Source organism: Rhizobium sp. BK112 (genome assembly GCF_014193215.1).
GTDB classification, from domain to species: Bacteria; Pseudomonadota; Alphaproteobacteria; order Rhizobiales; family Rhizobiaceae; genus Rhizobium; species Rhizobium anhuiense.
Map to the genome: position 1 here is coordinate 55,800 of NZ_JACHYZ010000016.1, position 84,180 is coordinate 139,979.

General features: G+C 59.2%; 84 protein-coding genes, 2 pseudogenes and 1 riboswitch (1 of these 87 cut by a window edge). Of the genes and pseudogenes, 37 read left to right on the plus strand and 49 right to left on the minus strand.

The features are described from left to right. The 9 genes from FHT75_RS30705 to FHT75_RS30745 form a co-directional block, all read left to right on the plus strand. A protein-coding gene (locus FHT75_RS30705) for a ribulose-bisphosphate carboxylase large subunit family protein (protein ID WP_183845723.1) crosses the window boundary here: on the plus strand, positions 1–196 show its end. 1,055 nt of this gene lie to the left of the window's left edge; only the last 196 of its 1,251 coding nucleotides appear in the window; its start codon lies off the left edge, out of view; it ends in the stop codon at positions 194–196. Continuing rightward, positions 193–1,560, plus strand: coding sequence for a four-carbon acid sugar kinase family protein (locus FHT75_RS30710; RefSeq protein WP_183845709.1), 1,368 nt, complete (start codon positions 193–195; stop codon positions 1,558–1,560). Before FHT75_RS30705 ends, FHT75_RS30710 begins: the two co-directional genes overlap by 4 nt. An 83-nt stretch (positions 1,561–1,643) precedes the next feature. After that, entirely contained in the window at positions 1,644–2,414 is a 771-nt protein-coding gene (locus FHT75_RS30715; protein WP_183845710.1) for an SDR family NAD(P)-dependent oxidoreductase, read from the plus strand. A 188-nt stretch (positions 2,415–2,602) separates the two neighbouring features. Next, a complete protein-coding gene (locus FHT75_RS30720) occupies positions 2,603–3,616 on the plus strand; it encodes a 2-keto-3-deoxygluconate permease (protein WP_210299140.1) in 1,014 nt (337 codons plus the stop codon). Between the two features lie 483 nt (positions 3,617–4,099). Further along, positions 4,100–5,665, plus strand: coding sequence for a sugar ABC transporter ATP-binding protein (locus FHT75_RS30725; RefSeq protein ID WP_183845711.1), 1,566 nt, complete (start codon positions 4,100–4,102; stop codon positions 5,663–5,665). Beyond that, a complete protein-coding gene (locus FHT75_RS30730) occupies positions 5,662–6,867 on the plus strand; it encodes a sugar ABC transporter permease (RefSeq protein WP_183845712.1) in 1,206 nt (401 codons plus the stop codon). The genes FHT75_RS30725 and FHT75_RS30730 overlap by 4 nt, the downstream gene beginning before the upstream one ends. Before the next feature lie 75 nt (positions 6,868–6,942). Continuing rightward, positions 6,943–7,980 (plus strand): substrate-binding domain-containing protein, encoded by a 1,038-nt coding sequence (locus FHT75_RS30735; protein WP_183845713.1) that lies wholly within the window; start codon positions 6,943–6,945, stop codon positions 7,978–7,980. Positions 7,981–8,062: 82 nt separating this feature from the next. Continuing rightward, positions 8,063–8,842, plus strand: a complete 780-nt coding sequence (locus FHT75_RS30740) for a cyclase family protein (RefSeq protein WP_183845714.1) — start codon at positions 8,063–8,065, stop codon at positions 8,840–8,842. A 131-nt stretch (positions 8,843–8,973) separates the two neighbouring features. Next, positions 8,974–9,690, plus strand: a complete 717-nt coding sequence (locus FHT75_RS30745) for a GntR family transcriptional regulator (RefSeq protein ID WP_183845715.1) — start codon at positions 8,974–8,976, stop codon at positions 9,688–9,690. Positions 9,691–9,866: 176 nt separating this feature from the next. On the opposite strand, the gene FHT75_RS30750 is transcribed toward FHT75_RS30745, so the two are convergent. After that, positions 9,867–10,766, minus strand: coding sequence for an AraC family transcriptional regulator (locus tag FHT75_RS30750; protein WP_131591283.1), 900 nt, complete (start codon positions 10,764–10,766; stop codon positions 9,867–9,869). 172 nt (positions 10,767–10,938) lie between these two features. On the opposite strand from FHT75_RS30750, the gene FHT75_RS30755 reads away from it, so the two are divergent. The 4 genes from FHT75_RS30755 to FHT75_RS30770 all read left to right on the plus strand — a co-directional run bounded on the left by FHT75_RS30755 (position 10,939) and on the right by FHT75_RS30770 (position 13,386). Then, a complete protein-coding gene (locus FHT75_RS30755) occupies positions 10,939–11,697 on the plus strand; it encodes an SDR family NAD(P)-dependent oxidoreductase (protein WP_183845716.1) in 759 nt (252 codons plus the stop codon). A 29-nt stretch (positions 11,698–11,726) separates the two neighbouring features. Next, positions 11,727–12,401 carry a glutathione S-transferase family protein gene (locus FHT75_RS30760; RefSeq protein WP_183845717.1) on the plus strand — a complete coding sequence of 225 codons (675 nt, stop codon included), beginning with the start codon at positions 11,727–11,729 and terminating at the stop codon, positions 12,399–12,401. 25 nt (positions 12,402–12,426) lie between these two features. After that, positions 12,427–13,023: an isochorismatase family cysteine hydrolase gene (locus tag FHT75_RS30765; RefSeq protein WP_018517415.1), complete on the plus strand. Its 597-nt coding sequence runs from the start codon at positions 12,427–12,429 to the stop codon at positions 13,021–13,023. Between the two features lie 75 nt (positions 13,024–13,098). After that, positions 13,099–13,386, plus strand: coding sequence for a putative quinol monooxygenase (locus tag FHT75_RS30770; protein WP_210299141.1), 288 nt, complete (start codon positions 13,099–13,101; stop codon positions 13,384–13,386). A 236-nt stretch (positions 13,387–13,622) separates the two neighbouring features. Here the strand turns inward: FHT75_RS30770 and FHT75_RS30775 are convergent, their stop codons facing one another. From FHT75_RS30775 to FHT75_RS30805, 7 genes are all read right to left on the minus strand, one after another. Continuing rightward, positions 13,623–13,916, minus strand: a complete 294-nt coding sequence (locus tag FHT75_RS30775; RefSeq protein WP_183845718.1) for a type II toxin-antitoxin system RelE/ParE family toxin — start codon at positions 13,914–13,916, stop codon at positions 13,623–13,625. A 2-nt stretch (positions 13,917–13,918) separates the two neighbouring features. Continuing rightward, entirely contained in the window at positions 13,919–14,197 is a 279-nt protein-coding gene (locus FHT75_RS30780; protein ID WP_131591469.1) for a type II toxin-antitoxin system ParD family antitoxin, read from the minus strand. 249 nt (positions 14,198–14,446) lie between these two features. Beyond that, a complete protein-coding gene (locus FHT75_RS30785) occupies positions 14,447–14,614 on the minus strand; it encodes a hypothetical protein (RefSeq protein ID WP_246713324.1) in 168 nt (55 codons plus the stop codon). 33 nt (positions 14,615–14,647) lie between these two features. After that, positions 14,648–14,914 carry a type II toxin-antitoxin system ParD family antitoxin gene (locus tag FHT75_RS30790; protein WP_183845665.1) on the minus strand — a complete coding sequence of 89 codons (267 nt, stop codon included), beginning with the start codon at positions 14,912–14,914 and terminating at the stop codon, positions 14,648–14,650. Between the two features lie 193 nt (positions 14,915–15,107). Beyond that, positions 15,108–15,872, minus strand: a complete 765-nt coding sequence (locus FHT75_RS30795; RefSeq protein ID WP_003550345.1) for a slipin family protein — start codon at positions 15,870–15,872, stop codon at positions 15,108–15,110. A 28-nt stretch (positions 15,873–15,900) separates the two neighbouring features. Next, the gene (locus tag FHT75_RS30800) at positions 15,901–17,250 is read right to left on the minus strand and encodes an NfeD family protein (protein ID WP_183845664.1); all 1,350 of its coding nucleotides are present in this window, start codon (positions 17,248–17,250) and stop codon (positions 15,901–15,903) included. A 410-nt stretch (positions 17,251–17,660) separates the two neighbouring features. After that, a complete protein-coding gene (locus tag FHT75_RS30805) occupies positions 17,661–18,575 on the minus strand; it encodes a LysR family transcriptional regulator (RefSeq protein ID WP_018245366.1) in 915 nt (304 codons plus the stop codon). A gap of 112 nt (positions 18,576–18,687) precedes the next feature. Between FHT75_RS30805 and FHT75_RS30810 the strand changes: the two genes are divergently transcribed. Continuing rightward, positions 18,688–19,080, plus strand: a complete 393-nt coding sequence (locus tag FHT75_RS30810) for a limonene-1,2-epoxide hydrolase family protein (protein WP_183845663.1) — start codon at positions 18,688–18,690, stop codon at positions 19,078–19,080. Between the two features lie 276 nt (positions 19,081–19,356). Here FHT75_RS30810 and FHT75_RS30815 read toward each other — a convergent pair whose 3' ends face one another. From FHT75_RS30815 to FHT75_RS30870, 12 genes and pseudogenes are all read right to left on the minus strand, one after another. Then, on the minus strand, positions 19,357–19,500 hold the full coding sequence (locus FHT75_RS30815) for a hypothetical protein (RefSeq protein WP_165504952.1): 144 nt from the start codon (positions 19,498–19,500) through the stop codon (positions 19,357–19,359). Positions 19,501–19,627: 127 nt separating this feature from the next. Beyond that, positions 19,628–19,843 (minus strand): annotated as a pseudogene (locus FHT75_RS30820) (AAA family ATPase); the annotation flags it as partial. A gap of 132 nt (positions 19,844–19,975) precedes the next feature. Further along, the gene (gene rpsU / locus FHT75_RS30825; protein WP_018517427.1) at positions 19,976–20,215 is read right to left on the minus strand and encodes a 30S ribosomal protein S21; all 240 of its coding nucleotides are present in this window, start codon (positions 20,213–20,215) and stop codon (positions 19,976–19,978) included. 332 nt (positions 20,216–20,547) lie between these two features. Then, on the minus strand, positions 20,548–21,573 hold the full coding sequence (locus tag FHT75_RS30830) for a GlxA family transcriptional regulator (protein ID WP_027686797.1): 1,026 nt from the start codon (positions 21,571–21,573) through the stop codon (positions 20,548–20,550). 71 nt (positions 21,574–21,644) lie between these two features. Further along, positions 21,645–21,908, minus strand: coding sequence for a hypothetical protein (locus FHT75_RS30835; protein WP_312865398.1), 264 nt, complete (start codon positions 21,906–21,908; stop codon positions 21,645–21,647). A gap of 1 nt (position 21,909) precedes the next feature. Beyond that, entirely contained in the window at positions 21,910–22,635 is a 726-nt protein-coding gene (locus FHT75_RS30840; protein WP_183845661.1) for a CbtA family protein, read from the minus strand. A gap of 13 nt (positions 22,636–22,648) precedes the next feature. Beyond that, entirely contained in the window at positions 22,649–22,837 is a 189-nt protein-coding gene (locus tag FHT75_RS30845) for a CbtB domain-containing protein (RefSeq protein ID WP_246713023.1), read from the minus strand. A 164-nt stretch (positions 22,838–23,001) separates the two neighbouring features. Then, complete coding sequence (locus FHT75_RS30850; protein ID WP_168332196.1) at positions 23,002–23,328, minus strand: nitrile hydratase accessory protein; 327 nt, start codon at positions 23,326–23,328, stop codon at positions 23,002–23,004. 9 nt (positions 23,329–23,337) lie between these two features. Then, positions 23,338–23,955 carry a nitrile hydratase subunit alpha gene (gene nthA / locus FHT75_RS30855; protein WP_018245356.1) on the minus strand — a complete coding sequence of 206 codons (618 nt, stop codon included), beginning with the start codon at positions 23,953–23,955 and terminating at the stop codon, positions 23,338–23,340. Positions 23,956–23,998: 43 nt separating this feature from the next. Then, the gene (nthB, locus tag FHT75_RS30860) at positions 23,999–24,742 is read right to left on the minus strand and encodes a nitrile hydratase subunit beta (protein ID WP_183845660.1); all 744 of its coding nucleotides are present in this window, start codon (positions 24,740–24,742) and stop codon (positions 23,999–24,001) included. Positions 24,743–24,778: 36 nt separating this feature from the next. Next, entirely contained in the window at positions 24,779–25,279 is a 501-nt protein-coding gene (locus FHT75_RS30865; RefSeq protein ID WP_018245354.1) for a DUF1097 domain-containing protein, read from the minus strand. A 38-nt stretch (positions 25,280–25,317) separates the two neighbouring features. Then, entirely contained in the window at positions 25,318–26,292 is a 975-nt protein-coding gene (locus FHT75_RS30870) for a CobW family GTP-binding protein (RefSeq protein WP_018517433.1), read from the minus strand. 619 nt (positions 26,293–26,911) lie between these two features. Beyond that, positions 26,912–27,044, plus strand: a riboswitch (TPP riboswitch). Positions 27,045–27,143: 99 nt separating this feature from the next. Between FHT75_RS30870 and thiC the strand changes: the two genes are divergently transcribed. From thiC to FHT75_RS30900, 6 genes are all read left to right on the plus strand, one after another. Continuing rightward, positions 27,144–28,967, plus strand: coding sequence for a phosphomethylpyrimidine synthase ThiC (thiC, locus tag FHT75_RS30875; RefSeq protein ID WP_183845659.1), 1,824 nt, complete (start codon positions 27,144–27,146; stop codon positions 28,965–28,967). After that, positions 28,967–29,944: a glycine oxidase ThiO gene (gene thiO, locus FHT75_RS30880; protein ID WP_183845658.1), complete on the plus strand. Its 978-nt coding sequence runs from the start codon at positions 28,967–28,969 to the stop codon at positions 29,942–29,944. The genes thiC and thiO overlap by 1 nt, the downstream gene beginning before the upstream one ends. 4 nt (positions 29,945–29,948) lie before the next feature. Then, on the plus strand, positions 29,949–30,146 hold the full coding sequence (thiS, locus tag FHT75_RS30885; RefSeq protein ID WP_018245349.1) for a sulfur carrier protein ThiS: 198 nt from the start codon (positions 29,949–29,951) through the stop codon (positions 30,144–30,146). Between the two features lie 3 nt (positions 30,147–30,149). After that, positions 30,150–30,923, plus strand: a complete 774-nt coding sequence (locus FHT75_RS30890) for a thiazole synthase (protein ID WP_097544216.1) — start codon at positions 30,150–30,152, stop codon at positions 30,921–30,923. Beyond that, positions 30,920–31,525, plus strand: a complete 606-nt coding sequence (locus tag FHT75_RS30895; protein WP_127430011.1) for a thiamine phosphate synthase — start codon at positions 30,920–30,922, stop codon at positions 31,523–31,525. Before FHT75_RS30890 ends, FHT75_RS30895 begins: the two co-directional genes overlap by 4 nt. A 298-nt stretch (positions 31,526–31,823) precedes the next feature. After that, a complete protein-coding gene (locus FHT75_RS30900; RefSeq protein ID WP_097544218.1) occupies positions 31,824–32,018 on the plus strand; it encodes a hypothetical protein in 195 nt (64 codons plus the stop codon). 343 nt (positions 32,019–32,361) lie between these two features. On the opposite strand, the gene FHT75_RS36065 is transcribed toward FHT75_RS30900, so the two are convergent. The 3 genes from FHT75_RS36065 to FHT75_RS30910 form a co-directional block, all read right to left on the minus strand. After that, positions 32,362–32,577, minus strand: coding sequence for a hypothetical protein (locus FHT75_RS36065; protein ID WP_097544219.1), 216 nt, complete (start codon positions 32,575–32,577; stop codon positions 32,362–32,364). Between the two features lie 1,289 nt (positions 32,578–33,866). Beyond that, positions 33,867–39,404 (minus strand): trifunctional serine/threonine-protein kinase/ATP-binding protein/sensor histidine kinase, encoded by a 5,538-nt coding sequence (locus FHT75_RS30905; RefSeq protein WP_183845657.1) that lies wholly within the window; start codon positions 39,402–39,404, stop codon positions 33,867–33,869. Between the two features lie 708 nt (positions 39,405–40,112). Further along, a complete protein-coding gene (locus FHT75_RS30910) occupies positions 40,113–40,751 on the minus strand; it encodes a response regulator transcription factor (protein ID WP_183845656.1) in 639 nt (212 codons plus the stop codon). Between the two features lie 548 nt (positions 40,752–41,299). Here FHT75_RS30910 and FHT75_RS30915 point away from each other — a divergent pair. After that, the gene (locus FHT75_RS30915) at positions 41,300–41,695 is read left to right on the plus strand and encodes a response regulator transcription factor (protein WP_183845655.1); all 396 of its coding nucleotides are present in this window, start codon (positions 41,300–41,302) and stop codon (positions 41,693–41,695) included. A gap of 181 nt (positions 41,696–41,876) precedes the next feature. Here FHT75_RS30915 and dinB read toward each other — a convergent pair whose 3' ends face one another. Both dinB and FHT75_RS36070 read right to left on the minus strand, forming a co-directional pair. After that, entirely contained in the window at positions 41,877–42,968 is a 1,092-nt protein-coding gene (gene dinB, locus FHT75_RS30920; protein WP_183845654.1) for a DNA polymerase IV, read from the minus strand. A 3-nt stretch (positions 42,969–42,971) separates the two neighbouring features. Then, the gene (locus tag FHT75_RS36070) at positions 42,972–43,235 is read right to left on the minus strand and encodes a hypothetical protein (RefSeq protein WP_246713021.1); all 264 of its coding nucleotides are present in this window, start codon (positions 43,233–43,235) and stop codon (positions 42,972–42,974) included. A gap of 167 nt (positions 43,236–43,402) precedes the next feature. Between FHT75_RS36070 and FHT75_RS30930 the strand changes: the two genes are divergently transcribed. The 3 genes from FHT75_RS30930 to FHT75_RS30940 are packed head-to-tail and all read left to right on the plus strand — an operon-like array spanning position 43,403 to position 48,856. Beyond that, on the plus strand, positions 43,403–44,161 hold the full coding sequence (locus FHT75_RS30930; RefSeq protein ID WP_183845652.1) for an ImuA family protein: 759 nt from the start codon (positions 43,403–43,405) through the stop codon (positions 44,159–44,161). Beyond that, positions 44,082–45,593 carry a Y-family DNA polymerase gene (locus tag FHT75_RS30935; RefSeq protein ID WP_183845651.1) on the plus strand — a complete coding sequence of 504 codons (1,512 nt, stop codon included), beginning with the start codon at positions 44,082–44,084 and terminating at the stop codon, positions 45,591–45,593. The genes FHT75_RS30930 and FHT75_RS30935 overlap by 80 nt, the downstream gene beginning before the upstream one ends. Next, positions 45,593–48,856, plus strand: a complete 3,264-nt coding sequence (locus FHT75_RS30940) for an error-prone DNA polymerase (protein WP_097544226.1) — start codon at positions 45,593–45,595, stop codon at positions 48,854–48,856. Before FHT75_RS30935 ends, FHT75_RS30940 begins: the two co-directional genes overlap by 1 nt. A gap of 10 nt (positions 48,857–48,866) precedes the next feature. Here the strand turns inward: FHT75_RS30940 and FHT75_RS30945 are convergent, their stop codons facing one another. After that, positions 48,867–49,505 carry a hypothetical protein gene (locus FHT75_RS30945; protein ID WP_097596374.1) on the minus strand — a complete coding sequence of 213 codons (639 nt, stop codon included), beginning with the start codon at positions 49,503–49,505 and terminating at the stop codon, positions 48,867–48,869. A 291-nt stretch (positions 49,506–49,796) separates the two neighbouring features. Here FHT75_RS30945 and FHT75_RS30950 point away from each other — a divergent pair, with 291 nt between their 5' ends. Beyond that, on the plus strand, positions 49,797–49,997 hold the full coding sequence (locus FHT75_RS30950; protein WP_097623389.1) for a hypothetical protein: 201 nt from the start codon (positions 49,797–49,799) through the stop codon (positions 49,995–49,997). A 264-nt stretch (positions 49,998–50,261) separates the two neighbouring features. Here the strand turns inward: FHT75_RS30950 and FHT75_RS30955 are convergent, their stop codons facing one another. The 3 genes from FHT75_RS30955 to FHT75_RS30965 are packed head-to-tail and all read right to left on the minus strand — an operon-like array spanning position 50,262 to position 52,263. Further along, complete coding sequence (locus FHT75_RS30955) at positions 50,262–50,525, minus strand: hypothetical protein (RefSeq protein ID WP_183845650.1); 264 nt, start codon at positions 50,523–50,525, stop codon at positions 50,262–50,264. A gap of 4 nt (positions 50,526–50,529) precedes the next feature. Continuing rightward, entirely contained in the window at positions 50,530–51,342 is an 813-nt protein-coding gene (locus tag FHT75_RS30960; protein WP_097544230.1) for a Ku protein, read from the minus strand. A gap of 12 nt (positions 51,343–51,354) precedes the next feature. Continuing rightward, the gene (locus tag FHT75_RS30965; RefSeq protein ID WP_097544231.1) at positions 51,355–52,263 is read right to left on the minus strand and encodes a Ku protein; all 909 of its coding nucleotides are present in this window, start codon (positions 52,261–52,263) and stop codon (positions 51,355–51,357) included. Between the two features lie 335 nt (positions 52,264–52,598). Here FHT75_RS30965 and FHT75_RS30970 point away from each other — a divergent pair, with 335 nt between their 5' ends. Both FHT75_RS30970 and FHT75_RS30975 read left to right on the plus strand, forming a co-directional pair. After that, the gene (locus FHT75_RS30970; protein ID WP_097596433.1) at positions 52,599–52,781 is read left to right on the plus strand and encodes a DUF3606 domain-containing protein; all 183 of its coding nucleotides are present in this window, start codon (positions 52,599–52,601) and stop codon (positions 52,779–52,781) included. A 148-nt stretch (positions 52,782–52,929) separates the two neighbouring features. Continuing rightward, positions 52,930–53,166, plus strand: a complete 237-nt coding sequence (locus FHT75_RS30975) for a hypothetical protein (protein ID WP_097544233.1) — start codon at positions 52,930–52,932, stop codon at positions 53,164–53,166. A 258-nt stretch (positions 53,167–53,424) separates the two neighbouring features. Here FHT75_RS30975 and FHT75_RS30980 read toward each other — a convergent pair whose 3' ends face one another. The 3 genes from FHT75_RS30980 to FHT75_RS30990 all read right to left on the minus strand — a co-directional run bounded on the left by FHT75_RS30980 (position 53,425) and on the right by FHT75_RS30990 (position 54,557). Continuing rightward, on the minus strand, positions 53,425–53,697 hold the full coding sequence (locus tag FHT75_RS30980; RefSeq protein WP_097544234.1) for a BON domain-containing protein: 273 nt from the start codon (positions 53,695–53,697) through the stop codon (positions 53,425–53,427). Between the two features lie 316 nt (positions 53,698–54,013). Next, positions 54,014–54,106 (minus strand): diguanylate cyclase domain-containing protein, encoded by a 93-nt coding sequence (locus tag FHT75_RS36080; protein ID WP_246713020.1) that lies wholly within the window; start codon positions 54,104–54,106, stop codon positions 54,014–54,016. A gap of 184 nt (positions 54,107–54,290) precedes the next feature. After that, the gene (locus FHT75_RS30990; protein WP_183845666.1) at positions 54,291–54,557 is read right to left on the minus strand and encodes a DUF982 domain-containing protein; all 267 of its coding nucleotides are present in this window, start codon (positions 54,555–54,557) and stop codon (positions 54,291–54,293) included. Positions 54,558–54,854: 297 nt separating this feature from the next. Between FHT75_RS30990 and FHT75_RS30995 the strand changes: the two genes are divergently transcribed. After that, entirely contained in the window at positions 54,855–56,054 is a 1,200-nt protein-coding gene (locus FHT75_RS30995) for an IS256 family transposase (RefSeq protein WP_183845649.1), read from the plus strand. A 1,165-nt stretch (positions 56,055–57,219) separates the two neighbouring features. Beyond that, on the plus strand, positions 57,220–57,414 hold the full coding sequence (locus FHT75_RS31000) for a hypothetical protein (protein ID WP_183845648.1): 195 nt from the start codon (positions 57,220–57,222) through the stop codon (positions 57,412–57,414). Positions 57,415–57,505: 91 nt separating this feature from the next. Here FHT75_RS31000 and FHT75_RS31005 read toward each other — a convergent pair whose 3' ends face one another. The 5 genes from FHT75_RS31005 to FHT75_RS31025 all read right to left on the minus strand — a co-directional run bounded on the left by FHT75_RS31005 (position 57,506) and on the right by FHT75_RS31025 (position 60,604). After that, entirely contained in the window at positions 57,506–57,778 is a 273-nt protein-coding gene (locus FHT75_RS31005; RefSeq protein WP_183845647.1) for a hypothetical protein, read from the minus strand. Between the two features lie 524 nt (positions 57,779–58,302). Continuing rightward, the gene (locus FHT75_RS36430) at positions 58,303–58,446 is read right to left on the minus strand and encodes a hypothetical protein (RefSeq protein ID WP_312865397.1); all 144 of its coding nucleotides are present in this window, start codon (positions 58,444–58,446) and stop codon (positions 58,303–58,305) included. Between the two features lie 181 nt (positions 58,447–58,627). After that, positions 58,628–59,632, minus strand: a complete 1,005-nt coding sequence (locus tag FHT75_RS31015; RefSeq protein ID WP_183845646.1) for a DUF3618 domain-containing protein — start codon at positions 59,630–59,632, stop codon at positions 58,628–58,630. Beyond that, complete coding sequence (locus tag FHT75_RS31020; RefSeq protein WP_183845645.1) at positions 59,632–60,048, minus strand: phage holin family protein; 417 nt, start codon at positions 60,046–60,048, stop codon at positions 59,632–59,634. The genes FHT75_RS31015 and FHT75_RS31020 overlap by 1 nt, the downstream gene beginning before the upstream one ends. Then, the gene (locus FHT75_RS31025; protein ID WP_183845644.1) at positions 60,041–60,604 is read right to left on the minus strand and encodes a nutrient deprivation-induced protein; all 564 of its coding nucleotides are present in this window, start codon (positions 60,602–60,604) and stop codon (positions 60,041–60,043) included. The genes FHT75_RS31020 and FHT75_RS31025 overlap by 8 nt, the downstream gene beginning before the upstream one ends. 595 nt (positions 60,605–61,199) lie before the next feature. On the opposite strand from FHT75_RS31025, the gene FHT75_RS31030 reads away from it, so the two are divergent. Beyond that, positions 61,200–61,697 carry a sigma-70 family RNA polymerase sigma factor gene (locus tag FHT75_RS31030; RefSeq protein ID WP_183845643.1) on the plus strand — a complete coding sequence of 166 codons (498 nt, stop codon included), beginning with the start codon at positions 61,200–61,202 and terminating at the stop codon, positions 61,695–61,697. A gap of 1 nt (position 61,698) precedes the next feature. On the opposite strand, the gene FHT75_RS31035 is transcribed toward FHT75_RS31030, so the two are convergent. Beyond that, positions 61,699–62,085, minus strand: coding sequence for a response regulator (locus tag FHT75_RS31035; protein WP_246713019.1), 387 nt, complete (start codon positions 62,083–62,085; stop codon positions 61,699–61,701). Positions 62,086–62,563: 478 nt separating this feature from the next. Between FHT75_RS31035 and FHT75_RS31040 the strand changes: the two genes are divergently transcribed. Continuing rightward, the gene (locus tag FHT75_RS31040; protein ID WP_183845641.1) at positions 62,564–62,770 is read left to right on the plus strand and encodes a hypothetical protein; all 207 of its coding nucleotides are present in this window, start codon (positions 62,564–62,566) and stop codon (positions 62,768–62,770) included. Positions 62,771–62,815: 45 nt separating this feature from the next. Here FHT75_RS31040 and FHT75_RS31045 read toward each other — a convergent pair whose 3' ends face one another. After that, positions 62,816–63,313 carry a DUF4142 domain-containing protein gene (locus tag FHT75_RS31045; RefSeq protein WP_183845640.1) on the minus strand — a complete coding sequence of 166 codons (498 nt, stop codon included), beginning with the start codon at positions 63,311–63,313 and terminating at the stop codon, positions 62,816–62,818. A gap of 153 nt (positions 63,314–63,466) precedes the next feature. Between FHT75_RS31045 and FHT75_RS31050 the strand changes: the two genes are divergently transcribed. Both FHT75_RS31050 and FHT75_RS31055 read left to right on the plus strand, forming a co-directional pair. Beyond that, a complete protein-coding gene (locus tag FHT75_RS31050; RefSeq protein WP_183845639.1) occupies positions 63,467–63,835 on the plus strand; it encodes a hypothetical protein in 369 nt (122 codons plus the stop codon). 279 nt (positions 63,836–64,114) lie between these two features. Beyond that, positions 64,115–64,375, plus strand: coding sequence for a DUF982 domain-containing protein (locus tag FHT75_RS31055; protein ID WP_183845638.1), 261 nt, complete (start codon positions 64,115–64,117; stop codon positions 64,373–64,375). Between the two features lie 67 nt (positions 64,376–64,442). Here FHT75_RS31055 and FHT75_RS31060 read toward each other — a convergent pair whose 3' ends face one another. Together FHT75_RS31060 and FHT75_RS31065 are read right to left on the minus strand one after the other, a co-directional pair. Next, entirely contained in the window at positions 64,443–64,826 is a 384-nt protein-coding gene (locus tag FHT75_RS31060) for a hypothetical protein (RefSeq protein WP_183845637.1), read from the minus strand. 5 nt (positions 64,827–64,831) lie between these two features. Next, the gene (locus FHT75_RS31065; RefSeq protein ID WP_183845636.1) at positions 64,832–65,809 is read right to left on the minus strand and encodes a sensor histidine kinase; all 978 of its coding nucleotides are present in this window, start codon (positions 65,807–65,809) and stop codon (positions 64,832–64,834) included. Positions 65,810–66,217: 408 nt separating this feature from the next. On the opposite strand from FHT75_RS31065, the gene FHT75_RS31070 reads away from it, so the two are divergent. Both FHT75_RS31070 and FHT75_RS31075 read left to right on the plus strand, forming a co-directional pair. After that, positions 66,218–66,730 (plus strand): ferritin-like domain-containing protein, encoded by a 513-nt coding sequence (locus FHT75_RS31070; protein WP_183845635.1) that lies wholly within the window; start codon positions 66,218–66,220, stop codon positions 66,728–66,730. 136 nt (positions 66,731–66,866) lie between these two features. Further along, positions 66,867–67,373, plus strand: a complete 507-nt coding sequence (locus FHT75_RS31075) for a ferritin-like domain-containing protein (RefSeq protein WP_183845634.1) — start codon at positions 66,867–66,869, stop codon at positions 67,371–67,373. A gap of 61 nt (positions 67,374–67,434) precedes the next feature. Here the strand turns inward: FHT75_RS31075 and FHT75_RS31080 are convergent, their stop codons facing one another. The 7 genes from FHT75_RS31080 to FHT75_RS31110 form a co-directional block, all read right to left on the minus strand. Next, the gene (locus FHT75_RS31080) at positions 67,435–68,301 is read right to left on the minus strand and encodes an SDR family oxidoreductase (protein WP_281413884.1); all 867 of its coding nucleotides are present in this window, start codon (positions 68,299–68,301) and stop codon (positions 67,435–67,437) included. A 157-nt stretch (positions 68,302–68,458) separates the two neighbouring features. Further along, positions 68,459–70,750 carry a glycosyltransferase family 4 protein gene (locus FHT75_RS31085; protein WP_183845632.1) on the minus strand — a complete coding sequence of 764 codons (2,292 nt, stop codon included), beginning with the start codon at positions 70,748–70,750 and terminating at the stop codon, positions 68,459–68,461. Then, positions 70,747–73,986, minus strand: coding sequence for a glycosyltransferase (locus FHT75_RS31090; RefSeq protein ID WP_183845631.1), 3,240 nt, complete (start codon positions 73,984–73,986; stop codon positions 70,747–70,749). The genes FHT75_RS31085 and FHT75_RS31090 overlap by 4 nt, the downstream gene beginning before the upstream one ends. After that, entirely contained in the window at positions 73,979–76,330 is a 2,352-nt protein-coding gene (gene glf / locus FHT75_RS31095; protein WP_183845630.1) for a UDP-galactopyranose mutase, read from the minus strand. Before glf ends, FHT75_RS31090 begins: the two co-directional genes overlap by 8 nt. Positions 76,331–76,387: 57 nt before the next feature. Beyond that, positions 76,388–77,563 carry a glycosyltransferase gene (locus FHT75_RS31100; RefSeq protein WP_183845629.1) on the minus strand — a complete coding sequence of 392 codons (1,176 nt, stop codon included), beginning with the start codon at positions 77,561–77,563 and terminating at the stop codon, positions 76,388–76,390. A gap of 218 nt (positions 77,564–77,781) precedes the next feature. Continuing rightward, on the minus strand, positions 77,782–79,317 hold the full coding sequence (locus FHT75_RS31105) for a PQQ-dependent sugar dehydrogenase (protein ID WP_183845628.1): 1,536 nt from the start codon (positions 79,315–79,317) through the stop codon (positions 77,782–77,784). Continuing rightward, positions 79,317–79,754, minus strand: coding sequence for a DUF2231 domain-containing protein (locus FHT75_RS31110; protein WP_183845627.1), 438 nt, complete (start codon positions 79,752–79,754; stop codon positions 79,317–79,319). The genes FHT75_RS31105 and FHT75_RS31110 overlap by 1 nt, the downstream gene beginning before the upstream one ends. 610 nt (positions 79,755–80,364) lie before the next feature. Here FHT75_RS31110 and FHT75_RS31115 point away from each other — a divergent pair. Both FHT75_RS31115 and FHT75_RS31120 read left to right on the plus strand, forming a co-directional pair. Then, positions 80,365–81,347 (plus strand): annotated as a pseudogene (locus FHT75_RS31115) (PAS domain-containing protein). A 418-nt stretch (positions 81,348–81,765) separates the two neighbouring features. Continuing rightward, entirely contained in the window at positions 81,766–83,601 is a 1,836-nt protein-coding gene (locus FHT75_RS31120; protein ID WP_183845626.1) for a methyl-accepting chemotaxis protein, read from the plus strand. A gap of 102 nt (positions 83,602–83,703) precedes the next feature. On the opposite strand, the gene FHT75_RS31125 is transcribed toward FHT75_RS31120, so the two are convergent. Then, the gene (locus FHT75_RS31125) at positions 83,704–83,886 is read right to left on the minus strand and encodes an NADH dehydrogenase ubiquinone Fe-S protein 4 (protein ID WP_312865396.1); all 183 of its coding nucleotides are present in this window, start codon (positions 83,884–83,886) and stop codon (positions 83,704–83,706) included. Positions 83,887–84,180: the final 294 nt, after the last annotated feature.

Here is an 84,180-nt window from a genome sequence, read left to right on the forward strand (position 1 = left end):
CGCGACATACGCGGGCTTGCAGTCAGACGACCTGATCGTCACAGCCGGCGGCGGGATCGTGGCTCATCCAAAAGGCCCTGCGGCGGGCGTCCAAGCTCTTCGGGATGCGTACCAGGCCGCCACCTCAGGAGTAAGTCTGGAGTCTGCCGCGAGGCGGAGTCATGAATTAAAATTTGCTCTGGAGCCGGGCGCATGATTAGCGCGCTCGCAGCGCTACCTTCGGGTCCGTTGGTTTCCTTCTACGGCGACGATTTCACGGGATCGTCTGCTGCGATGGAGACATTTGCCTGGCAAGGCATCAAGACGGTGCTTTTTCTCGATGTTCCCTCGGCAGAACGTTTGGCAGAATTTTCCGATTACAGATGCATCGGTATCGCCGGGATAGCGCGCTCCAAAAGTCCGGCCTGGATGGATGCTCATTTACCCGCAATCTTCGAACGTTTGGGAAAAACGGGCTCTCCCATCGTGCACTACAAGGTTTGTTCGACCTTCGATTCCTCGCCGCAGATTGGCTCTATAGGGAAAGCGGCCGAGCTGGGTGCGGAGCTGTTCCCGGGTCCAATCCCGATGTTGGTCGGTGATCTTGGGATGGGACGGGTTCAGGTTTTCGGCCATCTCTTCGCTCAAGCCAGTGGCGAGTATTATCGGTTGGATCGTCACCCAACGATGGCCAATCATCCATCGACACCGATGCAAGAATCCGACCTGGCCCAACATCTGGCTTCGCAGACCAGTTTGCCCATATCGAATATTGACTTCCTCCGACTGAAAGCGGGTGATCCGACAGAGATCTTCCCCCAGAACGACCTAGACAAGTCGCAAATATACTCAATTGATCTGCTCGATGAGGAGACGTTGCGCGCCGCAGGACAGGCCATCTGGACCGCGGGCCGGAAGCAGAAGTTCGTCATCGGCTCGCAAGGCGTGCAGGCGGCACTCGCGGCTTATTGGCGTTCAGAGGGTCTCTTGATGGATCCTCAGATCGAAACATCGGTCCACGCAGTGAACAGGATTGCTGTGGTGTCTGGATCGGTTTCGCCCATGACTGCCGCACAGATCGAGCACGCGACGTCTCATGGTTTTGAGGCCATTCGGCTCGATCTTGGTCGGGTGTCAGACCAGAGTGCGTGGAATGCCGAAATTGATCTTGCGGTGCGTAAATCCAAGTCCGCTCTGTCCGAAGGTCGCGATCCCCTGGTGTTTACAGCCAAGGGTCCCGACGACCCCGCTGTCCGGCAGTTCAAAGATAAATTCTACCACGACCGGGCGACGGCTGAGGCCGCCAACGATCTCATAGGTAGCAGCCTTGGACAGATACTCGATAGGCTGATCATCGAAGCGGGCTTAAGTCGTGTGGTTTTGTCGGGAGGAGACACGTCTAGCCATGCTGCGTTGAGGCTCAAAATCGACGCCTTGACCAGTGTTGCAAAGCTGGCTCCTGGCGGTCCGTTGTGCCGGGCTCATTCTGCAGACCCATCCAGAAATGGAATCGAAATCGCAATGAAGGGCGGGCAGGTGGGATCTGTCGGCTACTTCGCGGCGGCAAGAGACGGTCAATGAAAGCTTTGCCTCGCCCAGATCCGTGAGGACGGAGCGTGTGCCGGTGTAATGCCGGTAAATTTTGGAGTTATGGAGGAAACGACTTGCCAGACGAGAATGAAACAAGAGTTGCACTTGTGACCGGTTCCGCAATGGGCATCGGATTTGCGATTGCGCACCAACTCGCGTTGGATGGCTTTGCGGTTATCATTGCCGACATCAACAAGGAAGCCGCAGAAAAAGCTGCGGATGACCTGAGAGCTGCCAAGCTCAAAGCCGAGTCAGTCGTGATGGATGTCGGCAATCCAGCTTCGATCGCGGAGGCATTTAAAGCTGTTGAGGCCGAACATGGTCGCTGCGATGTCCTCGTCAATAATGCCGGCATCGCCAAGACATTTCCATTTATCGACTTTCCTTATGACAACTGGGCTGCAACGATCAACATCAACGTAACAGGGTCACTGCTGTGCAGTCAGCATGCCGCGCGGCTTATGCAGCGATCGGGTTGGGGCAGGATCATCAACATTGCGTCTGTGGCGGGCGAGCGAGCCGTGGGACATGGCCGGACCGCATACGGTGTGTCAAAGGCAGCAGTCATCGGCCTGACCAGGCAGATGGCTGCTGAACTTGCGACCTACGGCATCACCAGCAATGCCGTTGCGCCCGGTCCCGTGGACACACCGCTGACCGAGGTTCTCCACTCTGCGGAGTTCAGGGCTACATACACGGCAGCCATTCCGGCGAGGCGTTACGGGAAACCGAGCGAGATTGCGTCGACCGTCTCGTTTCTGGCGTCTGAGGGCGCAAGCTATGTGAATGGTGCGATTATTCCAGTAGACGGCGGCTTTCTCGCAGCCGGGGCGCTCCCGACTTAGACCGGGATCGCTGCGGCAAAGTGAGCCGTGCGGAGGAAAATGAGCGTCGGTGTGGCGTACGGCCGTTTTGGGACAAAGGCCCCTCAGCTGCTGGCACCTCACGCGACGTAGAATTGAGCAGAAATTCAACAGTCAACAAAACAACGTGCAATACCTGGGAGGTAGGGCGCGCAGAAGGGGTGTGCCTAATGGAAAAAATGCAATTCAAACAGGGGTCTTCGTCAATTCCTTTCTTCAAGACGATGCAAAAAGTCCCGGCTGGGATGATGCTGATCCCGCTCATACTGGGCGTTCTGATCAACTCATTTGCACCAGACGCGCTGAAGATTGGCGGTTTCACCCAAGCATTGTTCAAAGACGGTGCCCTAGCTCTGATCGGACTGCTGATCTTTGCAACCGGTGCGCAGATCACCGGGAGCCACAGTGGCAAGGCAGCCGCTGCCACCACCGGCGTGGTGCTATTGTGCAAGACCCTTATCCCGGCGGCGATCGCCGTTGTTCTGGGGCTCATATTCGGGCTTGAAGGCTTCTGGGGGGTCTCGATACTGGCCTTGCTTGCGATTATGGGCAACAGTAACGGAGCCCTGTGGCTGGCTTTCGCCGGCGAGTACGGCGACGAGCGAGACACAGGCGCCTATGTCGCCAGCGCCTTCGATGATGGTCCGTTTCTCGCCATGATCTTTCTGGGCGCATCCGGCCTCGGGCAGATCCCGTTCATGGCTCTCGTTGCCGCGATTGTCCCGTTTGCTCTGGGTCTGATGGTCGGCGCTGTCGATCGCGAGTGGACCCGTGTACTCGATAGCGTGCCGAGCATCACCATCCCCTTTATGTCCTTTGCCGTTGGAACCGGCATCAGCTTGGGCACAGTACTGACGGGTGGAGTTCAGGGCCTATTCCTTGGCGTTGGCGTCGTTGTTTTCACAGGCGGGCTCACTTACCTCGGCTATCGCTTTTTGTTGCGCCGTGGTTCGAAGAGCGGCATTGGCTTCGCTGCAGGTACAACTGCCGGCAACGCTGTTGCCGTGCCTATGGCCGTCGCCGTCGCAGATCCCCGCTTCCTGCCCTTCGTAGAATCGGCCACCGCGCAAACTGCGACAGCAGTCCTGGTTACCGCCATTCTGGCCCCAATCGTCGCTTCCTGGGTTCTCAAGCGCTCCGGCGGTCTCACTGTGCACGATCCTGTGGCCGTGAGTGTGGTGTAACGAGCCTCCTGTAGGAGAACGGGTACGTGATTTCTCTTCTAGACCCACTCATCGCCCCGGTGAAACGCACTGCCAGCCAGCGCGTTTCAAAGAGCGATCTTCAGGTCGAGGATCCTGGTCAAGAGCAGCAAGAAACGAGGCCTGAACCACGAGCTTTGAATGACATTTCATTGACATGTCAACAATATGTCACTATCGTTATGTTGGGAGATTGGCGCGGGCGAGCAAGGAGTGGCTCAGTCCGGTACAAAAATCTGAATTGATAAATGAGCTTGATGTACTGCCACATCTGGATGTGATGCAGCTAAGCAAATTAGACCAGAACGCGACCTCGCGGGAGGCTGCCTGGTGCCGTTAATGGCACTGTGACCTCGCTGCCAACAGGCGAACCGGACTTGCACGAAAAAGCCTGACAACGACGACGCCGATTTCGCGGCGTTGCCCGGACAAATGTACATCATTCGTTGGAGGAGGAGCCGCGACATGAGTGCTGAGGTAACTACAGCAAGTATTGATGATTTGGACGGCGGAAATCTTGCCGCCAGGGTCTGCGGCATCGATAAAAAGTTCGGCGTGGTGCACGCACTTAAAGGCGTTTCCATTTCGTTTAATCGTGGGGATGTTCACGCGATCGCGGGCGAAAACGGCGCTGGCAAATCAACGCTCATGAAGATCTTGTCGGGCGTGATCGGCGGCTACGACGGACATATCGAGATCGAAGGCGAACGCTGTCGCTTTGACAGCATCCGTGATGCTGAAAGGCACGGCGTGTTTCTGGTTCCACAGGAACTCAATGTCGTGCCGGAACTGCGGGTTGGTGAATACCTGTTCCTCAATCGGGAACCTCGCCGCTGGGGCATGGTGGATACGAAGACGCTGTGGGCAGACGCGGTCCGCTGGCTGGCAGTCTTCAAACTCGACCTGTCTCCGCTGCTACGCATGGGCGACCTGAGCACGCACCAGCAGCAACTCGTCAGCATCGCTCGGGCCATGACCCAAGGTGTGAAACTGCTCATCCTCGATGAGCCGACGTCGAACCTGACCGAGCGTGAGACCGAACTGATGTTCGAGCAGATTTCCGATCTGCATACGCACGGCGTGACCTCCATCTACATCTCTCACCGGCTCCACGAGTTCGAGCGCATCGCAAACGCGGTGACAGTGATGCGCGACGGCGCGGTCGTCGATCATTTCCGCCTCCAGGGGCAATCAGATACACCACGTCGCGTCGTTCAGGCCATGGTCGGGCGAGACCTGACGGAAATGTATCCCAAGCTCGCTGTCGTAGCTGGCAAGTCAAAATTATCTCTGCGGGAATGGACCATTCCAAATCGCGGGCCGGGGCGTGCCAATCTCGTTGAAAATCTGAATCTCGATGTCCGCGCAGGCGAGGTCCTCGGGATATTCGGCCTGCTCGGTTCCGGAGCCTTCGACCTGACGCGCTCGCTCTTCGGAGCCCATGAGGCGAAGGTGCGGGGTAGGATGGAGATCGGCGGCCGTGCCGTCAGCGTCGTAAGTCCCAGAGACGCCATTCGCAGCGGCATCGCATACATTCCCGCCGAGAGAAAACGCGACGGGCTGATTGAAGCTCACTCGATCACGAGCAATATGACCCTGGCCGCACTCAGTCGTCTCACGCACTTCGGGGTTCTTGATCGCTATGCCGAACTGAAGCGCGTGCAGCAGTATGTGACGAGCCTCAAGGTCAAGTGTGGGTCTGTAGAACAGCCGATTTCGCAGCTTTCGGGCGGAAATCAGCAGAAGGTCGTTGCGGCGAAATGGCTGCTCACCGCACCGGAGGTCTTTATACTCGAAGAGCCGACGCGAGGCGTGGACATCAATGCACGCGTCGATTTCTACGCGCTTGTCAACGACCTCGCTGCGGCGGGCAAGGCAATCATCATCGTATCCACCGATTTGCCGGAGGTGCTGGGCATGTCGGACCGTGTGTTGGCCATGCTCGAGGGGAGGATCGTGCGTGAATGGCCCCGGGGCGAGGCAACGGAGGAGGACGTGATGACAGCAGCTGCAGGTGGATCCAGGCAATGAACATGAGCGCGAGGACAACAGTGACGGCACAAACGACTACGAACAAGGGAGGGACATTCCGGAATCTGCCAGAAATGTTGTCTCATGGCGAGCTTCGGCTGCTGCCGCTGATCATCGTTCTGATGGTGGTCTGGATGGTGATGCAGTATCTCACTGGCGGGCTCTTTCTCAGTGCCCGCAATCTTACCAATTTGAGTGGCCAGGTCGCTATCACCGCACTGCTGACATCCGGCGCCGTCTTGATAATGATCCCGGGCTTCATCGATCTTTCTCTAGGCGCAACCGTTGCTGCCGCCGCCGTGATAGCCGCAATGGCTGGGGCCCAGTTCGAGCTTCCGCTTTGGCAGACCATCGTGGTCACCTTGGGCTTCGGCTTGGTGATCGGTCTTTGGCACGCTTTTTGGATCGCGTGGATGAAGGTGCCTTCCTTCATCGTGACCCTTGGCAGTCTGCTTGCCATACGCGGCTTATCGCTCGTCATCACCAATGCCGAGACGATATCGCCGAGCCCGGATATCCTTGTGATCTCGGACACGTCCTTGTCGGCAACGCTGAGTATTGTCGTCTTGATGGCCTTCTGGCTCGCCTTTGCACTGCTGCAGTTGCGGGAATGGAGGGCTCGGACGCAAGCTGGCATCAAGTCGTCATTTTTTTCCGTCGTCGGCATACCGGTGGTGTCGGTCGGGATCTTTGCATGCGGTGTCATGGTCGTGGCCGTTAGCTACAGGGGTTTGCCTCTGCCAGTGGTTTTCGTTCTGGCGGTTGTCGCCCTGACCGGCTGGCTGCTGCGTTACACTGCGTTCGGCCGACGGCTTTACGCCATTGGCGGTAATCGCCAAGCGGCCTTGCTTGCCGGGATCAATATTCGGGCACATGTCTCGATGGTATTCGCTTTCATGGGGCTGCTCTACGGTTTGGCCGGGCTTGTTCTGGTTGCGCGTCTCGACAGCGCGCCGCCAGGCGCAATGCAGGGGCTCGAACTTAACGTCATCGCCGCAGCCGTGATCGGCGGAACCAGCCTCATGGGTGGCAGGGGAACCGTGGCTGGTGCGGTCATCGGCGCAATCCTGATGGAAAGCTTGTCCAACGGTATGAGCCTCATGAACCTGCCGTCTGCCTACCAGTCCATCACCGTCGGTCTCGTACTTCTCTTTGCAGTTTACGCAGATATGCGCGGACGCGGCGGAAGATTTGGAGACTGATCGAAGCAATCTTCGACAACATGCTGGCTATCGAATTGTCGCCGATGAGTGCGACAGAAACTGGGAGAGAGAAACATGACAGACAAAGTGAAGAAGTCCGGCATCACACGCCGGCACACGCTCGGCATCGCCGGTGCAGGTTTGCTGGCAGCGCTGGTGAACTTCAAGGCCGTTCATGCTCAAGACAAGAAACTGAAGGTCGGCTTGATCATGCCGAATTACGATCAGCTTCGCTGGAAGAACGCCGACCAGGCATTCTTCGAGAAGCAGGCTGCCGAAATGGGTATCGAGGTCCTTGCCCAGGCCTCCAACGCGTCGGAATCGCTGCAGGCGAGCCAGGTTGAGAACATGCTCACGCAAGGCATCGATGTTCTCGTCCTTACCCCGGTCAATGCGAACGCGGCCAACGCGCTGATCCGCAAGGCCAAGCAGGCCAGCGTTCCGGTTATCAACTACAACTTCCTGATCAATAAGGGCGACGTTGTCTGCTTCCTTGGCCGTGATGCGGTGGAAATGGGCGAAAAAATTGCCCAGGCCGCTGTAAGCGCCCACCCGAAGGGCAACTATGTAATCGCCGCCGGCGAGGAATCGACCAGCGTTGCCAAAGAGACACGTCAGGGCTTCCTCAACGTGCTCAAACCCTTTCTGGACAAGGGGGACATCAAGCTGGTGTCTGACCAGTTCAACAAGAATTGGTCGACCGACAGCGCGCGTGCGCAGGTTGAGAACGCTCTGACGAAGAACAATAACGATGTCGTCGCCGTCCTTTGCGGCAACGACGGCACTGCCTACGGAGCCGTCCAGGCCCTGCAGGCACAAGGGCTCGGCGGCAAGGTCTTCGTCACAGGTGTCGATGCCGAGCCACGCGCACAGGAACTCATAAATCAGGGCCTGATGGCGCTGTCCAACTTCACGGCCTTCGACCAGATGGGCGTCGAGGCTGCCAAGGCCGCCTTTGCGGTGGGGCAGGGCAAACCGATCGAAGCCTCCGCCACGGTTAACAATGGCCTCAAGGATGTGCCCTGGATCAAGATCCTGAACTTCAATGTCACCAAGGACAATCTCGATCAGGCTAGCACGGACTTTCCTTGGTGGTTCGCCAAACAGGGTTGAACCCTTGCAGATCCTCAGGCGCCCCACGGCGCCTGAGGTAAACCTGGAAGAATAAAATGCTTGTCACGGAAGAAGACGCTACGTGGAGACGATCGTGAACAACCGGTTGAATCATGCCGGAAACCAGTCCGGTCTTGCCGCCCAGCTCGGAGCGATGCTTAGAAGCATGCGAGTCGTGGATTTGTCGCCGACGCTTGAGCGTGGAATTCCAAACTGGCCGATGCATCCGCCGCTCGTGATCGACAAGGCGAGACTGAAGGCGCGCGATGGATATTACAGCCAGTTGCTGATGATTTCTGAACATACCGGCACGCACGTCGACGCGCCTGCGCATTTTCACGATGACCTTATGCACGTGACAATCGATACCTTCCCACCAGACGTGCTTATTGCGCCCGCAGTGCTCTACGATTTTTCGGACAAGCATCTCCAACCAGGAGATTTGATTTCTTTGGACATGGTGAAGACCTACGAGGCGGAAAAAGGCGTGCAGGTCGGAGAGGACGAAATTCCGTTGATCAACTTCGGCTGGATGCAGCGTTTCTGGCGCACCGACGATCAGAGTACCTGGTTTGTCAAAAACGCTCCGGGAATCCAGGAGGATGCGATCATCTACTTCAAGGAGAGAGGCATACGCGCGATCGGCTGCGATACCGTTGCATGCGATATGGCCGTGATCGATGGTGTCGGTCAAGAGACGACAGGGCACACCACCCACTGGTTGCCAAACGGCATATTGATTATTGAGATGCTCACCAACCTCCATCAGCTTTCTCTGCGCAGCCTCTTTGTTGCCACTCCTATAAAAATCAAGGAAGGTTCGGGGTCGCCAATTCGTCCTGTCGCTTTCTGTGAATCGTGAAACGTGCTCTTATTAAAGTCAGCAGTTGGTAGCTTTTCTTGAACGCGCGTTCGTTCAATTTACGGGGCTAACATTCGCGGCGTCTGCAATCGAAACTGAAATTGCTTGGCTGATTGTGAAGGAGAACCTGCATGAAACACAATTCTAGCCCCGATCATGAAGATGGCGGCCCGAAGCGTGTTCTGCTGCGTGATGAAGCATACCAGACGATCAAAGAGTTCCTGCTCACCGAAGAGTCTGAAGAGGTCCTATCGGAACGAACGCTTGCATCGCGGTTCAAGCTGGGTCTTGCGCCCGTGCGATCTGCAGTCGAACGTCTTCGGGCGGAGGGATTGCTAACGGCTGTGATGAACAGCGGTCTCCGCCTCCCGGAAATCACCGCCCGTGAAATCTTGGATTTCTATGAGATGCGGATGGTGATCGAGGTGCATGTCGTCGCCTCGCTCACAGGCAAACTTTCGGATGATCAATTAAAACAACTGTACGCGATACTGGACGAGCAGGATATCTGCGCAGAAACACGCAATACGAACCGCTACCACCAGCTTGATCTGGACTTTCATACAACGCTTGCCGAACTGCATGGAAATTCCGAGATGGTTCGGACCCTGCAACAGATGCGAGACAAAATGTACAGGCTTTCGCGGCGCCTGCACAGAATTCATCCCGAGCGGCTGAGTTTGAACGCGCAACAGCACAGGGCGATTGTAGACGCAATACGCGAAGGTGAGATCGATAAGTCGCGTAGGAGCATGCAGGCGCATCTGGCCTGGGGACGTGCATTCACCCTCGATCCCAACGGGCGAATGGGAGGGGACTGGCAGCGATTAACGGTCGCTGCAGGCTGATCCTAAAACTGGCGAAGGCTGTAGATTGTGTCGTCCGCGAGAGGAAAGCTTGGACTGATCGGAGGAACGTTGCGGAAGGTATTGCGCCCGACTGTTACAACCTCAGTTTGAGCTAGCCATGGCGCGAACAACGCCGAATTCGCTCGACAGCCTGTGCTCAATAACAACGAAGCCATCTAACTGATCGTATGGTCGCTGATCGACTGCCTAAGCCGGCGAACGTCGCGGACGGGCGGAGCCCCGAATTGCCGCAGATATTCGCGGCTGAACTGAGAGGCGCTTTCATAGCCGACCGCATAGGCGACGTCGGAGGCACTATGGTCGCCGGCGAGCAGCAACTGGCGCGCCTCCTGAAGGCGTATCTGCTTCTGATACTGGATCGGGCTCAATCCAGTTAGCGCGAGAAAGTGGCGATGCAGGCTCGCACGGCTCATGCCAGCAGCTTCGCACAGAGCCTCGATCCGCAGCCGCGTATTACCGCGGTCGCGGATCCATTCGACCGCGCGGCGGATGCCGCCGATCGCGCCTTCTGGGCGGGCGATGTGGCGCAACAGTCGCCCTTGCGGGCCCTGCAGGAGACGATAAAGCAATTCGCGTTCGGCCATCGGCGCGAGCGCCGGGATGTCCGCAGGCGTGTCGAGCAACGCCAGCAGTCGCAGCAGCGTGTCGCGCAGCGGCGGAGTCATCGGATTGATCGCGATGCCGCTGCCTGGTGCGTCCGCGTCGCGCACCGCCGGCATCGTCGATGCGACCTCGGCCAGAAGTGCCGGATCAAGGACTAACGAAATCGCCACATAAGGACTGCCGTCGTCAGCGTCATGGATCTGGCCGCTCAAAGGCAGATCGAGCGCGCTGACCAGATATTGAGACGCGTCGTAGCGCAGGAGGTCGTCGTGGATGGCCACCTCTTTCGATCCCTGCAGAATGAAGCAGATCATCGAGCGGTAGAGACACGGTGACGTTCCCGAGGTCGTTTGTCCTACGCCGATTTCCAGGCGCGGGATCGGCGTCAGGGTCATTCCGGTCCGCCCGTGGCGGAGCGCGATATCGCGATGCGGCTGTAGGTTGTCGGTCATGCCAAGGAGTATGACACCATTTCTCCCATCTGCAAAGCGCTTGAGACAATTAGGCAAGCAATTGAGAGCATTAGGCGGGGCGTCGGACTCACCAATCGCCTATTTGACTGGCAGCGAATGCGGCGCCCCAGCGGCGTGCCATCCGATAATCAGAATCACGAGGAAGGTAGCCATGTCTCAGAAGATCGCACTCATTACTGGTGCCAGCCGCGGCCTCGGTCGCAGCATGGCGCTGCATCTCGCCAAGCGTGGTGTGGGCGTCATCGGTACCTACCGAAACAGCGCCGCAGAAGCCCAGACGCTGGTCGACGAGATCGAAGCCCTGGGCGGAACGGCGGCGATGCTGGCGCTCGACATCACCGATACGGCAAGCTTTTCCGGCTTCGCGCAGGCTGTCACCGACACGCTTAGGACGACCTTTGGGACCGACCGGTTCGATTATCTGGTCAACAACGGCGGCGAGGGCCTCTACGCAATGGTTGCCGAGGCGAGCGAGGAGCAGTTCGACCAGATGGTCGACATGCACCTGCGCGGGCCGCTGTTTCTGACCCAGAAGCTGCTGCCGCTGATCGTCGACGGCGGGCGCATCCTCAACGTGTCCTCGGGTTTTGTTCGCACGACGATGGCAGGCTACGGCCTCTACGGCGCCGCCAAGGCGGCGATGCAGACGCTGACCAAGTTCATGGCGGTCGAACTGGGCGCACGCCAGATCCGCGTCAACGCGATCGCGCCGGGCGCCATCGCCACCGACTTCGCCGGCGGCCGGGTGCGCGACGACAAGCAAATCAACGACTTTGTTGCCGGTAATATCGCGCTCGGCCGCGTCGGCCAGCCCGACGACATCGGTGGCGCGGTCGCCGCAATCCTGTCCGATGATCTCGGTTGGGCCAACGGCACGACGTTTGACGTGTCGGGCGGCCAGTCGCTCTGATCTCCATTCCAGCACATCGAGACACCGTCATGACCGAGCAAAGCCTCACTCTTGTCAGCCACCCGCTGTGCCCATTCGTTCAGCGTGCCGCGATCGTCCTCCTCGAAAAGGGGGTGGCGTTCGACCGGGTCAACGTCGAACTATCGGCCAAGCCTGACTGGTTTCTGGCCCTGTCGCCGACCGGCAAGGTGCCGGTGCTGAAGGTGCGCCAACCGAACGGTGGGGAGGCGATCCTCTTCGAAAGCGTGGTTATCTGCGAATATCTGAACGAGACGCAGGGTGGCGCGGCGATGTACCCCGACGATGCATTGCTGCGTGCACGGCATCGCGCCTGGATCGAATTCGCCACCCAGACCTTTGCCGAGGGCTGGCAGTTCCTTCACGCAAAGGACATGGCGACCGCCGACGCCAGGCGAGCCGCCTTCCGTGATCGGCTGAGCAAGATCGAAGCGGAACTGGGCGACGGCCCGTATTTCGCCGGGGCGAACTTTGGTCTGGTCGATGCGGTCTACGCACCGCTGTTCCGCTATTTCGGGATCATCGATCCGGAAGTGGCGGACCCGATCTTTGCTGGCCTGCCACGTGTGACGGCGTGGCGCGCGGCACTTGCCGAGCGATCCAGCGTCAAGAACGCCGTGATCGACACCTGTCCCGACCTATTTCGCGACCACCTGCGCCAGCAAGGCGCGATGATCGCGGCTTAACAACCAGAATTCCAAGGAGTATACCATGACCGACCCATCCAATAGCGCGCTGATCCTGATCGAATATGTCAACGACTGGCTCTCCCCGACCGGCGGCATTTATCCGGTGTTTCAGGACCGGGAGCAGGTCGACACCGCGATCGCCAATTCGAAGATCATCCTCGAAGAGGCCCGCCGTCGCGGCCTGCACGTGATCCACGCAGCGCTGAAGTTCGAGCCGACCTTCAAGGTGCTGGGCGAGGCCAAGTACGGCCTGCGTAAGATGACGCGCGACCATGGCGCGTTCCTGGGCGAGCAGGCCGATTTCTTCCCCGGCTTCGAGCCGGCGGAAGGCGAGCATGTCGTTCGCGAGCGCGCCGGCGGCAGCAGCGTCTTCGTCGGAACCACGCTCGACGGCTACTTGCGCAACAACCGCATCGACGAGATCTACCTGTCGGGCTTTTCGCTGCGCCAGTGCGTCGAGTCTTCGATGCGCAATGCCCACGACCTCGGCTACCACACCAACGTCATCTACGACGCGTCGGCCGGCTATACCCGCAAGCAAAAGGACGACTTCGTGGCCGAGATCGCACCCTTCTACGCCAACGCTATCACCACGCAGGAATTCGTGTCGCACGAGTGAACTACCACCGCCCGGCCCTTTCAGGGTCGGGCCTTGGTTTATCAAAGCTTCGGAGGCACTACGATCATTGGATTGATGGTCGAACTCGCAGTCACGCCTGACAGCGGTGCAGCATTCGAACGTGCCTTCGCCGTTCAGGCGGCTGCGGTACAGGCCAACGAACCGGGCAACCGCCTGTACGAACTGTTCAAGTCGACCACTCTGTCTGACAGCTACACGCTCGTTGAAATCTACGAGGATGATGCCGCGCTTCAGGCGCACCGCGCATCGCCGCACATGGCCGCCAATCGACCACTGACCGCGCCCTTTCTGGCCGGGCCGCCCGTCATGCAGGTGTTCGAGGTCATCGCGCACCGCCTCTGACCGGTGCGTTGGCCGGGCTCTTTTACCGAGGCGAGCTCATGGCTGACTTACCCGAAAGTCGCATCGGTTGAGTTTGCCGAACCGTCGCTTACATCTGGGCGTGGTTGCCCAATACTTGGACGACTATTTCTCGCATAGAACGAAGGTAACCTTAACTTTAGAGTTCCATAAATATGCTTACGCCTGAAAACGCATGCAATCCGAGATCTTATATGAGGGGTACCGCGAGCCCGCCGTTATATAATCACTTTGGAGGAAATCTTTCTGCGCCGGTGCAGGACGCGGGCGATTTCAATGGCCCTGCCACTGAGCCGATAAAGAGTCAGATACTCACCTGAAACGAGATGCAGAATGCCTGGCGCGATATCGTCGCGCGCAACCCCCGAGTAGGGGTGTCGGGCGAGATTGTCCCAGCGTGCTTCAATCGCGTCAAGAACACGGTCAGCCGCAGATATGTTGTCAATGGCTATGTAGGACCATATCTCGATCAGGTCCTCGTCCGCACGATTGGTTCGGATAATTGGAAGCATGGTTAGCGTTCGTGTCGTGCAGATTTTAATCGCTCGAGCGCTGCAGCTTTTACCTCTGCCATTGTCGTGCGGGAGCTTGGGCCGCTTTCGATGCCCTCCTGTACGAGCGCTCGCAGATCCTCGACGGTGTAGCCGAGCAAATCTCGTCGCTCCTTCCATTCGCGGACGGCATCACGGATGGCTTCACTCGTCGATGCATATTCGCCAGCATCGACCGCGCTTCGCACAAAGCCCGCCATTTCGGATGTCAGTGCAATCGTAATTTTCTCGACCGTCGCCATAGTTTCCAGCCTCCGATTTTACTGCTGAATGGTATGCGATTAGCGTACCGTACGCAAGTCATGACCATTTCATTCGAAGCAGCAAACAACGCCGGGAGCCGATTGATTATCCATTCCGTCCCAGTCGCCAACCAGTGGTCGTAGGTTCGAATCTATTCAAGGCGTGGGATTTGAACCGACGACCTTGCTGTTACAAGACCTATCTCTTTTCAAATGCTTTAGTAATCAGACATGGCTGGTTGCGTTCGCTTACTTCACAATGCGATAGGCGATATGCCGAGCGAGCGGCGTGTCGAGCATGCTGGTGGGCTCAAGCGTGATCTGATTGGGCATCGTGTCGAACAGCCGAGTCCCAGCACCAAAGAGCACCGGCACGATATGCAACTCGATTTCGTCGACGTTCGGCGATCTGCTCAAAATCGTTCTCCGCCTCGTCGGAAAATTCAAGGATCATGCCGATTTTTCGGCCTGATCAGCCATCATACTGTACTTTGCCTCAAGTCGGTCGAAGACATCGCTCGCCGGCTTAGTTCGGCCCGCCTCGGCATCGGCAATGCCGCGCATGATGGAAGCATCCAGTGCGGCAAGCCGGGTCTCCCGGTCCTGAACCAGTCGGACACCTTCGCGGAGGACTTCGCTTTTCGAGCCATAGCGACCTGTGTCGACAAGTTGCTGGATATAGGTTTCGAGCTGCTTTCCCAGATCGGCACTAATCATTCTGCTCTCCATCGGTTTTGATGCAGACAAGATATGTCGTTTATCAACTATTATTAAGCGTGATCGTTCTCTCTCTCTCTCTCTCTCTCTCTCTCCTTCTGTCCGCGCCGGCCATTGCTACCCTCAGCAATCTGGCTGAAGACACCTTGACCGCAGGACCATCGCTCCATCGGCAAAAACAACGCAGGCGTCGTCATCGGTCCGGTTTGGGCGGCATCAAATTGCCGAACTCCATCGGAAAAGGAAATATGATCGTCGAGGTCTTTTCGCCGGCGATGACGTTCAATGTACTCAAATAACGAAGTTGCATGGCCTCGGGTTGCCTGGCGAGGATTTCGGCTGCTTCAAGCAGTTTGGCTGCAGCCTGCTGTTCGCCTTCGGCATTGATGATCTTGGCGCGCCGCTCGCGCTCGGCTTCCGCCTGACGGGCAATTGCGCGGATCATCGATTCGTTGATGTCGACATGTTTGATCTCCACATTGGCGACCTTGATGCCCCAGGCATCGGTCTGGGCGTCGAGGATTTCCTGAATGTCGATGTTGAGCTTGTCGCGTTCCGCCAGCATCTCGTCGAGGTCATGTTTGCCGAGCACCGAGCGCAGTGTGGTCTGGGCGAGCTGGCTCGTCGCCATCATGAAGTCCTCGACCTGGATCGTCGACCTCTCGGGATCGACGACCCTGAAATAGATCACCGCGCTGACGCGGACCGAAACATTGTCATGCGAAATGACATCCTGGCCGGGCACGTCGAGCACCCGCGTGCGTAGGTCGACCCGCATCATCTGCTGGACATAGGGGATGAGCAGGATCAAGCCAGGCCCCTTGACACCGGTGAAACGGCCAAGCGTGAAAACCACGCCGCGTTCGTATTCGCGCAGGATCTTGATCGCAGATGCGACGACGACGAGCAGAATAAAGATGATCACAAGATAGAAGGCGAGATCTGCAAACATGCCCATGACTTTTTCTCCTGCATTCTGAGGGCCGTCAGGCCTCCTGCGAACTGCGGACCACTTCGAGCGTCAACCCATCCCGGCCGGTCACTTTCACACGGTCGCCGGCGGCGAGCGGCTCAGTTGAAATGGCCTTCCAGCGTTCGCCATGAGCGATGACGAAGCCCGAAATGCCCGTCCAGCTGTCGACCTTGCCTGAAATTCCGATCATCTGCTCGCCGCCGGTGACGACATCGTGCCGGCGCGAGATGAAGGCGAGACGGGCAATGACAAGGCTAAGAGCGAGGCAGGCGACGGCGATTGCGCCAAGCACCGACGAGGAAACCTTAAGCCCGGGTATGTCCGTGTCGAACAAGATGGTAGCGCCGAGCACCAGTGCGATGCCGCCGCCGACGCCGAGCGCGCCGAAGGACGGCGAATGCGCCTCGGCCACCGTCAGACCCACGCCGAGAATAATCAGCCCGAGGCCCGCAAAACTCACCGGCAGCAAGGCCAAAGCATAGAGACCAAGCAGCAGGCAGATGCCGCCGATCGTTCCCGGCACCAGCGTCCCGGGCGTCAGAAACTCAAAGATCAGGCCGTAGATACCGACCATCATCAAGATCAGCGCGATGTTCGGATCGGTGATCACCGAAAGCAGGCGGGTTCGCCAGTCTGGTTCAAGTTCCTGGACGATGAGACCCGATGTTTCGAGCCGGACATCCGTTTGACCGACCCGCACGACCCGGCCCTGCGCCTGTGCGAGGAGATCGTTTATATCGGCCGCCACGAAATCTATGACCTTCTCACGCAGAGCTGCGGCGGAGGAAAGGCTCGCGGCCTCGCGCACGGCGCGCTCCGCCCAGTCGGCGTTGCGATTGCGCAGTTCCGCAAGACCGCGGATATAGGCCACCGCATCGTTGATCGCCTTCGCCTCGCCGGCATCGCGCGGCACTTGCCGCTGCTTGCCGGTCGTATCAGGGCTGTCGTTTCGGTCACCATCGGATGGTCGGCCGCCAAGTGCGATCGGCGTCGCCGCACCCAGATTGGTGCCTGGTGCCATTGCCGCGATATGGCTTGCGTAAAGAATATAGGTGCCGGCGCTGGCGGCTCGTGCTCCGCTGGGTGCAACGAAACTCGCGACCGGTATCGAGGAGGCAAGGATCGCACGAATGATGTCGCGCATCGACGTGTCGAGACCGCCGGGCGTGTCGATCTGCAGGACAACCAGGCTGGCGCCACGTTCATTGGCCCGTTGAAGGCCGCGTCTTACATAGTCGGCCGTCGCCGGGCCAATCGCCCCGTTCATCTTCAGGACTATGGCGACACGCTCAGCTTCAGATGCGGGCGTCGCCAGGCCCAAAGCCGAGAACAACGTCAGCAGCAAAGCAAGGATTGACGGCATCCACCGCCAAAGCTCCAAACGCCACACAATCGTCCGCCGGACTCTCATATTCTGAAATATATGGCAGAACTGCGAAACGGTAAGAGACAAGTCTTTTCTCTGCGCCAGTCAAGCGCGGCTAGAAACATTGCAAGCGTCCCCCGCAGCACAATCCCATCCGCATGTGATCAGTTCGAGCGCTGCGACAGAGCAGGTCTCGGACCTCCGAGGGTTCGCCGATAGCGAAAAGCCGCTCGGCGGTTAGAGCCGAGCACGATCGCGCAGGACATGATTGAACCGATGGACGCCGAAGGTGTTGAACGCTTCTATATCCTCAGCCATGACCTTGGTGGCCCGGCCTCCGTCGCGCCGGCCTATTTGGCAGGTGACAGGGCAATCTCCCATTTCGTTCTTCGGGCTTCCGCGTTTTGTCAATCAGTTATAGGTAACGCCAACTCGCTTATGAGATTGTCGATCATCCACCTCCCACCCTGCCCGGGCGGCCGTGATCGCTTAAAAGCAATTGACAGGGGTATTGGCTTCCACCCATCCGGTGAATTCTCAACTTCGGTCCGAGGTCTCCGGAGGCGTCCTGTCTTCAAATCCTCTTCGACGAGATGGACTGGCATCAACCCCCACCCGAGGCCAGCACGCAGGAATTCCTGTTTCGAGCCCAGGTCGGCCACCCGCCAGACCTTCTGCGAAAACACCCCGAAAGATCGCCCAGTTGATCGAGAAGTCTTGTCTGATATTATAAGCTGGTTGTGCTGAGTTAACGCCGAATGCGTGATGGGTTCTCGTTCCATTGAAAGAGGGTGGCTACTTCCGACGACGAGACACATGGGTATGTCGCAAAGCGGTGTCGTCACGAATTCGGAGGGCGCGTCGGGCAAGGTGCCAATGACCGCAAACGAAGCCTGGCTGTCCCAGACGGTTTGCAACGTCGATCCGAGCGACTCCGAATATACCGAGAGAGTGGTATGAGGAAATTCCCGCCTGAACCTGTCTATGACGGCTGTCAGTCTCGATGTTGGCAGCATCACATCCACCGCGAACGCAAGTTCCGCTTCTATGTGACCCTGAAAGTTCGCCGCCTTGGCTCTGAACGCATCGGCTGCATCGAGCGCAGCCTTAGCGTCCGGCAACAATGCCCTGCCATGCTCAGTCAGTTCGGTGCGCCTACCATTCTTCCGGAATAGGGCATAACCAAGTTGCGACTCCGTGGCTATGACGGCCTCGCTGACCGCCGATTGCGCCTTGCCGAGGAAGCGTCCGGCCGCTGAAAGGCCTCCCTGCTCCGCTACGGCGACAAATGCCCTTAGGCGCTCAAGCGAAACGTCTTTCATACTAGCCCCATCGGAAAGTCCGATAAAACATATCGAGTTTCATCGGCTTCTCAAGCGACCTCTTGATGCTTATTCGAAATGAACAGCAGCGCCGAAAGCAATGGAGACATCAATGCCAGACTCTACACCAATTGAGATCGCCAGGACGTTTTTCGGCCACTGGAATGCCAATCGCGTCGACGAGGCCTTGGCAATGCTCGCTTCCGACGTTGTCTACGACAACGTCCCGCTCCCTAATATCGTCGGCGCTGACGCCGTCGCGAAATTCCACAAGGAGTTCGGCATCGGTACCGCATTCACCTTGGATTGGCAGGTGAAAGCGATCGCGGCAGACGGCAACGTCGTCCTGAACGAACGTGTTGACATCTTTCGTCACCAGAGTGGTGGTACCATTACGCTCCCCGTCATGGGGACCATCACGGTGGTTGACGGGAAGATTACCGTGTGGCGCGATTATTTCGACGCAGGTGATTTCGACCGGCAGCTGTCGCAGATCAAACTCTAAGCAGCAGAGCCAAGTCCATAAACACACCACCCTCCGCCGGGCCTTTCCAGGGGCGCAGCCGTGCGCCCTCGCGCATCGCTAGGAGAACACGAATGACCCCTCCGATATAGCTCGCCGTGATGTGCTAACGCTGATGGCCGCTGGAGTCGCCGTTAGCGGCCTGCCGCAACTGGCAGCAGCGACTTCGGCCGCGAAGGGCGTTTCCAAATCACAGAAGGCGTCTCCGCAAAACGCCGTTTGGAATCACGACTAGGTGGCTCTGCTGATCATTGACTATCAGCCCGAGATGTTCGCCGCGATCCGTCGGGAAAAAGACCTCACAAAGGGAAACACTTTCGCGCTCTGCGCAAGAAACAGCCCGGCTGTAGGTGCGACGCTGCGCAGCGCCGTTAAACCGATGCCGCTTACGTTGAAGCTCACGTCCAGACTTCCTGGTCGTGAGAAGCTCCGATGTAGTCTCCATGGAGAAAATTCCATTGCTCGTCCATGGAAAGAAGATCACAGACTAGGACGGCGAGGGCAACGTGGGGCCGGAACAGCGGATACGCAACAGCTCGGGCGCGCGCTGGATTTCGTCGATGATCGCCCGGTCAAGACCGCGGACGAATCCGGCGGGATCGGGCTGCGCAGCGGCGAGGACCGTCTGGTCGTCCAGCGTGATGTATTGGTGGCTCTCATCATCCATCTTTCGCACGAGCGTGGTTTTGCCCGCCCGGCGAGGCCCGACGATCAGGACAATTACGGTGGAATCATTTGCTGACATGCTCGCTGCCAACGCCGATCTCGAAGCTATCCGCTTGTCGTCGGACACCCCGTATGGCCTTCAGGAAAAGAACATCTCGGGCACGAGAAAGTCCTATCGTCGACTGACGAAAAATTCGTCGCCCGATCCCTGCTAGCGAGCGAAAGCTCTCGCCTTCTTGGGGACCGAGATACCGCTTTCCCGCTCAAGTTTTTTGCGAGCCAGCTTGCGGACACGCCTGATACCTTCGGCTTTTTCACGAGCACGTTTTTCGGAGGGTTTTTCAAAACGCTCCCGAAGTCTGGCCTCCCGGAAAACGCCCTCGCGCTGCAACTTCTTTTTCAAAAAACGGAGCGCTTGCTCAACGTTATTGTCACGTACCATAACTTGCATTCTAAACTCCCAAGGTCACTGACGCGTGCCTCATTAGATCTATGCACATTGATGATCAAGACTTGGAAGACAGTTTGTCTAGATTCTCTGTCGCAACCGCTTTCAAGAGCACGGTCGCAAATGGCTAGAGTAAGCTCTGCCCGCGATTGGCGGGTCAGAAGTTCATATCCTCTCAAGAGCTAGGTTTGGTCAGGCCGCTGCGCATGAGAAACGCCAACGGTGATTGGTCTCGTTGCGTAAGTTTCGGATGCAAGATCACAACCGAATCCGCCGGGATTTTCCTCTGACCTGAGTCCCCCTTCAGTTTTCGGGGATCAGGGCATGAACGTCCATTACAATCGCAGCTCCTGTCGGCGCGGCTGGCGGGTCTCATAAACCATATACTTGGATCGTTCGATACCGGCAGGCGCGGAACGTTGAAAGCGGCCACGATAGTGGTTTGGGCTCACTCCGATCGTTCGCGCAAAGGCGCGGCGCATCGCATTGACGTCGCTAAAGCCGCACATGGCGGCGATCTTCTGCAGCGGCTGGGCGGTATCCTCCAGCAGACGGCGGGCAGCGTCGGTTCGCGCCGCCGTGACGAAGTCCGCTGGCGTCATGCCGAGCTCGCGGCGGAACACCCGGGCGAAATTGCGTTTGCTCATGCCGATTTTCTGCGCCAGATCATCTACAGCGAGCGAAGCGCCGAGGTTTGCCAGCACATATTCCTGCGCCTTTTGGATCAGCGTCGTTTCCGACATCTGGCCGACGAGATGGGCGCTGAACTGCGATTGTCCGCCTGGACGCTTCATGAACATCACCATGTAGCGGGCAACGATCATCGCGACATCGCGCCCGTGATCTTCTTCGACCAGCGAGAGCGCCAGATCGATGCCCGATGTGACGCCCGCAGCCGTTATGAGTGCACCGTCGCGAATATAGATCGCATCGGGATCGAGATCGATTGCCGGAAAGTCCCTGGCGAACTTGCCGGCACATTCCCAATGCGTCGTTACGTTCTTTCCGTCGAGCAGCCCCGCAGCCGCCAACAGGAACACGCCGGTACAGATCGACCCGAAGCGCCGGACCGTCGGCACCCGCCGCTGCAGCCACGCGATAACCTCGGGATCGATCGTCTGGAACGACGGATCGCCAGCGACAAGCAGTGTGTCGATCGGCTCGTCCGGGTCGAAGATCGTCCGGTCGGCGAGGAACCGGAGTTTGCCCGTTCCGTTGACGGACGCCGCTCCTGTCGACATGATCTGTATGTCGTATGCATCCGTGTCGCCAAGCCTTTGGGCGGCTTCCCAGAAGACCTCGGCGGGGCCGACGATATCCAGAGACTGGACCCCGGGCGGGGAAAGAATAACAATGCGCATTGCCTTGACCCCTGTTGCGATGCGGATCCGGAAACGCCCGCATGTTCAATTCATGCAATTAGCCTGCCAGCTTACGAAAGGCTGCGGCGGATCTGCCGGCTGTCGAGATGAAAATTCCGCTTTGCCGGTGCCTCGCTGGCCTCGATCCTCTGCCGGGCGGCACTGAGCAACGCAGGGGCGTTCCGCCTGGCGAAGGCGAGGCATTCGTCCGGCGAAGGCCTGGCGCCGAGCAATGTCCGCAGCGCAAACCGGTGGACGAAACAGTGGCCGCCGTTGCCGGCGTCAAACTGCAGCGAGTCGATATCCTCGCGCCATGTCAGGTGCAACTCTTCCACCCTATGCCTCGAAACGCCGGAAGAACGTGCCCGTCAGCGATCCGAGCAGCGCCCAGAAGACGAGGCTGGTCATGGCTGCGGCGGCGATGAACTGATGTTCGAGCGCTTCCGGAGCCAGCGCATGCCGGCCCTCTGGCGCGGCTGGCGCACCGATCACATGCGGAGCCGCGATCAGCACGATGGCGGCGACCGCCGTCCACGGCTTCCTGTGAAAGGCGATCAGGGCGAGGCCGCAAGCCGTCGCAGCCGCCGTCGCTATCCACCAGACCTGCCGGTCGGCAAGCGGCGCGGATGGCGTGCCCGGCAGTTCGGGCGGCAATCCCAGCAACGGCGCGATCATCACGCAGGCAAAACCCGCCAGCCCCCACATCAGCCCTTCGCGCCAGCCGAGCGCCTTGCCGCGCATCGAGATCAGCCCGGTCAGCGCCAGCGCATAGCCGATGGCAGTGAGAATGTTGGCGGCCAGCGTGAAGGCCGTCCGTTCGACGCCGTCGGCCGGCTCCCAACCTCCCTCTTCATGGTCATGAGCGGCCATCGCCCCATGATCGTGTCCGGCGGGAACAGCGGCTGCGGCGCCTGCCGCCGGCAGTGCCTCACCCGCTTTCTCGTAGACTTCAGCCTTGGCGATGAGCTGGCTCGTGCCGAAGAACTGGACGGCCGTGACAGCGGTTCCGACGATACTGCCGACGAGCACCGCGGTGAAGACGATCGAGCGAAACAGCGACATTGTCATTCTCCTCTCAGTGGCACGGAAACGCGTTGGCGTGGCGCGAGTCATGCGCAGCATTGTGGACGATTTCGATATGCGAGAAGCCGACAAAGCCGACGATCATGAGGCCAACGCAGGCGGCAATCGCCGACTGAAGCAGCCTCGTGGCGGAAGCGGTGGCAACAGGTGCCGAGGATGAGACGATATAGGGCGTGGACATCGGAAAACCTTTCGACATGGCGCCTTTGGCGCCGATAACATGTTGACTGAAGGGCCAGCGCATAACCCCGAAATCGGAATCGATTTCGGAAAGGACCATGCGCCAATTCAAAGTGATAGAACGTCCTTGGCGCGTCCTGCGGGACGCGCGGCGCTCTATGGTGATCAGGCCGCGAAGGCGGCCTTGATCTCGTCTGCGTCGATGACGCCGGATTTCGCCACGGCCTTTTCGAGGGCGGCCAGGAAATGGTCATAATAATTCCAGGAGGATCGATCGACTGGATGGGCCGCTTCCCAGGCGCTGATCGTGCTGATCAGCTCGTCGCGGAAGTCGTCCCATTCGAAGAAGCCGTCCTTGGCGAGCGCAAGCGCCATGCCGAAGGCCTTTCGCTCCCACTCGCTGCCGAAGCAGAGCGAGCCGTTCGCCCGCGGCGGGTTGTCGGTGCTGCCCATCATCTCGGTGACGGCGAAATGCTCGAATTGCGTCAGCATGTCCCCTCCTCACGCTGCCCTGGCGACGGCGACACCCATCATCGCTTCGGGCGTGACCAGGGCCTCGAGTTCCGCTTCGGAAAGCCCGTCCGTGCCGGCCGGGCGTTCCGGCACGACGAACCAGCGGATCTGGGCGCTGGAATCCCAGACCTTGATCTCGACCGCATCGGGAACCGCCAGCCCGAACTCCGTCAGTACGGCGCGCGGCTCGCGGGCGGCACGGCTGCGGAAGGTCGGGTCCTTGTACCAGTAGGGCGGCAGGCCGAGCACCGGCCACGGATAGCAGGAGCAAAGCGTGCAGATGATGAGGTTATGGACATGGGGGGCGTTGGCCACCGCGCGCATGTGTTCGCCCTCGGCGCCCGCCATGCCCTCGGGCAACTGAAGTTCGGCGATGGCCTTCGGCGTGTCGGCGACGAGCCTGTCCTTGAACGCCGGGTCGACCCAGGCGCGCGCGACGATCTTGGCGCCGTTGAACGGCCCCATCTTTGTCTCGAAGAAATCGAGGACTGTATCGACGGTTTTGTCGGTGATCACGCCCTTTTTGATCAGCAGGGCTTCCAGGGCTTTGACGCGGGCAGCGCTGTAGGCTTCCCGGTCCTGGCGATAGTGAAAACGGTCCATCATTGTTGTGGCTCCTTGACTGGAATGGCGGCGACTGGTGTGCGTCTCAGGCGGCCTTGGAGGCTTCGCCGGCTTCCGGTGCCTCGACATAGTGGGCGTAGAGATCGGCATAGAGGCTGAAATTCTTCTCGGCATTATCGGGCCAGAGGTCACTCGGTTCGAAGCGAACGCAGTAGACCGGCATCGCCGCGCCGACGCCGTCGGGGCCGGTGTCGCAGAGATAGGTGTAAGCCCCGTCATAGACGGTCTCGATCGTTCCGAACTTGTTGCGGAGGAAACCGGGCAGCCTCGTATGCTCGACGGTCGGCACATCGCGGATCGCCACCGTATCGCCGACTTTGAATTCGAAGGTCACGCCGACGTCGCGCTTGGGGCTGTCGCCTTCGACTAGATATTGCACGACGCGCCGGTCGATCGCCTCATCGCCGGCCTCGTGCAGCGGCTTCGACGGCGCGTTGTAATATTCCCCCGTCAGCGCATCGAGCTCTTCTGCCGTGATATAGCCGTTGTCGATGAAGTATCCCGATATTCCGCCGAGCCACTTCTCGTAATAGCGAAACCTGAAATAATCGAACGGATTGAGGGACTCCGCCCCTTTCCTGAGGTCCGCCCAGGTCCAGATGGTCTTGAACGTCGATGGCGTCTCGGGAAGCGGAAGCTGCGGCGACAGCGCCATCATCGCCGTATGGATGCCGAAGATCCTGGTTTCCCAGACTTCGACGAAAACGCGCGTTTCCGTGCTCACGGGCCCCAGCCCCTCAAGGCCGCCAAGATAATGCTGAAGTTTCATGGGATCTTCCTTTATGGTGAATGGTGACGATGACGCTCAGGCGGTCGCGGATTTTTTGCCGGCCAGAAGCTGGGTTCCGATTTCCGAGAGCAGGCCGAAGACGCCGCCGAGCAGCATCGCGGCCATGGCGACGAGGGTCGGATGATTGAGACCTGAGGTGACGATCGTCGTGTCCGTCGCCGCGCTGGTGCCGACGAGAGAGGCGAAGCCGAAGACGATCGCCGGCGGAAAGTTCAAGATCGGGATGGCCGAGGCCAGGATCATTGCTGAGGTGCCGGCGCCGACCAGGATCGCCGCAAAGATCGGGTGGGCCGGGCCATACTGGATGATCAGCAGCGTGATCGAGGCGATGCCGATGCCGGTCCAGTTGGAAACGATCGATTTGACCAGCCCCTGGTTTCCGCCGCCGCAGGCGAAGAACGACGCCCAGGCGATGAAGGTGACCCACACGGGAACGGGAAATATCGTCGCGGTGATATAGGTGTCGATGGCGCCGAGCACACCGAGGCTGATCATTGCGGCAACGAGCGGGGGCATGGGTCTGTCTCCTTGTTGAGGGGTTGGGCGGATGCGCATCAGGATGCCAGCGCGCGCTGCTGGCTGAGGCAGCTCATGAAGCCGTCTCGAAGCATCGCGTCGTCGAGGTTCCTGCCGATGAAGACGATTTCGTTGAGCCGCTTTTCCGAAGGCCCCCAGGCCTTTCCGGGGCGTCCTTCAAGCGTCATGTGCACGCCGTGAAAGACATAGCGGCGCTGCTCGCCGTGGAGATTCAGCACGCCCTTCATGCGGAAGAGGTCCGTGCCGATCTCCTGAGCCAGGCGATTGAGCCAGACGTTCAGCGCCGCTGGATCGAGCGGGCCGAAGTCCTGGATCGCCACGCAACCGATGCTCTGGTCGTGCTCGTGTTCATGGTCCTTGAGAATATCGGGGTCGATAGACAGGATGTTCTTGAGGTCGAAGGCGCCGACGTCGAGCACCGCGGAGAGCTCGACCTTGCAATCCCTCGTCCGGATGATCCGGGCAAGCGGATTGATCCCGCGCAATTGCTGCTCGGTGGCGGCAAGGTCCTCGGCGCTCTCCAGGTCGATCTTGTTGAGCAGCAGCACGTCGGCAAAGCTGATCTGCTCCCTCGCCTCGTCCTGAGAGAGCTGTTGCTTCATATGGCGGGCATCGACGACGGTCACGATCGCATCAAGCTGCAGCCGCCTGGCGAGCGTTTCGTCGAGCAGGAAGGACTGGATGACCGGCGCCGGATCGGCAAGACCCGAAGTCTCGATGATGATGCGGTCGATTGGCCGTCCGGAGCGCAGCAGTTCGCCGATCGCGGCGATGAGATCGCCCCTGACAGTGCAGCAGATGCAGCCATTGTTCAGCTCGATGACCTCGTCCGCCGTCGGCACCACGAGCTTTCCATCGATGCCGACCTCCCCAAATTCGTTGACGATCACCGCTACGCTCTCGTTTTCGATTGAGGTGAGCAGGTGATTGAGAAGCGTGGTCTTGCCGGTCCCGAGAAACCCGGTCAGAATTGTCGTCGCAAGCTTTGTCATGCCTCATCCCCTTGCCGTCCGAGCACGCCTCCGCCGTCTCGGCCAAATGACCGGGCTGAAAAGGCGGCTCCGCTGCTGTTTGCTGGTCTGACCCCGCCGGAAGCGCCGATCAGACGAGGAGAATTACACTTGCAATACCGTCACGAGGCAAGAGACCTGATGTTTCATATTCGGCCAAATAAACCGCAAATTCTGCCATAATGATGAGCTTTTTGATTTTTGATTAAAAACTGATCATACTGTCTAATTATTGATCTTATTGCCCTTTTCCCGATCATTGACGGGATGAGCAATGAAAAAGAGTCTGGTTTGCGCAGCTTTGGCGAGGGACGCCATGCGCAAGTTGGCTTTTCGAGGGCATTCTATTGTCGCCGGCGAAAGTGGTGCCGCTAGGGGTGGTCGGGTGACAGCGGATGAGCACCGAGCCGTTGGCGATTGCTTTGCGTTCCTGGAGGTTCTGGCGGGGAATTGGGCCGGCGCTGAGCATGCCACTATTCGCTAAACTCCACGAAGCCAGTCAGCCCAGCGGCGCGATGAACAGAACTCAAGCGGTCGGGATATGGGTTCTGAATGGTGCCCTAAGGGCTTGACGGAGCGGCATTTCTCACAATAGCTTAGCCCTATTCACCAGGGGGGTCCCGCCAAGGGGCTGAGATACTGCTGGTCGGATCGGCTTTGGCCGCCCGAGGCGCAGTGACCCGTTGAACCTGATCCAGTTCATACTGGCGTAGGGACGGTGCGGGCGCTGCGGCAGCGAGGGCGGGTATCCGGCCTTCGGAATCCACGGCGTTTTTTCATCATTCCAACACTGGAACTGGGTCTCCAAACGTCAAAACTTGGAGCCTCGAACCATGAATATTGCAGCCACCAAACTCACTCCGGTCGTCACCACAGGTCCGCTTCCCGCCTCCGCGAAAGTCCTGAAAGCAGGCACCATTCATCCGGATATCCGCGTACCGATGCGTCAGATCGCACTGCATCCGACCTCTGGCGAACCGCCAGTCACTGTCTACGATTCTTCGGGTCCCTACACCGCAGAAAGTGCCGAAATCCGCATTGATGCAGGCCTGCCACGCCTGCGCGAAAGCTGGGTTCTTGCTCGCGGTGATGTTGAATCCTACGGGGGCCGCATCGTCAGGCCGGAGGATAACGGCTTTGTTTCAGGCGACAGGCTGACGCCGGAATTCCCCGTTCGCAGCCAGCCTTTCAAGGCGAAGGCGGGGAGGGCCGTTACCCAGCTCGCTTATGCGCGGGCCGGCATCGTCACGCCGGAAATGGAATTCATCGCCATTCGCGAAAACCTCGGCCGACAGGCGGCCAAGGAAGCTCTCATCCGCGACGGCGAAAGTTTTGGCGCCCATATCCCGGATTTCGTGACACCGGATTTCGTCCGTCGGGAAGTCGCGGAAGGCCGAGCGATCATTCCCGCCAATATCAACCATCCAGAATCCGAACCGATGATCATCGGCCGGAACTTCCTGGTAAAGATCAATGCCAATATCGGCAATTCGGCTGTTACCTCGTCCATGGCGGAAGAAGTGGAGAAGATGGTCTGGGCGATCCGCTGGGGTGCCGACACCGTCATGGACCTGTCGACCGGCCGAAACATCCACAATATCCGCGAATGGATCATCCGCAATTCGCCGGTGCCGATCGGTACCGTGCCGCTCTACCAGGCACTCGAAAAGGTGAACGGCATTGCCGAGGACCTCACCTGGGAGGTCTATCGCGATACGCTGATCGAACAGGCCGAGCAGGGCGTCGACTATTTCACCATCCATGCCGGCGTGCGGCTCGCCTATATTCCGCTGACCGTCAATCGCGTCACCGGCATCGTTTCCCGCGGCGGCTCGATCATGGCCAAGTGGTGTCTGCACCACCACAGGGAGAGTTTTCTTTACGAGCATTTCGAGGAGATCTGCGACATCTGCCGCGCTTACGACGTTTCCTTCTCGCTCGGTGATGGCCTGCGCCCGGGATCGATCGCTGATGCCAACGATGCGGCGCAGTTCGCAGAACTGGAAACGCTCGGCGAGTTAACGAAAATCGCCTGGGCGAAGGATTGCCAGGTGATGATCGAAGGTCCCGGCCATGTGCCGATGCACAAGATCAAGGAAAACATGGACAAGCAGCTCGCGGTTTGCGGCGAGGCGCCTTTTTATACGCTCGGACCGCTAACCACCGATATCGCGCCGGGCTATGACCACATCACATCCGGCATCGGGGCTGCGATGATCGGCTGGTTCGGCACCGCCATGCTCTGCTACGTGACGCCCAAGGAACATCTCGGCCTGCCGGACCGCAACGACGTCAAGGTGGGCGTCATCACCTATAAGATCGCGGCACATGCCGCCGATCTCGCCAAGGGCCATCCGGCGGCGCGGGTGCGCGACGATGCGTTGTCGCGCGCCCGTTTCGAGTTCCGATGGGAGGACCAGTTCAACCTCTCGCTCGATCCGGAAACCGCCCGTTCCTTCCACGACGAAACGCTGCCGAAGGAGGCGCATAAGGTGGCGCATTTCTGCTCCATGTGCGGCCCCAAATTCTGCTCGATGCGGATTTCGCACGATATCCGCGCCGAAGCGCAGAAGGAGGGCTTGCAAGCCATGGCTGCCAAATACCGCGATGGCGGCGATCTTTATATGCCGGTCGAAGACCTTCCGGGTAACGCATAATGTCTACGTTTCTCGTCAAAGGGGCCGGCGTTGCCGGCCTCGCGATGGCCCATGAGCTCGTCAGGCGGGGCTTTTCGGTTGAGGTGATCGAAAAAGCCGGCGCGGCGGGACTTGGCGCCTCGCACTTTGCTGGAGGAATGCTCGCGCCCTATTGCGAACGGGAGGCGGCCGAAGAGATTGTCCTGACATTGGGCCTGGGCGCGGCCGGATGGTGGGAGGAGGCCGTGCCCGGCGAGGTTCGTCGCCGCGGTACTCTCGTCGTGGCGCAGCCGCGCGACCTTCCGGATCTCGTCCGGTTTGCCGCGCGCACCACCGGTCATGTCTGGATCGATCGCAAGGGTGTGGCCGACCTCGAGCCTGCACTAGCCGGCCGCTTCGAAAAGGCTCTTTTCTTCGAGCAGGAAGCGCATCTCGATCCACGCCGCGCACTGGCCAGACTAGCCGGCACGCTCCGCGAGCGTGGCGTCGTCTTCCATTTCGGCGGATGCCAGCCGCAGGACCGGCGGTTTGCCGGCGTGCTCGATTGCACCGGGCCGGCGGCGATACCGCGACTTTCCGGCCTGCGCGGCGTGCGAGGCGAAATGCTCTATCTGGAAACTGCGGATATTACCCTTTCCAGGCCGGTCAGGATGCTGCATCCCCGCCATCCGATCTACATCGTGCCCCGCGACGATCACCGTTTCATGGTCGGGGCGACGATGATCGAGGCTGACGATGACGGACCGATTACCGCGCGTTCGCTCATGGAATTCCTGAACGCGGCCTATGCGCTGCATCCGGCGTTTGGCGAGGCACGCGTTGTCGAGACCGGGACTGGCATACGTCCGGCGTTTGCCGACAACATTCCGCAAGTCATCGAGACGGAGGAGGGGCTCGCGATCGCCGGCATGCATCGGCATGGCTTCCTGCTGGCGCCCGCCATGGCGGTGCGGGCCGCCGATATTCTCCTCCAGCGGCATTCACTTCTGAAAGGCTAACCTCATGAAACTGATAATCAATGGCGAAACCCAGGTCTGCGAGGCCGTAACCCTGGCCGAACTCCTTCATGTTCTGGAATACGAGGGCGACTGGCTGGCAACCGCCGTCAACGGAGATCTCGTGCATCGCGAGGACCGAGCCGATCACCGGCTCGACGATGGTGACCGTATCGAAATCCTGTCCCCGATGCAGGGAGGTTGATCCATGCTTTCTCTTTATGATGCTGCATTGTCTTCGCGACTTCTGCTCGGTACCGCGCGTTATCCGTCGCCGGCCGTCCTTGCCGAGGCGGTCAGCCGGTCCGGCGCGGAGATCGTCACGGTCTCGCTTCGCCGCGAAACGGCCGGCGGAAAGACGGGTGGAGCCTTCTTCGAACTCATCCGCCAGCTCGCGGTCCGCGTCCTGCCAAATACCGCGGGATGTCACAGCGCGTCGGAAGCGATCCTGACCGCCAAGATGGCGCGTGAGATATTCGGTACCGACTGGATCAAGCTCGAGGTGATCGGCCATCACGACAGTCTCCAGCCGGATGTGTTCGAACTGGTCGAAGCCGCACGCATTCTTTGTGCGGAAGGGTTTTGCGTATTTCCCTATACGACGGACGATCTGGTGGTGGGTGAAAAGCTGGTCTCCGTCGGATGCCGGGTCTTGATGCCCTGGTGCGCGCCGATCGGTTCTGCGGCCGGTCCGCGCAACCCTTCCGCGCTCACCGCCATGCGGAGCGCCTTTCCGGACATACCGCTGATCGTGGATGCGGGGATCGGGAGACCGTCGCATGCGGCAACAGTGATGGAATTCGGCTACGACGCGGTGCTGCTCAACACGGCGGTCGCCGTCGCAGGCGATCCGCCTGCCATGGCTGAGGCGTTTGGCAAGGCGATCGAGGCCGGAAGGCTCGCTTATCTTTCCGGCATGCTGGAGCCACGCGACATGGCGGTACCGTCCACCCCGGTTGTCGGAAAGGGCGTTTTCGCATGAGACTTGATCCCTTCTATCTCATTGTCGACAGTTCCAAATGGATCGAACGTCTCGTGCCGCTGGGCGTCAAACTGGTGCAACTGCGGGTGAAGGATCGCCCGGACGAAATCCTGCGCCAGGAAATCCGGCGTTCGAAGGCCGTTTGCGCAGCGGCGAAGTGCCAGCTGGTTGTCAACGACTACTGGAAACTGGCGATCGAGGAGGGATGCGATTTCATCCATCTTGGCCAGGAGGATCTTGGGGAAGCCGACCTTGATGCCATTCGCAGCGCCGGCCTGAAATTCGGCCTTTCCACACATAACGCGTCAGAGCTCGAAACGGCTTTGGCTGCGAAACCTGACTATGTGGCGCTCGGTCCGGTCTATCCCACCATTCTCAAGCAGATGAAATGGGCGCCGCAAGGCCTGGAACGGATCACAGACTGGAAAAGGCGTGTCGCGCCCTTGCCGCTGGTGGCGATCGGCGGGTTGAATGTCGACAGGCTACAGGGCGTATTCGACGCGCGCGCCGACACCGCGGCCGTTGTCACCGACATTACCTTGAACGTCGATCCAGAAGCGCGGACGCGCGAATGGATCGAACGCACGGCACCGTGGCGTTAGGGAGGTGCCGCCACGCGATGCGAGCTTTTGGAAGGATATACAAGTAGATAGCATCCCTAGTGCTAATGTATCTCTTCACTGGCGGGTAGTAAAATGCTCTACAGTGAGCGCCGTTTAAAGGCAAACCACCTGACCCTGCAGGGGCTCCTTTGCCGCCGCGGGGATGCGGGCCTTCTTCCTCTGCCGAGTTGCTGACTAGCGTCGCGGGCTTCGCAGATCCAAGAGCCGCCGAGCAGTCACATCTGACAGACCGCTCACAATCGACGAAAGTCGTTACCGCACCCGGAGGCAGTACACGATGGCAGCGCAAAGATATAGCCGTCGCAAGAACCTCAACATTTACTGGACGGTGTTCGATAAAGTCGTCGGACAGCCGGCCGTCGTCAATGGGTTTGTCATGGACATGCTGACCGCCGAGGAGGCCGATAACTTGGTAGATCTGCTAAATCGCGGCAACCAAGCGAGCCTCTGGTGTTACGCTGAATGGTTCTAGAGGCAACCGGCTGCCGCACATTGCGGTGCAACTCGCGCTGGAACGCGGCTACTTCGTCGGAGCATCGATACGGAATGGAGATGGTTTACAAGGTGGGAATATCGTTGTGAAGTTCCAGTCCGACCATCGAATCCTTCGACGTCGAATGCCGGCGAAGTTGTTTGTCGCAACCGCAAAGGAAAATCTATGTGGCGGTGGGTTCTGCTGTGCAGACTATTCCACACCAAAATTCCTGCGCCATGATCGTGCCGCTGGATAATCCCTCGTCGGATCGATTCGCGTTAGAACTTTGCGAAGCCTTCCATCTCGTTCGGTCGTTTGGGCGGGGTCGATATGCTGGACCTCAATTCCCGCCAAGAATATTGAGGGCGTCTTGCAATCTAAGCGCAGCCAGCGCCCTCGTTGCCTCGTCGACGGGCCATCCGGCCCCCATTGCCGCCGACAGCAGGGTGACCTCGGTGTGAAGCTCCAGTCTCTCATAGAGGGGCTCAAGCGCCTCTCTGGCGGTGACAAGATGCTCGTCTGGAGGCGTGATAGGAGTCGGAGATACCGTTGGCATTCTGCGTCCCTTCCTAACGGTTTTGGAACCTGATTGGCCATGGTTCCAAGTGAATGGCTGCCGACGCCGATGCGAACATGACCAATTTGGAGGGGCCAGCACTCAGGAGCAAAAGGTAAAACGAAGAGTGTAGGTCCGCCATCATACTTGTGTATGCGCAAATTATACGGAGGCAGCACACAGGCGGGCTGCTAGGGAGCTATGCCCGGCTCAGCCACTCATTTCGAGCATGAAGGGTGCCCACGTTGCTCCGTGCTCTCCTAGTGGCGCAAACGGCTTCCAAGGTAACGCAGTCCAGGACGACGTTCTATCTGGTTGATGTCATCGACGTGGGAAGAGGAGCGCGCCGAAGGCATCTCATCGCGAGGAGCGGGTGGTGGTCTGATTTCTGGTAGCCGGCCCCGATGAACGGCTAAACCCCCGTATAAGTCGTCTCCTCCTCTTCGCTACCCGATCCTTCCTCAAGATCAATAGCAGGTCGAGCGGCGTCCTGTTACGGTCACGGTACTTCTCCCGCGCGGCAATGTCAGCTCACGAAGGCGTTCAACACGCCTCCTGATGCCTGCATCAATGACAGACTTGAGGCCATCCACCAACGATAGGTGCCGGCGAGCCGATGGGTCGGACCGTTTGCCTAAGGATTGAGACCATGACACATGAACTCCACCGCATCCAAATCGAACTGGTCCCATTGACGCTGCTTCCCAGCGCATATGGGGAAGCTGGGCCTTGCGCTCCGGGCTCTCCGCTCCACACACCGCCCGATATTTCATCATGGCCGCCTACAGACTTGGAGGCCCATTTGATGATGTTCTCCGTCATGCCATTCGAAACGATCAAGTCTCCCTGGGGACGCGCTCTGCACGCCCAGGGATCTGCCTTTACCCTATATGTTGCTGGAACCCAGTTCGGTCTTTTGTGCTACTCCGTCGGGCTTGTCCGTCTTTTAGACGGCTTCGGGATCTCTGCCCTTCAGTGATTTCCGCGACATGCCGTAAGCCGGGTTTGGGTCCAGAATTGAGGATCATCGAGCTTGGTGCCTAGCACCTTTTAGCTCGTGCAGGCATCTCCGTCGCCTCGTCCAGTTTCCTGGCGCACGATTTCGCGGCACGATCGATGCGCTTGTTGCTTTCGCCACTGCCGCCCCGTTGGCCCGATGGCTGCGACGTGAACGTGAATTCAGCTTCGGCCGTACCTCATCGTCTCGTGACGGAGAAGCGGGCCAGGTCGACGGCCTTCAGCCTGAGACCTGCCCAGGCTGCGAGAGCTTCAGCCAGTTGTTGGTCCAATCAGTTTCCCAACATTGCCATTTGGTCGGCATGCATTGCGCCAGCGGTTTCGTCTCGTTCGAGAGGCAGGGTGAACAGAAACACTGCCCCACGTGGTTCACCAGCGGTGGCCCACATTCGACCGCCGTGAGCCTCGATAATCGAACGGCAGATCGCCAGGCCCATGCCCATGCCGCTCGATTTGGTCGTGTAGAAAGCCTCAAAGAGACGATCCACTGTCTGCGGGTCAAGGCCCGGACCCTTGTCGCGTATCCTGACGACAACGGTTCCTGAGGCATCTGCCCCGGTGCTGATGAGCAGTTCGCGCTCTTCCTCGTTGATGCTGCTCATCGCCTCGATTGCGTTCATGATCAGGTTTAGGATCACCTGTTGTAGCTGGACGCGGTCTCCTTCCACCAACGGGAGGCCCGCCGCGAATTCTGTCTGCAGCGTGACGCCGTGGCGGAGCACTTCACTGCCGGTCAAGGCAATCACGTGACGAATGGCTTCATTGAGGTCGAACCGCTCCTTGCGAGCCGGCTCCTTCTTGATCAAAGCACGGATCCGGCCGATGACATCGCTGGCTCGATTGGCGTTCTCGACGATCCGGCCCAGCGCCTGTGTCGTCTCCTCCAAATTGGGCGGATGGGTTCCGAGCCAGCGCAACGCCGCCTGGGCGTTGGTGAGCGATGCGGCGAGCGGCTGATTGACTTCATGGGCGATGGACGCTGTGAGCTGGCCCATTGTGGCGACGCGATTTGCATGAGCCAGTTGCCCTTGTACCTCGCGCAAGGCTTCCTCGCTCTCCCGTAACGCCTCTTCGGCCTGCCGCCGCTCCGTCAGATCGAGGACGAAAGAGACACCTTCGTTCCTGCTTTCTTCTAGAAGTGCACCGCCGATCAGCACGGGCAGGCGGGTGCCATCTTTCCGAAAATACTCCTTTTCGAACGGCTGGACGGCCCCCATCATCTTCAGCTCTGCGACGGTCCGTGCGTCGCGGTCGCGCCATTCGACCGGCGTCAGGTCCGTCCAGGATAGCCGACCCGAGGCAAGGTCCTCTCGGTCGTAGCCCAACATGCGGAGAAACGCGTCATTGGCTTCAAAAATGCGACCTTCGATATCCCAGATGATAATGCCGATGATGTTGGCCTTGACGAGGCGACGGAACCTGGCTTCGCGTTCAGCGAGATCGCGGTACAACCGGGTATTCTCCAGTGAGATTGCTGCCTGCGAGGCGAGCAACTTCAGCACCGCGATCCGAGCTGGCGCGAAGACCCGAGGGGCGAGGTTATTTTCAAGATAGAGTACCCCGGTCAGTTGGCCCTGATTGAGCAACGGCGCACAGACGATAGAACGAGCACGGTGCCGACAAATATATGGGTCCGCGGCAAATGGATTCTGAGCTGCTGCGTCGTCGAGGACCACGGTTTCGTTCGTGCGCAAGACATAACGAAGGAGCGATTGTGGCAGCGTGAACTCTGTGACGATCGCGTCGAGCATCTGCACCGCGACCGCTTCACCGCAAGTCGTGGCCTCCGCCGCGATCCGGGACTCACCGCCCCGCGGCAGGATTAGCAGGCCGCGCTCGGCGCCCGCCTGCTCAACGGCGGTGCGCAGGATCGTGTCGATCAGCTTTTGAAGGACGATCTCGCCCGACACGGCTTGCGAGATTTTGATGACGGTTGCGAGGTCGAGTTGCTCGACCGGTGCACCAATAGTGCTTGTTGGAGCGGGACTGCGTTCGTCCCCTCTCAGGTCCGGATAGAGCTGGTCGAGTTGCCGCACCTTACCGTCGGCACCCCAGCGTAAATAGCAGCCTCGCGCGTTGCGGAGATAGAGACGAGTGAAGTCTTCGAAGCCTCCCAGCGCATAAAAGCGGGCGGCGAGTTCATATGCGAGGGCTTCATGATGAAGGAAGCCGTTGGCGCGCGCTGCGCGGATCGCTTGTTCGTATAGGCGCACGGCGTCGATTTCGCGGCCTTCAAGCCGTGCTATCTCGGCGCCGACAAGTGCGGCGCGATTCTCGAAGTTCTCCGGGCAATTCTTCGCATAGATCTGAAGCTGTCGGTGGTGGAAAACCAGAGCCTCCGTATGCCGCGCCCGCTGGTCTGCCACAGCATCGTCGCAGCACGCGGCGCGGGCCAGGGCACCGTAGAAATGATGCTCCGGCGTCTCTTCGAAATGCGCTACCGACGTCCATGGCAGCCTCTGCGCCCGCAATGACGCATCGACGGCCGCCTCATAGTCGCCGGCGAAGAACCGGGCCTGGAGTTTTCTGACGAAGTAGCAGATTTCCGCAAGATTCGGATTTTCAGAAAACCGGCGTTCGATCTCACATTCGTCAAAACCGTCGTCGTCAAAGGAACCGAATTTCCGGGTCAACCCGCGCAGCGTCCGGACGAGCCCGAGCTGCGCGCTGGTGAGATCTACGACGAACTGGAACTGCACCTTTTGCGCAAATGCGAGGCCGGTCTCCGCTTGGTGTTGCACTTCCATAAGCGGATCTCCTGCTGCCAGCAGATTCGAATTCAAACTGGCATAGCTGTATCCGGCAAACGTCAGGTCGCCGCTCTGATCGGCAATTTCAAGGGCTCGCCGCAACATGTCGCGGCCGATTCGGACATGTCTCGTCCACGGAATGACGTGAGCCCCGAAGTCTTTGTAAGTCCTGGCCTGAAAGCGTTTCAGGTCGCGCTTTTCGACCAGTTGGCAGCCTAGCTGACCGAAGCGGAAACCGGCCTCATAGTCACCGAAGCGCGGCCCAGCAATATAGCCAAGCGACACGTAATGGTAGCAGGAGCCGTCGCTGTTGCCGCGCTCGAGGCTCAGATTCACAGCCAGGCAGATTGCCATACATGCCAGGTTCGCGTCGGTATGCCATACCGCCCCCACGAGCCGGGCGAGAATATCCAACGTCGCGGAGGATGCTGGGTCGCTCATCAATGGCAGATCAATGAGATCCTTGATCGCGCGGCTCCCGAGCTGCAACCAGATCCGGTCGTATTCTCGTTGCACCTCCGCGTCGGCCGGATGCGGCGACCAGTCGACGCCGAGATACCGCCTCAGATATTCGAGACCGACGTCTGCGGAGCGGCTGGTCTGCCCGAGCGCAGCATAGAGGTCAATGCGCAGGCAGGCGACAGCAGCGTGATCGTCGGAGCCGACAGCACAACTGGAAAGCTGGGCTAACCGGCCCTCCGCATCCGGCAGCGCGCCAAGCAGGAACTCGCATTCGGCCCGATTCAGTTCAAGCGCAAACGCCAGTTGGTGCTGGCGCTGCCACCGGTCTTTCGAAAGCATCATCGTGCCAGCAACGAAATAGCTCAGAGCGGAAGCGTATGCCGTCGAGGCCTTGGCGCGCTTGCCGGCCATCAGATTAAACTCTGACAGTTGCTCGCGCTCCTCAGCCGAGTTGATCAGTGCGGCTCCGCGATTAAGCTGGCTGACAATCTCGAAGACATGATCGTCAATCCGCTCCGGCGTAGTATTCGCCGCAAGTCGTCTGCCTATGCGAAGGTGTAACTCGCCGCGTCGATCCTCCGGGATCAGCGAATAGGCGGCTTCCTGAACGCGATCGTGGACGAACCGGTAGGTGCCTGCCAGACGCTCGAGCAGTTCATGAGCGACGGCAGGCCACAAAGCCCCGGCGACTTGCTCCTCCGGGATCCCGAGCACGAGTGAAAGCACCCTGATATCTGCGGTGTTTCCAAGACAGGCGATCTGCTGCAACGCCTCCCGCGTTTCGGGCGGCTGACGCGCGAGCTTGCCGACCATGAGATGCACGACGTTGTCGGTGTATCCCATGGAGTGAATGCGGCTGAGATCCCAGGACCAGCATGCCGCGCGATAGTCGAAAGCGAGCACTCCCTCTTCGGCGAGCGAAAACAGGAACTGACGGACGAAGAACGGATTGCCGCCGGTCTTGTCGTGCATCATTCGGGTGAGCGGGGCCGCACGATCAGGCTGACAGTGGAGCGTATCCGCGATCAACTGCTGGAGACAGTCCTCAGTGAGCGGCGCAAGCGTGATCTCCGCGACCTTGCCGCCCGCGGTCTTGATCACCTCAAGCGTCCGCATCAGCGGATGGGCGGCAGTGACTTCGTTGTCGCGATAGGCACCGATCAGCATGAGGTGTTGCAGATCCGACCGGGTCAGCAGATCCTCAAGCAGATCGAGCGTCGCTCCGTCAAGCCATTGGAGATCGTCGAGGAACAGCGCCAGCGGATGTTCGGGCCGGGCAAAGACACTGATGAACCGCCGGAATACCAGTTGGAATCGTCGTTGCGCGTCCTGTGGCGGAAGTTCCGGGACCGGCGGCTGGTCGCCGATGACGAGCTTCAATTCGGGGACGAAATCGACCATCAGCTTTGCGTTCGGTCCCAGCGTCTCGCTCAGCGCCTCGCGCCACGGTGCCAAATCCGCCTCGCTCTTGGCGAGGAGCCCTTTGAGCAGACCCTGAAAGGCCTGCGCCAGGGTCGCGTAGGGGATGTCCCGTTTGTACTGGTCGAACTTGCCGGACGCAAACAGCCCGCGCGGCGGCACCAGTACCTTGTGGAGTTCGTTGACCACAGCCGACTTTCCGATGCCGGAATAGCCAGAGACCAGCACTAACTCCGGCGCCCCGCCCAGCACCAAACGGTCGAAGGCAGCGAGCAAGGTTTCGACCTCATGCTCCCGCCCGTATAGCCTTTCGGGGATCAGCAGCCGGTCTGCGATATCGCGCTCGCCGAGCGGGAACGCCTCAATCCGCGATTCCATTTCCCATTGGCTGAGACAGCGCCTCAGATCGTGCTCGACGCCGCCTGCCGTCTGGTATCGTTCCTCGGCCGTCTTGGCGAGCAGCTTCATGACGATGGCCGAGACTGCCGGTGAAACGTCCGCCGTCCGCTCGTTGGGCGACATCGGCTGTCGTGCGATGTGGCAATGCACCCATTCCATCGGGTCGGAAGCGGCAAAGGGCAGGCTCCCGGTCAGCATTTCGTAAAGTGTCACGCCGAGCGCATAAAGGTCGCTGCGGGAGTCGATCGAGCGGTTCATGCGCCCGGTCTGCTCGGGGGCCATATAGGCAAGCGTTCCCGCAACCACTTCGGGCGGCTCGAGCGCTTGCCGCTCGCGGGATAGGCGTGAGGCAATGCCGAAGCCGGTTAGCCGCACCTCGGCGCACGTGCCCGCTACCAGGATATTGGCCGGTTTGATGTCCTTATGGACCAGGCCGCGCTGGTGGACTCTGCCGAGCGCAGCGGCGATGCTGATCGCTAGGCGCAAGAAAAGTCCGGTTTCCATTGCCGCTCCGAGCCGGCGGGCGAGCGGCTCGCTGCCCGGATCTTCAAGCACCAGCATGGTCCGGCCGCCCTCGCGCACCAACTCAAGCGGTCGCACCGCCCACGCGCTATCAAGCTCATCCTTCAATCCGTATTCATGGTCGAGGCGACCGAGGCTTGAAGGTGTCGGATACTCGAGGGCCGAAAGCACGACCAGCACCGGGTTCCACTTGCCGTCGGCACCCAGGCGCCGTTGCCTGTGGAACACGCGATCACCGTCCTCCCAAAGAACCTCCAAACTCCCATCTCCACCAACGCGTTTCGGAGATCCGTCCGGTCAAATTGGCCAAAGCGAGCACATATGACGAACCGCAACCACTTCCTCACTTCTACCACATCTCGCCTGTTCGTCCCAACAACGAGGCCATCACCCGCCCGGCCGATACGTGGTCCACCTCTAGGAAGGACCGCCCAGCGGCTGCTGGGCGGTCGGGCGGGTCGTGGACCCGCAGAGCTTCGGATGGAGGGAGCGCCGAAGCTTGGTGGTAGCAACGGGGGGATTCGCTACCTGTCTCGCGAGGCAACGACTAGTCTAGCGATGGAAGGGACGACGCGACATTATACTGTGGTTTCGCTTTGCGATACCTTGGAATACCGGCACGGACACCCATCAGCGAACTTCTGCTCAGCGACTCATGTCGGCGAAGTCATCCTGGCCCGCAATGACTGGGGCGATGGTCTGCTCCTCTAACGCGCGCATGGGTGCCGTCAGTTCGATTCGGTGTCGGTTTCGGTGTTGGAGTCGAAAGTGTCTTGCCGGGACTGAGGCCAAAAAGAAGCCTCCCGCGGGTGGGAGGCCAAGGCGGGCCGATCGGTAGCGATCCGGCCTGGGAGGAGGGGGAAATGAACGCGCACCATAGAGGAGGGCTTCCGCTGGGGCTATTGGCCACCAGGAAGGATCGATTACCAATAAGCAGGGGATGACCTATACGCGCAGCCAAGACCTTTATGAGTTCGTTTGAGTCTTTCCTGGCGCGAGCATCAGCTTGTCAGCCATACGCGCGAGTTCGGGCAGGGATCTGGTGCCCATCTTCTGCATGACCTGGCTACGGTGGACCTTCACCGTAATCTCGCTCACGCCTAGAGCGCTGGCAATCTGCTTGTTGAGCCGTCCTGTCACCACCAAAGCCATCACCTCGCGCTCCCGTGGGGTCAGGCTAGCGAAACGAGCGCGCACCGTCGCCAGCGCCTTTTCATTTTCAAGCCATTCGCGGTCGCGCGCCAGGCCGATGTGAATGGCGTCGAGCAAGTCCTGGTCTCGGAACGGTTTCGTCAGGAACTCGACCGCGCCCCCTTTCATCGCCTTGACAGACATGGGGATGTCGCCGTGCCCGGTGATGAAGACAATCGGCAACTGTATGTTTTCTCTCGACAGCTCGAGCTGAAAATCAAGACCGCTTTGTCCCGGAAGCCGGACATCGAGTACGAGACAGGTCGGTCCATCGGGTCGCCCGCACGTGAGGAAGTCGCCCACGGAAGCGAGGAGATTGACGGCAAAGCCGACCGAACGCAGCAGACTCCCAAGCGCCTCCCGGACCTCGGGGTCATCATCGATAACAATGATGGTCGCTAGCGCCTCGGTCAATCGTCAGAACCTGCAATGTGAATCGACGTTGGCATAATTTACTATCTACGCCTATTGGCCACGAGATGAGAAAACGAATGCCGAAATCGGGTTTCCTTTCGCACGCCACAATGCGCGATAATTACCCCGGCCACAAGGGTGGATGCCGGCGGCCGCAAACGGCGTTTTGCGCATCGTGGAGCGGCCAGCGTCGCCCGCGAACGAACCTTCTGTCGGGGCGCGTCGCTTGGTTCGGGAAGAGTAGGCAGCCTGCAGGACGGCTCTCCACCCTTTCGGCGCGGGCACATTTGAGACGACCGTTCTCCAACCCACATTTTCTGCATCAACGAACTTCCCACGCGTATGGCTCTGTTTTCGCAGCGCGCGTCGGTCTCCTCATTTCCATGTTCCGCGCGTTCACATTCCCAGTTCGTCGCAGAACTGTTTAGGCAGCGTATACGAGCGTATAGCTTGCGGTGACTTTGTCGCCGCCCGATAATAAGTCCATCCAGCAATTCGCCATAACGCCATTTAGGCGCGACGCCCATCGGCGAAGTCGGGAGGCGGCGGTGCCAACCAAGAAACCTCTGATTGCGATCGTCGACGACGACGAGTCGATGCGGGAGGCTATCAAGGGGCTCATAAGGTCGATGGGATTTGACGCCGAGACCTTTTCATCCGCGGATGATTTCTTGAGATTCCCTGATATCCGCCGCACGGCCTGCCTTGTGACTGACATCAATATGCCCGGAATGAGTGGTCTCGATTTGCACCACCGGCTGGTCGCGCTGGGCAAGAGCATTCCGACTGTTCTGATCACCGCCTTTCCAGAAAAGAATGTGCGCGCGTCTGCGTTGGGCGCGGACGTCGTCGGCTGCCTGACAAAACCGTTTGGCGAACAGATTTTGCTTGATTGCATCCGTTCTGCGCTAGTTCTCAATAGCGAGGGCGAAAGCGGTTCGTGAGGTCGCAAATTCCAACGGAATTTCACATCAGACGGCTTCGACGAAACTCCGGCCTCTCAGCTTCGATCTGCCGCAAGCAGGTCAAGGGAACTTAGGCGAGGGGCGGTACCACTGGCAGGCGCGGGAACGCCGGTGCGGAGCGCATCCAATCTAAAACCAACCGCGCTACATCTAATGTGACCTAAAACGCGAGCCGCAACTGCGGCGTCGCTTCAGATCTGCGCCGCTCCAGCGAAGACAGCGACACGCCAAGCAGGCGTATGCCTTTTCGCGGCGGGAAGATTGGCGCGAGAAGCAGGTCGACCACCCCCTCAAGATCGGCAATTGCTGGCAGTGCTGACGGAACTGTCTTGCTACGGGTGATCTGGCTGAAGTCGGCATACTTGATTTTGAGCGTCACCGTCTTGGCGCCGATTTCATTGGCCTCGCAATAGCCCCATACCTTTTCGATCAGCGACTGAAGCCCGTTGCGCGCGAGTTCATAAGAATGGATGTCGGCAGAGAAAGTGTCCTCCGCACCGACGGATTTCCGCACCCGGTCCGGTCTGACCTGACGATTGTCGATGCCGCGGGCGATCCCGTAGAAATACGGTCCCGACTTCCCGAAGTGTTCGACGAGGAAGTCGAGCGTTTTCTCCTTCAGGTCCGCTCCCGTGTCGATCCCGAGCCGATGCATCTTCTCGGCCGTTGCCGGTCCCACGCCATGGAATTTCTTGATGGGAAGCTGTTCGACGAAGGCGGGGCCGTTCTTGGGGGTGATGACGGCCTGGCCGTTCGGCTTGTTGAGGTCGCTTGCCATCTTGGCCAGAAACTTGTTGTAAGAAATTCCCGCCGACGCGTTGAGCCCCGTCGCCGCCTTGATCCTCGCTCGGATCTCTTCGGCGATCTCGGTCGCAATCTCCATGCCCTTCAGGTTGTCGGTGACGTCGAGATAGGCCTCGTCGAGCGACAGTGGCTCGATCATCGGCGTGTATTCGGCGAAAATCGAGCGGATCTGCAACGACACGGCTTTGTAAACATCAAAGCGCGGCTTGACGAAGACAAGGTCCGGGCATTTCCGCTGGGCGGTCACCGAAGGCATGGCGGAATGGACGCCGAATTTGCGTGCCTCGTAGCTGGCGGCCGCCACGACCCCGCGGGCAGCAGGACTGCCGACAGCAACCGGCACACCTCGCAGCTCCGGATTGTCGCGCTGCTCGACCGATGCGTAGAAGGCATCCATGTCGACATGCACGATCTTGCGCGGCCGTTCGCGGTTGTCTTCGCCTGTCATTATCTAGCTTCCATCAGCAAGACCATCACTCAAACATGGGAAGTGTGCTCCACACTTGTCACCTCGCGGCGTCTGCATCCGCTCGCAGCCCATGGCCATGCGCCGGCGGATTTCCGCGAAGGTGACGCTTGCGCCAAACGCTTTGACCAACAGTTTGCGCTCATGTGTACAATGGCGATCGCAGATATGGCATATGAGTTCGACCACCGGGACCTGGTGATCTTGCAGTCTCGCGATCGTATCGTCCACAAGCCGCGTTCGGCGCATCCAAAAATATTCCTGTCTCAACATCCGATTGAATCCGCTGGCGATTTTTATCTTTTGTACCGGCGCTCAACTTCAGCGGGTCATATGCGCATTGACTCATTTATCTCTTCGGAACAAATACAGAACATATTGCTGTTACTCAAGCCGAAAACGGGTTGCCCGAGATCATGAAGTCAGCCGTCGCCCCAAACGCCGTCCTCGACGGGCTGCGCGAGCAGATCGCGCACCTTGAAGGCGCCGGTCGGCGCAGCCGAGGCGTTTTGCCTTTCGGTGTCGCGCAGATCGACGAGCGGCTTCCGGGTGGTGGATTGGCCTATGGGGCGCTGCACGAATGCGCCGGCGGCGGGACCGGCACCGTCGACGGGGCGGCCGCCGCCCTGTTCGTGGCCGGGATTGCCGCTCGCACCAAAGGCAAGGTCGTCTGGTGCCTGACACGTCCTGACCTGTTCTTCCCGGCCTTGGCGCAGGCGGGTCTTCATCCGAACCGGGTCGTGTTCGTCGAGTCCGACAAGGAGGAGGACGTCCTTGCCAATATGGAGGAGGGCCTTTCATACGGCGGCCTCGGGGCGGTGATCGGCGAGATCGTCCGGCTGCCGATGGCCGCGTCCCGGCGGCTGCAACTCGCAGCCGAGAAGAGCGGCACGATGGCGCTTGCAGTGCGGCGGTGGCGACGGCAGACCGAGGCCAGCGACTTCGGCCAGCCGACGGCGTCGACCACGCGCTGGAGGGTGAGCGTCATCCCGAGCGAGGAACTGCCGGTTCCGGGCGTCGGGCGGGCGAGATGGCTTCTGGAACTGATGAGGGTGAAAGCGGGTGAGTGCGCCGAGTTCGAAGTAGGAGCCTGCGATGCCGAGGGTCGTATCGATATTTTTTCCCGATCTGGCGACGGACAGGATCAGGCGGGCCGATCCCGCCATTCCCGTTGAGGAGGCGATCGCCGTCATTTCGAAGAGCGGTTCCAAACGCTGGGTGTCGGCCGCCGATCCCGCGGCCAGAAAGGCTGGCGTTCATGTGGGCATGCCGGCCGCCAAGGCGCAGGCGCTCTTCCAGGGCCTCCGGATGATCGACGCCGATGCCGCCGCCGATGCAGCGGCGCTCGATCGCATCACCATGTGGGCGCTCAGCCAGTATTCGCCGATCGTCGCCGTCGACGCGCCGGACGGCATCGTCATGGACACGGAGGGCGCGGACCATCTACAGGGCGGCGAGGAGCGAATGTTGACGAGCATCGCCAACCGCTTCCGCGCCAAGGGCCTGACGACACGGGTCGCCATCGCCGACACGTGGGGTGCCGCCCACGCATGCGCCAGAGCGACTAGCCGCGAGACCGTCATCGTTCCGAGGGGCGAGACCCTCCGGGCAGTGGAAAAGCTGCCGATCTCTCTTCTACGGCTTCCTGAGAAGATCGTCGGCGACCTGCGGACGCTCGGCTTCAAGACAATCGGCGAGCTTGCCAATACTGCTCGCCCACCGCTTACGCTCCGCTTCGGGCCGGAGGTCGGCCGCCGCCTCGACCAGATGTTCGGCCGCACGCCTGAGCCGATCGATCCCATTCGAACAGCCGAACTTGTCGAAGTCAGCAGGGCGTTCGCCGAACCTATCGGCGCCGCCGAGACCATCAACAAGTATGTCGCCCGACTGGTCGTCCAGCTTGTCGATGCGCTGCAGAGAAGGGGGCTCGGCGTCCGTCGCGCAGACCTCATTGTCGAGAAGGTCGACGGCACCCGGCAAGCCATCCGCGCCGGGACCGCCAAACCCGTGCGCGATGTCGCCTGGCTGACGAAGCTGTTCAAAGACAGAACCGAGAAGATCGAACCCGGCTTCGGTATCGAGAAGATGACGCTGGTGGCGGTCATGGCGGAGCCGCTAGAGGAAGCCCAGAAGACGTCGTCGCTGGTCGAAGACGAGGGTGTGGACCTCACGCCGCTCATCGACATCTACGGCAACCGTGGCCAGCGGGTCTATCGCGTCGCCCCCTTTGCTTCCGACGTTCCCGAGCGCTCGGTCCGGAGGATCAGTGCCGCATCCGATCCGATAGAGGCTGCCTGGGTCAATCACTGGCGCCGGCCCGTCCGCCTGCTTGCGCGACAAGAGCAGGTCGACGTGATGGCGCTGCTGCCAGACCATCCGCCCGTCTGGATCATGTGGCGGGGCAAGCGCCGGAAGGTGAAGAACGCCGATGGTCCAGAGCGGATCTTCGGCGAATGGTGGGAACGCAACTCCGAGATGGCCGCGGTCCGCGACTACTTCGTCATCGAAGATGATGCGGGCGAGCGTCTGTGGATTTTCCGTTCCGGCGACGGCGTGGATCCTGAAACCGGTAACCATCGGTGGTTCATGCACGGGATCTTTGGCTGATGAGATATGCCGAACTCCAGGTTACGACGCATTTCAGCTTTCTCCGGGGAGCGAGTTCTGCGCAGGAGCTATTCGAGACTGCGAAGATACTGGGAATTGGTGCCGTTGGTGTCGTTGACCGGAATTCGCTTGCCGGGATAGTCCGCGCACTGGAGGCGTCGCGGTCGACCGGGATCCGGCTCGTCGTCGGCTGTCGGCTCGATCTGCAGGACGGGATGTCGATACTGGTCTATCCCACCGACCGCGTCGCGTACTCCCGGCTCACGCGCCTGATCACGCTTGGGAAGTCCCGTGGAGGCAAGAACAACTGCATTCTGCATTGGAACGACGTGGTCGCATATGCCGATGGCATGATTGGAATCCTCGTGCCGGATCTTGCCGACGAGACCTGTGCCGTCCAGCTTCGGAAGTTGGCCGAGATATTCGGCGATCGCGCGTACCTGTCGCTCTGCCTTCGACGACGTCCGAACGATCAGCTCCGGCTCCATGAGCTGTCGAACCTCGCAATCCGCTTCAAGGTGAAGACCGTCGTGACCAATGACGTGCTTTTCCATGAGGCCGGGAGGCGGCAGCTTCAGGATATTGTCACGTGCATCCGGCACAATACGACCATCGATGCCGTTGGTTTCGAGCGCGAGCGCCATGCGGATCGGTATCTCAAGCCTCCCGACGAGATGGAGCGCCTGTTCCCGCGCTATCCGGAAGCGCTCAGGCGCACGATCGAGATCGCCGATCGATGCAAGTTCAGCCTCGAAGAGCTTACCTACCAGTATCCGGAAGAAGCCATCGTCCCCGGCAAGACCGCGCAGGAATCCCTTGAGCACTATCTCTGGGAATGCGTGCCGAACCGCTATCCGGAAGGCCTGCCGCCGGAGGTGCTGAAGACTGTCCGGCACGAGCTCGCCCTCATCCAGATAATGAAGTATGCCCCGTATTTTTTGACGGTCTTCAGCATCGTCAAATATGCGCGCAGCCAAGGTATTCTGTGTCAGGGACGCGGATCGGCGGCGAACTCGGCCGTCTGCTACATCCTCGGTATCACGAGCATTGATCCCTCGACCAACGATCTTCTGTTCGAGCGCTTCGTTTCGCAGGAACGGGACGAGCCGCCGGATATCGACGTCGACTTCGAGCATGAACGTCGCGAGGAGGTGATCCAATGGATCTACAAAACCTATACGCGCGAGAAGGCCGCTCTGTGTGCGACGGTCACCCGCTACCGGGCCAAGGGCGCCATCCGCGATGTCGGCAAGGCTCTGGGGCTGCCAGAGGACGTGATCAAGGCGCTGTCATCTGGCATGTGGTCATGGTCGGAGGAGGTTCCTGATCAAAACATCCGCGACCTTGGCCTGAACCCCGATGATCGCCGTCTTGCACTCACCTTGAGGTTAGCGCAGCAGCTTATGGGCGCGCCTCGACATCTGGGCCAGCATCCAGGCGGCTTTGTGTTGACGCATGACAGACTGGACGACCTTGTGCCGATAGAACCCGCCTCGATGAAGGATCGCCAGATCATCGAGTGGGATAAGGATGACGTGGAGGCGTTGAAATTCATGAAGGTCGATGTGCTGGCGCTCGGCATGCTCACCTGCATGTCGAAGGCTTTCGACCTGATCCGGGAACACAAGGAGGTCGACCTCGATCTCGCGAAGATCGAGCAGGAAGACTCGAAGACCTACGCGATGATCAGGCGCGCGGACACGCTCGGAACTTTCCAAATCGAATCCCGCGCGCAGATGTCGATGCTCCCAAGGCTCCGGCCGCAGACGTTCTACGATCTCGTGGTTCAGGTTGCTATCGTTAGGCCGGGGCCAATCCAAGGCGACATGGTGCACCCCTATCTCCGCCGCCGTGAAGGCAAGGAAAAGATCGAATACCCGACACCGGAACTGGAGGCCGTTCTCGGGAAGACCCTCGGAGTGCCACTCTTCCAAGAGAGCGCGATGCGCGTGGCTATGGTCTGCGCCGGGTTCACGGGCGGGGAAGCCGACCAGCTCCGGAAGAGCATGGCAACCTTCAAGTTCACGGGCGGCGTATCGAGGTTCAAGGACAAGCTGGTATCCGGGATGGTCAAGAATGGCTACACCGCAGAATTCGCAGAGAAGACCTTCTCACAGCTCGAGGGATTCGGATCCTATGGTTTCCCCGAAAGCCATGCGGCCTCGTTCGCTCTCATCGCCTACGCCTCCAGCTTCGTGAAGTGCCATTTTCCGGATGCCTTCTGCGCGGCGCTCCTGAATTCCCAGCCCATGGGCTTCTATGCTCCCGCGCAGATCGTCGGATGTGCCAAGAACCACGGTGTGCAAATTCTACCGGTCTGTGTGAACCGATCTCGCTGGGATTGCACGCTTGAACGCGTCGGCAACGGCGACCGCCATGCCGTTCGTCTCGGGATGCGGATGGTCAAGGGACTGGCGGCCGCCGATGCCGCTCGGATTGTCGCCGCCCGGATGGATACGGTATTCGAGAGCATCGACGACATGTGGCGGCGTTCGGCCGTTCCGTCCGAGGCTCTGAAGCAACTCGCCGATGCCGATGCATATCTGCCGTCTCTGGGGCTTGAGAGACGTGATGCGATTTGGGCGATCAAGGCCCTCCGTGACGAGCCGCTACCTCTGTTCGCGGCCGCTGCCGAGCGCGAGATGAAAGCGATCGCGGAGCAGCAGGAACCGGAGGTCGCACTCCGGCAGATGACCGACGGGCACAATGTCATCGCCGACTACAGCCACGTCGGGCTGACGCTACGCGAGCATCCGCTCGCCTTCCTGCGGAAGGATCTGCAGAAGAAGAACATCGTCACGTGTGCGGCAGCGATGAACGCTCGCGACGGCCGCTGGCTGATGACCGCGGGCCTTGTCCTCGTCAGGCAGAAGCCAGGATCGGCGAAGGGCGTGATGTTCATCACCATCGAGGATGAGACGGGTGCTGCCAACCTGGTCGTCTGGCCATCCTTGTTCGAAAAGCGCCGTCGCGTGGTGCTCGGATCATCAATGATGGCGATCAATGGGAAGATCCAGAGGGAGGGTGACGTCGTCCATCTTGTTGCACAGCAGCTCTTCGACCTGTCCGGCGATCTATCCGGTCTGGCGGATCGCGACACAGGTTTCAGGCTACCGACAGGCAGGGGCGACGAGTTTGCGCATGGCTCTCCCGGAAGTTCGGATTCGCGGGATCGACCGAAGCCTCTGCCCGAGCCGAGGGATATCTTCGTCAGAGATCTGCACATCGATACGCTGAAAGTGAAGGCGCGAAACTTCAACTGAAACGGCAATCCTACCGAAGGAGACCGTCGCTCCCGAATTCGTCCCATCCGCTCAAGCCGATCGCGGCTTCATCGGCTCGTTCGTTCTGTTTGGCTTTTTCCTTTTTCTTCAGCGAACGCGTCAGCTTCGCCTGATACGCGGCCCGCCTGCGATTTTCCGCTTTCGCCGCTGCGTCGTCCTCTCGCCATTCATCCACTGCGCCACGGTCGAGCAGATCTTCGACGACTCGGGGGTCGAATACGTGAAAGGTGATCTTCCTTGCGCGCCCTTGCAGCCTCACCGTTCGCGTTCCGGCGCTGGGCAGGCGACCGTCTTCGAGCCAGCGCTTCCGCTCTGATGCCGTGATCGTCAGGATATCCTCGATCTCACGAGGGATGATCGGAAGGTCTGCGATGCCGTCCAGTGCGCAGGAAACGGCCGATGCCGTCGCCCTGAATGCTGTCTTCGCAGTCTCTGGCATGACGAGGATGAGCGTGCCTGCCTGCATATCGAGCGACTTCCGCACCGGGGATGGTAGTCGCGAGCGGATTTCCTGCAGAATTCCCTTCACCCTGACACCAGATCCGAGGGTCGCCACCACGGGAAGTAGCCACTCCCTGATCAGCTCGGGATCGTCGGTTTCCTTGCTTTTCGTCTTCGTCTTGGGCATGTCGAAGCAAATGGTGTCCAAGGGGTCAAGCGTCAACGGAACTCGGGAGGATTTCCCACGTTCTCGCAGCGAGGAGGACCCCATGTCTGTGCCAAACGAACCCATCGTGCCGCCGCCATCGCCACCGCCCGTCGACACGCCACCGCGCGATCCTGACCGGATACCCGGCGAGGAACCGCTTCCCGATCCCGAGCCCGACGAGGGCGCTTCTCCAAGAACACGCGCTTCCGTACATCGCCCGACGTGGGACCTTCTTTGCAGAGGCATTCGTCTTCAGCCGGAGAACGGGCAATGACCAAGGACTGGCGCGACGACCTGAGCCTGAAGCTCGAAGATTTCGTCGACACGTTCGTGGTTAAAGGCGCAAAGGCAACGGAGGTCTACGATGCCATACAGAACGAACTTGACCGCCTGAGGGTCGCGTACGACCGGGACCCGGATCCCGCAGACGACCAATCGGACGACGTTGTCGAGGAACCGTCAAACGACTAGCCGGCTTCCCAGGCCCACGCGCGGGAAGACGGCCGGCAATCCTTCGGGAAATTTTCTAGTTGAGACTTGTTGCGGACACACTTCAGGTAGAACTCTCCCACAGGCCTTGCTGATGCGCGCTGAATTCGCTGCTCGCAACGCCGCATCGCTGAAATGCTTTTGATCGCGGATGTACTGGCACTGGTCAAAACGCGATGGGTCGGTGCGGTTTCTACCCGGCCTTTTTTGTTGCCTGAGAGGCCGGGGGGGGGGCCTCAGGGCGGATCAGTGCCACGTATCCAACAACGGCTCGTCGTCCTCGAAGTTTCCATTGCTGGCAGCATCGTACGAGTTGATGCTGCGGCCGCCGCCACGCGTGCCATATGCCGTCAACTGAACCATGACCTCTTTCGCACGCTCAATGGCCTCGTCTTCGCTTGCAGCGTGACCGTCTGCGACCTTGATCGACACCACTTCACCGTCGTCGCCGACGAAATCTATCCGCCAGCCCGTCCTCTCGTGTGCAACCTTGGTTTCCAGCAAGTGCATGTGACTACCCGGCCTTCCTGCCTTTGAGATCGGCCTCGACGCTCTTCCGGAGCGCATCCATGATACTGACCACATTCGACTTCGGTGCGGATTCGGCCGCTTTCCCCGTCGCCGTTTTTTTCGGTTTCAACGCCTTTTTCTTCTCGTCGATGAGCTTCAGCAGGCTGGTCTGGATGGGATCGCTGACCATGTCCGGCGACCAGCGCGCGGTCTTCTGCTTGATGAGCTTCTGGACGAGCGGAATGAGATCCGGATCTGCGTGCTCGTCGATTTGCTCGAAGTAATTCTCCTCCGGTCGAACCTCGTCGCCGAAACGCAGCGTCCAGAGCACGATTCCTTCGCCGCGCGGTTCCAGGACGACCGCCCGCTCTCGGCGGCCTATCACGAGCTTCGACACACCGAAAACCTTGTCGGCCTTCATGGCATCCCTGATCACCGCAAATGCCTCGTTGCCGACGGCGTCGTCCGGCATCAGGTAATGCGGCTTCTCAAGGTAGATCCACTCGATGCTGTCGGCCGGGACGAACTTGTCGATGTCGATCGTCTTCACCGTGTCGAGCGCAACGGCATCCAGATCGTCCTCGGTGAGGATAACGTAGTCGTTCTCTCCGCGAGCGTAGCCCTTGGCTTCGTTCTCGTCCTTGACGGGCTTGCCCGTGACGGAATCGATGTATCGGGAGACGATGCGGTTGCCCGTCTCCTTGTTAAGTGTATGGAAGCGAACCTTCTCGCTTTCGCTCGTGGCCGGGGTCATGGCCACGGGGCAGGTGACCAGGGAGAGTTTGAGATAGCCTTTCCAGTAATATTTCGGAGCCATCGTCTAATCTCCCTAGCTGGCTTTGCGCTGCGGGGCAGCCTTTGAAGCGGCGGACTTCGCTGCCGCCCCGCGCGCGGCGCGCTGCCTCCCAGTGCCGGTGTTGGCGTTGGCGGCAGTGCGTTTCGGTTTGTCCGCAGCGGCCTTCATGATGCCTGCGCTCTCGCGCAGCGCGGCCAGCAGATCGTTGGGCTTCGAGACCTGCACCTTCTTCGGCTTTGGAAGCGACTTGCCTTCCAGCTTCGCCTTCACCAGATCGGCGAGGGCGGCTTCGTAGCGGTCGTCGAAGGTCGCCGGATCGAACTCGCCCTTCTTGGTGCTGATGATGTGCTTGGCGAGCTCGAGCATCTCGCCCTGGATCTTGAGCTTGGGCATCTCCTCGAAAGCCTTCTCGGAGGAACGAACCTCGTAGTCGTAGTTGAGCGTGCTGGCGATTAGGCCCTTGCCGTGCGGCCGTATCAGCACCGTGCGCATTCGACGGAATAGGACGGTGCGGGCGATGGCTGCGACCATCGACTTCTTCATCGCATCGCGGAGAGCCGCGAACGCGTCTCCGCCCATCTTGTCGGGCGTGAGGTAGTACGGTTTGTCGAAATAGACGTCGTCGACGTCGGAGCAGGGGATGAACGCCTCGATCTCGAGCGTCTTGTTGCTCTCAGGAATCGCGGCGGAAACTTCCTCAGGATCGATGATGATGTACTGGCCGTTCTCGATCTCGAAGCCCTTGGTCTGGGCTTCCTTCGGCACCGGATCCTCGGTCTGGCTGTCTATGAAGATGCGGTTGACGCGGTTGCCCGTGGCCTTGTTGATGGTGTTGAAGGTGATGCGCTCGCTAGTCGAGGCTGCCGTGTAGAGAGCGACGCCGCAGCTTACCTCGCCGAACTTCAGAAAGCCTTTCCACTGCGCACGCTGTCCTGACGGCATGACAAATACTCCGAATCATTAATACGCGACTCAAAGACGTGTCAGGGTGATTCGTTCCGACTCAAAACGAATCATTTTTCAATACTTTACGGAAATTCTCTCTCAAATTGATTCCGCCGTCACCGCTGGCCGAATTGCGCCCGACAGTAGTGGAAAGGTGGAGATTTGTTCAGTTCGAGCGCCACGGTAACCACCTTCCTCCCAGCACAATGGCGGGCACCGCTTAGGGAATTCCGCAGCCGCTTCAAGCGCAGCATCGCCATCCACTGTCTCCCGGGAACCACCGGAATCCTTGTGAGTTTGTACTGCGAACGTTCATTCGAAGGAGAAGCCCGATGGCACAGACACCGACATCCCGCGGCCGCGCACAGGATCGAGCTCGCGTGGCCGGCGGTCAGGATCACGAGGTCAAGTACGAAGCAACGAAGGAAGGCGTCTCGAAAGATGCTGTCAAGAAGGCCGTGAAGAGCGCTGGAAACGCACGGAAGAAGGTCGAGGCCGAGATTGGTCGCCGTTAGACGGCCAAGCGGTGTTGCCCTATCCATGGACGAGGCAGGTTCCCGTGAAGTCCTGTCTTTGTTAGTCTGAATGATGGCGACCCCGCTGTGGTCGGAACGAAGCAGTCATAGCCGCGCACGCCTGCCGCCGCCATGTCTGGGGTAACGCATGTCCAAGTGCTTACAGGAAGACCACCTGCTGATGTCGAAGGCCGTCCGTGAATGGTATCGGTACTACGAGGTGGAGTGGGACGATCAAGCGTCCTCCTTTTTGTGTGATGCCGCCATCGAACTCTACAACGAGGGCTGTCGCTCTTTAGAGGAGATGGCGACCGTTCTGATCGGCACTTACGTCGGGCTGGCCGCCACGCGCGTAAACGCGCCATCTTCGAGCTCAGTGCATTGACAGGCCAAATCAGATCGGGCTGCACTCGGCGAATTCGCACTGCATGTGATCCGAGCGCGTCTTCTTCCAGCCGTAGACATATTCCCCTGGTCGATTGCGGTCGCGCGCATGTTTCGTCGCACCGCTTAAACGAAGCGCTGGCGGCAAAAATCGCCGCGCTGCTCACGCGTCTTCCTGTTGAGTATTGCCAACGTCCGGGCTATCACCTGCCTGCTGACCGGGCCTCACCCGACCTTTGTCCTGATCCGATTGATGCCATTACTGGGCGGGAAACCGGCTCAGCATCCGGTCCTGGACGTTCTCCTCGCCGACGATCATCGCCGCAAGCGAGATGGCTTTATCACGGTCCGCAACGTTTGTTATGTAGCCTTCGAGCAGGACCACAGGGCCGAGCATCCTGATCTCGATCGCACTGCTGTCGATATCCTGAGCGGCGGAAAGGGTCGCTTTGATCGTCGCCATGGTCGAGGCCGAACTATGGCCCTGGGAGCAGCACTCTTGGTGGCTGGCATTGTCGGAACCGAACTTCATATCGTCCTCCTGGTCGTTGCCCTCCACGAACCGTCATATTACCTCAGAACCTAATATGAGAAGCGGGCTATGGAGTCGCCAGTCCGACTTAGGTCCGTCTTCCCCTCGGCGCGATCCAGCTTAGATTTTCCTCATCCTTGTTAAAAGGACACCAGGGAGGTTTTAGCAATGTTGCCGTTCCCAGTCAGAACCTCCCTGGTGAAGCTTTGTCGATCCATGTCGGGCGTCGCATAAAAAGCGAAGATTCGCCCTGTGAAAAGCTGCCTGGATGCCATTCAGGGCAATATTCCCCCGAAGACCGCCGGCATGATCTCATTCATGCGCTGGGCCACGAGCGAGATGAGCTTGTCCCCGTCGGGTGCCCGAAAGTATCGTTGACCGCTTTGAATCGATCGAGGTCTATGAACAGTTACGCAGTGGCTCTGGTCTGCGGAGCCGCCGCAAGCCGGACGGCGAGTTCGGTTCTGAAATGAGCTCGGTTTGAAAGACCGGTCAGAGGATCGCGCGAGGCGAGATGCTGGAGCTCCTCATGACTCGAGGCGAGCCGTGCTGAACGTCTCACCCTCACCAACCACCGCTTCTTTTACTCGTTGTCATCGCTGAACGACGGTCAGCGCAGCGATACCTGCCTCATCGGCCGCACGCAGGAACGCGTCCCAAAATTGCTCCGGAGCGATCTCACCGCTGATCGCATCGACGCAAGCCTTCACCGCAGTGACATATTCTTCGCCGTCATCGGAAGGCCAGTCCTTGAGCAGCATATATGCCGCGTCGCCGAGGGTGCGAACGATCCTGTGAGCTGGCCGACCGCGCAGAGCCAGCCCGACGGGTGTGAATGCAGACGTTGCGTCCCAGTTCATTGTCGTCGACCTCAGGTCAGGCATCGCTATTCCCGGGGGTAATATACGCGTGTATTCCAAAATCGTAATTGACGATTGGTTACCCGTAGTGATCGGGTGTGAAGGTATGCCGCTGGAAAGGATTGGGCGCTCTACGATTTCGTATCGGAGCGCCCTGTGCAGAATCGGCTATTGTTGCGATGGATGACGACAGGGGCAGATGACGTCCCAGGGAGTGGTGTAGCTCGATAGCGGTGGTCACCAGTGTTTTCCGGTAGGGTCGGGTTGTTCAAGACCAACCTGATGGAAAGACCACCGATGACCGACGATATGATGAACGTGCGCTCGCTTGTTGAGAAGAGTGCTGACGCCGATTTGTTGCGTGAGATGATCGGCTTTGCGGCCGAGCGGCTGATGGAGCTGGAGGTTGGCAGTGCGACCGGTGCTGGCTACGGCGAGAAGAATGCGATGCGGTTGGCGCAACGCAACGGCTACCGCGACCGGGATTGGGAGACACGCGCCGGAACGGTCGAGCTTCGCATTCCGAAGCTGCGCAAGGGCAGCTATTTCCCAAGCTTCCTCGAACCGCGTCGGATGGCGGAGAAGGCTCTGACAGCGGTCATCCAGGAAGCGTACATTCAGGGCATCTCGACGCGTTCTGTCGACGATCTGGTCAAAGCGATGGGCATGAGCGGCATCTCCAAAAGCCAGGTAAGCCGCCTGTGCGAAGAGATCGACGTCAAGGTGAAGGCGTTCCTCGAAAGACCGATCGAGGGCGATTGGCCTTATCTGTGGATCGATGCCACCTACCTGAAAGTCAGACGCGGTGGCCGCATCGTTTCCGTTGCCGTCATCATCGCCGTTGGCGTCAACACCGATGGCCGGCGCGAGGTTCTGGGCATGGAAGTTGGCACATCCGAAGCCGAGCCGATCTGGACGGAGTTCCTGCGCAGGCTTACGCGCCGAGGTTTGCGCGGCGTGAAGCTCGTCGTCTCCGACGCCCATGAGGGACTCAAGGCTGCCGTTACCAAGGTTCTCAGCGCCACCTGGCAACGATGCCGGGTTCACTTCATGAGGAACGTGCTGGCGCATGCCGGAAAGAGCGGCAGGCGTGTCGTCTCCGCCTTCATCGCCACGGCATTCGCTCAGGATACGGCGGAATCTGCCAGCACGCAGTGGCGCAATGTTGCCGACCAGATAAGACCAAAAGTGCCGAAGCTCGCCGCCATTATGGATGATGCCGAAGAGGATGTGCTCGCCTACATGGCTTTCCCGAAAGAGCACCGGGCAAAGCTGCACTCGACCAATCCAATCGAGCGCCTCAATGGCGAGATCAAGCGCCGCACCGAGGTCGTCGGCATCTTTCCCAACGACGAAGCCATTGTCCGTCTCGTCGGCGCATTACTGCTCGAACAGAACGATGAGTGGGCCGTTCAGCGGGCCAGGTATATGACACTTGAGACTATGGCGTCGATGAGCGATGATCCGCAAATCAGCCTGCCTGCAGTCGCACGCTGATATCCCCTCCGGCCCTTGCCGGAAAGCACGGCCATCAGGCGCGAGCTACACCACCCATCGGGACACCATCCAGGGGCAGGGCATCGAGGTCACTCGCCCAAGGTTTTGAAACTCTGTGAGCATGGGATGCGAGGGTAAAGATGAGGCCGATCGATATCATTTCGACGGCCTCCAAAATTCGGATTAGTTTAGCGCATCGCGATTGCCAGAATAAGAAGAGCCGGTTCAAGTTGAACGTGGCCGACCGAGGAGGGCCCAAGCTCGACGTAACTTCTGAAGCCGGGAGGAAATCCGCTGTGGAGGAGGGGCCGATATTCCATTGCGAAAATCAGCTAAGGCTTGAGCCTCCAGCCTCGTTCTCTCGCTTGACCATTGCTGGTCAACTATTGGCTTGCCGGTCTGGTGGTCTATTACCGACCACCTGCCGTTCTCGAGTGCTTGTATCTGGTAGCGCTGCATTCTCAAGCCATAGATTTGGATATGCCTACATCAGCCTGAAATCTCTTTGAAATCAACTGGAACGGAACGCTGCTTTACACATACTTCGGTTAGATGGTGAACCTCCGGTTACCCGAGGGCAAGCGGCAACTTCCATATGGCGTCGAACTATCGACCTGACTACATTGTAGCGGCAAGGTTTCCATCGGATGTATCGCTTGTTATACGGTGATCAGGTACTTCTGAAGCCCTCAGGGATATCGCGTCTGTCCGGAAGCTACCTGGGAGCAAATCGGACTCTTTGATCCAGCCAACCTAGCACCTGCGCTCAGTGGCCATCCGCAATATGTAAAGCCGTCGGCGGGCCCTCGACTATGGGTATCGGACGAACGTACATCATTTGTTTCTTCGCACCTGCGGTAATTGTCATACGATTCAAAACGCTAAAAAATAACAAAAATCAGTTGCTTACTCGAAGTTTCTCGACTACGTTTTTGCAGAAGAATTCCGAATAACCGGCCTCGCCGGCGATACTCAGCGGTCGGTTGACCTCGCTTGAGGAGGATCATGACGTTGTTTGTCCGAATTCGTTTCTTCGCAATGATGCAGCGAGCGCGTGATCTCGTCTCGATCCGATACGGACCTACGACGGCAATCTGACGCGTCGGAAACCCTTTGTCCCACTTTTGTAAGATGGTGCTCCGGTGTGGTGCGCCCGAGGTTTGTTATGCAAAAGCAAGCTGTCGTATTCAACGGTCAGGAAGTCGGGATCGCGGTCCCTGTCGAAAACCGCCTCAAATTCATCGCTGTCCGCTTCAATGTCATCGACCTGGACAACAGGCTCTTCGACACGGTTACCGAAATCCGGCGCGCCATTACAGAGCATCTCGCGTCCAGCGGTCGTGCGATAACCTCGTACTGAATGGCAGGAGATATTCTTCTACGTCATGCGGCGTCCGTCATCGTGAATGGTCCCAGCAAGCTGATCCACCAGTGCTTGGGGCTCTTGTTTCCTACTCACGAACTTCAAGCTTGTCGCCATATTTCAGGGCGAGCCGACGGCATTCCTCGCAATTCAACGTAATGCCCTCCGCAACGACACTCGCTGCGGCGGTCGTGCAAACCGAAACGTCCAGTCTCGCGACATGCAGAATTGCATTACCCAATAGCATATCGCAGGGGGCAGTCTCGACTTCGGCCCCGCCCACGCTATGCGCGACGACGCCACGAACGGTCGCCAGCATTCCACGCTTTCTTAATATGGTTATGTCGGCATCCCTTGCCATGACGATCTCTTCTGCCGCCCGAGGCGCGGATGTCCGCCCGATACGCCCCATCTGCAACTAAACGGCCGCGAGACACCTAAGCTCCCATCGCCTATTCAGTGGACATTCCAGGAAGAAGCGACGCGACATCCTTGTTCCACGCATTAGCGGACGAAATCTCCGGGGCTGCGTGGCGGCTCTTGTCGATTGGACCGCCGAGATTTGAACCGCAACCTGCCGTGGCTGGCGCTTCCCAAAGAGCAGTTCCCAGGGGCGACGTATCTTCTCGAGCCAGGGCTTGAGCCTCCAACCTGATCCTTTCGCTTGCCGCAAAGGCAGCCACGGGGAAGTGACCTTTTTCATCGAAGGCGGAAGTGATCATCAGGGCGATCAGGTCCCGGTTCCGCGACCAAATTCTGTTGAGCAAATGGCGGTGTATTCTCGAAACAGAACAAGTTATAATTGCAGTAGTAAGCTATCCACTAAAATACGCAGGTAAGCCGGTCGCTGGCAAAAATGATTCTGGGCAAACCGCCGGTCACACTTCAGCTCGCACTGGTCAGTCTGATATAATAGCCGTCGGGATCGTCAAGGCGGAAGTCGCGCAGCGCCCAAGGCTGCAGGGCAATATCGGACGCCGGCCAGCCGCTGTCTTTCGCCATGCGATAGGCACTTTCGACGGCGGCCACCTCAACACGATTTCGACGCCAAGGCCGGGTCGTTCGCCTATCGACCCGCAATGGATGATCGTTACAGCACGGATCGCGAGTTGATCGCGAGCACGGCGTCACCGTTTTTCAGCATCGTGTATTCCGCGCTCGCCGAACTCGCAAGGCACTGTAGCGATTTCGCGCGTCGCTGATCCCACGTTCAATTCGATTGGCGATCACTGCCTTGGGTACCCGCCTTGAACGCATCGACCTCAGTGGCGACTCGCTCCTTAACGGCGTCGTGAGCATCTGACGCCACCGAAGCGACCTTTTCGTAGACCTCCGTCGCCACTTCTTTGCCTTGGTCGACTACGTCCAGTGCTCGAGCGCTAAGCGTATCTGTGGTGGAATCGGAGGCCTCACCGAGCCACTCGTCTTCAGTGTCTGTGTGCGGCAAAGCGGCGCCTATAGCGGCTCCGACGGCGAAAGCCAGAGCGCCCCCAACCAGCGGCTGATCGCGGAACTGCTTGAGGATCATTTCGTTGAGCTTGCTGGTTTGCTCTTGGAGACTTGTCGCCGCTGAAGACGATTGAGCAGACAGCGAGCTTGCGGCCGCGGACGCACGCGCGCTCATCCCGCTTGCGGCGCTTTTTGCCTGCTCCCATTTCTCCGCTGCCCAGCCAGTTGCCGCATCGAATATCGCGCCCGTCTCGTCGGTGATCTGATCGACGTGTCTGCCAGTGGCATCGGCAAACCCGCGATAAGTCTTACCTGCTTCGTCGACGAAGTGACCCGCACGGTGTCCCGTTTCATCGGTCAACGCCTTCAGCCTCTTGCCAGAGCTGTCTGCGAAATGACTGTAGCGGGAGCCGTTTTCGGTCTCGGGTGGGCCAAGACGGCGGACCGGGCCGTTTGCCGGATATAAGGGATACTCAGGTTCGGGCTGGTGGCTGGCAGGCGGGCTTGCGGGGGTCCCCTTCGCCATGAGCCAGGCAAGGCTCACGCCCATCAACGCGACGGGCAGTGGATTTGCCTTCAGCGCTTGGCCGAGGTTGCTGACATACTCTCCGCCGCCGGTGCCCTTTGCATAGGCAAGGACCTCATCGACCAACTGGCCTGGCGACATCCGTTCCTGAATAGCGTCGATGCGGTCGCCAATACGCTGGCGATCCTGATCGATCTCTCGCTGAAGGTCGGCGGAGGTTTTTTCGGTGGAAGTTTCCATCAGATTTTTTCCTTCACAACGTCGACGTCGCGGCGAAGCGAGGTCGTGGTTCGATCGAGTTTCATGTTGCTTCTACGAAGCGCAGTGAGGCCGCGAGAGACCATCGCGCATGCGATGAGAGCGATGACCACCCCGACGATAAGCGAGGCGAGCGCACTGGCGCTTGTTTCGGTGAAACCTTGGGTGACCAGGAAGGCCGCAAGCCCGGCAACCAGGGCGCTCAACAGAACGCCCACAGCGCCTATCGCAAGGACAAGCCCGAAAATAACCACTTCCACGCCATTGAGCGCTTGCGAGAACTTTTCGGACACCTCCGTCTTCGCGAGATCGATTTCCTTGCGCAACAGGCCCGCAATATCGGCAACGAGGCCGCCGATCAGCTCTGAGAGGGGAACATTGTCGGGAGATTTAGCCATTGGCGTAGCCTCCAGATGACCCCGTGGGCGTAGCCGGCAGCGTCCGCCTTGTTGCCGGCGCCGGCGACCGCTTGGCGGAAGCAGTCAGAAATCTACTTGCGCTCAGTCCCGCAAGCGCTGCAATTCCCAGAAACGCTAGCGGCTGCTTGCGACCGAATTCCTCAGCCAGCGCCGCGATTTCGCCGATGTCTTTGTCTTTCATCTGCCTCGCGACGCTTTGGACGCTTCGTCCGATCTGCTTGGCATAGCGTCCGACCTCCGGTTGGCCGGATGCTTCCAGTTCTGCCCCAACTTTCTCAAGCGCCGTTGCGACGCCGCCAACTTGGCGGGCCGCGAAGGTCGTTTGTTCGGAAACCACCTCTTTGACTTTTTCGACCGCGGTATCGGCGCCTTCTTTAATGGTGTCCTTGGCGGCGATCACGTCATCAGCCAACTTCTCCTTCAATCCCGCGAGTGACGCGGGAGATTGCGGTGACGACAGCGCGTCTCCAGATTGCAATGACGTCTCGGATGACGGCCTTGGCCTGCCATCCATTTCCGTGAATTCGTTTGACACTGAAGCCTCCCATGACTGTACGAGCGGCGGTTGCCGCACCCACGAACCTCGGTTGGGCGGCTTTGTTCCCAACTCCCCAGCCTGTTGTTCTCTTCGATGAAATTTGCGCGGCTTGGACAGTGTGATCGAAGTGGTTTTTTCAAATCGCCAGCCGCAGCCACGGTTGCGTTTCAGATCTCTGCCAACGCAGCGACAGCTAAAAGCTATACGGGTGTAAGCCATTGCATGATGGGAAAGATCGAACCGTTTGCGACGTATGATTTGACTGAAGTCGCATACGCAAGCGTGTCGTGGCGCGGTTCATTACTGTGGCGGGCGGCCCTTTTGCCGTTCTGATTAGTGCACCAAACCAACCACTTCCGCAGGGCGAGTAAACCCGTCAAGAGATTGCCGGCCTCATGGGTCAGACGGTCTGCCAAGGGTTGCCTGAAGGGCGGATTGCCCGAGGCGGCACATCCCGTACCTTCGCTTGGAAGCCTACGAATTCAGGGCTCGGATTGCGTCTTCGGAAGAGCGTGGGCGCGACTGGAAGAATCGGTGATCCGAGTGGAACGGAACAGGTGAGGCGAAGTTCACTCATCAGAGGAGAACCCCAATGCCCACTCATGATCGTCCAAGTTTTACCGAAGCAGAACTGCTTGAAAATATGCCGGCTCTTAGATCTTTCGCCAAACGCTTCAATAGTTCGACGAGCGATATCGATGATCTTGTTCAGGAAACGCTTGCAAAAGCCATCGCACATTCCGGGAATTATCAGCGCGGCACTCAGCTGCGCTCCTGGCTGTTTACCATCATGCGCAACACCTTCTGCAGCAAATTCAAAATTTCCAAACGAGAGCAGGTCGGTGGGATCGACGATTTCGCCGCTTGGGCGTCATCGCAGCCATCGCAGATCTGGGAGCTGCGCGGCCGCGAGCTCGAGGTCGCGATTTCTGCTTTGCCCACGAATTATCGAACCGCCATTGTGCTGGTATTTGTTCAGGGTGTCAGCTACGAGACCGCTGCAGACAGGTGCGGCGTCCCGATTGGGACAATCAAGAGCCGGATCAACCGGGCTCGCTATCATTTGACCAAAACCCTCGACGGCGAATAATTTAGTGGTATTCGCCGGTCCTCTGGCCGAACAACGCTTCCGCAATTTTTCCCAATTCGGTCGGCTTCTCGCAAAGCGCGAAGCCTGTGAACCTCCCGGGGATTACCGACGGGTCGAAGGCTGTGGCGAAGACAAACGGGATATCGCGGCGCTCAAGCTCGTCCGCGACCGGAAATACCAAATCGCCCTCAAGATGAACATCGAGGATTGCTGCGTCGATCTCCTCATTCTCGACGAGATCCAGAGCGGCGGCCACTCCAGCGACGGGACCGACAACTGTTGCGCCGGCCTTCTCAAGCTTCCGCCGGGTCTCATCCGCCAGAAAATACTCATCTTCCACGATCAGTACGCGCTTTCCTGCAAAGAGCTCGATGGCTAAATTTTCCAAATCCTCGCTCCTCTGCCCTAATTGTGACGGGCCGGTATAGATGATTTGTCCGCAGACAAGCGAGTGTGGTAGCAGGCATGGCGGGGTTATGAAACTAAACGCAATCATTGGGCTGGCTTGATTAAACCGGATCCGCCCAGATCCATGCGATCTGTCGCCATCCCTAGCGTGTTACCTTGCCTTGAACATGACAGTGCTCGCCTGCTTGCGTTAGCTGAGGCCATAAACTGTCCGCCTGCGATTCCGCTTCGGGTTCCTGCCGGTTCTGCATACGCCATCCATTGGGCATCCCCTCACTCTGCCATTCGGCGTCAGCGAGCTGCCCGACTGCTTCTTTCCGATTGTTCGCCACTATACGTCTCCTTGATTCCGTTCGAACCAACCAACATGCCGCAGCGGCGAATGTTCCCGGCCTTTCCAAACGGCAGGAACATTGGAAGAGCGTTGAGGTTCGATCGTTGAAACCAGGAGAGTGACGATGGATGGAACAGAGTGGGCGATGCTTTTCGGAACGCTTACGCTCATGTGCTGGATGGGAGCGGGTCTTGTTGCGGTGGTGCTGGGCACAAGTTACGCAGTCCGGAACAAAGAAATGGGACGGGGCTCCGAGGTCGTCACGCTCGGTCTGACTGTGGCCGGACTGGTTTCAGCCTTGGCAATGGTCGCGGCAATCGCGTTGTTATGACAATAGCAGACAGGGTGAAAACCGGCTGCCAGATCACTCCTACCGTCATTTCGAAGTCAGGCCGCGGATTCGCGTCAGATGCATCCGAAGGTCCGGTAGTATTTTTGCAGCCGTCCGCTTGAGTTGCCCATCCGGCCCCTGCTTTGAATAGCTTTCGAAGAGGTTGACGGCCTGTTCGTGGGCGGCCACCTGAGTGGAAAGATAGGCCTGATCAAGATTGGCGGCGTCGCTTTGCCGAAGAGCGGCCAGCTTCGAAGTAAACTCTGCGTCGAGAGCTGCGGGCAGTTCGATGCCGTCTTTTTGTGCCGCATCGCTGAGAGCAGACCCCGCCTTGCCGTGATCCCTAATCATGTCATGCGCGAACTGTTTGGCGTCATCAGCCTTTCCGCTCGCGACCTCGATGTTCGCGGCCTCGATCTCGAACATATTGGACATGGCGGCCTTCGCCGCGAAGTCGGTGGCGTGCTGCTTAGCGGCGTTGTCTGCTGCGGTGGCCGAAAATGCAGCCAAGCAGGCTAGAAGAGAGGCGAGAACGATTTTCATGGAAGTCTCCATCAGAGGAACGGGCGTCCAACCTCGGCGCGTGGCAAATGTTCCGCGATTTTTTTTGGACCCATTTGAGTGTGCTTCTGAAAGGCTGGGAACTTCCGGAGCCGCCCGCGGTTGGTGCGGTTCACTATTAGGGAGTTTTTTACGATGACGAATCCGGACCACCAGTCGCAGCGGCCGCCCGAGCGAGTGACCGAAAATGCGACAGACGCCAGACAGGGGCGATACGGCAAACCTGTCCTAGCGGTCCTCATCAGTGCTCTCGTGCTCACGATGATTGCCTGGGGCGCGGCCGAAATCTGGGGAGAAAGCATCGACACCGATCCTAAACCCACGGCATCGACGGTTCCTGATCCAATCAATGCCAAACCTCATGGCGCCGGAACGTTCGACGACGACCCGGCGGGCGGCGGCAGCCGACCGCCCGAAGCTACCGATCGTGATCCTACGCCTCAAGGCAGTGGCGGCGGTCCGACCATGGTCACGACACCCAGCGGCACCGAGAAGATCCGCTGATGCAAAGGCACCAAGTCGACGCATCGCCGGCCGACTCAAGGATATGCTCCCGTGACCCCGACACGACCAGGGAGAGGAATGCGACGGCGCGAATGACGAGCCGTAGGCGCACGACCGGGCGCCGGTTCATGGCCACATCCCCGTCTGGTGCAAGTGCAGATGTGCGGCCGGATTTCACGCCGCTCGGATGGGGACCGGCGCGGCGGCTGAAGGCGCCCCGATGATATCGGCGCAAGCGCGAATCGGGCGGCGGGAACCAATGTCGACATGAGGAATGGAATGGACAAGGTGATCGAAGTTGATTTCAGGTTGAAATGGCAGGCGCCGGTCTTTGTGAGGATCGGCAACGGCTTCCGGGAACGGGTGGATGGGCCGGATGCCGCGCTCGAGGCGCTTGGTCATAGATGGCCCGAATGCCGAAGCGAGGTCTATTGCGAAGCCAAGCGTCGCTGTCTTGAGGCGCTCGTTCAGCATGGAAGTGCAGAGACTGCACGAAGCCGCTTTATCGACGCCGCCATTGCAGCAGGCGTCCTTGCGTAAGCAACGCCAGATGGGCGGTGCCACCACGTTCAAATTCAACGCTGCCAATTCGGTTCGATGAAAGCGGTTAGGTCTGAAACGCCTTCAGCGCGTCGACAAGCCGTTTCAGGTCCGTCGGCTTTCCAATATTGGCGACATCCGCAAGCGCCGAGTGGACTGCAAGCTCAGTGGGATGGACCGCGCTGGCGAGCACGAACGGAACCCCCAACGCCTTCAATTGAAGAGCCACGGGCGTGACTTTCTCGCCAACGAGATTGAAATCCAGGACCGCAGCGTGGGGACGCTCCTTGCTGACCAGATCAAGAGCGTGATCGACCGATGCTGCGGGCCCCAACACCCGGAACCCACCAGCGGTCAAAGCTGCCGTGAGTTCCATTGCAATCAGCAATTCGTCTTCTACCACGAGGACGCATCTTCTGCCTTCAACATCGACTTCCGCAGGATCGTCCATCTATCTCACACCGGGATTTTGATCGTAGCTGTCAAACCGCCCGGATCGTACTTAAGTTCCACCTTTCCGCCGATGTGAGCGGAAGTGCCCTCGATCAGCTCGGTGCCATAACCGCGGCGCTGAGGCCGGGTCACAGGTAACCCGGTCTTTTCCTGCCATTCGCAAATAAGATATGTCCGGCTTCTCGGACCGGGCTCGAGCGCCCACGTGACGTGGATCTGCCCACCGGGAACGGACAAGGCGCCATGCTTCATCGCGTTGGTACCGAGCTCGTGGAATATCATGCTGACCGCGAGAACCTTAGAACTGGCAAGTGTCACCGCGGGACCATCGCAATGAAAACGCTCAACGCCGAGTTCGCCGACCGATCGCCGCAGCAGAGATTCAAAATCGGTAGTCTCGCCAGTCGATGCGATTTCCTGCGCGCGAAGCGTAACCTCGAGCCGCCCGAGGAAGATGTCGCGATATTCGGTGGCGGTACGATCCTCGGTTTTCGTCTGCATGGCGATTGCGCGTATCACCGCAAACAGGTTCCTCAGGCGGTGCCGTGCCTCCGCAACAATAAAGTCTTTCTCGGCGTCATGGCGCCGTCGCTCCGTGACATCATCGAAGAGGATGAGGATGTTCGTGCTGTTGTTGTCGGGATGAACGAGGCGACGCGCATCGACAAGAAACGTCCGCTGCCCGATCGCGGGGAAGTCATGTGTTACTTCAAAGCCGACAACGGCGGCGGCTTTTGGGATAACCGACGCGATCAGGTGTCGGAGGTCGGCTATTTCCCATTGACCGTTGCCGAGACGAAAGAAGCTTTCCCCTAGGATGTCGTCCCGCTCGACCGCGAAGGTTCTTACGAAAGCGTTATTGGCGTTCGTCACGCAGAGATTATGGTCCAGGACCACAATCGGCTGGGTCATCGTGTCGACGACGCCTTGTGCCTGCACGTGCCCACTTCTGAGCAATCGGTAAAGGTCTTCCAGAATCATCCCTGCGCTGTTCCTTCGGCAGAAAACATGCATGTCAATATGCTAATTTAGCGTGTTCGAAATTGGCACTTAGGGTGATGGACCTGTTGTGCAAGGGGTTTTGGTCACTCTCGTGGGTGCCATGTGTGCCTGCGATCACCTATCGATGGCACTAGCCGAGGTAGTGAGACGGCATTCCGTGACAAGAGGAACTCTTCAAGTATGGGATGCTGATCTCATCACAGTGACCTGGCCGCGATCGATGCGCTGCCTGAGTGGCCGGGCCGCCGCACTGAGCAGGCATAAGAGCACGAAGATCCGTCACTTCACCTGGACTAGATCGGGAGGCGGCGTCGCCGGTCAATCTGCAGAGCGTCTGGAACATCGCCGGCCGTGCGAAGTTAGAGCCGGTCAACGAGGAGATTTTCGATGTCTGAGAATGAAACCCGCGAAATTTTTATCACCGGCCTTAAGAATGCCCACGCCATGGAAAACCAGGCGCTTTCGATCATGAAGCCCCAGCTCTCGCGTATCGAGAACTACCCGGAGATCGCGGCGAAGCTCGACCAACATATCCGAGAAACGGAGGGTCAGATCGTCCGCATCGAAGAAGTGCTCGACAGTTTGAACGAAGACCACTCGTCGCTTAAGGACATGGCACTCTCCCTGACGGGGTCGATGGCCGCGATGGGCCATACCATGGCCGGCGATGAAATTCTGAAGAACTCGTTTGCGAACTTCGCCTTCGAGAATTTCGAAATGGCGGCTTACAAGTCGCTGTTGACTGTCGCCGAAGCCGGCGGCTACGGCGCAGCCACCGGTCCCCTACAGGCAAACCTGACTGAAGAGAGGGCAATGGCACAGTGGCTGGACGAAAATATCGTCTCTGTGACGACCAGGTTTTTGTCTCTTCGCGAAGCTGGTGAGAAAGCCAAGGTCTAAGCAACAACGATGGCCCTCGTGCCTACCGCTGGATAGGCCCGAGGCCCTCTGTATCGCTGAACGGCCGATTTTCGGACGGGAACAATCAAAACGACGCGGCATTACCCCGCAAGCCCATGCCACAGGAGGATTAACTATGGCGACCACCACAACCAAGACGCTTGATGACCTTTTCCTTGATACGCTCAAGGATATCTACTTTGCAGAAAAGCAAATCCTGAAGGCGCTGCCGAAAATGGCTCGCGCCGCCAAATCCGAGGAAGGCAAGGCAGGTTTCCTGCTGCACCGCGACGAAACTCAGGGTCAGATCGGACGCCTGGAGCAGGTATTCGAGCTTCTCGGCAAGCCGGCACGCGGCAAGACCTGTGAAGCAATCCAGGGCATCATCGCCGAGGGTGAAGAGATCATGGAAGAGTTCAAGGGCTCGCCGGCACTCGATGCCGGCTTGATCTCCTCGGCTCAGGCCGTCGAACACTACGAAATTGCCCGTTACGGCACCCTCATCGCTTGGGCAAACCAGCTCGGCCTCACGGACGCCATTCCGCTGCTTCAGGCAAACCTTGCCGAAGAAATAGCGACCGACAAGAAGTTGACCCAGCTCGCGCAGGCGTCTGCAAACGCTAAGGGCAAGAGGGCGGCTTGAGGCTGGACGATCAGGAAAGGCCGTCATTGTCGACGGCCTTTTTTATGGTCTGCCGCTGAGATCAGATCATGATTTCCCCGCCGGTCACCGGGACGATCGCTCCGGTCATGTAGCTGCCGAGATCCGAGGCGAGAAGCACATAGGCACCGGCAAGCTCCGCCGGCTGTCCAGCCCGCCCGATGAGTGTATTAGCGCCAAACTTCGCAGCTTTTTCGGCCGGCATCGTCGAGGGGATGAGCGGCGTCCAGATCGGGCCGGGTGCGACCGCGTTCACACGAATGCCTCGCTCACCGAGCATCTCCGCAAGTCCCGCGGTAAAGTTGGAAATAGCTCCCTTCGTCGAGGCATAAGCGAGCAGCTGGGGTGACGGCTGGCGCGACTGGATGGACGTGGTGTTGATGATCGAGCTGCCGCGCGCCATGTGTGGGATTGCCGCCTTCGCGAGGAAAAACGGTGCATAGATGTTTGTGCGAAACGTTTCGTCCCACTCTTCGGCATCGATGTCGGCAATGTCATCATAAGTGCGCTGGAAGGCGGCATTGTTTACCAAAATGTCGATACCGCCCAACTCATCGACAGTCCGCTGCACGAGCGCCTTGCAGTGATCCTCCGACTTGACGTCGCCAGGGATGACGACAGCTTTGCGACCTGCGTGTCTTACCCAATTTGCGGTGTCGTTAGCGTCCTCGTCCTCGCTTAAATAGGAGATGACCACATCCGCGCCCTCTCGAGCAAAGGCAATCGCCACAGCTTTGCCAATGCCCGAATCCGCACCCGTAATGAGAGCAGCTTTGCCTTCGAGCTTTCCACTACCCCTGTAGGATTTTTCACCATGGTCGGGGACAGGCTGCATGGCCGATGTTTGGCCAGGCGGCTCTTGCTGCTGCGCGGGGTAGGGGGGTGTCGGGCGGCGCGTGTCGTCGGTCATCGTCATGATCTCCTTGAAAGTTGTGAAAGGCAAACCTTCGGAAGCAGTAACGGTTCCCGGACGCAATCTTTCTTTCAGCTGCATCCGAGCAGTGCTGTGTCCCAAAATGATGGCTGCATGGTGCGATTTCGATCTGAATGCCGGCTGCTCGACGCGTTCAGGTCTCGCTAACCTCGGCGCCGCCGATATGAAGCGGTGCAAAGGTTGCAAACTCATTTGCTCGTTCGCATATCGCAGCACCCAGGGGAGCAAATGGCGCCCGTCCTTCTGAAGTGACATCGGCGGAGAGGAGGCCGTTTGCGCAAGGCCGACCATCATCCCAACCAGGGTGATTGACGATCGGATATAAGCACAAGCCTTCCAAGGGCACTCCCGACCTCATCGAATCCAGAGCCTGGTCCGCAACATAGTCAAACCAGGATGCGCGCCGATCATCCTCGACGCCGGTCTCGGCAATAAGGATCGGCCTGCCGTAGCGCGCGAACGTCTCGACCAGAATTCGGCTGAGAGGCTTATATAGCGGATGACCAATGTCGATCGGCCGGCCACCGTGAATCCACTGGTTATTGGAATAATAATTCACACCGAGAATATCGAGATAGCGTTCGCCGCCTCCGATCTGCGGCCACATCCTTCCGCCGATCAAGTCCCAGGCCTGGAATTGCGATTGGCGATGTCCTTCGGCAATTCGCGCGTCGTGGGGACGCGACGGATCCGCCACGACGTTAATGACCGGCTCGCAGTGAACGAAGCGGGCCCGGGCATCCACCGAGATAATGGCGTCGATCGCTGCGATGGCAGCGCGTGCCATCTGCACCTTGAGTTCGAATCCCCGTCCATTGGCAAACGGGTTCAAATAGCCGACGTCCCCACCGCCCCATGAGAAAAACGAGATCTCGTTGACAGGGCAATAAAACGGAATGCCGTCGCTCTCCTCGCGGACCAACTCGGCGCATGCACCTGCGAACCGCGCGAAGCGATCGATGAAGCGAGGCGACCAGATGTCGAGATCATCGGGCCAGCCATAATGCAGGAGATCCCAGACAACCTGGGTCTTTGTTGCCTTGGCCGCCTGGAGCATCGGACGAATGCTCGACCAGTCGTATCGACTGGATTTGTCAATCAGGTGCCATCGGAAACCATCGCGCACGGTGGACATCCCAAAGCCTTGAAGTTGACGATAGTCCGTCTCGGCATGGTGATCGTGACCCGTGGCGGCAATCAAATCGAGTCGATGGCCCTGCGTTTCATCGTTTTTTGGCCGGAGCCGATGGGTCGAACATTCGAAACCGCCTTGCAGAAATGATTGAAACAGACCCGAAGGGCGAGCTGCCTTTCGTTCTCGGTGGACCTCTGCCAGAAGCCACTCCCACTGCGGCAGCACTGCCTCGACGGAGTAGTCTATCTCGACCTTCCGCCGCAGGGCTGTGCCGAGTGCGTGACGGCGCGCGGGGGACTCGATAAGCGCGATGATGTTTTTCGCAACGACGCCTGGACTGCGATAGGGGACGAAGACTCCCGACAGCCCGTCGTCGATCTGCTGCATAACACCGTTATCAGGCGTCGCAATCACCGGTAGGGAGGCGGCCCCCGCCTCTGCGATAACGTGCGGCATGCCTTCGCCGGATGAGAGCCAGACGAATATATCGAATGCGGCGAGTAGGGACGGGATATCGTCCCGGTCGCCAAGAAATTGAAGCATACCGCCGAGCCCGTGCCGGGTAGCCAGGTCTTTGAGCCGTACGGCATATTCCGGCAGGAAGGCGTCGGGTCCGCCCACAATGACGAACCGTGCACTTTTCGTCGTGGCATGAACCAGTGCGGCTGCCTCAATAAAGTCCTCGACGTTCTTTTTGGGATCGAGCCTGCCGACCCAACCGATGAGAACCTCATTTGCCGCGATCCCGAGGTTCGCTCGCGCCCGCTCGCGATGTGCCGGGTCGAAGGCCGAAAGATCGATCATCGAGGGGATTTCGAGGGCATGATGGTCGCGCCCGGGCATCCGCGATGCCGCTGCCTCACGGATCGAGCGACACACGCCCACATAACGCGACGTCAGATGTTTGGGGCCAGCCAAAGCCTCTGAGACCAGCCCGCCATGTTCAATGAGGGGCGGGCGAAGATGCAGTCGCTCCAATGCGGGATAGATGTCCGCCACGTTCTGGCAGGAAACAACAATGTCGTAACCTGGGATTTTCCCGGCAAGATATTTTACCGTATCGTTGAAGGACAATTCATAGGGCGTCGTATCGACATCGATCCCCAGCCCCTGAAGCTGCCGGTGCGTTTGCTCCGGCATGCCAGGTTTACGAAAGCAGGCTACGACGTCGATGCGATAGCGACGCCGGTCCAGATTCTTGGCAAGCAGACGGACTTCCGTCTCCTCGCCGCCGACGACCAGCCAGGCGAAGACGAAGAGGATCCGCAGAGGCGCTGGTTCAACCGTCATTCGCCGACCTTGAATATAACCTGGAGGAATTCCGGCCGGTTCTCGATCAGATCGACCAGGAAAGCAGGCGCGTCGTCCATCGGCACGATGTGAGTGATCATGTGCTCGCGGATCGCCGCGCCCTCCGTTTTCAAAAGGTCGAGCGTCACGCGTGCCAGCCTTTGACGGTCCCACCGTGGTGCAAGCCCGCGGGGAACGCGGTTGATTTGCGCGCAGCGGATGTTCAGACCGTTGTGATGGAATTCTTCTCCCAGCCGCAAAGCGCTGGCGCCATCCTGGTAAAAGGCAAGATCGATCACAGTGCCCTGGGGGCGCAAGGCTTTCAGCGCCGTGTGCAGGCTTCCTGCATGAGCTCGCGTCTGGAACGCGACATCCGCGCCGCGTCCCATGGCACCCTCATGCCAGCGCTCTTTGGCATGCTGCCAGGCTTGATCCTCTGTCATCGCCGTCAATCCCATCGCATCCGCCTTGCTGCGGCGAAATTCCGAGGGGTCTGTGATCACAATGTCTGATGCGCCGAGCGAACGGGCAAAGAGCGCCGTCATCAAGCCCACGGTACCTGCGCCGAGGACGATTACCGTTCGGCCGCAAACACCCGCACCGAGAGCAGGGACAGTCGCTCCAAATGCTTCCGCGTCGGCATGGAGGATGCCGTTGGCAGCGATCGGTCCCATCTGCGCGACAAAGACGCCGAGCAGCGGATCGAGTTCCGGCGGCATGCTGACAAGAAGATCATGAGAGGGGTCGGCAGTATGCCCACTTTTGTGCGCGTAGCTCGCCGCGAGCAACTCGCCATCGGCAAAGCCGCGCGCCCGGGATTGCGAAATGCGTGCGACCTCCATGTAACCGAGGAACGGCACTGGATAGTGCAGCTCCGGCTCGTTTTCGATGAAGACCCCGCGTCCGCCATCGAAGCGCGCGCGGAAATAGGGGTTGGTATTCTTTAAGAACGTCAGCTCGGTCCCGGCGGAAAGACCGGTATAGAGCGTGTTGAGCCGCACATGCCCATCGGCAGGCGGGCCTTCCTCATACTCGAAGAAGTAGGCTCGGCCCGGCGCCTCGATGCCGAGAGAGCGGATTTTGCGGTGACCAGGCCGCAATTCCGGAGACATCTGGGCACGCGGTTGTGCCAGCAAGGGCTTTAGTTCGCCCCGTTTGAGAGCCGGGATGTCGAGGTGTATCGGCTTTCCGCTGCGTGCGGACGATACCACGGCCAGGGCAAGCCGATGGGTGGCTAAGGCATCACCATACGGGCAGCGGATGCGGTTTTCACCACCGCGGACGGCGTCGATGAAATCGCGGTCTTCGCGCCATACCGGATCGCCATCGGCACCACGCACTGGCCGTCCTCTTCCAACATCCACCATGATATCGCGGTCGGTCAATTCGATCGCCAATCGGTCGGCGAAAATATGCAGGCCGACGCGGTGGCTCCAGCCGAGAAGGCAGCTCGCGGCGATATTAGCGACTACGCCTGTTTCGAAGGTCAGGTTAGCGGTGGTCACCGTCGGCACATCGAGGCCGGGAAACTCCGCCCTCTCCGTATGTCCTGCCCGGCCGTAGACGTCGGTGACTTCGCCTACGAGGAAGCGCGCGAGATCGAGAAGATGCGTCGCCTGCTCAACCATCTGGCCGCCGGATTGATCCTCCTTCCACCACCACTGCGGGGGAGGAGTAGAGTCAAGCCAGTACCCCGACAGGAGTTGTGCTGGGTTGTCCGCCAACAGGTTTCGGGCCTCATCGACGATATCGAGATAGCGCCAGTGATAGCCAACGCCAGTGATGAGGTCCGCCTTCGAGACGCCTGCTGCGATCTCCTCCGCCAGCGCCAGATCGAGCGTGACCGGTTTTTCGACAAAGAATGGAATGTTGCGGTCAATGAGGTCCCGCTCCGGCTCGCCATGGGCAAAAGGCGGAATGCAGATGTAGACCGCGTCGAGTTGTTGCGTGTCGAGCATTTCGCGATGATGGCCGTACGAGCGGGCGCCAAAGCGCATTGCCGCCGCGTCCGCGCGGGGAAGGTCCGGGTCGGCGAAGGCGACAAGTTCGACGTCGTCGAAGCCGGTCAGGATATCTAGGTGCCGATGGGCAATACCGCCCACGCCGATGAAGCCCAGCCGCGTTTTTCGCATCTCGCTATCCTTTAGTTTTTGATCTGCATGTTTGGTGAGGAAGCGCTCGTAGACGGCGCTAGTCTCGTCAGCCATTCGATGGATTGAAAAGTTACGCTCGAAACGCGCGTGGCCGACTCTGCCGGTGGACTTAAGATGGGGATCGCTCAACGCCTGATCGACGACAGCGGCTATCGACGTTGGGTTACCAGGCTCCGCAAAATAGGGATGATCACTGCCCAGCGCCTCGACCGTTCCGCCAATCCTCGTCGCAACCACGGGAACGGAAAGCGACATTGCCTCGAGAACGGCGAGCGGAAGACCTTCAAAGCGCGAAGGAAGGACGAAGAGATCTGCGATCGCCATGATCTCGGCAATATCTGCCCGGTGCCCCAGAAAACGAACGTGACCGGAGGCCTGCAAATCTCTTGCCAAGGCACTGACCCGATCTTCTTCTGGACCCGATCCGACAAAAATCAAAACCGCGGAAGGATGAGTTCTGAGGATGTCCGGCAAGGCGCGGACAAGCGACGCCTGATCCTTCTGCTGGGTGAAGCGGGCGACCGTCAGCAGCACAGTTTTACCCACTAGGTCGAGCACTTGCCTTAGATCCACCGCTGCTCGCGCAGGCGAAAGCGGAAAGATTCCGTTCCGCACGACTGTCAAACGCGACGGCGCAACTTTTGCTTCGCAGAAGCTCTGGCGCGAGGCCTCGGAAACCACGATGTGATGCGACAGTCTTCCGGTCTCGCGCCGATAAAGCTCGATCTGGTCCGTATCTGTGAGCAGATAAGGAAGATGGTCGGTGCGGACAATCGGGATTGCCCGGGCATCTGCGGCGGCAGCTAGGCCGTGTCCCTCCCATCCGATTCCTGCATGAATGTGCAGAAGATCAACGTTGGATCGCGCCAACCACTCCCCAAACGCGCCCGCGTCTTCGCTTAGCTTGATGCCGATTCCGTGTCGCGCCGCACGCGGCAACAAACCGGTCCTGTCCTGGGCCAACAGGGCTATTGTGACCTCCCACCGTTCGCTCAAAGCCCGCCCGAGAGCAAGCATATGCTCGCCCATTCCGGATGGTTCGGTGCTGTCGGTCGCCAATAGGATATGAGGGTTTCTACTCATGCCGGGCGCCGGCAAACGCTTTATCGGTCTCATTCCGACGCGTCAGGCGCCGGTAGGTCGCCAGTGCTTGACCGACGACTTGGTCCATATTGTAATATTTGTAGGTTCCGAGCCGCCCGACGAATGTCACGTCGCTCTGTGCGCGGGCGAGAAGCTCGTATCGTTTATAAAGTGCCTGGTTCTCCGGGCGGGGGATCGGGTAATAGGGGTCACCTTCGGCAAGGGCATACTCATAGCTGATGCTCGTCTTTGGATGAACCTGGCCGGTCAGATGCTTGTATTCAGTTACGCGCGTGTAACGGACATTCTCGGATGGATAATTGATAACGCCGACCGGCAGCAGCCGTCGTGTATCGTGCGTTTCATGGTGGAATTCCAGACTGCGATAGGGCAGCCGGCCTAAACAATGGCCGAAATACTCGTCTATCGGCCCGGTAAAGATGGTGTGGCTCGCCAGCCCATCCTGCTTCAGATCGGCGAAATCCGTGCCGAGCAGGACCGTTATATTTTCATGGTCGAGCATGCGTTCGAACATGCGCGTGTATCCGTCCAGCGGCATGGCCTGAAAGCGGTCGAGGAAATAACGGTCGTCGGTATCGGTGCGGGTAGGCACTCGTGCGGTAACTGATTTGTCGAGCTTCGAGGCATCAAGGCCCCACTGCTTGCGCGTGTAACCTTCGAAGAAAGTGCGATAAAGTCCGGATCCGATTTGAGAAATGACGACGTCTCGCGATGTAATCACGCGATCGCAGGGTTCCGCCCGGTCGGCCAGGAATCGTGCGGCCGCAAATTCGTCCGTAAGGTCGAGACCATAGAGCGCATTCAGGGTGGTACGATTGATGGGGATGGGAAGCCGCAGCGCACCAACCTGTGCAAGCACCCGATGCTCGTAGGGGCGCCATGCCGTGAAGCGCGACAGGTAGGCAACCACATCCTCGCTGTTTGTATGGAATATGTGCGGGCCGTATTTATGGACGAGGATCCCGGCGTCATCGTAGTGATCGTAGGCGTTTCCGCCAATATGAGGCCGTCTGTCGCAAATGAGCACTTTCCTCCCGCCATCTGAAGCCAGTCGTTCAGCCAGCACCGATCCCGCAAATCCTGCACCGACGATCAGATAGTCATAGCTACCCGGCGCGGGCTGTTGGGTGTGAACGGAAAATCTTTGAGGCGGGGCACGCGACAGGACTTTTCGCCCTGCAGCCTCTTCGACAAGTGCCGACATCTTACGGAAGGTGCTCTCCCAGGATGATCGGGCCAAAATTTCATCGATGGCCTGCAACCACGCCTCGTCACCGCGCGAAACATGAAGGGCAGCATCGCAGGCCTTCGCAAAGGCTTGTGCGTCGTTGGCCAGGAAGACGCCTGGCACATCGCCATACCCGCGGACCACATCGACAATTTTCGTTCCGACGATGGGCCGGCCCGCAGCGAGGTATTCAGGAGTTTTAGTCGGACTAATGAATCGAGTGGCATCACTCAGTGCAAATGGCATAAGCGTCGCTTCCCAACCCGAAAGGTAGGCCGGCAGATCGCCATAGGTTTTCTGACCGAGATAATGGATGTTGGCTGCCCGGGGCAAATCGTCCGGCGAAATCTTCACAGTCGGCCCAAGGAAGACGAAGGAATAGCCGTGCCGCGCCGCGGCGACGCTTGCGATCAGATCAAGATCGAGCCGCTCGTCGATCACACCGTAGTAGCCAAGGCGAGGATGAGGAATATCGACTTGGTCCCTGGGTTCCGGCAAAGGCTTGCGCGCGGTGCTGAAGTGATGGCTATCGACACCGGATGGAAATGGGTGGATGTTGTCGTGTTGGTCCCGTTTCGCTTCATACAGGCTTATGCCACCGGTGAAGACGACATCGGCGGCCGCAATCAACGTGTGTTCGGATGCCTTGAGGTTGGCGGGCGCAAACTTGAAGTTTGCCAGCTCATCCATGCAGTCATAGACCACCGCCACCGCATCGACATGCCGGGCGAAGGCAAACATCAACGGGGTGTAGAACCAAAGGATCGGGCGCTTTCCGCCGCAAAGCGTGATGAGTTCGTCAAGCAGCTTGCCAAGAGTGGCTTCACGGTCGGTCTCGCTCCACCCATTTGGAATGCGCGGACGCACCGCCTTGACGGTTGTCCCCTCGAACGGATGGATCTCCACATAGGCAAGGGGATGGTCGGTCGGAATGAATTCTTCGAAGAAGAACACTGGGCGCTCTCGCGAGAATCGCTGCATCAGGTGCTGGGGCCTCTGGAGCACAAAGTCCCACCGAAGATGCGAGAAGCAAATGAGCGGAGCGTCTTCCAGCAAGCCGCAGCCGGACAACGGCACAGAATTCAGCAAATTCATCAGGCACCTCGCAATCACAATGGCCCCTCGAACCTGCGATTGCGTCGAATGTTCCCGTCAATCTGGCGAAGTTATCTCCATAAGGCTCTTGAGCGTCCGGAGGCTATGCGGCCACGTCCAGTTGTCCAAGACGACCTGACGCGGATCAAAGCCTTGCAGCCGTCCGAGCATGTCGCGAATACCCTCGTGAAATTCACCGGCCGAGGCACTGCGTCCGGTCTTCGGCGTGATGTATTGCAGGCCGCAGCTCAGCTCACTGTTTGCAAGCACGGGTATTCCTGCCAGCATATACTCAGTCAAAATGGCCGGCGCCCCGTCATCGACGCCGCAAACAACGCCGATGCGGGCCTGGTTCATAAGCCTGTTCACCTCTGCAAACGGTACGCCGGGCGGATCGATGAAATCGACGTCGAGGCCGAGCGCTCCTGCGTGCCGGCGAAGCGCTTCCATCAGGTCGCCATATCCGCAGACGCACAATGTACGCAGCGAACGGGGTAGTTGGCTCAGCGCGTTGAACAGAATGTCATGCCGCTTGTAAGCCTGAGCAGCAGCGACGTAGATCACGTCGTAGATCTTTTCCAGACCAAGGGGCCTGAATGTCACCTCCGAGGCAAACTCCGGTCCGATCGGCATAACCGCGGTGCGCATATCGGCATGTCGAGCGCGCACTGTTTCCGACTGCCACGCGGCGCCTGTGAGAATAAGGTCGAAATGGCGGCTCACGTTGGAGGGGACGCGCAATGCCGGTGCGTCGATCGAATTGTAGATTTTGAAACTGTCGCGGCACGCCAGCAATACGTCTTCGCTGACGCCAAGGCCCCATATGCACAGGATCGACGGTGGTCCGAAAGCCTCGATATGGCCCAGCATATCATTTGATGCGAATGGCGCTTCAGGCCCATTCATCTGGAAAGACCGGCGTGTCAGGAAGGGGCATCCATTGGTCCTATGCATCTGTGGCAACCCACCACGGCGGTGGGTCCAAATCTCCGCGCTGTCGGCAAGGCCTCCCTTGAGAGCGGCAAGAGGAAGCCGCTCGATATAGCCACCCGCGACCTCGACGTTCTGTTTCGGGTTGACGGCCATCTCTGGGACAGGTCCGCGATTGCCCGACAACCATTGCTGTCGAAACCAGGTTATCGTCCCGGACTGGGCGTCGCGCCAATCGCCGTCCTGGAAGTCGCTGATGACGACTATTCGGCGTGGTATCTTTGTTGCTTGCAACGTAACCATATCCACGTCCCGCGGTTGAAGCCCGAGGTGGGTTTTGCATCTCATTGCCGCGAACCATTCGCTTGTATGCGCCTTTGACCAAAATGCAGCGGCTAACGATCGGCGACGGAGACGCGCGCTGATATCAGCGCAGACGGTACTCCCGGAAAATTGCCTTGGTGTCGACGGTCCGTGCCACGAAACATGACAAGAAGAAATCGGAACCTAACGGCATCTCATTAGAGATCAGATGCCGGGGCAATCTGCATTTGCGCAGGCGGGGACGTGTCTGGCTGAAGGGCAAGTGCCTTTTGATCGGTCGAGCCCGTCCTTTCCATTCCGATGCTCGGAATCATATCGAAAGTCCTGCCCGCTTTTGCATCCGTCGAGACTTGCGAATTTGCCGAAACCTGGTCCGTGCCGATTGGCTGCGGCGTGATCTTGCCGTCGGACGAAGCAACGCGCCAAACCGTATTGCCGGCGTCATCGGCAATCAACAGCGCTCCCGTCCCGTCGATCCCCACTCCAACCGGCCGACCCCTCGCTTGGTCGCCCTGGATAAAGCCCGTGACGACGTCCTGCGCCTTGCCGGATGGCTTGCCGTTTTCGAATGGCACGTACACCACCTTGTAACCGTTGAAGCTGTCCCGGTTCCAACTGCCGTGCTCACCGATGAAGGCGCCGTTGGCGTAGGCGGCGGGCAACGCTGAATTCATCGAGAAGGTCAGTCCGAGGGCCGCGACATGGCTCGACAGCGCGTAATCCGGTGGGGTCGCCCCTTCGACCATGTCGGGACGCGGCGGATGTACACGCGCATCGACATGCTTGCCATAATAACTCCAAGGCCAGCCATAGAAACCGCCCTCCTTGACCGAAGTCATGTAGTCGGGAACGAGGTTCGGGCCGAGTTCGTCGCGCTCATTCACGACCGTCCAGAGCGTACCTGTCTCCGGGTTGAAGGAGAGGCCATTCGGATTGCGCAGTCCCGAGGCAAAAACACGCGCTGCGCCGGTGTGCCGGTCGACCTGCCAGATCGCTGCACGGCCCTTTTCCGCTTCCAGTCCGTTCTCCACGATGTTGGAATTCGAGCCCACCGAGACGTAAAGCATCTGCCCATCAGGGCTGAGCGCCAGATCCTTTGTCCAATGATGGTTGATCGGACCACCTGGCAGAGGCGTGACAATTCTCGCTTTGGCGGTGATTTCGTTCTGCCCGAGTTCATAGGGGTAGGCGAGAATGACAGCCGTCGAGGCGACATAGAGCGTGTTGTCCACCCAGGCCACACCGAACGGCGAATCGAGTTTCTTCAGCAGATCGTGTCGCTCGTCCACAGTGCCGTCGCGGTTCGTGTCACGCAGCAATGTGATGATGTTGCTTTCCTTCTGCTCGCCGCCACGGCCGCCGTGAGCGATAGCCATGATCCAGCCGCGGATGAAATCCTTCGGCCGTGAGGTCGGTTCGCCAGAGGGGCCGCGAGACTGGATCACCAGCACATCACCGTTCGGCAAGGTATGGACCGTTCGAGGATTAACGAGGTCCTTGGCATAAATCGCGACTTTCAAGCCGTCCGGAGTGGCCGGCGTCTCATTCTCCTTCCAGCCGACGATGTCCGCTACCTTCAGATCAGGCAGCAGGGAGGGGGCCGGATCTGGGAGGACAGGGTTCGGTCCGATCTGCTGGGAGATGTCGAAATTTCCGCTCTGCGCGTAAGCAACGAGCCCGACGCCTACAGACATCGATAAAACCGAGGCACCGAAAAGCCGAGACTTCATCATCATATCCTCCAGGCCAGTCTGGCGTATTTGCGCGCGCTAAAAACTACAGCCACCAAGCAAAACACAAAGGTGACGGCGGAAATCATCAGTCCGTACGGAACTACGGCCGTCCATCCATCGCCCCCATGCACAAGACTATTGGCAAAGCCTAGGCCCAATATGATCAAGTAGAGGAGGGCCGACAGGAGGGGCGCCCTCAGTGGGCGGGTGCGGGGACGCACCAGATCCATCAACCCGGCGAGGATCGCAAGCGAACCCAACAGCAGTCCGGCACACAGAAGCCATGCCGAGAAATTCTGCCACATCACGTTGCCGCTCTGCCAAAAGGCGATATCGGTCGCGAGTGCCAGCGTGAAGCAGACGAAGGGAAACGGGACAAAGAGCGACTGTATCGGATAGGCGGCCGCGTCTCGATCGCGCTCGGAAAGTATAGCCATGGATGCACCGTAGGATTGAGAGCTTGTCGAAGCCTACCAAACCGCGGCGACAGGAGATGGTTCCGTTACCACGGGCTGCAGCGATTGCTCGCCTGAAGCGGCAAGCCTTGAGTGGAAGGTCGGCCGGGGCAGGAAGCAAAGAAAGAATGCTCTGTTTCGACCGGCCGGTTTATCGCTCAGACTTGTTCGACGGAACGCGTGCCCGGTCGTAAGGGTTTGATCAGCGACTTGTCCGGGACGGTCGGATCGAGCCCATCGGTCCAGGCGCGATAATGCCCCGTCGCCCAGGCCGCGGAAATCAGCGAACGTTATCGCGAAATCCATCCTCCTGTTCGTCGAGATTCGTTGGAAGTCGGCTCCGGCCATCTCTTCATAAAGCATTCCGGCCGTTGAGCAGTTGCGTTGCGACTGACCAAATCCAAAGGGTGCCAGGAGACTCCACTGACGTGTGAAACCTGCTTGCAGCGATCACGGCCCTCCGGCGAAGGTCGTGACCGTGACACGTTGCCCGCCCCGTCTCAAGGAAGCCAGGTCATCCCAAACTGTCGCCACATGGGAAACAAAGGAATGCGAGCCGCGTTATTGTGCGACCTCTCTTAAGCGTAGAAGCATGACTAGTCATTCCACGAGAAAACTCCACGGCGATTTGCCCTCCGCAGCATCAAAGGTCGCCGCCGCCGATCGGAAAGAGCTGGCAGCGATCGCGTTCGAACGTACCAGAATGCCGATGGTGGTCGCTGACGCGCGGACGGCAGATGTGCCGATCGTGCTCGCAAACAAAGCATTCCTCGAACTGACAGGTTATGCTGCCGAGGAGGTTCTCGGACGCAATTGTCGTTTCCTGCAGGGTCCCGCTACGTCTCCCATTGCCGTTGCAGAAATTCGTGCCGGCATCGCCGGCGAGCACGAGGTGAATGTGGAGATCCTCAATTATAGGAAAAGCGGTGAGCAGTTCTGGAATCGCCTTCACCTAAGTCCCGTACATGGGGATGACGGACAGATCCTGTACTTCTTCGGGTCTCAAATCGACATAACGGAGTATCGGCGCATTGAAGCGCTCGAAGCCTCCGAGCACCGTCTGCTCAGGGAGGTCGATCACCGCACGAAGAATGTGCTGGCCATCGTCGACAGCATCGTCCGCCTCAGCAATGCCGAGGACCCGGCCCTTTATGCCGCCTCAATCCAACACGCCAGCAGGTAACCCCATTCGCAGCAGCCCGCGCTTCTTTCAGCGGGCCGGATATCCGACTGCCGGCGCCGGTTGTTCAGCCGCTTGCGCTCGTGTTCCATGAACTCGCCGTAAACGCGGCTCGTCACGGTGCTCTTGCCGCTGCGCGGGGCACACTTTCAATCAGCTGGAAGCCCGGACCGTTGGGCACAGGCCTTACTATCCGATGGCAGGAGTTGGGCATCGGTATTGCACCCAAATCGGCAAAACGTGGTTTTGGAACCGTGATTGTGGGTGCGATGGTCGAAAAGCAGCTTGAAGGGCGCATCAAGAAAAGCTGGGTTAATGAGGCCCTGCTTATCGACATTGAAATTCCGACCGATCGCTCCGCTTCGTATGACGCTCCCGTGGGCGATGTAAAATGATGCCATGATTCCGACAGCGGGATCGAATGTTGGCCCGCACAAGACGACCCCGAAGAGCCGTTCGTGCCTAAGCTTGAGTCGAACGTGATGCGATGCCACTCGCATCCTTGGGATTCTAGCCGATCCCGACTGAGCCGACTGCCTCCTGCGCCTGCCGCTGGTCAGGTGAAGCGGAACCAGCAGGCGACGCGATTGCTCCCGGGCGGCGCCAGGCGGCATTGTCACGATTCGCAACTGGCCCTGGGTGCAACCCCCTGATGGTACGCGCGGGCGGCTTTGCTATGTGTCGTTTGTAAGCAACGAGAATAATCCAGCCTTCGGCGATAGAAGTAAATAAAGTTAATTCTAAATTAGCCAATCGGCCGAATTCTTGCAGCTACGTGACCCGCGCGGTCGTCCTCAGGAGCTGGAGATCCGAATGAAGCGTCCGAATGTCAAGCAGGCCCTTATTGCGGTTTTATCCGTCATTTGTGCCTTCCTCGTTGTCCTGTCCTACAGCTCCCTCAGCACGATCTCGACCTTGAACGACAACACCCAGCAAATTGGTGGCTTCTGGATGAAGCGCCTGGTTACCGCGCGGGATATCAAGGGGAATTTCTCCGATTTGAAGCTTGCTTACGCGCGCTATCTGTTGGAGGCTTCACCAGAAAATCAAGCCGCTGAAGCTAAACTGGTCGACGACGCGAAGTCCGCTGTCCAGACCGCGATCGATGAATATGTGAAAGGCGTGCGTACCGAGCGGGGCCGGGAACTGATCACCCAGGTCAACTCGGAACTCAAGAAATACGGCGAACTTGCTGAACATATGGCTAAACTACAGGACAGTGGAAAGGGCGCCGAGGCGGTCAGCCTTTTCCGCGAGAGTATGGAGCCGCAATCCGATTTGGTCGGCCAGAAGATTTCTGATCTCGTGGCCTTCATCTTGAGCCAGAGCGAGACCTATGTGGCGGCAAGTGGCGGCGCGGCACGCACGGCATTCATAATCACAGCAATAATTGCAACTCTTGCCGTTCTAGTCGCTTTAGCCGGAACGATATTCGCCGTACTCGGCGTCGCGAGCCCGATCCGCCGCATCGCCTCAGCCATGAAAATCTTGTCCGACGGGGATCTGCAAAGCGAGATCCCTTATGCCGGCCGCGCCGACGAGATTGGCGCAATGGCAGCAGCGGTCGAAGTCTTCCGACAGAACGCCATACATGTCCTCCACCTGGAGCAGGAAGCGTCGGCTTCGCGAAGCCAGTCGGAGGCCGCACGCGCGGCTGCACAGGAGCGCACCGAGCGTGAAGCGCAACAATTACGGTTTGCGACGACCACTCTAGGTGACGGACTGAGACGTCTTGCAGGCGGCGATGTCTCATTCCAGCTGGCGGAGCCCTTCGCTGAGGAATACGAGCAACTGCGGGAGGATTTCAACACGTCCCTCAAGCAACTCGGGACGACAATCGGTGCTGTCCTGCAAACGGTGCACAGCATCGACAATGGAACGCGCGAAATCGCGTCCGGTGCGCAAGATCTTTCCAAGCGTACGGAGCAGCAGGCCGCGTCTTTGGAAGAGACGGCGGCAGCTCTCGATGAGATTACCACCAACGTTGCCACCGCGTCCAAACGAACCGACGAGGCCCGCAATGTCGCGCAGGAGGCTAATGTCAGTGCGGAACGTTCCGCTGCCGTCGTATCTCAAGCCGAACAGGCTATGAGGCGCATTGAGGACAGCTCGGAGCAAATCTCCAATATCATCGGCGTGATCGACGAAATCGCTTTCCAGACAAACCTTCTGGCGCTGAATGCAGGCGTCGAGGCAGCCCGCGCCGGAGAAGCCGGTAAAGGCTTTGCCGTTGTCGCACAGGAGGTACGCGAGCTCGCCCAGCGCGCAGCGACGGCGGCGAAGGAAATCAAGGGACTGATCGAAAAGTCATCAGTCGAAGTCGGCACGGGCGTGAAATTGGTCCTCGAAACGGGCCAGTCGCTTAAGTCGATCGGCGACCACGTCTCTCAGATCAATCAGCTGATGGCAGCCATCGCAACGTCGGCGCGAGAGCAGTCCACGGGCCTCGCCGAAATCAACACCGCCGTCAATCAAATGGATCAGTCCACCCAGCAGAACGCGGCGATGGTCGAGCAATCGACCGCAGCAGCGGCGTCTTTGTCGAGTGAGGCGAGCAGGCTGCGTGAACTCGTCAACCAATTTCATCTCGACAGCGCCGCCGGCCATGTGGCCGCGTTGAGAAGTAATGTCAGGATCAGGGCGGCATGATAATGGCCCGGCCGTTTCGTCGAGCGGCGGTTGCTGAGACTGTCCTCGCGCAGATCTTGGCCTCTTTTCGACTGCAACCTCTCCAGATCCGACGTGGAGGCCTCATTCGCCTCCATGCCGCTCGGCACAGCGGATGGCGGATTCGAGCGTGGGGAATTTCAACTCCACCTGGGTGAGCGTGTCGGCACTTCCCGCATAGCCCATCAAAGGTTCGCTGAATGGCGCGCTGCGGCGGTCGAAAACAAGCCGCCAGCCCTTCGGCTGTTCGGTCCCTAATGTCGTCACCGAGCGCGACGGTTTGAAAATCCTCGCAACGGTATTTTCGGGAAACAATGAGTGCGAGAAACAGGATAGCTCCACCGGTTGTCGCTTAAGACGCGCAAGCCGGAAGCCGTCGCTGTTCTCTCGTTATCTGTGTGTCTGCCAGTCTCCATCACTTGTCCTCCGCAGGGTGGCAAAGGATGCGCGGCGGGTGCAGATGGCCGCCGCCGCGCGTTCGTCTCGATCAACTCTTGATGGCGATGCGCTTGACCTGCGACTGCGCCTCCTCGGTCTTCGGCAAGGTGATCGTCAGTATTC

What these genes read in the sequence shown, in the direction of transcription:
- FHT75_RS30710 (WP_183845709.1), top strand. Translation starts at nt 193, where the DNA reads ATGATTAGCGCGCTCGCAGCGCTACCTTCGGGTCCGTTGGTTTCCTTC.
- FHT75_RS30720 (WP_210299140.1), top strand. Translation starts at nt 2,603, where the DNA reads ATGGAAAAAATGCAATTCAAACAGGGGTCTTCGTCAATTCCTTTCTTC.
- FHT75_RS30725 (WP_183845711.1), top strand. Translation starts at nt 4,100, where the DNA reads ATGAGTGCTGAGGTAACTACAGCAAGTATTGATGATTTGGACGGCGGA.
- FHT75_RS30730 (WP_183845712.1), top strand. Translation starts at nt 5,662, where the DNA reads ATGAACATGAGCGCGAGGACAACAGTGACGGCACAAACGACTACGAAC.
- FHT75_RS30735 (WP_183845713.1), top strand. Translation starts at nt 6,943, where the DNA reads ATGACAGACAAAGTGAAGAAGTCCGGCATCACACGCCGGCACACGCTC.
- FHT75_RS30745 (WP_183845715.1), top strand. Translation starts at nt 8,974, where the DNA reads ATGAAACACAATTCTAGCCCCGATCATGAAGATGGCGGCCCGAAGCGT.
- FHT75_RS30750 (WP_131591283.1), bottom strand. Translation starts at nt 10,766, where the DNA reads ATGACCGACAACCTACAGCCGCATCGCGATATCGCGCTCCGCCACGGG.
- FHT75_RS30755 (WP_183845716.1), top strand. Translation starts at nt 10,939, where the DNA reads ATGTCTCAGAAGATCGCACTCATTACTGGTGCCAGCCGCGGCCTCGGT.
- FHT75_RS30760 (WP_183845717.1), top strand. Translation starts at nt 11,727, where the DNA reads ATGACCGAGCAAAGCCTCACTCTTGTCAGCCACCCGCTGTGCCCATTC.
- FHT75_RS30765 (WP_018517415.1), top strand. Translation starts at nt 12,427, where the DNA reads ATGACCGACCCATCCAATAGCGCGCTGATCCTGATCGAATATGTCAAC.
- FHT75_RS30770 (WP_210299141.1), top strand. Translation starts at nt 13,099, where the DNA reads ATGGTCGAACTCGCAGTCACGCCTGACAGCGGTGCAGCATTCGAACGT.
- FHT75_RS30775 (WP_183845718.1), bottom strand. Translation starts at nt 13,916, where the DNA reads ATGCTTCCAATTATCCGAACCAATCGTGCGGACGAGGACCTGATCGAG.
- FHT75_RS30780 (WP_131591469.1), bottom strand. Translation starts at nt 14,197, where the DNA reads ATGGCGACGGTCGAGAAAATTACGATTGCACTGACATCCGAAATGGCG.
- FHT75_RS30790 (WP_183845665.1), bottom strand. Translation starts at nt 14,914, where the DNA reads ATGATTAGTGCCGATCTGGGAAAGCAGCTCGAAACCTATATCCAGCAA.
- FHT75_RS30795 (WP_003550345.1), bottom strand. Translation starts at nt 15,872, where the DNA reads ATGGGCATGTTTGCAGATCTCGCCTTCTATCTTGTGATCATCTTTATT.
- FHT75_RS30800 (WP_183845664.1), bottom strand. Translation starts at nt 17,250, where the DNA reads ATGCCGTCAATCCTTGCTTTGCTGCTGACGTTGTTCTCGGCTTTGGGC.
- FHT75_RS30805 (WP_018245366.1), bottom strand. Translation starts at nt 18,575, where the DNA reads ATGAAAGACGTTTCGCTTGAGCGCCTAAGGGCATTTGTCGCCGTAGCG.
- FHT75_RS30810 (WP_183845663.1), top strand. Translation starts at nt 18,688, where the DNA reads ATGCCAGACTCTACACCAATTGAGATCGCCAGGACGTTTTTCGGCCAC.
- rpsU (WP_018517427.1), bottom strand. Translation starts at nt 20,215, where the DNA reads ATGCAAGTTATGGTACGTGACAATAACGTTGAGCAAGCGCTCCGTTTT.
- FHT75_RS30830 (WP_027686797.1), bottom strand. Translation starts at nt 21,573, where the DNA reads ATGCGCATTGTTATTCTTTCCCCGCCCGGGGTCCAGTCTCTGGATATC.
- FHT75_RS30840 (WP_183845661.1), bottom strand. Translation starts at nt 22,635, where the DNA reads ATGTCGCTGTTTCGCTCGATCGTCTTCACCGCGGTGCTCGTCGGCAGT.
- FHT75_RS30845 (WP_246713023.1), bottom strand. Translation starts at nt 22,837, where the DNA reads ATGTCCACGCCCTATATCGTCTCATCCTCGGCACCTGTTGCCACCGCT.
- FHT75_RS30850 (WP_168332196.1), bottom strand. Translation starts at nt 23,328, where the DNA reads ATGCTGACGCAATTCGAGCATTTCGCCGTCACCGAGATGATGGGCAGC.
- nthA (WP_018245356.1), bottom strand. Translation starts at nt 23,955, where the DNA reads ATGATGGACCGTTTTCACTATCGCCAGGACCGGGAAGCCTACAGCGCT.
- nthB (WP_183845660.1), bottom strand. Translation starts at nt 24,742, where the DNA reads ATGAAACTTCAGCATTATCTTGGCGGCCTTGAGGGGCTGGGGCCCGTG.
- FHT75_RS30865 (WP_018245354.1), bottom strand. Translation starts at nt 25,279, where the DNA reads ATGCCCCCGCTCGTTGCCGCAATGATCAGCCTCGGTGTGCTCGGCGCC.
- FHT75_RS30870 (WP_018517433.1), bottom strand. Translation starts at nt 26,292, where the DNA reads ATGACAAAGCTTGCGACGACAATTCTGACCGGGTTTCTCGGGACCGGC.
- thiC (WP_183845659.1), top strand. Translation starts at nt 27,144, where the DNA reads ATGAATATTGCAGCCACCAAACTCACTCCGGTCGTCACCACAGGTCCG.
- thiO (WP_183845658.1), top strand. Translation starts at nt 28,967, where the DNA reads ATGTCTACGTTTCTCGTCAAAGGGGCCGGCGTTGCCGGCCTCGCGATG.
- thiS (WP_018245349.1), top strand. Translation starts at nt 29,949, where the DNA reads ATGAAACTGATAATCAATGGCGAAACCCAGGTCTGCGAGGCCGTAACC.
- FHT75_RS30890 (WP_097544216.1), top strand. Translation starts at nt 30,150, where the DNA reads ATGCTTTCTCTTTATGATGCTGCATTGTCTTCGCGACTTCTGCTCGGT.
- FHT75_RS30895 (WP_127430011.1), top strand. Translation starts at nt 30,920, where the DNA reads ATGAGACTTGATCCCTTCTATCTCATTGTCGACAGTTCCAAATGGATC.
- FHT75_RS30900 (WP_097544218.1), top strand. Translation starts at nt 31,824, where the DNA reads ATGGCAGCGCAAAGATATAGCCGTCGCAAGAACCTCAACATTTACTGG.
- FHT75_RS36065 (WP_097544219.1), bottom strand. Translation starts at nt 32,577, where the DNA reads ATGCCAACGGTATCTCCGACTCCTATCACGCCTCCAGACGAGCATCTT.
- dinB (WP_183845654.1), bottom strand. Translation starts at nt 42,968, where the DNA reads ATGACAGGCGAAGACAACCGCGAACGGCCGCGCAAGATCGTGCATGTC.
- FHT75_RS36070 (WP_246713021.1), bottom strand. Translation starts at nt 43,235, where the DNA reads ATGCGCCGAACGCGGCTTGTGGACGATACGATCGCGAGACTGCAAGAT.
- FHT75_RS30930 (WP_183845652.1), top strand. Translation starts at nt 43,403, where the DNA reads ATGAAGTCAGCCGTCGCCCCAAACGCCGTCCTCGACGGGCTGCGCGAG.
- FHT75_RS30935 (WP_183845651.1), top strand. Translation starts at nt 44,082, where the DNA reads ATGCCGAGGGTCGTATCGATATTTTTTCCCGATCTGGCGACGGACAGG.
- FHT75_RS30940 (WP_097544226.1), top strand. Translation starts at nt 45,593, where the DNA reads ATGAGATATGCCGAACTCCAGGTTACGACGCATTTCAGCTTTCTCCGG.
- FHT75_RS30945 (WP_097596374.1), bottom strand. Translation starts at nt 49,505, where the DNA reads ATGCCCAAGACGAAGACGAAAAGCAAGGAAACCGACGATCCCGAGCTG.
- FHT75_RS30950 (WP_097623389.1), top strand. Translation starts at nt 49,797, where the DNA reads ATGACCAAGGACTGGCGCGACGACCTGAGCCTGAAGCTCGAAGATTTC.
- FHT75_RS30955 (WP_183845650.1), bottom strand. Translation starts at nt 50,525, where the DNA reads ATGCACTTGCTGGAAACCAAGGTTGCACACGAGAGGACGGGCTGGCGG.
- FHT75_RS30960 (WP_097544230.1), bottom strand. Translation starts at nt 51,342, where the DNA reads ATGGCTCCGAAATATTACTGGAAAGGCTATCTCAAACTCTCCCTGGTC.
- FHT75_RS30965 (WP_097544231.1), bottom strand. Translation starts at nt 52,263, where the DNA reads ATGCCGTCAGGACAGCGTGCGCAGTGGAAAGGCTTTCTGAAGTTCGGC.
- FHT75_RS30970 (WP_097596433.1), top strand. Translation starts at nt 52,599, where the DNA reads ATGGCACAGACACCGACATCCCGCGGCCGCGCACAGGATCGAGCTCGC.
- FHT75_RS30975 (WP_097544233.1), top strand. Translation starts at nt 52,930, where the DNA reads ATGTCCAAGTGCTTACAGGAAGACCACCTGCTGATGTCGAAGGCCGTC.
- FHT75_RS30980 (WP_097544234.1), bottom strand. Translation starts at nt 53,697, where the DNA reads ATGAAGTTCGGTTCCGACAATGCCAGCCACCAAGAGTGCTGCTCCCAG.
- FHT75_RS30990 (WP_183845666.1), bottom strand. Translation starts at nt 54,557, where the DNA reads ATGAACTGGGACGCAACGTCTGCATTCACACCCGTCGGGCTGGCTCTG.
- FHT75_RS30995 (WP_183845649.1), top strand. Translation starts at nt 54,855, where the DNA reads ATGACCGACGATATGATGAACGTGCGCTCGCTTGTTGAGAAGAGTGCT.
- FHT75_RS31000 (WP_183845648.1), top strand. Translation starts at nt 57,220, where the DNA reads ATGCAAAAGCAAGCTGTCGTATTCAACGGTCAGGAAGTCGGGATCGCG.
- FHT75_RS31005 (WP_183845647.1), bottom strand. Translation starts at nt 57,778, where the DNA reads ATGGCAAGGGATGCCGACATAACCATATTAAGAAAGCGTGGAATGCTG.
- FHT75_RS31015 (WP_183845646.1), bottom strand. Translation starts at nt 59,632, where the DNA reads ATGGAAACTTCCACCGAAAAAACCTCCGCCGACCTTCAGCGAGAGATC.
- FHT75_RS31020 (WP_183845645.1), bottom strand. Translation starts at nt 60,048, where the DNA reads ATGGCTAAATCTCCCGACAATGTTCCCCTCTCAGAGCTGATCGGCGGC.
- FHT75_RS31030 (WP_183845643.1), top strand. Translation starts at nt 61,200, where the DNA reads ATGCCCACTCATGATCGTCCAAGTTTTACCGAAGCAGAACTGCTTGAA.
- FHT75_RS31040 (WP_183845641.1), top strand. Translation starts at nt 62,564, where the DNA reads ATGGATGGAACAGAGTGGGCGATGCTTTTCGGAACGCTTACGCTCATG.
- FHT75_RS31045 (WP_183845640.1), bottom strand. Translation starts at nt 63,313, where the DNA reads ATGAAAATCGTTCTCGCCTCTCTTCTAGCCTGCTTGGCTGCATTTTCG.
- FHT75_RS31050 (WP_183845639.1), top strand. Translation starts at nt 63,467, where the DNA reads ATGACGAATCCGGACCACCAGTCGCAGCGGCCGCCCGAGCGAGTGACC.
- FHT75_RS31055 (WP_183845638.1), top strand. Translation starts at nt 64,115, where the DNA reads ATGGACAAGGTGATCGAAGTTGATTTCAGGTTGAAATGGCAGGCGCCG.
- FHT75_RS31060 (WP_183845637.1), bottom strand. Translation starts at nt 64,826, where the DNA reads ATGGACGATCCTGCGGAAGTCGATGTTGAAGGCAGAAGATGCGTCCTC.
- FHT75_RS31065 (WP_183845636.1), bottom strand. Translation starts at nt 65,809, where the DNA reads ATGATTCTGGAAGACCTTTACCGATTGCTCAGAAGTGGGCACGTGCAG.
- FHT75_RS31070 (WP_183845635.1), top strand. Translation starts at nt 66,218, where the DNA reads ATGTCTGAGAATGAAACCCGCGAAATTTTTATCACCGGCCTTAAGAAT.
- FHT75_RS31075 (WP_183845634.1), top strand. Translation starts at nt 66,867, where the DNA reads ATGGCGACCACCACAACCAAGACGCTTGATGACCTTTTCCTTGATACG.
- FHT75_RS31080 (WP_281413884.1), bottom strand. Translation starts at nt 68,301, where the DNA reads ATGACCGACGACACGCGCCGCCCGACACCCCCCTACCCCGCGCAGCAG.
- FHT75_RS31085 (WP_183845632.1), bottom strand. Translation starts at nt 70,750, where the DNA reads ATGACGGTTGAACCAGCGCCTCTGCGGATCCTCTTCGTCTTCGCCTGG.
- FHT75_RS31090 (WP_183845631.1), bottom strand. Translation starts at nt 73,986, where the DNA reads ATGAGTAGAAACCCTCATATCCTATTGGCGACCGACAGCACCGAACCA.
- glf (WP_183845630.1), bottom strand. Translation starts at nt 76,330, where the DNA reads ATGAATTTGCTGAATTCTGTGCCGTTGTCCGGCTGCGGCTTGCTGGAA.
- FHT75_RS31100 (WP_183845629.1), bottom strand. Translation starts at nt 77,563, where the DNA reads ATGGTTACGTTGCAAGCAACAAAGATACCACGCCGAATAGTCGTCATC.
- FHT75_RS31105 (WP_183845628.1), bottom strand. Translation starts at nt 79,317, where the DNA reads ATGATGAAGTCTCGGCTTTTCGGTGCCTCGGTTTTATCGATGTCTGTA.
- FHT75_RS31110 (WP_183845627.1), bottom strand. Translation starts at nt 79,754, where the DNA reads ATGGCTATACTTTCCGAGCGCGATCGAGACGCGGCCGCCTATCCGATA.
- FHT75_RS31120 (WP_183845626.1), top strand. Translation starts at nt 81,766, where the DNA reads ATGAAGCGTCCGAATGTCAAGCAGGCCCTTATTGCGGTTTTATCCGTC.